The 84,027-nt window shown below is 73.5% G+C and carries 69 protein-coding genes and 1 pseudogene; 22 read left to right on the forward strand and 48 right to left on the reverse strand.

The genetic code is table 11. From position 1 onward, the window contains the following. Positions 1-79: 79 nt before the first annotated feature. Together ACWEQL_RS05465 and ACWEQL_RS05470 are read right to left on the reverse strand one after the other, a co-directional pair. Positions 80-790: a GntR family transcriptional regulator gene (locus ACWEQL_RS05465; RefSeq protein ID WP_452148847.1), complete on the reverse strand. Its 711-nt coding sequence runs from the start codon at positions 788-790 to the stop codon at positions 80-82. Positions 791-1,029: 239 nt separating this feature from the next. Further along, complete coding sequence (locus ACWEQL_RS05470; protein WP_452148848.1) at positions 1,030-1,905, reverse strand: NAD(P)-dependent oxidoreductase; 876 nt, start codon at positions 1,903-1,905, stop codon at positions 1,030-1,032. Positions 1,906-2,076: 171 nt separating this feature from the next. Between ACWEQL_RS05470 and ACWEQL_RS05475 the strand changes: the two genes are divergently transcribed. After that, positions 2,077-2,652 carry a TetR/AcrR family transcriptional regulator gene (locus ACWEQL_RS05475; RefSeq protein WP_452148849.1) on the forward strand — a complete coding sequence of 192 codons (576 nt, stop codon included), beginning with the start codon at positions 2,077-2,079 and terminating at the stop codon, positions 2,650-2,652. A 307-nt stretch (positions 2,653-2,959) separates the two neighbouring features. On the opposite strand, the gene ACWEQL_RS05480 is transcribed toward ACWEQL_RS05475, so the two are convergent. The 23 genes and pseudogenes from ACWEQL_RS05480 to arc all read right to left on the reverse strand — a co-directional run bounded on the left by ACWEQL_RS05480 (position 2,960) and on the right by arc (position 26,418). Beyond that, the gene (locus tag ACWEQL_RS05480) at positions 2,960-3,913 is read right to left on the reverse strand and encodes an ornithine cyclodeaminase family protein (protein WP_452148907.1); all 954 of its coding nucleotides are present in this window, start codon (positions 3,911-3,913) and stop codon (positions 2,960-2,962) included. A gap of 62 nt (positions 3,914-3,975) precedes the next feature. Continuing rightward, complete coding sequence (locus tag ACWEQL_RS05485) at positions 3,976-5,004, reverse strand: proline racemase family protein (RefSeq protein WP_452148850.1); 1,029 nt, start codon at positions 5,002-5,004, stop codon at positions 3,976-3,978. After that, positions 5,001-6,374: an aldehyde dehydrogenase family protein gene (locus ACWEQL_RS05490; protein WP_452148851.1), complete on the reverse strand. Its 1,374-nt coding sequence runs from the start codon at positions 6,372-6,374 to the stop codon at positions 5,001-5,003. Before ACWEQL_RS05490 ends, ACWEQL_RS05485 begins: the two co-directional genes overlap by 4 nt. Positions 6,375-6,479: 105 nt before the next feature. After that, complete coding sequence (locus ACWEQL_RS05495; protein WP_452148852.1) at positions 6,480-7,484, reverse strand: proline racemase family protein; 1,005 nt, start codon at positions 7,482-7,484, stop codon at positions 6,480-6,482. Between the two features lie 126 nt (positions 7,485-7,610). Continuing rightward, on the reverse strand, positions 7,611-8,474 hold the full coding sequence (locus ACWEQL_RS05500; RefSeq protein ID WP_452148908.1) for a dihydrodipicolinate synthase family protein: 864 nt from the start codon (positions 8,472-8,474) through the stop codon (positions 7,611-7,613). Positions 8,475-8,706: 232 nt separating this feature from the next. Further along, the gene (locus tag ACWEQL_RS05505; protein ID WP_452148853.1) at positions 8,707-10,131 is read right to left on the reverse strand and encodes an FAD/NAD(P)-dependent oxidoreductase; all 1,425 of its coding nucleotides are present in this window, start codon (positions 10,129-10,131) and stop codon (positions 8,707-8,709) included. Next, positions 10,112-10,426 carry a (2Fe-2S)-binding protein gene (locus ACWEQL_RS05510; RefSeq protein ID WP_452148854.1) on the reverse strand — a complete coding sequence of 105 codons (315 nt, stop codon included), beginning with the start codon at positions 10,424-10,426 and terminating at the stop codon, positions 10,112-10,114. The genes ACWEQL_RS05505 and ACWEQL_RS05510 overlap by 20 nt, the downstream gene beginning before the upstream one ends. A gap of 32 nt (positions 10,427-10,458) precedes the next feature. Then, complete coding sequence (locus ACWEQL_RS05515) at positions 10,459-11,616, reverse strand: NAD(P)/FAD-dependent oxidoreductase (protein WP_452148855.1); 1,158 nt, start codon at positions 11,614-11,616, stop codon at positions 10,459-10,461. 157 nt (positions 11,617-11,773) lie between these two features. Next, complete coding sequence (gene tatC / locus ACWEQL_RS05520; RefSeq protein ID WP_452148909.1) at positions 11,774-12,679, reverse strand: twin-arginine translocase subunit TatC; 906 nt, start codon at positions 12,677-12,679, stop codon at positions 11,774-11,776. Between the two features lie 165 nt (positions 12,680-12,844). Next, positions 12,845-13,147 carry a Sec-independent protein translocase subunit TatA gene (gene tatA, locus ACWEQL_RS05525; RefSeq protein ID WP_452148856.1) on the reverse strand — a complete coding sequence of 101 codons (303 nt, stop codon included), beginning with the start codon at positions 13,145-13,147 and terminating at the stop codon, positions 12,845-12,847. Between the two features lie 247 nt (positions 13,148-13,394). Beyond that, positions 13,395-13,571 carry a hypothetical protein gene (locus ACWEQL_RS05530; protein ID WP_452148857.1) on the reverse strand — a complete coding sequence of 59 codons (177 nt, stop codon included), beginning with the start codon at positions 13,569-13,571 and terminating at the stop codon, positions 13,395-13,397. Between the two features lie 96 nt (positions 13,572-13,667). Beyond that, entirely contained in the window at positions 13,668-13,898 is a 231-nt protein-coding gene (locus ACWEQL_RS05535) for a hypothetical protein (RefSeq protein ID WP_452148858.1), read from the reverse strand. A 3-nt stretch (positions 13,899-13,901) separates the two neighbouring features. Next, positions 13,902-14,858, reverse strand: a complete 957-nt coding sequence (locus ACWEQL_RS05540; protein ID WP_452148859.1) for a helix-turn-helix transcriptional regulator — start codon at positions 14,856-14,858, stop codon at positions 13,902-13,904. A gap of 125 nt (positions 14,859-14,983) precedes the next feature. Then, a pseudogene (locus ACWEQL_RS05545) lies at positions 14,984-15,934 on the reverse strand (helix-turn-helix transcriptional regulator); the annotation flags it as partial. Positions 15,935-16,101: 167 nt separating this feature from the next. Next, positions 16,102-16,476, reverse strand: a complete 375-nt coding sequence (locus ACWEQL_RS05550; protein WP_452148860.1) for an FKBP-type peptidyl-prolyl cis-trans isomerase — start codon at positions 16,474-16,476, stop codon at positions 16,102-16,104. Between the two features lie 95 nt (positions 16,477-16,571). Then, complete coding sequence (locus ACWEQL_RS05555) at positions 16,572-17,891, reverse strand: FKBP-type peptidyl-prolyl cis-trans isomerase (RefSeq protein WP_452148861.1); 1,320 nt, start codon at positions 17,889-17,891, stop codon at positions 16,572-16,574. Positions 17,892-18,134: 243 nt separating this feature from the next. Continuing rightward, the gene (locus ACWEQL_RS05560; RefSeq protein ID WP_452148862.1) at positions 18,135-19,118 is read right to left on the reverse strand and encodes an FKBP-type peptidyl-prolyl cis-trans isomerase; all 984 of its coding nucleotides are present in this window, start codon (positions 19,116-19,118) and stop codon (positions 18,135-18,137) included. A 141-nt stretch (positions 19,119-19,259) separates the two neighbouring features. Then, positions 19,260-20,621: a Pup--protein ligase gene (gene pafA, locus ACWEQL_RS05565; RefSeq protein WP_452148863.1), complete on the reverse strand. Its 1,362-nt coding sequence runs from the start codon at positions 20,619-20,621 to the stop codon at positions 19,260-19,262. A gap of 155 nt (positions 20,622-20,776) precedes the next feature. Then, positions 20,777-21,535: a proteasome subunit alpha gene (gene prcA / locus ACWEQL_RS05570; RefSeq protein ID WP_452148864.1), complete on the reverse strand. Its 759-nt coding sequence runs from the start codon at positions 21,533-21,535 to the stop codon at positions 20,777-20,779. Positions 21,536-21,568: 33 nt separating this feature from the next. Beyond that, complete coding sequence (gene prcB / locus ACWEQL_RS05575; RefSeq protein ID WP_452148865.1) at positions 21,569-22,411, reverse strand: proteasome subunit beta; 843 nt, start codon at positions 22,409-22,411, stop codon at positions 21,569-21,571. 132 nt (positions 22,412-22,543) lie between these two features. Then, positions 22,544-22,762: a ubiquitin-like protein Pup gene (locus tag ACWEQL_RS05580; RefSeq protein WP_148647695.1), complete on the reverse strand. Its 219-nt coding sequence runs from the start codon at positions 22,760-22,762 to the stop codon at positions 22,544-22,546. A 172-nt stretch (positions 22,763-22,934) separates the two neighbouring features. Beyond that, positions 22,935-24,446: a depupylase/deamidase Dop gene (gene dop, locus ACWEQL_RS05585; RefSeq protein WP_452148866.1), complete on the reverse strand. Its 1,512-nt coding sequence runs from the start codon at positions 24,444-24,446 to the stop codon at positions 22,935-22,937. A 205-nt stretch (positions 24,447-24,651) separates the two neighbouring features. Beyond that, entirely contained in the window at positions 24,652-26,418 is a 1,767-nt protein-coding gene (gene arc / locus ACWEQL_RS05590) for a proteasome ATPase (protein ID WP_452148867.1), read from the reverse strand. Between the two features lie 284 nt (positions 26,419-26,702). Here arc and ACWEQL_RS05595 point away from each other — a divergent pair, with 284 nt between their 5' ends. After that, the gene (locus tag ACWEQL_RS05595) at positions 26,703-27,005 is read left to right on the forward strand and encodes a ferredoxin (protein ID WP_452148868.1); all 303 of its coding nucleotides are present in this window, start codon (positions 26,703-26,705) and stop codon (positions 27,003-27,005) included. A 13-nt stretch (positions 27,006-27,018) separates the two neighbouring features. Here the strand turns inward: ACWEQL_RS05595 and ACWEQL_RS05600 are convergent, their stop codons facing one another. The 3 genes from ACWEQL_RS05600 to ACWEQL_RS05610 all read right to left on the reverse strand — a co-directional run bounded on the left by ACWEQL_RS05600 (position 27,019) and on the right by ACWEQL_RS05610 (position 30,016). After that, on the reverse strand, positions 27,019-27,621 hold the full coding sequence (locus tag ACWEQL_RS05600) for a hypothetical protein (RefSeq protein WP_452148869.1): 603 nt from the start codon (positions 27,619-27,621) through the stop codon (positions 27,019-27,021). A gap of 117 nt (positions 27,622-27,738) precedes the next feature. After that, positions 27,739-28,707, reverse strand: a complete 969-nt coding sequence (locus tag ACWEQL_RS05605) for a tRNA (adenine-N1)-methyltransferase (RefSeq protein WP_452148870.1) — start codon at positions 28,705-28,707, stop codon at positions 27,739-27,741. A 79-nt stretch (positions 28,708-28,786) separates the two neighbouring features. Next, positions 28,787-30,016 (reverse strand): site-2 protease family protein, encoded by a 1,230-nt coding sequence (locus ACWEQL_RS05610; protein WP_452148910.1) that lies wholly within the window; start codon positions 30,014-30,016, stop codon positions 28,787-28,789. A gap of 226 nt (positions 30,017-30,242) precedes the next feature. On the opposite strand from ACWEQL_RS05610, the gene ACWEQL_RS05615 reads away from it, so the two are divergent. Next, positions 30,243-31,175 carry a RecB family exonuclease gene (locus ACWEQL_RS05615; RefSeq protein WP_452148871.1) on the forward strand — a complete coding sequence of 311 codons (933 nt, stop codon included), beginning with the start codon at positions 30,243-30,245 and terminating at the stop codon, positions 31,173-31,175. Further along, positions 31,176-31,847, forward strand: coding sequence for a response regulator (locus ACWEQL_RS05620; protein WP_452148872.1), 672 nt, complete (start codon positions 31,176-31,178; stop codon positions 31,845-31,847). A 117-nt stretch (positions 31,848-31,964) separates the two neighbouring features. On the opposite strand, the gene ACWEQL_RS05625 is transcribed toward ACWEQL_RS05620, so the two are convergent. The 3 genes from ACWEQL_RS05625 to metH form a co-directional block, all read right to left on the reverse strand. After that, positions 31,965-33,566, reverse strand: coding sequence for an ABC transporter substrate-binding protein (locus tag ACWEQL_RS05625; protein ID WP_452148873.1), 1,602 nt, complete (start codon positions 33,564-33,566; stop codon positions 31,965-31,967). Between the two features lie 512 nt (positions 33,567-34,078). Further along, positions 34,079-34,783 carry an HAD family hydrolase gene (locus tag ACWEQL_RS05630; protein ID WP_452148874.1) on the reverse strand — a complete coding sequence of 235 codons (705 nt, stop codon included), beginning with the start codon at positions 34,781-34,783 and terminating at the stop codon, positions 34,079-34,081. A 145-nt stretch (positions 34,784-34,928) separates the two neighbouring features. Next, positions 34,929-38,435 carry a methionine synthase gene (gene metH, locus ACWEQL_RS05635; protein ID WP_452148875.1) on the reverse strand — a complete coding sequence of 1,169 codons (3,507 nt, stop codon included), beginning with the start codon at positions 38,433-38,435 and terminating at the stop codon, positions 34,929-34,931. Between the two features lie 144 nt (positions 38,436-38,579). Here metH and ACWEQL_RS05640 point away from each other — a divergent pair, with 144 nt between their 5' ends. Beyond that, a complete protein-coding gene (locus tag ACWEQL_RS05640) occupies positions 38,580-39,689 on the forward strand; it encodes a hypothetical protein (RefSeq protein WP_452148876.1) in 1,110 nt (369 codons plus the stop codon). A gap of 63 nt (positions 39,690-39,752) precedes the next feature. Here ACWEQL_RS05640 and ACWEQL_RS05645 read toward each other — a convergent pair whose 3' ends face one another. Continuing rightward, the gene (locus ACWEQL_RS05645) at positions 39,753-40,259 is read right to left on the reverse strand and encodes an SRPBCC family protein (protein WP_452148877.1); all 507 of its coding nucleotides are present in this window, start codon (positions 40,257-40,259) and stop codon (positions 39,753-39,755) included. Between the two features lie 386 nt (positions 40,260-40,645). On the opposite strand from ACWEQL_RS05645, the gene ACWEQL_RS05650 reads away from it, so the two are divergent. Next, positions 40,646-41,599 carry a PAC2 family protein gene (locus ACWEQL_RS05650; RefSeq protein WP_452148878.1) on the forward strand — a complete coding sequence of 318 codons (954 nt, stop codon included), beginning with the start codon at positions 40,646-40,648 and terminating at the stop codon, positions 41,597-41,599. A gap of 110 nt (positions 41,600-41,709) precedes the next feature. Here ACWEQL_RS05650 and mshC read toward each other — a convergent pair whose 3' ends face one another. The 3 genes from mshC to ACWEQL_RS05665 all read right to left on the reverse strand — a co-directional run bounded on the left by mshC (position 41,710) and on the right by ACWEQL_RS05665 (position 45,833). After that, entirely contained in the window at positions 41,710-42,939 is a 1,230-nt protein-coding gene (gene mshC, locus ACWEQL_RS05655) for a cysteine--1-D-myo-inosityl 2-amino-2-deoxy-alpha-D-glucopyranoside ligase (protein ID WP_452148879.1), read from the reverse strand. A 195-nt stretch (positions 42,940-43,134) separates the two neighbouring features. Beyond that, on the reverse strand, positions 43,135-43,341 hold the full coding sequence (locus ACWEQL_RS05660; RefSeq protein ID WP_030312377.1) for a cold-shock protein: 207 nt from the start codon (positions 43,339-43,341) through the stop codon (positions 43,135-43,137). A 317-nt stretch (positions 43,342-43,658) separates the two neighbouring features. Beyond that, the gene (locus tag ACWEQL_RS05665; RefSeq protein ID WP_452148880.1) at positions 43,659-45,833 is read right to left on the reverse strand and encodes an MMPL family transporter; all 2,175 of its coding nucleotides are present in this window, start codon (positions 45,831-45,833) and stop codon (positions 43,659-43,661) included. A gap of 573 nt (positions 45,834-46,406) precedes the next feature. On the opposite strand from ACWEQL_RS05665, the gene ACWEQL_RS05670 reads away from it, so the two are divergent. From ACWEQL_RS05670 to ACWEQL_RS05685, 4 genes are all read left to right on the forward strand, one after another. Then, on the forward strand, positions 46,407-48,653 hold the full coding sequence (locus tag ACWEQL_RS05670; RefSeq protein ID WP_452148911.1) for an MMPL family transporter: 2,247 nt from the start codon (positions 46,407-46,409) through the stop codon (positions 48,651-48,653). 110 nt (positions 48,654-48,763) lie between these two features. Beyond that, positions 48,764-49,657 (forward strand): phosphotransferase enzyme family protein, encoded by an 894-nt coding sequence (locus tag ACWEQL_RS05675; RefSeq protein ID WP_452148881.1) that lies wholly within the window; start codon positions 48,764-48,766, stop codon positions 49,655-49,657. A 162-nt stretch (positions 49,658-49,819) separates the two neighbouring features. After that, positions 49,820-50,797, forward strand: coding sequence for a polysaccharide deacetylase family protein (locus ACWEQL_RS05680; RefSeq protein ID WP_452148882.1), 978 nt, complete (start codon positions 49,820-49,822; stop codon positions 50,795-50,797). Between the two features lie 94 nt (positions 50,798-50,891). After that, positions 50,892-51,764 (forward strand): hypothetical protein, encoded by an 873-nt coding sequence (locus ACWEQL_RS05685; RefSeq protein ID WP_452148883.1) that lies wholly within the window; start codon positions 50,892-50,894, stop codon positions 51,762-51,764. A 51-nt stretch (positions 51,765-51,815) separates the two neighbouring features. On the opposite strand, the gene ACWEQL_RS05690 is transcribed toward ACWEQL_RS05685, so the two are convergent. Beyond that, the gene (locus tag ACWEQL_RS05690) at positions 51,816-52,517 is read right to left on the reverse strand and encodes an exonuclease domain-containing protein (protein ID WP_452148884.1); all 702 of its coding nucleotides are present in this window, start codon (positions 52,515-52,517) and stop codon (positions 51,816-51,818) included. Positions 52,518-52,797: 280 nt separating this feature from the next. Next, a complete protein-coding gene (locus tag ACWEQL_RS05695; RefSeq protein WP_452148885.1) occupies positions 52,798-54,072 on the reverse strand; it encodes an SAV2148 family HEPN domain-containing protein in 1,275 nt (424 codons plus the stop codon). 440 nt (positions 54,073-54,512) lie between these two features. On the opposite strand from ACWEQL_RS05695, the gene glgX reads away from it, so the two are divergent. From glgX to treZ, 3 genes are all read left to right on the forward strand, one after another. Then, positions 54,513-56,648: a glycogen debranching protein GlgX gene (gene glgX / locus ACWEQL_RS05700; RefSeq protein WP_452148886.1), complete on the forward strand. Its 2,136-nt coding sequence runs from the start codon at positions 54,513-54,515 to the stop codon at positions 56,646-56,648. Between the two features lie 147 nt (positions 56,649-56,795). Next, positions 56,796-59,237: a malto-oligosyltrehalose synthase gene (treY, locus tag ACWEQL_RS05705; protein ID WP_452148887.1), complete on the forward strand. Its 2,442-nt coding sequence runs from the start codon at positions 56,796-56,798 to the stop codon at positions 59,235-59,237. Next, on the forward strand, positions 59,234-60,985 hold the full coding sequence (gene treZ, locus ACWEQL_RS05710) for a malto-oligosyltrehalose trehalohydrolase (RefSeq protein ID WP_452148888.1): 1,752 nt from the start codon (positions 59,234-59,236) through the stop codon (positions 60,983-60,985). Before treY ends, treZ begins: the two co-directional genes overlap by 4 nt. Positions 60,986-61,032: 47 nt before the next feature. On the opposite strand, the gene ACWEQL_RS05715 is transcribed toward treZ, so the two are convergent. Beyond that, on the reverse strand, positions 61,033-61,929 hold the full coding sequence (locus tag ACWEQL_RS05715) for a transketolase family protein (protein ID WP_452148889.1): 897 nt from the start codon (positions 61,927-61,929) through the stop codon (positions 61,033-61,035). A gap of 141 nt (positions 61,930-62,070) precedes the next feature. Beyond that, the gene (locus ACWEQL_RS05720; protein ID WP_452148912.1) at positions 62,071-62,721 is read right to left on the reverse strand and encodes a transketolase; all 651 of its coding nucleotides are present in this window, start codon (positions 62,719-62,721) and stop codon (positions 62,071-62,073) included. Positions 62,722-62,919: 198 nt separating this feature from the next. On the opposite strand from ACWEQL_RS05720, the gene soxR reads away from it, so the two are divergent. Continuing rightward, on the forward strand, positions 62,920-63,420 hold the full coding sequence (soxR, locus tag ACWEQL_RS05725; protein WP_452148890.1) for a redox-sensitive transcriptional activator SoxR: 501 nt from the start codon (positions 62,920-62,922) through the stop codon (positions 63,418-63,420). A 24-nt stretch (positions 63,421-63,444) separates the two neighbouring features. Here the strand turns inward: soxR and ACWEQL_RS05730 are convergent, their stop codons facing one another. After that, the gene (locus ACWEQL_RS05730) at positions 63,445-63,918 is read right to left on the reverse strand and encodes an Lrp/AsnC family transcriptional regulator (RefSeq protein WP_452148891.1); all 474 of its coding nucleotides are present in this window, start codon (positions 63,916-63,918) and stop codon (positions 63,445-63,447) included. Between the two features lie 113 nt (positions 63,919-64,031). Here ACWEQL_RS05730 and ACWEQL_RS05735 point away from each other — a divergent pair, with 113 nt between their 5' ends. Then, positions 64,032-65,069 carry an asparaginase gene (locus ACWEQL_RS05735; RefSeq protein ID WP_452148892.1) on the forward strand — a complete coding sequence of 346 codons (1,038 nt, stop codon included), beginning with the start codon at positions 64,032-64,034 and terminating at the stop codon, positions 65,067-65,069. On the opposite strand, the gene ACWEQL_RS05740 is transcribed toward ACWEQL_RS05735, so the two are convergent. After that, complete coding sequence (locus ACWEQL_RS05740; protein ID WP_452148893.1) at positions 65,066-65,629, reverse strand: GNAT family N-acetyltransferase; 564 nt, start codon at positions 65,627-65,629, stop codon at positions 65,066-65,068. The two genes, ACWEQL_RS05735 and ACWEQL_RS05740, sit on opposite strands and share 4 nt — an antisense overlap. A 74-nt stretch (positions 65,630-65,703) precedes the next feature. Here ACWEQL_RS05740 and ACWEQL_RS05745 point away from each other — a divergent pair, with 74 nt between their 5' ends. Continuing rightward, the gene (locus ACWEQL_RS05745) at positions 65,704-66,144 is read left to right on the forward strand and encodes an NUDIX hydrolase (RefSeq protein ID WP_452148894.1); all 441 of its coding nucleotides are present in this window, start codon (positions 65,704-65,706) and stop codon (positions 66,142-66,144) included. Positions 66,145-66,279: 135 nt separating this feature from the next. Next, positions 66,280-67,131 carry an SAM-dependent methyltransferase gene (locus tag ACWEQL_RS05750; protein ID WP_452148895.1) on the forward strand — a complete coding sequence of 284 codons (852 nt, stop codon included), beginning with the start codon at positions 66,280-66,282 and terminating at the stop codon, positions 67,129-67,131. A 159-nt stretch (positions 67,132-67,290) separates the two neighbouring features. Here ACWEQL_RS05750 and ACWEQL_RS05755 read toward each other — a convergent pair whose 3' ends face one another. Beyond that, positions 67,291-68,184 (reverse strand): LysR family transcriptional regulator, encoded by an 894-nt coding sequence (locus ACWEQL_RS05755; protein WP_452148896.1) that lies wholly within the window; start codon positions 68,182-68,184, stop codon positions 67,291-67,293. 76 nt (positions 68,185-68,260) lie between these two features. Between ACWEQL_RS05755 and ACWEQL_RS05760 the strand changes: the two genes are divergently transcribed. Then, positions 68,261-69,016 (forward strand): CTP synthase C-terminal region-related (seleno)protein, encoded by a 756-nt coding sequence (locus ACWEQL_RS05760; RefSeq protein WP_452148897.1) that lies wholly within the window; start codon positions 68,261-68,263, stop codon positions 69,014-69,016. 7 nt (positions 69,017-69,023) lie between these two features. Here the strand turns inward: ACWEQL_RS05760 and ACWEQL_RS05765 are convergent, their stop codons facing one another. From ACWEQL_RS05765 to ACWEQL_RS05775, 3 genes are all read right to left on the reverse strand, one after another. Then, complete coding sequence (locus ACWEQL_RS05765; protein ID WP_452148898.1) at positions 69,024-69,563, reverse strand: GNAT family N-acetyltransferase; 540 nt, start codon at positions 69,561-69,563, stop codon at positions 69,024-69,026. A gap of 37 nt (positions 69,564-69,600) precedes the next feature. Beyond that, a complete protein-coding gene (gene coaE, locus ACWEQL_RS05770; RefSeq protein ID WP_452148899.1) occupies positions 69,601-70,197 on the reverse strand; it encodes a dephospho-CoA kinase in 597 nt (198 codons plus the stop codon). 303 nt (positions 70,198-70,500) lie between these two features. Further along, positions 70,501-71,142: an MBL fold metallo-hydrolase gene (locus ACWEQL_RS05775; protein ID WP_452148900.1), complete on the reverse strand. Its 642-nt coding sequence runs from the start codon at positions 71,140-71,142 to the stop codon at positions 70,501-70,503. 82 nt (positions 71,143-71,224) lie between these two features. Between ACWEQL_RS05775 and ACWEQL_RS05780 the strand changes: the two genes are divergently transcribed. Further along, complete coding sequence (locus ACWEQL_RS05780; protein ID WP_452148901.1) at positions 71,225-72,250, forward strand: ATP-binding cassette domain-containing protein; 1,026 nt, start codon at positions 71,225-71,227, stop codon at positions 72,248-72,250. Next, positions 72,247-73,056 (forward strand): ABC transporter permease, encoded by an 810-nt coding sequence (locus ACWEQL_RS05785; RefSeq protein WP_452148902.1) that lies wholly within the window; start codon positions 72,247-72,249, stop codon positions 73,054-73,056. Before ACWEQL_RS05780 ends, ACWEQL_RS05785 begins: the two co-directional genes overlap by 4 nt. A gap of 92 nt (positions 73,057-73,148) precedes the next feature. Here ACWEQL_RS05785 and ACWEQL_RS05790 read toward each other — a convergent pair whose 3' ends face one another. Together ACWEQL_RS05790 and rpsA are read right to left on the reverse strand one after the other, a co-directional pair. Beyond that, complete coding sequence (locus ACWEQL_RS05790) at positions 73,149-75,371, reverse strand: MMPL family transporter (RefSeq protein WP_452148903.1); 2,223 nt, start codon at positions 75,369-75,371, stop codon at positions 73,149-73,151. 278 nt (positions 75,372-75,649) lie between these two features. Continuing rightward, a complete protein-coding gene (gene rpsA, locus ACWEQL_RS05795) occupies positions 75,650-77,140 on the reverse strand; it encodes a 30S ribosomal protein S1 (RefSeq protein WP_452148904.1) in 1,491 nt (496 codons plus the stop codon). Between the two features lie 412 nt (positions 77,141-77,552). On the opposite strand from rpsA, the gene ACWEQL_RS05800 reads away from it, so the two are divergent. Both ACWEQL_RS05800 and hrpB read left to right on the forward strand, forming a co-directional pair. Further along, complete coding sequence (locus ACWEQL_RS05800) at positions 77,553-78,467, forward strand: class I SAM-dependent methyltransferase (protein WP_452148905.1); 915 nt, start codon at positions 77,553-77,555, stop codon at positions 78,465-78,467. Positions 78,468-78,477: 10 nt separating this feature from the next. Next, positions 78,478-81,051, forward strand: coding sequence for an ATP-dependent helicase HrpB (gene hrpB, locus ACWEQL_RS05805; protein ID WP_452148906.1), 2,574 nt, complete (start codon positions 78,478-78,480; stop codon positions 81,049-81,051). Positions 81,052-81,126: 75 nt separating this feature from the next. Here hrpB and polA read toward each other — a convergent pair whose 3' ends face one another. After that, the gene (polA, locus tag ACWEQL_RS05810) at positions 81,127-83,808 is read right to left on the reverse strand and encodes a DNA polymerase I (RefSeq protein WP_452148913.1); all 2,682 of its coding nucleotides are present in this window, start codon (positions 83,806-83,808) and stop codon (positions 81,127-81,129) included. Between the last annotated feature and the right edge of the window lie 219 nt (positions 83,809-84,027).

Consider the following 84,027-nt stretch of genomic DNA (forward strand, 5'->3'; position numbering starts at 1 on the left):
CGGCCGGGGGCCCCGACCGCTCAGCGCCCCGGCCTCAGGACCGCCGGCCCCAGCGGCCCCGACCTCGGCGCCCCCGACCTCAGCGGGCGCGCAGGCGCAGGGCCGGGCGCTCCTCCTCGGCCTCCTCCTTGTGGGCGGCCCAGAGGGAGCGGACGTGGCCCAGGTGCCGGGACATGCAGGCCTCGGCGGCCTCGGCGTCGCCGGAGATCATCAGGTCCAGGAGTTCGAGGTGCTCCTCGGCGGAGGAGACGAGCTCGCCGCGCTGGTCGAGGCGGGTGAGGCCGTACAGGCGGGAGCGCTTGCGCAGGTCGCCGACGACCTCGACCAGGTGGGCGTTGCCGGCCAGACCCAGCAGGTCGAGGTGGAACTGGCGGTCCGTCTCCAGGTAGCCGATGAGGTCGTGCTTACGGGCCGCGGCGACGATGGCCTCCGCCTGGGGGCGCAGGGCCTCCAACTGCTCGGCGGTCGCGCTGCGGGTGACCCGGCCGATGGTGGGGATCTCGATCAGCGCGCGGATCTCGGTGTACTCGTCGAGGTCGCGCTCGGTCAGCTCGGTGACCCGGAAGCCCTTGTTGCGGACGGCCTCGACCAGGCCCTCACGGGCGAGGTCGAGCATGGCCTCGCGGACCGGCGTGGCCGAGACGCCGAAGTCGGCGGCCAGGGCGGGCGCGGAGTAGACGACGCCGGGGCGCAGTTCACCGGAGATCAGCGCGGCACGCAGGGCGTGGGCGACCTGGTCGCGCAGCCGCTCCTGGACGGAGATCAGGGTGCGGGGTTTGGGGTCGGCCATGGTGCTCCTCCGATGGTTGCAGAACACCAGTGTACAATGTCACGTTACGTTGAGTGTGCAACATTCCGGGATCCGGACACCCCGGGCGACCCGTCGGATCACCACGACCTCCACAGCCCAACAGCCCCGCCGGGCGCGCACGGTGACCACCACGGGCACCACGGACACCACCACGGGCGGCGACCATACTGGCAGCTCGCCGCCGGCCGCGACAACGGCCGGCGGCGGATCGGCCTCCGCTACCGCCGAACCCCCTCACCCAGCAGCCCGATCAGACCGGTCACGCTGTCCCCGCCGCGGCCCGCCTCGACCCCCTTGCGGAAGATGTCGACCAGCAGCGCCGGCAGCGCGCCGTCCACCCCGGAGGCCTCGGCGGTGTGCAGCACGTGCTCGACGCTGGCGAGCCCCATGGCCAGCCGGTCGACGTCGCCCTCGTGATGCCCGGCCGCGATCCTCGGGGCGTAGAAGGCGAGGAAGCCCGGCAACGAGGCGGCCGTCGAGCTCGCGTACGGCAGGAACTCGTCGGCCGGGATCCCGTTGGCCTCCGCGACTGCGGTGGCGTGCAGGTAGCCGAGCAGCGAGGTCCAGAACAGGTCCATCTGGATCTGGTAGTAGAGCGCGGCCAGCCCGGGGTCGTCGCCGCGGTAGTCGGCGCCGGTCAGCACCTCCAGGGTGGCCCGGTGCCGCCGGAACAGCTCGACCGGGCCGCTGTAGAAGGTGGACGACTCGGGCCTGCCGATGCCCGAGGGCGGCACCTGGACACCGCCGGTGAGCTGTCCGGCGCCCCGGGCGGCCAGCCATGCGGCGGCCTCACGGGCCCGCTTCGGGGTGTCGGAGCTGAGGTTGACCACCGTCTTCCCGTCGAGCACCCCCTCTGCCCGCCCCAGGACGGCGTACACCGCGTCGTAGTCGGTGAGGCTGAGCACCACGAGCTCGTTGGCGGCGATCGCCGCCTCCGCGGTCGGCGCCGGCACGGCGCCGCGCGCCACCAGCTCCTCGGCCCGGGCCGCCGTGCGGTTCCAGACCGTCACCGGGTGGCCGGCGTCCAGGAAGGCGCCGGCCATGGCGGTGCCCATCGGGCCGAGGCCGATCACGGTCACAGGCTGCTTGGACATGGGTGTCCCCCTTCTCGAAAACGGGCGCCCTTCTCGAAATCGGGCGCGCCGGGAACGGGCCCCGCACCTCACGATCGGAGCCCGCCTAGAACGAACGCTCTATCCAGTGCTCAGAACGTAGCACACCCTAAAACGAACGCTCTATTCATTCCGTGGGCTAGACTGCCCCGCGTGAAGACCACCACCGGCACCCGCGAGCGGATCGTCCGGGCCACCTCCCGGCTGCTCCAGCGCCAGGGGTACGAGGGCACCGGCATCAAGCAGATCTCCAAGGAGTCCGAGGCCACCCTCGGCTCCGTCTACCACTTCTTCCCGGGCGGCAAGCAGGAACTGGCGGCCGAGGCGATCCGGCACGGCGACCAGGAGTTCGCGGACCTGCTCCGCGCGGGCCTGGCGGCGGCGGACGACCCGGCCGAGGCGATCACGGTCTGTACCCGGATGCTCGCCGAGGCCCTTCGCGCATCGGACTGGCAGGACGGCTGCCCGATCACCACCACCGCCCTGGAGACCGTCGGACGCGCCCCGGGCATCGAGCAGGCCGTCGCCGAGGCCTTCACCCACTGGCGCGCCATCGTCGAGGAGAAGCTGCGCACCGCCGGCCTCACCGAGGACGACGCCCGCGACCTGGCCGCCACGGTGATCAACACCCTGGAGGGAGCCGAGCTCTCCGCCCAGGTCTCCCGCAGCGAGGAGCCGCTGCACCTCGCCGGCCGCCACCTCGCCCGGCTGATCGGCACCTACCGCTGACCACACCCGGGCGCGCCCGGGCGCGCCCGGGCACCTGGGCACCTGGGCACCTGGACATCCCGGCAGCCCGCACACACACATGGGGCCGGAGCACGAAAAGGGCCGGTGCGACGGGAGACCCCTCCCCCTCGCACCGGCCATCACCGGGAAGCGCTCAGGCCGACGACGGCACCCAACGCCCTTCGCCCACCTCCCGCGGCAACGACGGGCCACCACCCCGCCTCGACTGTGCCGCGTGATCCCCGCGCTCCCGGGGTCCTCTTCTCCGCGGGGCCGTCCGCTCCGCGGGGCCATCCGCTCCGCAGGGCTACCCGCTCCGCAGGGCCATCCGTTCCGCGGGGCCATCCGCCCGCCCCCGGCGGTGGATCTCCGCGGCGACCGCCAGGTCCTGCCAGGCCATGCCGACGCTCTTGAAGAAGCGCGGCCGGTCCGCCGGCACCGGCGCCCCGCCGTGCACCAGCTCGGCGAGGTTCCACAGCGGGTCGGCGGCCGTCACGCCCGCCATCAGCAGGTCACCGGCCTCCCGCAGCGCGGCGGTCCGCGCCTCCACGTACAGCTCGGCACGCGCCACCAGGGTGGCGTCCACCTCGCGGGCCTCGGGCTCGTGCGAGCCGACGGCCACCACGGCGGCGTGGTCGGGCACCAGCGCCCCGTCGAACAGCGGGGTGCGCGCCGTGGTGCAGCAGACCACCAGGTCGGCCGCCGCCACGTCGTCGGGCGTCCCGACCGAGGCCGCGAGCCCGTGGGCCCGGGCGTAGGACGCCAGTGCCTCGGCGGGCGCCTCGCTCCGGGCCACCACGGTGACCCGGTCCAGCGGCCGGACGGCGAGCAGCGCGTCCAGGTGCCCGTACGCCTGCGGCCCGGCGCCGAACAGCACCAGGTGGCGGGCGTCCGGCGCGGCCAGCCGGCGCAGGGCGACGGCGGTGACGGCGGGTGTGCGCAGCGCGGTGAGCGCGGCGCCGTCCAGCAGCGCGAGCGGTTGCAGGGTGGGCCCGTCGAGCAGCAGGTAGCTGCCGGTGATCCGGGGCAGTCCGGCGGCCGGGTTGGCGGGCGCGACACCCGCGATCTTCACCCCGGTGTACGCGGCCGAGGCGGCCGGCATCAGCAGCAGTTCCCCGGCGGGCACCCGTACATTGGTCCGGGCGGGCCCGGCCTCCGGGTCGAGCCCCTCCAGCAGCACCCGTTCGACGGCGTCCGCGGCCTCGACGGGCGTCAGCTCCGGCCCACCACCCCCACCGAGGCCACCGACCGGACCGCCCAGGCCCCCGCCGAGGCCACCGACACCACCGACGAGGCCCCTCGCCCCCGCCGCACCCGAGCCGCTCACAGCAGGAACCCCGTCCCGAGCGCGTCGTCCCCGTCGAGCACGAAGCGGTGCTCCCCGGTGCGGTGGGCGGTCCCGGTCACCTCGGTGACCACGCCCTCGCCGCAGGGATCGCCCGGCAGCACCCGCCCGGTGAAGACCGTCCCGATGATCGACTCGTGCCGCAGTTCCTCCCCGGGGGCGAGCCGCCCCTCCGCGGCCAGCACCGCGAGTCGTGCCGAGGTGCCGGAGCCGCAGGGCGAGCGGTCGATCTGGCCGTCCGCGAAGACCGTGACGTTGCGCTGCGAGAGCCGCCCCGACACGTCCTCGGGCAGCTCGTCGTGGAGGATCACCCCGTAGACGCCGGACAGCCGCGGGTCGTCCAGGTTCCGGACGGCGACGGAGCCGTCCAGGGCGGCGCGGATCTCCCGTCCGACGGCGGTGAGTTCGGCCAGCTGCTCGGGGACCACCGAGAGCCCCACCGCGGCGGCCGGCAGCGAGACGTAGCAGGCGCCGGAGTGCGCGACCGCCACCTCGACCTCGCCGCGCGAGGTGCTCACCGGCAGCTTCAGCGCGCTGACCACGGTGGGCACGTTGCGGAAGGTCACCCCGGTGGTGCGCCCGCCGGCGCGGTGCACCAGGGCGGTGACCCGCCCGGAGGGGACGTCGATCCGCACCCGGGCGACGCCGTCCTCGGGTGCCGGGACGAAGCCGGAGTCCACCGCCCAGGCGCCGAGCGCGATGGTGCCGTGGCCGCAGGCGGTGGAGTAGCCGTCCTTGTGCCAGAACAGCACGCCCAGGTGCGCCTCGTCGTCGTCCGCCGGGACGAGGAAGCCCCCGTACATCCCGGCGTGGCCGCGCGGTTCCCGGGTGAGCAGCTGCCGGACGGTGTCCAGCGCGCTGGGCCGGGGCGCGGTGGCGGTGCCGCCGGCGCCGAGGGCGATGGCCCGGCGTTCGGCCACGCTGTCGCCGGGGATCACGGGCGTCCCGGCGATCACGATCCTGAACGGCTCGCCGGCCGTGTGGTAGTCGACGGTCTCGACGATCATCGCGGGCTCCCGGCCGGCAGCACGCTGATGGTGCGGCTCACGGTGTAGAAGTCCAGTGCGGCCTGGCCCTGTTCGCGGTCGCCGTGGCTGGCGCCCTTGGCCCCGCCGAACGGCAGGTGAAAGTCGACGCCGCTGGAGGGGGCGTTGATCCGGATCATGCCGGCGTCCAGCCGGTCGGCGGCGGCGAGCGCCACGTCCAGGCTGCCGCTGTGCACCGAGGTGGACAGCGAGTGCGGGGTGTCGTTGGCGATGGCGATCGCCTCGTCCAGGTCGGCGGCCGGCAGCAGGACGGCGATCGGCCCGAAGAACTCCTCGCGGCGCAGCGGGTGTTCGGCCGGGACGTCGGCGAGCAGGGCGGGCTCGACGTACCAGCCGGCCCGCTCGGGCACGGCCCCGCCGACGAGCACGGTGGCCCCCTCGGCCCGGGCGGTGGCGAGGGCGCCGGTGAGCCGGTCACGGGCGGCGGCGTTGATGACCGGGCCGCAGGCGGCGTCCAGTGCCGCCGGTTCGGCGAGCGCGGCGAACACCTTGACCAGGGCCGCGCGCAGCGGTTCGTAGGCCTCGCCGACCGCGATGATCCGGCTGGTGGCGGTGCACTTCTGGCCGGCGTACCCGGCGACGGCGTTGGCGATGTGCGCGGCGGCCTGCTCGGTGTCGGCGTCGGGCAGGACCAACGCGGCGTTCAGGCCGCCGAGTTCGGCCTGAACGGGGACGCCGCGCCCGGTGGCGGCCCGGACCACGGCCCGGCCGACGCCGGTGGAGCCGGTGAAGGAGACCACGTCGGCGGAGTCGACCAGCGCCACGCCCTCCTCGGCGCCGCCGGGGACGACGGTGAGCACGTCCTCGGGCAGCCCCGCCAGCTCGGCGAGCCGCAGCGCGCAGGCGGTGGCCTCGGGCGCGGGCTTGAGCACCACGGTGTTGCCGACGGCGAGCGCGGGCGCGAACTTCCAGGCCGGGATGGCCAGCGGGAAGTTCCACGGGGTGATCAGCCCGGCGACCCCGTACGGGCGGCGGCGGGTGAGCAGCAGGCCCTCGCCGGCCGCGGTCTCGTGCACCGCGCCGGAGGGCGCGTACGGCGCCTGGGCGTAGTAGCGCAGGATGGCGACGGTCCGGGCGACCTCGCCGCGGGCCTCGGCGACCGGCTTGCCGACCTCGCGGACGACCAGCGCGGCGAGTTCGTCGGCGTGCGCCTCGACGGCCGCGGCGGCCCGGCCGAGCGCGGCGGAGCGCGCGGCGCTGCCGGCGGCCCGCCAGGACTCCTGGGCGGTGCGGGCGCGGGCGACGGCGTCCCGGACGCCCTCGGCACCGGGCGCCTCGACCTCGATCACCAGGTCGGCGGGGTCGGCGGGGTTGTGGGAGGTGATGCTCACGGCAAGGCCTTCCGGAGGGGATCGGAGCTGGAAGGGGGGACGGTCCCGGAGTAGTGACCCCGGGGCGGTGGCAGCAAGGTGGTGGCCCGGGGAGCGGGCCCGGGTTCAGAGCAGGAACCCCGCCGGGAACGGGTCGCTCGGGTCCAGGAAGTACTGCGCGGTGCCGGTGACCCAGGCCCGGCCGGTGACGGTGGGCACCACGGCGGGCCGTCCGGCGACCTCGGTCTCCTCCACCAGCCGGCCGGTGAAGGTGGTGCCGATGAAGGAGTCGTTGCGGAAGTCCCGGCCGATCGGCAGTTCGCCGCGCGCGTGCAGCTGGGCCATCCGGGCGGAGGTGCCGGTGCCGCAGGGCGAGCGGTCGAACCAGCCGGGGTGGATGGCCATCGCGTGCCGCGAGTGCTCGGCGGTGGAGCCGGGGGCCAGCAGCTGGACGTGGTGGCAGCTGTGGATGGACGGGTCCTCCGGGTGCACCGGCCGGTCGGGGCCGCTGTTGACGGCCTCCATCAGGGCGAGGCCGGCGTCCAGGATCTCCTGCTTGCGTTCGCGCTCGAAGGGCAGCCCGAACTCGGCGAGCGGCAGGATGGCGTAGAAGTTGCCGCCGTACGCGAGGTCGTAGCCCACGGTGCCGTACCCGGGCACCTCGATCTTCCGGTCCAGGGCGACCGCGTACGAGGCCACGTTGCGGATGGTGACCGCCTTGGCGGCGCCGGCCTCGACGTGGACGTCGGCGACGACCAGCCCGGCGGGGGTGTCGAGGCGCACGGTGGTGACCGGTTCGACGACCGGCACCATGCCGGTCTCGACCAGCACGGTGGCGACCCCGATGGTGCCGTGGCCGCACATCGGCAGCAGGCCGGAGACCTCGATGTAGAGCACGCCGAAGTCGGCGTCCGGCCGGGTCGGCGGCTGGAGGATCGCGCCGCTCATCGCGGCGTGGCCGCGGGGCTCGTACATGAGCAGGGTGCGGAAGTGGTCGAGGTGCTGCTGGAAGTGGACCCGGCGCTCGGCCATGGTGGCGCCGGGGATGACGCCGAACCCGCCGGTGATGACCCGGGTCGGCATGCCCTCGGTGTGCGAGTCGACGGCGTGGAACACGTGGCGGCTGCGCATGGCTACTCCGGCTCCGTGGATGGGGGGTGGGGGCCGGCTGCCCCCGCAGCCGGCCGGTTCCTGACATCGGGCGCGGGCGGTCTCGCCCGCGCGGGGCCCGTGCGCGTGGCGCGGGCCCGTGGCGTGTTACGCGAGGCCCTCGGCGAGCGCCTTCTCGGTGGCCGAGCGGACGGCGGCCTCGATCTCCGGGTTCAGCGGCAGCCGCGGCGCGCGGGTCGGCCCGCCGGGACGGCCGGCGATGTCCATGGAGAGCTTGATGGCCTGGACGAACTCGGTCTTGGAGTCCCAGCGCAGCAGCGAGTGCAGGTTCTTGTAGAGCGGCAGCGCGGTCTGCAGGTCGTGCGCGACGGCCGCCCTGTACAGCGCGACGGAGGCCTCCGGCAGGGCGTTCGGGTACCCGGCGATCCAGCCGACCGCGCCGGCCAGGGCCAGCTCCAGCAGCACGTCGTCGGCGCCGATCAGCAGGTCGAGGCCGGGGGCCAGCTCGGCGATCTCGTACGCCCGGCGGACGTCGCCGCTGAACTCCTTGACCGCGACGATCGAGCCCTCGCCGTGCAGCTCGGCCAGCAGCTCGGGCACCAGGTCGACCTTGGTGTCGATCGGGTTGTTGTACGCCACGATCGGCAGCCCGGCCTTGGCGACCTCGGCGTAGTGGGCGCGGACGGCGGCCCGGTCGGCGCGGTAGGCGTTCGGCGGCAGCAGCAGGACGGAGCCGGCGCCGGCCTCGGCGGCCTGCTCGGTCCAGCGTCGGGACTCGGCGCCGCCGTACGCGGCGACGCCGGGCATCACGCGGGCACCGTCACCGGCGGCCTCGACGGCGGTGGTGACGACGCGGGCGCGCTCCTCGGCGGTGAGGGTCTGGTACTCCCCCAGCGAGCCGTTGGGGACGACGCCGTCGCAGCCCGAGTCGATCAGCCAGCGGACGTGCTCGGCGTAGGCGTCGTAGTCGACGGAGAGGTCCGGGCGCAGCGGGAGCGTGGTGGCGACCATGATGCCGCGCCAGGGCCGGGTGGTGTCGTGCGGGGTCTGGGACACAGGTGACTCCTTGGTGAGGTGTGACATTTTATTAGAGAGCGCGGACGGAGACAAGGGTCCCCGCCCACGTCGTGCGGGCCGGTTTCCGGACAACCCCGGGACAGCCCCAGGACAACCCCCCGGAGAACCCGCCAGGTCCCCGGAGACCCCCGGGGGCCGGCCGGGGGCCGGCCAGGGAACCGGACGGTCAGCCCACCCCGTCCGGACCGGCGGCCGCGCCGGCCGCCAGCTGGGACAACGGCACCGGGCAGGCCAGTGGACGGCTGTCCGCCCGGGCCTCGGTCGAGCCGGACAGGCAGGCCAGGGCCGGACCGCACATCCGGCCCTGGCACCACCCCATCCCGGCCCGGGTGAGCAGCTTGACCGTGCGTGCGTCACCCGCGCCGAGCTCCTCCACCGCCTCGCGGATCCGCCCGACGGGGACCTCCTCGCAGCGGCAGACGTCGGTGTCCTCGCGCAGCCACCCGGTCCACCCCGGCGCGGGGCGGTGGGCGGCGGCCATCAGCTCGGCGAAGGCCCGCAGCCGGCCGCGCCGGCGCAGCAGCGCGGTGCGCACCGGACGGTCGGCGACGGCGTGCGCGGCGAGCTCGCCCTCGGCGATCGCCAGGTCGGCGCCGCCGACCCCGCAGGTCTCCCCCGCCGCCCAGAGCCCGGGGACGCTGGTGCGCAGCCGGGCGTCGACCTCCAGCGCGACCGTGCCGTCGGGGACGGTCCGGGTCCGGGCACCGAGTTCGGTGGCGAGTTCGATCTGCGGCACCAGGCCGTGGCCGACGGCGAGCGCGTCGCACGCGATCCGCCGCTGCGTACCGGGCACCGGCCGCCAGTCGGCGTCCAGCCGGGCCACCGTGACGGCGGTGACCCGGTCGGTGCCGTGCGCCTCGACCACCGCGGCGCGCCGCCGCAGCCGCACGCCGTGGCGCAGCAGCGCGCCGCCGTGCCCGGCGCCCTCGACGAGTTTGGCCGGGACGGCGGCCAGCACGCCGGGGCGCCGGGCGTACCCGAGGTAGTCGGTGGCCTCGACGACGGCGGGCACCGTGGCCCCCGCGGAGACCAGCGAGGAGGCGGCGGCGAGCAGCAGCGGGCCGCTGCCGGCCACCACGATCCGGCGGCCGGGCAGCACCAGGCCGCCCTTGAGCATCGCCTGCGCGCCGCCGGCGGTGACCACACCGGGCAGCGTCCAGCCGGGGAACGGCAGCTGCCGCTCGTACGCGCCGGTGGCCAGCAGCACCTTCTCCGCCCGGACGGCCGCGCGGTCGCCGGCGTCCGGCCCGAGCGTGACCCGGACCGTCCACGGCCCCGCGGAGCCCTCGGCGGGCCGCTCCAGCGCCCACACCTGGTGGCCGGTCAGCTGGTCGAGCCGGCCGGCGGCGCGGGCGGCCTCCAGGCGCCGGGCCAGGCCGGTGTAGACGGACCAGCCGTGGTGCAGCCGGTCGGGGCGGCGGGCGCCGAGGCCGGGGGCGGGGTGGCGGTAGTACTGGCCGCCGGTCCGGGGGCCGGCGTCCAGCAGGGCGCAGCGCAGGCCGAGCTCGGCGGCGGTGACGGCGGCGGCCAGGCCGGCCGGGCCGGCGCCGATCACGGCGAGGTCGTAGACGTCAGACGGCGAGGTCGGCACGGCCGTGGCCCTCCTGGGTGGTGACGGTGGTGCCGGGTTCGGCCGGGAGCAGGCAGGTGCGCTGGTTGGGCCGGCCGTCCACGGTGGCGAGGCAGTCGAAGCAGGCGCCGATGCCGCAGAACGCGCCGCGCGGGCGCCCGCCCACCCGGGTGGTGCGCCAGGCGAGCACGCCGTCGGCCCAGAGCGCGGCGGCGATCGTCTGCCCGGGCAGGGCGGCGACCGGGCGGCCGTCGAACTCGATGGTGTGGGCGGGGCCGGGCTCGGCCTCGACCAGCTCGGCGGGGGTTCGGCGCATGGGGGAGGCGCTCCGTTCCGGGTCGGGGGTGGTCAGGCGGCGGCCGGGAATCGCTCGGCCCGGAAGGGCGCGAGGTCCAGCGAGGTCTCCTTGCCGGCCAGCTGCTCGGCGATCAGCAGCCCGGTGACCGGCGCCAGGCCGATGCCCGCGCCCTCGTGGCCGCAGGCGTGGTACAGCCCGGGCACCCGGGGGTCCGCGCCGATCGCCGGCAGGTGGTCCGGCAGGTACGGGCGGAAGCCCCGGTAGGCGCGCATCACGCTGACCCCGGCGAGCACCGGGAACAGCGCCGCGGCCCCCGCGGCGAGCCGGTGCAGCACCTCGGTGGACAGGGTGCGGTCGAAGCCGACCCGCTCCCGGCTGGCGCCGATCAGCACCGGCCCGCCGGGGGTGCCCTCCACCACGGCGGAGGTCTGCAGCGCGGCCGAGCCGCTGGCGACGTCCGCGACGTAGTCGGCGGCGTAGACCTTGTGCCGGACGATCCGCGGCAGCGGCTCGGTCACCAGGACGAACCCGCGCCGGGGCATCACCGGCAGGTGGACGCCGGCCAGCGCGGCGAGCTCGCCGCCCCAGGTCCCGGCGGCGTTGACCACGGCGGGGGCGTCGAGCCGGCCCTGGTCGGTCTCCACCCCGAGCACCGCCCCGCCGCCACCGGTGCGCACCGCCCGTACGGTCTCGCCGGTGTACAGCACGGCGCCGTCGCGGCGGGCCGCGCGCAGCAGGTGGGCGGCGGCCAGGGCGGGCTGGACCTGGGAGTCCTGCGGGTAGTGGAAGCCGCCGGCCAGGCCGGGGGCCAGGTGGGGTTCGAGGTCGCGCAGCCGGTCGGCGGGGATCTCCTCGGAGAGCACGCCGGCCGCGGCCTGCCGGGCGGCGAAGGCGCGCAGGGCGTCCTGGCCGGCCGGGGCGGAGGCGACCACCAGGCCGCCCTTGGCCTCGTACTCGACCTCCGGGCCGAGGGTGTCGGCCAGCTCGCGCCAGAGCCCGGTGGAGTACAGCGCCAGGTCGAGCTCGGGGCCGGGTTCCTTGTCGGAGACCAGCAGGTTGCCCTCACCGGCCCCGGTGGTGCCGCCGGCGACCGGGCCGCGGTCGACGACGGCGACGGAGAGGCCGGCGCGCGCGGCGTAGTGGGCGCAGGCCGCGCCGACCACTCCGGCGCCGACCACGACGACATCCAGGGAAGGTCTCTTGGGCACGTCAGTAATATGTCACATTCCATGGCGGCTGCCAAGACGGCCCACCGCACCTCACCGCACCCTTGCCGGACCCCGGGTACGCGAAGAGCCCCGGCCCGCCGGGTACGGCGGCACCGGGGCTCCCCGACGCACGGATCGGACGATCCGGCGGGACGGATCAGGTGATGTCGTCCATCCGCTCCTGCTGGCGCGCGGCCGGCACGTGCCCGCTCGCGGACGGCGCGGCGGACGCCTCGATGGACTCGACCCCGGCCACCGGCTGCACCGAGAGGTCCACCTCCGAGGCCTCCTCGTCGCTCAGTGCGAGCTCGGGGTTGCGGCGTGCCCTGCGCTTGTCGTTGAAGATCGCGACGCCCACCGCGACGAAGTACAGCGCCCAGATCGGCGCCGCCAGCACCAGCATGCTCAGCGGATCGGCGCTGGGCGTGGCGAAGGCGGCGAAGACCGTGATGCCCATGACCATGCCGCGCCACCAGCCGAGCAGGCGCTTGCCGGAGACCATGCCGACCATGTTCAGCATCACCAGCAGCAGCGGGAACTCGAAGGCGAAGCCGAACACCAGCACCAGGCGGGTGGCGATGTCGAAGTAGTCCTCGGGCGGCAGGATCGGTGTGGTACCCGACGGCGTGAACGCGATCAGCACCTCGACGGTCATCGGCAGCAGCAGGATCGCCAGCGTGACGCCCGCGAGGAACAGCGGCGCCCCGCAGATCATGAAGATGACCGTGTACTTGCGCTCGTGCTTGTGCAGACCGGGCGCGACGAAGGCCCACAGCTGGTACAGCCAGACCGGCACGGTGGCGACCACGCCGGCCGTCAGGGCGACCTTGAGCATCCAGGTGAAGCCCGCGGTCAGACCGATGTTCGAGACCAGCGCGCAGCGGCCCTCGTGCGTCGTGTTGATCTGCGCGATCAGGTCCGGCGTGCAGTGCGGCAGCGGCTGCAGCAGGAACTTCTCGATGTCCTTGTGGAAGACCAGCGCCACGATCGTGAACACCACGACCGCCAGGACCGACTTGACCACGCGGTTGCGCAGTTCCCGCAGATGGTCCGCGAGGGCCATCCGCCCCTCAGGATCCTTGGGCGCCTTCTTCGGCGCCTTGGAGAGCTTGCTCAACCCCGGTCCTCAACTCGTGCGTCGAGACCCGCCGGGTCGGCGGGCCTCCGGATGGATTGGATGGCCGTACGGACGGTCGCGCGGTCAGGTCCCGACCGTCCCGGTCGCCGGCTAGCGCGGTGCGGCCGCGTCCTGTGCGCCGGCCTCCTGCCCGGACACCGGGCGGGCGGTCGCGGACGCCCCCGGCGCGGACTGGATGGTCTTCGCCTGCGCCGCCTCGGCGGCGGGCGCGGGCTCCGGCTCGCCGGCGGGGCCGCCCGCGGCCGCGCCGTCCGCCTTCATGGCCTTGGTCTCGCTCTTCAGGATGCGCATCGACTGGCCGAGCGAACGCGCCAGATCGGGCAGCCGCTTGGCGCCGAAGAGCAGAATGGCAAGAACCACGATCACCAGGATCGCGGTCGGCGAGATCCGCATGCCCGACCACCTTCACACTCATGGCGGCACCGGCAGGGCCGCCCGCTTGCGGGGATGGTAGCCGCTGCGGGTGAAGCGCTGACGAAGGCCGCCCGAACAGGACAGCGACCCCCACGCTGTCCCGGGGGTCACCTGAGAGCGTAACCCGCCCTCACGTCCGCGCAGCAGCCCCCGTCCGGCGGGAGTCCGGCCCCCGGGCGTCCGGTGGGTGTCCCGGGTCCGGGTCCGGCGGGTGTCCGGGTCGCGGTCAGCGTCCGGGTACGGCCGCCGCGAGCTCGCCGGAGGCGTCGGCCAGCGCCCGGGCGGCGGCGTCCACGCCCTTGGCCAGCGCCCGTACGTCCAGCCAGAGCCGGATCGCGAGCACCCCGAGGACCAGCAGGCCGGCGGTGGCGAGCAGGACGGCGGCGACGAGCATCCACGACATACCGCCCACCCTATCCCGGGCCCGGCCGGCCCCGGCGCTCCCCCGGGGCCGGGCACCCGGCCTCCCGACCCCCTGGTCCCCCGGCCTACCGGACCGTCAGCCCTCGACCGGGACGAGCCGCATGGTCCGCACCCCGGCCCCGGTCAGCGCCGCGACGATCTTCTCCCCGGCCGGCTTGCGCACCGGCGCGTCACAGAGCGGGCAGCTGAAGCTGTAGTGCGCCTGCGCGGGCGTGCGACCCAGGGTGAGCCGGAACTCCTCGGCGGGCAGCTCCACCTTCTCCCGGCACTCGGAGCAGTAGACCTTGAATCTGGTACCCGCCTCCACGCCTCAGGCCCGCCCCTCCTGATAGCCGGCCAGCGCCTGGAGAGCGGCGGCCCGGGCCTGCTCCGCCAGCTCCGGCGGCGAGACGATCCGCCCGTCCCGGCCCAGCCGCAGCGCCAGCGGGCGCAGCTGGGAGGGGTCGGCGCTGCGCAGGGTGATCCGCAGTCCGCCGTCGGGCAGCTCCTCGGCGTGGTCGTGGGTGTAGTACTCGGCCACCCAGCGGCCGCCCGAGGAGACCTCGACGACCACCTCGGGGTCGTCGGCGGAGGGGTTGACCAGGCCGCCGGAGAGGTCGCGGGGCTCGCGCTTCGGGGGGTCCGAGGGGGTGTCCAGCACCTTGATCTCGGCGACCCGGTCGAGCCGGAACATCCGGTGGTCCTCGGAGGTCCGGCACCAGGCCTCCAGGTAGGTGTGGCCCTCGGTGAGCAGCCGGATCGGGTCGACCTCGCGCTCGGTCATCCCGCCGCGCCCGTGCGAGTAGTAGCGCAGCCAGAGCCGGCGGCCCTCGCTGAGCGCGCGGTCGATGTCGGCGAAGACGTGGCTCTCCGCCTCGAAGGTGACCCCGACCCGGGCGCTGCCCTCGGCGCTGTCCCCGGCGGCGTTCTCGATCTTGGCGACGGCCCGGGTGAGCGCCTCCCGGTCACCGGCCCGCAGGCCGGGCAGGCCGGCCACCGCGCGGGCGGCCACCAGCAGCGCGGTCGCCTCGTCGGCGGCCAGGCGCAGCGGCTGGGCCACGTCGTCGACGTTGTGCCACCAGATCCGCTCGCCGTCGGTGTCGATGTCCAGCAGGTCGCCGCCGCGGAAGCTGGTGCCGCACATCGGCAGCACGTTGAGGTCGGCGATCAGCTCGCGCTCGCTGATGCCGAAGGCGCGGGCCACCTCGGCGACCTCCGCGCCGGGGCGCTCGCGCAGGTAGGTGACCAGCGAGAGCATCCGGCGGGTCTGGTCGATGGCGTTGCTCATGCCTGCGCTCCTTCGGCGACGGTCGAGGCGGTGGTCCCGGAGGCGGATCCGGCGGCGGTCCCGGCAGAGGCGGCAGTCCCGGCGGGGGCCTCGCTCCGGGCGGCGATGATCTCCACCCCGAGCCCGGCGACCGCCCGCAGCCGGTCGACGACGTCCGCGCGCAGCTCCTCGGGCCCGAGCACCACCACGTCCGGGCCGAACTCGGCGAGGTCGGCGCCCAGCCCGTTGCCGTACGGGATCTCCAGCTCGTCCCAGCCCTCGTCCACCCGGCGGGTCTCCAGTGCCTTGGTGCGCAGCGGGAACCCGGCGCCCCGGCGGACCCGGACGGTCGCGGTGGCGGTGGCGCCCTCGCCGGCGAACTTGGCGACGGTGGCGCGGACGTCCACGTGCTCCGGCACCGGGGCGAGGAAGGCCCCGGAGCGGGCCCGCACCTTGGCGGTGATCCGGCTCAGCCGGAAGACCCGGGCGGCCCCCCGGTCGCGGTCCCAGCCGGCCAGGTACCAGTGGCCGCGCCAGCACTCCAGCGCCCACGGCTCGACCGAGCGCTGCTCGACGGCGGCGGCCCCGGCCTTGCGGTACTCGAAGGTGACCGGACGGCGGTCGCGGGCGGCGGTGAGCAGCGGCTCGAAGGCGGCCTCGCGGGCGGGGATCCGCGGCTCCAGGGCGCTGCGGCCCTCGGCCTCGGTGAACGGCACGCCGGCCGCGCGCAGCTTCTGCAGGGCGCCGCTGGCCGCGCCGGACATCTTGGCCTGCTGCCAGACCCGCGCCGCCAGGGTGAGCGCGGCGGCCTCCTCGGCGTCCAGGGCGATCTCGGGCAGCCGGTTGCGGTCCGGGCGGGCGAGGTAGCCGAGCTCGCCGTCCAGCGCGTTCTCGTCGACGTCGATCACCAGACCGAGCTCGCGCAGGTCGTCCTTGTCCCGCTCGAACATCCGGTTGAAGGCGTCCTCGCTGCTGTTCTGCCAGGCCTCGCGGTACGCCTCGATGGATTCCCGCAGCTCCTTCTTGGAGAGCGGACGTCTGGTGTTCATCAGGCACAGGGCGAGATTCATCAGCCGCTCTGCCTTGGCGATCGCCATCGCTGACCCTTCCGGTGTGCCGCGCCGTGCGCGGGGTTCGCCCGCCGGGCAGTCATGGACCCGGCGGGACCGACCGTACCGGTAGCGGTACGCAGTGCAAAAGCCGACTCCGGAAACGGCCGGAGGGCCGCACCCCGCGCCCGGGGTACGGCCCTCCGACCAGGTTGTCAGACCGCGATCAGGTCGACCACGAAGATCAGCGTCGAGCCGGCCGGGATGGCCGGGGTCGGCGACTGGTTGCCGTACGCCAGGTTCGCCGGGATGGTCAGCTCACGACGGCCGCCGACCTTCATGCCGACGACGCCCTGGTCCCAGCCCTTGATGACGCGGCCGGCGCCCAGCGGGAACTTGAACGTGGAGCCGCGGTTCCAGCTGGCGTCGAACTCCTCGCCGGTCGAGAAGGTCACGCCGACGTAGTGGACCTCGACGACCTGGCCCGGGCGGGCCTCCTCGCCGGTGCCGACCTCGATGTCGCGGATCTTCAGCTCGGCCGGCGGCTCGCCGATCGGGAAGTCGATCTCCGGCTTGGTCTTGTTGCTCACAACTGCCTCTTCTCGGGTTCGTTGACTGCACTCCGGGCGCGGCCACGCGGCCGCGCCCGGAGGTCATACGCACACCATTGTCACCCGGAAGTGGATCAGCCGACGCCCGCGTCCAGGATGTCGACCACGAACACCAGGGTGGAGTTCGGCGGGATGTCGCCCTGGCCCTGGTCCTTGTAGCCCAGGGAGGCGGGGATCACCAGCTCGACCCGGCTGCCCACGGTCTGGCCCTCCAGACCCTGGTCCCAGCCCTGGATGACCTGGCCGCCGCCGACCGGGAAGGAGAAGGCCTGGCCCTTGCTCAGCGAGGAGTCGAAGACCTTGCCGTCCTTCCACAGCGCGCCGGTGTACTGGACGACGACCTTGTCGCCCTTCTCGACCTTCCGGCCCTCGCCCTTGATCAGGACGTGGCTCTTCAGCTCGGTCGGCTCCGGCGCGCCGGCGACCGGGGTGATCTCGGAGGGCTTCTTGCCGTTGTCCTTCACCGCCGGGAAGCCCGCGGGCGGCGGGGTCACGGTGCCGCCCACCACCGCGTCGGGCGCGCTGGTGTTGCGGATGTCGATCACGAAGATCAGGCTGTCCTTGCCCCCGATCGACATGTTCGGGTTGCCCTTCTCGCCGAACGCGGCGGCCGGCGGGGCCACCACCAGCAGACGGCTGCCGGCCTTCTTGCCGATCACCGCCTGGTCCAGCGCCGGGATCAGGCTGTCCATGCCGGCCTGGAAGACCTGCGGACGGCCCTTCTCGTCGTACGAGCTGGGGATGTCCTTGCCGCTCGTCCAGTCCTTGGCGGTGTAGTCCACCGAGGTCCAGGCGTTCTTCTCGACCTTCGCGCCCTTGCCCTCGGAGAGCACCTTGACGACGAAGGAGCCGTCGGCGGCCTCGGCGGGCAGCTCGATGGCGGCCTTCTTGCCGAACTCGCCGGTGATCGTCGGCAGCACCTTGGCGGTGTCCTTGATCGGCGGCACCGGCTCGGCGGTCGGCGTCGGGACGGCCGGGGCGGTCGGCGCCGCGTCGGCCTTGGCGGCGGTGTCCTTCTTGGACCCGCCGTCCTTGTTGACCACGTAGAGCGTGACGGCGCTGCCGACCAGCAGCACGGCCAGCACGGTGCCCAGGACCACGCCGAGCCGCCCGACACCGGGCGGGTTCTCGTCGTAACCGGCCTCGGAGGTGTCCTGGCGGCGCACGTTCGAGGCGAAGATCTGCGGGGCGTCGTCGGTCTTGGTCCCGCCGGCCGGCCGCGGCTCCGAGCCGGGCGTCGCCCAGCCGGCCTGCTGCTTCAGGATCGACGGCGGAACGACGATCGACTCGCCGTCGCCCGGGAGCGGGCCACCGGGCCGCGGGGCGGCCGGGTCGCCGGTGGAGCTCCCGTTAGCGGTGCCGGACCCACCCGGGCTCGACGCTTTCTCAGACATGACTCCCCATCCATCTCGCCACGAGGTCTTCGAGGTCTACGGCCGGCGAGGTGATCGCCGAGGTGCTGTCGCACTGCCGCCCGAACCCGGACGCCGGCGGAGCCTTCCGCAGTGCGAGGGCAGTATGCCAGGTCAGGATGAGGGCGGGCGCTGATGTGCGAGCGCCCGCCCAAGCGTACGAGGTTACGCCAACCCTGTCCCGGACTGCCGCCGAGACCGACCTCACGATCCGGGACGCCCCGGCTACACGGCCTCCAGGATGTCCACCACGAAGACCAGCGTGGAGTTGGCCGGCACGGCCCCCTGCGCCTGGTCCTTGTAGCCGAGGGACGGCGGCACCACCAGCTCCACCCTGCTGCCCACGGTCTGCCCGACCAGGCCCTTGTCCCAGCCCTCGATCACGCTGCCGGTGCCGATCTGCAGCGCCTGAGCGCCGCCGTGCGACCAGGAGGAGTCGAACTGCTTGCCGTCGCTCCACAGCACCCCGGTGTACTGCACCAGCAGGGTCTGGCCGGCCTTCACCTGCTTGCCCTCGCCCTTGATCAGCACCGCCTGCTGCAGCTCGGTGGGCGGTGCCTGCCCGGGCGGGATGGTGATGGTGACGGCGGCCTTGCCGTTGTCCTTCACCTGCGGCATGGTCGCCGGCGGCTGGGTCATGGTGCCGGAGAGCGTGGAGTCCGGCGGCAGGCTCTCCATGATGTCCAGGACGAACACCACGGTGTCCCCGCCGCCCACGCCCAGCTGTTCGTTGCCCTGCTCGCCGAAGGCGGCCGCGGGCGGGGCCACCACCAGCAGCCGGCTGCCGACCTTCTTGCCGATCACGCTCTGGTCGAAGGCCGCCACCAGCTGCCCGCTGCCGGCCTGGTAGAGCTGCGGCTTGCCGCCCGGGTCGTACGAGCTGGGCAGCTCCTTGCCGGTCGTCCAGTCCTTGGCCGTGTAGTTCACCGTCACCCAGTCGCCCTTGTTGACCGTCGAGCGGTCGCCCTCACTCACCGTGTTCACCACGAACTGGCCGCTGGGCTGGCCGGCTGGGATGGTGATGGTGGCCTTGGTCCCGAAGCTCCCCGTCACGGTCGGCATCGGTTCGGCCTCGGCGACCGGGGAGGGCACGGTCGGCGCGACGCTGGGCGCCGTGGTCTGGCTCGACGCGGCGGGCTTGGCCGTGCTGCTGCAGGCGACCGCCAGCAGCAGGGGCAGGACGAACAGCAGACCGGCGGTACGGCGCACGGCGTTCCTCACTGTCGGTGGACGTCGAAATGTCCGACTCGACCGACAGCGTATGCCCGGACCTGCCCGGACCCCGGTAGAACCACCGGGGCCCGGGCAGGTCGGGATCACGGACGGCGGGGCGCGCCTCCCCGCGACGGCTCACATCCCCGCGATGAGCTTCTCCACCCGCTCGTCCACCGAACGGAACGGGTCCTTGCAGAGCACCGTCCGCTGCGCCTGGTCGTTGAGCTTCAGGTGCACCCAGTCCACCGTGAAGTCGCGGCGCTGCTCCTGCGCCCGGCGGATGAAGTCGCCGCGCAGCCGGGCCCGGGTGGTCTGCGGCGGCACCGACTTGGCCTCGAAGGTCTTGAGGTCGGTGGTCACCCGCAGTGCCTGGCCCTTGCCCTGGAGCAGGTAGAACAGCCCCCGGCGGCGGTGGATGTCGTGGTAGGCGAGGTCGATCTGGGCCACCCGCGGGTTGGACATGCTCATCTGGTGCTTGGCCCGGTAGCGCTCGATGAGGTTGTACTTCATGATCCAGTCGATCTCGGTGGAGACCGTGTCCAGGTTCTCCGTCCGGACGGCCTCCAGGGTGCGGCCCCACAGGTCGAGCACCCGGGCGATCGTCCCGGTGTTGATGCCCTTGCGGTCGGCGAACTCCAGGGCCTTGGTGAAGTACTCCTCCTGGATGTCCAGCGCGCTGGCCTCCCGCCCGTTGGCGAGGCGCACCTGGTGGGTGCCGGTGAGGTCGTGGCTGACCTCGCGGATCGCCCGGATCGGGTTCTCCAGGGTGAGGTCGCGCATCACCACGCCGGCCTCGATCAGCCGCAGCACCAGGTCGGTGGAGCCCACCTTGAGCAGGGTGGTGGTCTCCGACATGTTGGAGTCGCCGACGATCACGTGCAGCCGGCGGTAGCGCTCGGCGTCGGCGTGCGGCTCGTCCCGGGTGTTGATGATCGGGCGGGAGCGGGTGGTGGCGGAGCTCACGCCCTCCCAGATGTGCTCGGCGCGCTGGCTGACGCAGTACACCGCGCCGCGCGGGGTCTGCAGCACCTTGCCGGCACCGCAGATCAGCTGGCGGGTGACCAGGAAGGGGATCAGCACGTCGGCCAGCCGGGAGAACTCGCCGTGCCGGGCCACCAGGTAGTTCTCGTGGCAGCCGTAGGAGTTTCCGGCCGAGTCGGTGTTGTTCTTGAAGAGGTAGACGTCGCCGGCGATGCCCTCCTCGTGCAGCCGCCGCTCGGCGTCGACCAGCAGGCCCTCCAGGATGCGCTCGCCCGCCTTGTCGTGCGTCACCAGCTCGACGACGTCGTCGCACTCGGGGGTGGCGTACTCGGGGTGGGAGCCCACGTCCAGGTAGAGGCGGGCGCCGTTGCGCAGGAAGACGTTGCTGCTGCGGCCCCAGGAGACGACGCGGCGGAAGAGGTACCGGGCCACCTCGTCGGGCGACAACCGCCGCTGGCCGCGGAAGGTGCAGGTGACGCCGTACTCGTTCTCCAGCCCGAAAATTCGGCGGTCCATGAGGCCTCCCGTATCCCTGATCCCTGATCGGAATATTCCTGGTCGGAGTTGTCCGAAACCGCCTCCGCGAGGCCTTGACCGGTGATCAGGGCCCCGCAGGGGCACAGGAGTCCCGCTCGGCGGACGGACCGCCGGGACGGGACTCCCCGTACTGCCTAGTCGGCCGGCGGGGTGGCCGCCGGCTTCTCGTCGTCGTCCGTCTCGGCGGACTGGTCGCCGTCGAGCAGCCGGCTGAGCTGGCCGCCCACGACGCGCTTGAACTTGCGCTGCTGGAAGCGCTGGCGGTCCAGCACCGCGACCTCCAGCTGCTCCGGGGTCAGGGCGCGGGGGCTGCCGCCGTTGGGGTCCCTGGCCAGGGAGTCCACGGCGAGCTTGAGCGCCTCGGTCAGCGACAGGCCGGAGCGGTGGCGCTGGCCCAGGTAGTTGCCGATGGAGTCGGCGTTGCCGCCGACCACCACGTAGTTCTTCTCGTCGACGACGGAGCCGTCCGGCGTGAGCCGGTAGATCTGGTCGTCGTCGTCGGTGCGGCCGACCTCGGCCACGATCAGCTCCACCTCGTACGGCTTCTCGCCGACCGAGGAGAAGATGGTGCCCAGCGTCTGGGCGTAGACGTTGGCCAGGCCGCGGGCGGTGACGTCGGCCCGGTCGTACGAGTATCCGCGCAGGTCGGCGTAGCGCACGCCGCCGATCCGCAGGTTCTCGAACTCGTTGTAGCGGCCGACCGCCGCGAACGCGATCTTGTCGTAGATCTCCGAGACCTTGTGCAGGGCCCGGGAGGTGTTCTCGGCCACGAAGACGATGCCGTCGGCGTAGGTGAGCACGACCACGCTGCGACCGCGCGCGATGCCCTTGCGGGCGTACTCCGCGCGGTCCGCCATGGCCTGCTGGGGCGAGACGTAGAACGGTGTCGACACCGGCGGTCGTCCCTTCCTTCGGTGGGTGACGGCTCAGAGCAGCGGGGCCTGGGGGCCGTTGGGGTGGGTCAGCCGCTGGTCGGTGATGGAGACCGCGATGTCCGCGACCTCCTGCTCGGTGAGCCGGCGGAAGCCGTCCTCGGTGATCAGCGACACGATGGGGAAGATCTTGCGCGCGAGGTCCGGGCCGCCGGTGGCGGAGTCGTCGTCGGCCGCGTCGTAGAGCGCCTGGACGACCAGGGTGGCGGCCTGCTGGCCGGTCAGGTCCTCGCGGTAGAGCTTCTTGAGCGAGCCCCGGGCGAACAGCGAGCCGGAGCCGGTGGCGGCGAAACCACGCTCCTCGGAGCGGCCGCCGGTGACGTCGTAGGTGAAGATCCGGCCGCGGCCCCGGTCGAGGTCGTAGCCGGCGAACAGCGGGACGACGGCGAGGCCCTGCATCGCCATGCCCAGGTTCCCCCGGATCATGGTGGTCAGGCGGTTGGCCTTGCCCTCCAGCGAGAGCACGGTGCCCTCGATCTTCTCGTAGTGCTCCAGCTCCAGCTGGAACAGCCGGACCATCTCGACCGCGAGGCCCGCGGTGCCGGCGATGCCGACCGCGCTGTACTCGTCGGCCGGGAAGACCTTCTCGATGTCGCGCTGGGCGATCACGTTGCCCATGGTGGCCCGGCGGTCACCGGCGAGGACCACACCGCCGTCGAAGACCGCCGAGACGATCGTCGTACCGTGCGGGGCCTCAATCACCGCCCCCTCCGGCAGGCTGCGCCGGCCCGGGATCAGCTCCGGCTGGTGCTCCGCCAGGAAGTCGAGGAACGACGAGGACCCGGGGGTCAGGAAGGCGGCCGGTAGACGCCCGGTGCCGCGAGTGTTGGCTTCCACACGATTCCTTCCAGGTAGCTTGAACGCGCTGCCCGCACCCTACCGGGGCAGGCGGACGGAAGCTGCCGCCCGCCTGCCGACGGTTGGTCGCTATCGCTGATTCCGCGAATGTCTGGTCGTTCTCCGCGGTGGTTACTGGCCACCCTTTTGCACGAACTGCCGCACGAAATCCTCGGCGTTCGACTCCAGGACCTCGTCGATTTCGTCGAGAACCGCGTCGACGTCGTCGCTCAGCTTTTCCTGACGCTCCTTGAGCTCCTCGGAATTCTGTGCTTCCGCGGCCTGCTCCTCGACCTCCTCGGAGGAGCGGTTCGCCCGCTGCTGGCCGCCGCCGGTGTCCTTGCTCGCCATTTCCCTCACCCCGCTCGATTCGTCTGGCACGGCTTGGTCAGTGCTGCTGCACCGACCCTATACACAAGGTGCGACAATCGCTCCCGGTTTGCGTCGGCGCTTCCTGTCCAACACCCGCTGTCACCCCGGATGATTCCCATTCGCCGGGCGTTCACCCGTGGTGATCGAAAAGTTACCCGCCGGCCAGCACGCGCAGCAGGTCCTCGGCGGTGCGACAGCGGTCCAGGAGTTCCTTGACGTGGTTGCGCGTCCCGCGCAGCGGCTCCAGGGTGGGCACCCGCTGCAGCGAGTCCCGGCCGGGCAGGTCGAAGATCACCGAGTCCCAGGAGGCCGCGGCGACGTGGTCGGCGTACTGTTCCAGGCAGCGGCCGCGGAAGTACGCCCGGGTGTCCTCCGGGGGCTTGGAGACGGCCCGCTCGACCTCCTCCTCGGTCAGCAGCCGCTCGAACCGTCCACGGGCCACCAGGCGGTTGTAGAGGCCCTTCTCGGCCCGTACGTCGCTGTACTGGAGGTCGACCAGCTGGAGCCGGGGGTTGTCCCACTCCAGGGCGTCCCGGCTGCGGTAGCCCTCCAGGATCTCCCGCTTGGCGATCCAGTCCAGCTGGCGGGAGAGCGACATCGGGTCGCGCTCCAGCCGGCCCAGCACGTCCTCCCAGCGGGCCAGCACGTCCACGGTCTGCTCGTCCGCGTCGGTGCCGAAGCGGTCCTCGACGTACTTGCGGGCCAGTTCGAAGTACTCCAGCTGGAGCTGGACGGCGGTGAGCCTGCGCCCGTTGCGCAAGGTGATCAGGTGCTTGAGCGAGGGGTCGTGGGAGACCCGGTGCAGGGTGCGCACCGGCTGGTCCACGGCGAGGTCGGAGGCGATGAAGGAGTCCTCGATCATCGCCAGCACCAGCGAGGTGGTGCCCAGCTTGAGGTAGGTGGAGATCTCGGAGAGGTTGGCGTCCCCGATGATCACGTGCAGCCGGCGGTACTTCTCGGCGTCGGCGTGCGGTTCGTCCCGGGTGTTGATGATCGGACGCTTGAGGGTGGTCTCCAGGCCGACCTCGACCTCGAAGAAGTCGGCGCGCTGGCTGATCTGGAAGCCGTGCCCGGAGCCGTCCTGGTGGAGGCCGACCCGGCCGGCGCCGGTGACCACCTGGCGGGAGACGAAGAACGGCGTGAGGTGGCGGACGATGTCGGCGAACGGGGTCGCCCGCTTCATCAGGTAGTTCTCGTGGGTGCCGTAGGAGGCGCCCTTGTTGTCGGTGTTGTTCTTGTACAGGTGGATGGTCTGGCCGTTGGGCAGCTCCAGTGCGCGCCGGGCCGCGGCGGCCATGATCCGCTCGCCGGCCTTGTCCCAGAGCACGGCGTCGCGCGGGTTGGTGATCTCCGGCGAGCTGTACTCGGGGTGGGCGTGGTCCACGTAGAACCGGGCGCCGTTGGTGAGGATCACATTGGCGAGCCCGATGTCCTCGTCGGTCAGCTGGCTGGCGTCCGCGACCTCGCGCGCGAGGTCGAAGCCCCGGGCGTCGCGCAGCGGATTCTCCTCCTCGAAGTCCCAGCGGGCCCGCCGCGCCCGGTGCATCGCCGCCGCGTACGCGTTGACGATCTGGGACGAGGTGAGCATGGCGTTGGCGTTGGGGTGCCCGGGCACGGAGATCCCGTACTCGGTCTCGATGCCCATCACGCGCCGTACGGTCATGCGGCCCTCCTTGCCCGGTGCGCCGCCCCCCACGGGCGGAGCACTGACGTACCGCTGAACAACACCGCCGCCGGCGGTGTGCCCGCGAACGGTGGGTCGAGCCTAGAACGCCGCACCGACGGCGTGGCCCTGAGACGCGCCGTCCGGCTGCGGGGCCGCGAGGCGCCACAGCCGGACGGGAGTGCGTGCTCCTGCCGTCAGCCGCTCACAGGTACTGGCCCGTGTTGGCGACGGTGTCGATCGAGCGGCCGGACTCGGCGCCCTGCTTGCCGGTGACGAGCGTGCGGATGAACACGATCCGCTCGCCCTTCTTGCCGGAGATGCGGGCCCAGTCGTCCGGGTTGGTGGTGTTGGGCAGGTCCTCGTTCTCCTTGAACTCGTCCACGCAGGCGGCGAGCAGGTGGGAGACGCGCAGGCCGCGCTGACCGTGGTCGAGGAAGTCCTTGATGGCCATCTTCTTCGCGCGGTCGACGATGTTCTGGATCATCGCGCCGGAGTTGAAGTCCTTGAAGTACAGGACCTCCTTGTCACCGTTGGCGTAGGTGACCTCCAGGAAGCGGTTCTCCTCGGTCTCGGAGTACATCCGCTCCACGACCGACTGGATCATCGCCCCCACGGTGGCGGGCACCGAGCCGTCGTGCTCCTTGACGTCGTCCGGGTGGAAGGGCAGGGAGTCCTTGAGGTACTTGGAGAAGATGTCCTTCGCGGCCTCGGCGTCGGGGCGCTCGATCTTGATCTTCACGTCGAGGCGGCCGGGCCGCAGGATCGCCGGGTCGATCATGTCCTCGCGGTTCGAGGCACCGATGACGATGACGTTCTCCAGGCCCTCCACACCGTCGATCTCGGCCAGCAGCTGCGGGACGATGGTGTTCTCCACGTCCGAGCTGACGCCCGAGCCGCGGGTGCGGAAGAGCGACTCCATCTCGTCGAAGAAGACGATGACGGGGGTGCCCTCGCTCGCCTTCTCCCGGGCCCGCTGGAAGACCAGGCGGATCTGCCGCTCGGTCTCGCCCACGTACTTGTTGAGCAGCTCGGGGCCCTTGATGTTGAGGAAGTAGCTCTTGCCCTGGGGGCGGCCGGTGACCTCGGCGACCTTCTTGGCCAGCGAGTTGGCGACCGCCTTGGCGATCAGCGTCTTGCCGCAGCCGGGCGGGCCGTAGAGCAGCACGCCCTTGGGCGGGCGCAGCTCGTACTCCTTGAAGAGGTCGGCGTGCAGGTACGGCAGCTCGACCGCGTCGCGGATCAGTTCGATCTGGTTGGCGAGGCCGCCGATCTGGCGGTAGTCGATGTCCGGGACCTCCTCGAGGACCAGCTCCTCGACCTCGGACTTCGGCACGACCTCGTAGACGTAGCCGGAGCGGGGCTCCAGCAGCAGGGCGTCCCCCGCCCGGATGGTGGCCTCGCGCAGCGGTTCGGCGAGCCGCACCACCCGCTCCTCGTCGGTGTGGCCGATGACCAGGGCGCGCTCGCCGTCCTCCAGGATCTCCTTGAGGGTGACGATGTCGCCGATGCGCTCGAAGGCCATCGCGTCCACGATGTTGAGGGCCTCGTTGAGCATCACCTCCTGGCCGCGGCGCAGCACGTCGAGGTCGACGTTGGGGCTGACGTTCACGCGGAGCTTGCGGCCCCCGGTGAAGATGTCGGCGGTGCCGTCCTCGTTGGCCTCGAGGAAGGTGCCGAATCCGGCCGGGGGCTGTGCCAGCCGGTCCACTTCCTCCTTGAGGGCCACGATCTGGTCGCGGGCCTCGCGCAGGGTGGAGGCGAGCCGTTCGTTCTGGGCGGTCACGCCGGCCAGGTTGGTCTGGAGCTCGACGATCCGCTCTTCGAGGATTCTCGAATTGCGCGGCGAGTCGGCGAGCTTGCGGCGCAGCACGGCGATTTCCTGCTCAAGGTACGAGACCTGAGCGGCCTCGTCGGAACCACGAGCGGGCCTGCCGGTGCTGCGGTTGTAGTCGTCATCGTGGGCTGCCACGGTCCTCACCTCCTCCGGGGAGCTGGACGCTTCCAGACCCTACCTGGGACCAGGGGTCCGTAAACCCCTAGATCAAGAAAGATGGAACGGGCGTGTCCGATCTTCGCCCTCGCGTGCTTCCCCTCTGCTATGGGGATACCCACCATGCACGTCCCAAAGCCGGTCGGGGGTATCGTCGGGCGAGTCGATATCCGATCGCTACCGACACCTGCGGTGCGATCGTTGTACGAATGGCGGGAATGCCCTCGATCGGGGGCGACTCGGGACAGAAACGGCAGGAGACCATGTCGGTGACCGGTGAGGCGGCGGCGCGGGACGCGCTAGAGGTGTGGATCGACCAGGACCTGTGCACCGGTGACGGCATCTGCGTCCAGTACGCGCCCGAGGTCTTCGAGCTCGACATCGACGGTCTCGCCTACGTGAAGGGACCGGACGACGAGCTGCGCCAGCAGCCGGGCGACACCGCGCCGGTGCCGCTGACGCTGCTTCAGGACGTCGCCGACTCCGCCAAGGACTGCCCCGGCGACTGCATCCACGTGCGCCGGGTCGCCGACCGCGTCGAGGTGTACGGGCCGGACGCCGAGTAGGGCGCGGCCGTCATCAGGCCCGGTCGATCGGGGCGGTGGTCTGGGAGCGGTCCCAGCCGCCGCCCCGTCGCTTCCAGGTGACGTCCAGTGAGATGTCGGGGGCGGCCCGCGGCACGTCCTCGCTCGAATAGCCCTGGGCGTGCGCGGTGACGGCGCCGTCGGAGCGCAGCGCGAGCCGTCCGACCGTCAGGTTCTCCGTCTCGGGCAGCAGGGTGGCCAGGACCACCGGGGCGCCGTCCGGGGCCGGGGCGGGGCCGAGCAGGTAGACCGCGTCGGGCGGGGTGCCGTTCTCGGCGGCGCAGTGCGCGGCGACCACGGTGCCGGGCCGGCCGTCGCCGAGGTCGGCGGTCAGGGCGATGGCCACCTTCACCGGGAACGGGCCGCACTCCAGCGGGAGCCGGGCCTTCGCCGGGTCGGGGGCGGCGGCCGCGGGGAGCGCCTTCGGGGTGCCGCGCAGCGGCTTCGGCGTGCCCTCGGCGGGGCTCGCGGCGAGCGCGCCCGTCACCACCGCGGCGCACCCGGCGGCCACCAGGGCCCAGTGCCGGGGGGCGCCGCCGTACGGCGACCTCACCCGCTCGCGCCGCCCGTCCCTCGACGTCCCGACCGCGCTCTCCACCAGGCGTTCCCCTCCAGTGGTCCGTGTGAGCGAGCATCGTCCCACACCCCGGGGCCGGACGTGCGGGAGGGGCGGTACGGATCGGCCGTACCGCCCCTCCCCGGGACGTCCCGCGGGTCAGCCCTGCTCGGACGGCCCGTTCTCGCCCTCGGCGGCGCGGGCGGCGGCCCGGGCCGCGGCGCGCTCCTGGAGCGTGGGCTCCGGGGTGGCGCCGTTGTCGTAGTCCTCGCCGTACGCGCCCTTGGCGGGGCGGCGGCGGCGCAGCGGCGGCTCGACGCCGTCGGCCAGGCGGCGGGCGGTGAGCAGGAAGCCGGTGTGGCCGATCATCCGGTGGTCCGGGCGGACGGCCAGGCCCTCCAGGTGCCAGGTGCGGACCATGGTCTCCCAGGCCTGCGGCTCGGTGAAGGTGCCGTGCTCGCGCAGCGCCTCGACGGTGCGGGACATCTGCGTGGTGGTGGCCACGTAGCAGCAGATGAGGCCGCCGGGGACGAGCGCCTTGGAGGCGACGTCCAGGCACTCCCAGGGGGCGAGCATGTCGAGGATGACGCGGTCGACGTCGGACTCCACCAGGTTGTCCTGGAGGTCGCCGACGGTGAGCTTCCACGCCGGGTGCGGCCCGCCGAAGTAGCGCTCGACGTTGCCCTTGGCGATGTCGGCGAAGTCCTGGCGGCGCTCGTAGGAGGCGAGCATGCCGGTGTCGCCGACGGCGCGCAGCAGGTAGGTGGAGAGCGCGCCGGAGCCGACGCCGGCCTCGACCACGCGGGCGCCGGCGAAGATGTCGGCCATCGCCAGGATCTGCCCCGCGTCCTTGGGGTAGATCACGGCGGCGCCGCGCGGCATGGACAGGACGTAGTCGGGGAGCAGGGGGCGCAGCGCGAGGTACGGGACGTTCCCCGTGGTGCGCACGACCGTGCCCTCGGGGGCGCCGATCAGCTCGTCGTGGGGGAACGCACCCTTGTGGGTGTGGAACTGGTTCCCGGCCTGGAGCGTGAACGTGTAGTGGCGGCCCTTGGGGTCGGTCAGCTGGACCTGGTCCCCGACCTGGAAGGGCCCGCGTCGGCGGGTGGCACCGGTCGGTTCGGACATGCGCCCAATCCTAACGGTCCGGGCAGGTCGCGCCGACCACGGTGATCATCCCGGCGCCCGGCCGCCGTGCGGGGCGGGGTCAGCCGCGGCCGGTGACGGCGGCGGTGAGGCGCCGCTCGATGTCGGTGAGCGCGGCCACGCCGAACACCCGGCCGTCCTCCTCGACGACCAGGTACTCCCCGGCGGGGGTGGCGCGCACCGCCCGCAGCAGGTCCTCGCCGGTGAGGTCGGCGGCCAGCCGCAGGCCCGGTTCGAGGTCGCGGGCGAGCGCGCCGACGGCGACCCAGGGGCGGCGGTGCTCGGGCACCGCCCGTACGGCGGACTCGCGGACCAGGGCGACCGGTTCGCCGCGGCCGTCGACCACCACGACCGCGCCGGCCTCGGCCTCGCGGGCGCGGCGCAGGGCCTCGCCGAGCGGGGTGTCGGCGGTGACCTCGACGGCCCGGCGGGCCAGGTCGCGCAGCCGCAGGCCGGGCAGCGCCTCCTTGAGCCGGGCGTTGCGCAGGCTGCCGCCGGCGCCGTTCCAGATGATCGCGGCCAGCACGGCGGCGAGCACCGCGTCGATCATGGTGTCGGTGGTGCCGCGGTCGGCGCCGCGGGTGGCGGAGAACAGCGGCAGGCCGATCAGCACCGCGATCGCCAGCGCGCGTCCCGCCCAGGCGGCGGCCACGGTACCGGCCATCGGGCGGCCGGTGACCGCCCAGACCAGGGCGCGCAGCATCCGGCCGCCGTCCAGCGGCAGGCCGGGCAGCAGGTTGAAGGCGGCGACCACCAGGTTGGAGACCATCAGCCCGGTGAGCAGCACCCCGGGCACGGTGGCCAGCTCCACGGCCTGCAGGGCGAGGTAGAAGAGGCCGCCGAGGACGAGCGAGAGCAGCGGGCCGACGAAGGCCAGCCAGAACTCGCGCCAGGGCCGCTCGGCCTCCTTCTCGATCTCGGAGACGCCGCCGAAGAACTGCAGCTGGATGCGGCGCACGCCGAGCCCGTAGCGCAGCGCGACCAGGGTGTGGGCGAGCTCGTGCACCAGCACGGAGGCGTAGAAGGCCACCGCGAAGGAGAAGGCCACCAGGTAGCGGGTGCCGCCGAGCTCGGGCAGCACGCGGTCCAGCTGGCCGCCGAAGACCCAGGTGATCAGCGCGGCGATGACGAACCAGGAGGGCGTGACGTAGATCGGCACGCCGAAGGGGCGGCCCATCAGGATGCCGCCCGGCCGCTCCGGCTCCTCGGGCGGCCGCGGGCCCGGCCGGTCGCCGCCGCCGGTCGGTGGCTGGTCGGAGGTCTGCCGACCCCTGCTGTCGCTCACCGTGATCCCTTCAGATCGGTCCCTCGTCGTGCACCGCGCGCCGGTGCGCCCACGCTACGTGATCCCGGGCGCCGGCGCGGTGCGCGCCCCTCCCACTGCCCTCATACCCGCTGCGGGGCGCCGCGAGCGGCCTTGCCGGCACCACCTCGGCGGCACCTCGGCAACGGTCGGGTGACGACGGGGGCAGTACGGTGGCAGCGAGATGACAGCGAGGACCAATAGGGTCAGGGGCATGCACGAGACCGACCAGAGCACGGCCGGACGCCCCCCGGTGGACGGCACGCCGCCCGCACCGGCCCGGAGCGCCGCGGCGCCGACCGGACTGTCCCCGTCGCGTGCCGGGGACTTCCTGACCTGTCCGCTGCTGTACCGGCTGCGGGTGATCGACCGGCTGCCGGAGCCGCCGAGCTCCGCGGCGACCCGCGGCACCCTGGTGCACGCCGTCCTGGAGCGGCTCTTCGACAGCCCGGCGGCCGACCGGACGCCGGAGCGGGCGCTGGGCCTGCTGCGCCCGCAGTGGGAGCGGCTGCTGGGCGAGCGCCCGGAGCTGGGCTCGCTGTTCCCGGACGACCCTGACGGCGGCGCGCTGGCCCGCTGGCTGGCCGACGCCGAGAAGCTGGTCACCCAGTGGTTCCGGCTGGAGGACCCGACCCGGCTGCACCCGGTGGAGCGCGAGCTGTACGTGGAGACGGCGCTCGACTCCGGGCTGCTGCTGCGCGGTTACATCGACCGGGTGGACGTCGCCCCCAGCGGCGAGGTGCGGCTGGTCGACTACAAGACCGGCCGCGCGCCCTCGCGGGACTTCGAGGGCAAGGCGATGTTCCAGATGAAGTTCTACGCGCTGGTGGTGTGGCGCTGGAAGGGCGTGATCCCCAAGCGGCTCCAGCTGGTCTACCTCGGCGGGGGCGGCGACGTGGTCTCGTACGACCCGGACGAGGCCGACCTGCTGGCGGTGGAGCGCAAGCTCCGGGCGCTGTGGGAGCGGATCACGCTCGCGGTCGCCACGGGGGACTTCCCGGCGACCCGCAACCGGCTCTGCGACTGGTGCGACCACCGGGCCAGCTGCCCGGAGTTCGGCGGCACTCCCCCGCCGTACCCGCTGCCGCTGGCCCGCAGGTCCGACGATGGCGATCCCACGGGGGATCCGATGAACGAGGAGTCCTAGGTGACGATCCGAGTGCTGCTGGTCGACGACCAGCCGCTGCTGCGCACCGGCTTCCGGATGATCCTGGAGGCCGAGTCCGACCTGGTGGTGGTCGGCGAGGCCGGCGACGGTCAGCAGGCGCTGGACCAGGTCAGGGCGCTGCAGCCCGACGTGGTGCTGATGGACATCCGGATGCCGCGGATGGACGGCGTGGAGGCCACCCGCCGGATCGCCGGCCCGGGCCGCGACGGCCCGGTGAAGGTGCTGGTGCTGACCACCTTCGACCTGGACGAGTACGTGGTGGAGGCGCTGCGCGCGGGCGCCAGCGGCTTCCTGCTCAAGGACGTCCCGGCCGAGGAGCTGGTGCAGGCGATCCGGGTGGTCGCGGACGGCGCCGCAATGCTCGCCCCGAGCATCACCCGGCGACTGCTGGACATGTACGCCACCAAGTTGCCGTCCGGCGACGAGGCGCCGCCGCAGGCGCTGACCGCGCTGACCGAGCGGGAGCTGGAGGTGCTGAGACTGGTGGCGCGCGGGCTGTCCAACGCGGAGATCGCGGCGGAGCTGTTCGTCAGCGAGACCACCGTGAAGACCCACGTCGGCCACGTGCTGACCAAGCTTCAGCTCCGCGACCGGGTCCAGGCGGCGGTGTACGCCTACGAGAGCGGCCTGGTGCGCCCCGGCACGCTGTAGCAGCCCCGGACATGACGGTGGCCCGTCCGTTCCCCCTGCACCCTGGGGGACGGGCGGGCCACCGTGCTGAGGGTGACGCTCCGGCGGGCCGGCACGGTTGCGCCGGCCCCGCGCGGGCTACTTGCCGACGCGGCTGATCTCCCAGAAGCGGAAGACGCCGGTGGTGTCGACGGTGGACTCCACGCCGGTGATGTTGCTGCGGGAGGCGTAGAAGGACTTGTTCTGGAACAGCGGGATCATCGGCACGCCCTCGGCGACGATGTTCTGCATCTGCGCGTAGGTGTTGGCGGTGGCGGCGCGGTCGGCCTGCTTGAGGCTGTCCGGCACCAGCTTGCCGCTGATCCGGGCGTCGTCCCAGCCGTGGTGGTACGCGCCGCCCTCGACGACCAGCGGGGCCACGTAGTTGTCGGCGTCCGGGTAGTCGGCGCTCCAACCGATCATGTACGCCTGGTACTTGCCCTCGGTCCAGGCCTTCTTGTAGACGTCCCAGTCGGCCTCCTGGTTGACCGTCACCTGGAAGAGGCCGCCGTTCTCCAACTGCTTCTTCAGCAGGTCGGTCTCGGCGCCCTCGGCGCGCGAGCGGGACCAGGAGAGGGTGATCTTCACCGGCATCTGCACCTTGGCGGCGCTCAGGATGGCCTTGGCCTTGGCCACGTCCTGGTCGCCGTAGCGGTCGAAGAAGGCGGTGTTGTGGCCGACCACGCCGGCCGGCACCACCGAGTACAGCGGCTGGACGGTGCGGGCGTAGACGTCCCGGGCGAGGCCCTTGCGGTCGATCAGCTGGGCCGCCGCCTGGCGGACGGCCGTGTTGCCGGTGACCGGGTCCTTGGTGTTGAAGACCAGGTAGCGGGTGGCGTTGCTGTCGCCCTCGACGACCTGGAGGTCGTTCTTGCCGCCGAGCTGGTCGGCGCGGATCTGGGCGGCGGCGCCGGGCTCCAGGCCGTCGTCGGCGAGGTCGACCTCGGACTTGTCGAGCGCGGTCTTCAGGTCGGAGGCCTTCTCGAAGTACCGCAGCGTGAACTTGGAGTTCCGGGTCTTCTCGTCGCCGCCGTAGTTCTCGTTGGGCAGCAGGACGACCTTGCTCGGGCCGTGCTCGGTGCTGTCCATCGAGTCGACCTTGTAGACGCCGGAGCCCACCAGCTTGTCGTTGGGCAGCAGCTTCTCGGCCGGGTAGACCTCCTGGTCGACGATCGCGCCGGCGGGGCCGGCCAGCTTGGCCGGGAGCACCGCGTCGGGCTGCGAGAGGTGGAAGACCACCTCGGTGTCGTTGGGGGCGTCGACCGACTGGATCGAGGCGAGCAGACCGGCCGGACCGTTGGGGTCGTTGATCTTCTTGGTGCGCTCGATGGAGAAGACCACGTCGGAGGAGGTCAGCGCGTGCCCGTTGGAGAACTTCAGGCCGGAGCGCAGCTTGCAGTGGTACTGCTTGGCGTCCCCACCGGTGAACTCGCAGGACTGGGCGGCGTCCGGGGCCGGCGTGGTGGACGCGGCGGGGAACTTCAGCAGCGACTGGTGGGTGTTGCGCAGCAGCAGCCAGGAGCCGTTGTCGTACGCGCCGGCCGGGTCGAGCACGTTGGTGACGTTGGTGCTGCCCATGATGATCGACTTGCCGCCGTCGCCCTTGACCGCCTCCGTGACCGAGCCGCAGCCGGTCACCGCGGCGGCGACCAGGCCGGCGCAGCCGAGTACTGCCAGTCGTCGTTCAGCGGAAGTCTTCACGGGTCGCGTCCTTCTCGATGCGGGCCGGTGGGGCCGGTGACCCGCGAAGGGTGCGTCTCCGGGGATGGGGAGGCGCGCGCGGGCCGGATGCCCTGCCGTAGGACCGGAGGCATGACGGGGTTGCCCGTCAGCGACGCAGGCGCGGCAGGTGGTGGGGGGTGGAACTGGAGTAGCGTGCCATATCGAACACGTACGACCGATACCCGTGCAGATGACGTTTGGGAAACGTGCTGACAGGGCATCTCGGGTGGCTCTTCGAGTTGTCAGCCAATGCCCGATTTCTCCCCGGACACCCCCCACCGTGGGCATATGCCAAGCCCTTACCGGCGGGTAGGAAGTCACCGCAATGAGACGATAATCACACCAGGCGGGCCTGAGGGGCCTGTCCAAGGGTGGAGAACGCCGTTCCGGATCGTGAGAACTCCCCGGTTCCGTCCCGGTTCGCCCCGCCCGCGCGGGGCCCTGTTCGGCCCACCCGCGCGGACCCGGCTCAGACCCGCGCGGGCCCCGGCTCAGACACGCGAGGCGACCAGCGAGCTCAGCAGTTCGAGGTCCACCTGCTCCAGCGACGGCAGCACCAGCCGCCCGGGCGCCGGCTCGATCGCCGCCACCGACGGGACGGCGATCACCGGGCAGCCGGCCGCCTCGGCCGAACGGACCCCGGTCGGCGCGTCCTCCACCACCACGCAGCGCGCCGGCTCGGCGCCCAGCCGGCGCACCGCCTCCAGGTACGGGTCCGGGTGCGGCTTGGTGCGCGGCACCTCGTCCCCGGCGACCGAGAAGGCGAAGTGGTGGGTGCCGACCGAACCCAGCACGATGTCGATGATGTGCCGGTGCGAGGCCGACACCAGCGCGGCCGGGATCCCGTGCGCGGCCAGCGTGTTGAGCAGCCGCTCGGCGCCCGGCATCAGCGGCACCCCGCCGCCCAGCAGGTCCACGAAGCGCTGGTTGATCAGCACCGTCAGGTCGGCCGGCGCCAGGTCCACCCCGGTGGCCGCCAGCAGGTAGTCGATCACCCGGCTCATCGGGCCGCCCACCACCTGGGCGCGGTCCTTCTCGTCGAGCGCGTACCCCAGCTCGGCGAAGAGCGAGGCCTCGGCCTGCCACCAGAGGTCCTCGGTGTCGACCAGCGTCCCGTCCATGTCCAGCAGCACCGCCTGGAGGCCCCGGCCGTCGCCGTGACCGAGGGACCGGGTGGCGGTGGAGATGGTGGTCATGGCGGGGATCCTTCCGTCCGGGCCGGGTCGGGCCGGCCCCGGGGATGGCACGGGCCGGCCCGCTGGTGAGCGGACCGGCCCGTTCAGGATGATCCAGGATACGCCTGGTCCGCCGGAAAGGAGCGAACGCAGCGCGTCGTGCGCGTTACCGCGCGTTGAAGTACTTCGCCTCCGGGTGGTGGATGACGATCGCGTCGGTGGACTGCTCGGGGTGCAGCTGGAACTCCTCGGAGAGCACCACGCCGATCCGCTCCGGCTTCAGCAGCTCGGCGATCTTGGCCCGGTCCTCCAGCTCCGGGCAGGCCCCGTAGCCGAGCGAGAAGCGGGCGCCGCGGTACTTCAGCGCGAACATGTCCTTGACGTCCTGCGGGTCCTCGCCGGAGAAGCCCAGCTCGTAGCGGACCCGGGCGTGCCAGAACTCGGCCAGCGCCTCGGCCAGCTGCACGGACAGGCCGTGCAGCTCCAGGTAGTCCCGGTAGGAGTTGTTGGCGAACAGCTCGTTCGCCGCCTCCGAGATCCGGTTGCCCATGGTGACCACCTGCAGGCCCACCACGTCCCGGACGCCCGACTCCTCGGGGCGGAAGAAGTCCGCCAGGCAGAGCCGGCGCCCGCGCCGCTGGCGCGGGAAGGTGAAGCGGGTGCGCTCGGTGCCGTCCTCGTTGAAGACGATCAGGTCGTCGCCCTTGGAGTTCGCCGGGAAGTAGCCGTAGACCACGGCCGCCTCCAGCCAGCCCTCGGTCTGCAGCCGGTCCAGCCACATCCGCAGCCGCGGCCGGCCCTCGGTCTCCACCAGCTCCTCGTACGAGGGGCCCTCGCCGCTGCGCGCCGCCTTCAGACCCCACTGGCCCTTGAACAGCGCGTCCTCGTCCAGCCAGGAGGCGTAGTCCGCGAACGGCACGCCCTTGACGATCCGGTCGCCCCAGAACGGCGGCGCCGGAACGGTGTTGTCCACCGTGACGTCCGAGCGGATCTGGCCGAGGTTGACCTCCTCCGGCTCCTCGACCTCCACCCGGGCGTGCCGGCGCTGCTTGAGCTCCGGCAGGGTCGCGCCGGGCACCCCGCGCTTGACCGCGATCAGCGCGTCCATCAGCCGCAGGCCCTCGAAGGCGTCCCGGGCGTAGCGGACCTCGCCCTCGTAGATCTCGTGCAGGTCCTGCTCGACGTAGGCGCGGGTGAGCGCCGCGCCGCCGAGGATCACCGGGTACTCGGCCGCCAGCCTGCGCTGGTTCAGCTCCTCCAGGTTCTCCTTCATGATCACGGTGGACTTCACCAGCAGGCCGGACATCCCGATGACGTCCGCCCGGTGCTCCTGCGCGGCGTCCAGGATCGCCGAGACCGGCTGCTTGATGCCCAGGTTGACCACGTTGTAGCCGTTGTTGGACAGGATGATGTCGACCAGGTTCTTGCCGATGTCGTGGACGTCGCCCTTGACGGTGGCGAGCACGATGGTGCCCTTGCCCTCCGAGTCGGACTTCTCCATGTGCGGCTCCAGGTGCGCCACCGCGGACTTCATCACCTCGGCGGACTGCAGCACGAACGGCAGCTGCATCTGGCCGGAGCCGAACAGCTCGCCGACCACCTTCATCCCCGACAGCAGCGTGTCGTTGATGATCTCCAGCGCCGGACGCAGCGTCAGCGCCTCGTCCAGGTCGGCCTCCAGGCCGCCCCGCTCGCCGTCGATGATCCGGCGCTGCAGGCGCTCCTCCAGCGGCAGCGCCGCCAGCTCCTCCGCCTTGGACGCCTTCACCGAGGCCGAGGAGACGCCCTCGAACAGCTCCAGCAGGCGCTGCAGCGGGTCGTAGCCGTCCCGGCGGCGGTCGTACACCAGGTCCAGCGCCGCCTCGCGCTGCTCCTCCGGGATCCGGGCGATCGGCAGGATCTTGGAGGCGTGCACGATCGCCGAGTCCAGGCCGGCCTCGACGCACTCGTGCAGGAACACCGAGTTCAGCACCACGCGGGCGGCCGGGTTGAGACCGAAGGAGATGTTGGACAGGCCCAGCGTGGTCTGCACGCCCGGACGGCGGCGCTTGAGCTCGCGGATCGCCTCGATGGTCTCGATGCCGTCGCGGCGCGACTCCTCCTGACCGGTCGCCAGGGTGAAGGTCAGACAGTCGACCAGGATCGAGCCCTCGTCGATGCCGTAGTCGGCGGTCAGCTCCTCGATCAGCCGCTCGGCGATCGCCACCTTGCCCCCGGCGGTGCGGGCCTGGCCCTCCTCGTCGATGGTCAGCGCGATCAGGCCGGCGCCGTGCTCGCGGGCCAGCGAGGCGATCCGGCCGAAACGCGAGTCGGGGGCGTTGCCGTCCTCGTAGTTGACCGAGTTCAGCACCGCGCGGCCGCCCAGCGCCTCCAGGCCGGCGCGCAGCACCTCCGGCTCGGTGGAGTCCAGCACGATCGGCAGGGTCGAGGCGGTCGCCAGCCGGCCGGCGATCTCCTTCATGTCCGCCACGCCGTCCCGGCCGACGTAGTCCACGCACAGGTCGAGCATGTGCGAGCCGTCCCGGATCTGGTCGCGGGCGATCTCCACGCAGGCCTGCCAGTCGGCCGCCAGCATCGACTCACGGAACTTCTTGGAGCCGTTGGCGTTGGTGCGCTCGCCGATCGCCAGGTACGAGGTGTCCTGACGGAACGGCACCGCCTGGTAGAGCGAGGCCGCCGAGGGCTCCGGACGCGGGTCGCGCGCCGCGACCTCCCGGCCCTGGACCCGCTCGACCACCGCGCGCAGGTGCTCCGGCGTGGTGCCGCAGCAGCCGCCGACCAGCGACAGGCCGTACTCGCGGGTGAAGGTGTCGTGCGCCTCGGCCAGCTCGGCCGGGCTCAGCGGGTAGTGGGCGCCGTCCTTGCCGAGCACCGGCAGGCCCGCGTTCGGCATGCAGGACAGGCCGATCCTGGCGTTCTTGGCCAGGTAGCGCAGGTGCTCGCTCATCTCGGCCGGACCGGTGGCGCAGTTCAGGCCGATGTAGTCGACGCCCAGCGGCTCCAGCGCGGTCAGCGCGGCCCCGATCTCCGAGCCCAGCAGCATGGTGCCGGTGGTCTCCACGGTCACCTGGACCAGCAGCGGCAGGTCCAGGCCCGCCTCGGCCAGCGCCTGCTTGCAACCCAGGACCGCGGCCTTGGTCTGCAGCAGGTCCTGGCTGGTCTCCACCAGCAGCGCGTCGGCGCCGCCGGCGATCAGGCCGGCCGCGTTCAGCCGGAAGCCCTCGCGGAGCGTCTCGTACGGGGCGTGGCCCAGCGTCGGCAGCTTGGTGCCGGGGCCGATCGAGCCGAGCACCCAGCGGGTGCGGCCGTCGGCGGCGTGCTCGTCGGCCACCTCGCGGGCGATCCGGGCCCCGGCCTCGGACAGCTCGAAGATGCGCTCGGGGATCTCGTACTCGCCGAGCGCGGACAGGTTGGCGCCGAAGGTGTTGGTCTCCACGCAGTCCACGCCCACCGCGAAGTAGGCCTCGTGGACGGAGCGGACGATGTCGGGCCGGGTCACGTTCAGGACCTCGTTGCAGCCCTCCAGCTGCTGGAAGTCCTCCAGGGTGGGGTCCTGGGCCTGGAGCATGGTGCCCATCGCACCGTCGGCCACCACCACGCGGGCGGCTAGTGCTTCGCGCAATGCGTTCGCGCGGCTCTGGTGGGCGCTGGACGGGACGGCTGCAACGGCCATGGGGCTTCTCCCTGGGTGCGACGGCTGTCGGCTTTGCGTCCCCGCTTGATCGGGGACGCACGTGGCCAGGGTATCCGCCCCGGCCCCACGGGTGAGGGGGCATTCCGTATCCTGAGCGCTCGGCCGAGATCGGGGGGTACACGGATGGCGGTTTTCCGGGCTGGACTGCGGAGCGCGGGCGGGGTCGTACGGCGCTGGGGCGGGGCCGTACGGGGCTGGCCGGGCGCCGCCCGCCGGCGCTGGCGGGGCTGGTCGCGGTGGCGGCGGGCCCTGGTGGTGACGGCGCTCCTGCTGGCCGTCCCGGTGGCCACGCTCGGCAGCGCCGCCCTCGCCCTGCGGCTGCAGTACGTCGGCGACCCCTCCCCCGAGGCCCGCACCCGCGGCAAGGACGCGGTCTGGCTCGGCCACGCCTGGGTGGACGGCCGCAAGGGCGACGCCGACATCGCCGCGCTGGCCCGGCTGCTCGCCGGGACCGGCGTCCGCGACCTGTACGTGCACACCGGCCCGCTGGAGCACGACGGCAGCCTGCCGGCCACCGCGCACCCCAAGGCGCGCTGGTTCACCGACGCGGTGCACCGCGCCCTGCCCGGCATCCGGGTGCAGAGCTGGCTCGGCGACGTCGTCCGGCCGGAGAAGGACGGACTGGACCTGGAGGACCAGGCCAGCCGTGACCGGGTCACCGCCGCCGCCCGCCAGGTGCTCGACCAGGGCTTCGACGGGGTCCACTTCGACATGGAGCCGATCCGGCCCGGCTCGGCCGGCTGGCTCGCCCTGCTCGACCAGGTCCGCCCGGTGACCCGCGAACGCGGCGCCCAGCTGTCGGTGGCCGCCCCGCAGATCGACCCGGTCCCCGGGCTGCACACCGCCGGGATCGCGCTCACCGACCACGGCAAGTGGTGGGACCAGGCCTACTTCGCCGAGACGGCCCGCCGGGTCGACCAGATCGCGGTGATGACGTACGACTCCAGCATGCCCACCGCCTCGCTCTACGGCGGCTACAACGCCCTCCAGACCGAACTCGCCCTGGAGGCCACCCCGGAACACGTCGACCTGCTGATGGGTCTGCCCTTCTACTGGGAGGACCGGTGGGGCCACTGGGGCCACGCCGAGACCGTGGCCGACGGCATCCGCGGCATCCGGCTCGGCCTCGGCCGCGGCGACCTCGGGCGCAGGAACTTCGGGGTGGCGCTGTACGTGGACTTCGCGGCGACGCCGGAGAACTGGGCCGACTACCGCGAGGGCTGGGTGCGCTGACCCCGCCCGGACCTGGTCCGGCCCGGACCCGGGCCGGGCCTGGGCCGGGCCGGGCCGGGCCGCTCAGGCCGCCAGGCGGTGGGCGAGGGCGTCCAGGTAGCGGTGGATCTCGCGGTCCTCGCGCATCAGGTAGTGGTGGACGAAGCGGTAGAGCGGCCTGCGGATCTCACCGCGCTCGGTGATGGTCAGCGAACTGCCGGAACCGGCGGGCGTCAGCACGCTCGTCCAGGTGCCGCCGTACGGCAGCTCGGGATCCGCGATGCCGGTCACCAGCAGGTGCGGGGCCTCGCTCTCCAGCACCTCGTACGTGGTGTGGCCGTGCCGGTCGTACTCGCGCCAGCGCACCTGCGCGCCGGGGGCGGGCAGGCGCTCCACGTGGGTCAGGTTGCGGCGCCAGGCCGGGTACAGGTCGATGTCGGTCATCACGTCCCAGACCGCGCCCGGGGGCTGCGCCAGGTCGAGTCCGCCCTCCGTGACGTGCTCCACCGGCAGCCGGCGGCCCGCCGCCACGGCGAGTGCCGCCGCCCCGGCCAGTACGGCACCCGCGCCGATCCACAGCCATCCGCTCATCAGCCCGACTCCTCACACCCGTCGGCCAGGCCCCGTCTCCCATCATCACCCCGCCGGGGAGCGGGGGCACGGGAAGAGGGGACGGGCGCACGGGAAGCGAGGGGTGGGGGCCAGAGGCGGGGCCGGGCGCGCGGGAAGCGGGGGCCGGGCGGGCCCGTCCCGCGGCCTGGCGTGATAACCACTGGATCGGGCCGCCCCGCTCCCCCAGACTGTCCCGGTGCCGGCCGCCGTGCGCTTCAAAGCCCGTAGGCTGGGCAGGTAGGGACCATGGGGCGAGGCGTTCCATGGGTGACGAGAGGTTCGACAGTCGGCGGCTGGCCGCCCGGCGACCCGGCAGGCCCGTGCGGGCCGGGCAGGGCCGTTCGCCGACCGGAGGGAGACGCTGGGTGATCGAGCTGGAAGATGTTCCCGAGTTGATCGACCCGGTCATGGTCTGCGCCTTCGAGGGCTGGAACGACGCCGGGGACGCCGCCTCGGCGGCCGTGGCGCATCTGGACGAGACCTGGGGCGGCAAGGTGTTCGCCGCCCTGGACGCGGAGGACTACTACGACTTCCAGGTCAACCGGCCGACCGTCTGGCTGGACGGCGGCATCCGCCGGATCACCTGGCCGACCACCCGGCTCTCCGTGATCCGGGTCACCGAGCCGAAGACCCGGGACCTCGTGGTGGTGCGCGGCATCGAGCCGAGCATGCGCTGGCGCTCGTACTGCAACGAGCTGCTGGCCTTCGCCCACGAGCTGGGCATCGAGCTGGTGGTGATCCTGGGCGCGCTGCTCGGGGACACCCCGCACAGCCGTCCGGTGCCGGTCAGCGGGGTCACCTCGGACCCGGAGCTGGCCCGCCGGCTGGACCTGGAGGAGAGCCGCTACGAGGGGCCGACCGGGATCGTCGGCGTGCTCCAGGAGGCCTGCACCCACGCCGGGGTGCCGGCGGTGACGCTCTGGGCGGCGGTGCCGCACTACGTCGCGCAGCCGCCGAACCCGAAGGCCACCCTGGCGCTGATCAACAAGCTGGAGGACCTGCTGGACCTGCGCATCCCGCCGGGCGAGCTCAACGAGGACTCCCGCGCCTGGCAGCTGGGCGTCGACCAGCTGGCCGCCGAGGACAGCGAGGTGGCCGAGTACGTCCAGCAGCTGGAGGAGGCGCAGGACACCGCGGAGCTGCCGGAGGCCTCCGGTGACGCGATCGCCCGCGAGTTCGAGCGCTACCTGCGCCGCCGGGAGAACGTCGGTCCGACCGGGGAGAAGCCGGTCGCCGGGCACGCCACGGCGGAGCGTCCGCCGGCCGAGCCGGAGACGCCGAACGCCCCGAAGGAGCAGGACGGCGCCGAGGAGGACTGAGGCCGTCCCGCCGGGCACCGGCGGAACGCGGAAGGGGTGTCAGGAGGCCGGGCCTCCTGACACCCCTTCCGCGTCACCTCTCCGGCGGCCGGCGGTCTACCGATCGGGCGTCAGAGCGCCACGCCGAGCAGCGCGTCCACCGTGCGCGAGACCAGGCCGGGCGCGCCGATGTCCTCGCCGCCCTCGGCCTCCTGCAGTGCGGCCCAGCGGTCGACCGCGGCCAGCGCGGCGGGCGCGTCGAGGTCCTCGGCGAGCGCGGCGCGGACCTCGGCGAGCATCGCCCCGGCCGACGGGCCGTCCGGGCGGGAGACCGCGGCGCGCCAGCGGGCGAGGCGTTCGACGGCCTCGTCCAGGGTGGCCTTGGTCCACTCCCAGTCCGCGCGGTAGTGGTGCGAGAGCAGGGCCAGGCGGATCGCGGCCGGGTCGACGCCCTCGCGGCGCAGCGCGGAGACGAAGACCAGGTTGCCGCGGGACTTGGACATCTTGTGCCCGTCCAGGCCGACCATGCCGGCGTGCACGTAGGCGCGGGCGTAGGGGTGGGCGCCGGTGGCGACCTGGGCGTGGGCGGCGCCCATCTCGTGGTGCGGGAAGGAGAGGTCGCTGCCGCCGCCCTGGATGTCGAAGGACATGCCGAGGTACTGGAGGGCGATCGCGACGCACTCGATGTGCCAGCCGGGGCGGCCGTGGCCGAGCTCGGTGTCCCAGGCGGGCTCACCGGGGCGGGCGGAGAGCCAGAGCAGGGCGTCCAGCGGGTGGCGCTTGCCGGGGCGGTCCGGGTCGCCGCCGCGCTCGGCGAAGACCGGGGTCATCGCCTCGCGGGTGAGGCCGGAGACCTCGCCGAAGCGCGGGTCGGCGTCCACCGAGAAGTAGATGTCGCCGTCCAGCTCGTACGCGGCGCCGTCGGCGAGCAGCTTCTGGACCAGCGGCACGATCCACGGGATGGACTCGACGGCGCCGATGTAGTGGGCCGGCGGGAGCAGCCGCAGGGCGGTCATGTCCTCGCGGAACAGGGCGGTCTCGCGCTCGGCGAGGGCGACCCAGTCCTGGCCGGTCTCGACCGCCCGCTGGAGCAGCGGGTCGTCCACGTCGGTGACGTTCTGCACGTACAGGACGTCGTGTCCGGCGTCCTTCCAGACCCGCTGGGCGAGGTCGAAGGCGTTGTACGTGGCGGCGTGGCCCATGTGGGTCGCGTCGTAGGGGGTGATGCCGCAGACGTAGATCCGGGCGGTGCCGTCCTGCGGCACGACCTCCCGGATACCGCCCGTCGCGGTGTCGTGGATACGGAGCGGGAGCCCCTGACCAGGCAGGGCGGGAACGTCGGAGGCGGGCCAGGCATGCATGGCACCGACTTTAGCCGTGCGAACATTTGAAAGCCTAACCAACAGGAAAGATCGACTGGATTCGTGGCCCGATCGCCTTCCGACTGATAAGGACCGGCCATTGATGCCTTCCGGAAGGTGTTGCTCCGCCCGGGGGGGAATAAACGGCGCCCCGGAGTCGCCGCGCGCTGTCGCGCGTCAGTCCGAGGACTGACGTCAGCCGATGACGCGGATGTTCTCGGCCTGCGGGCCCTTCTGGCCCTGGGTCACGTCGAACTCCACCTTCTGGCCCTCGAGCAGCTCACGGAAGCCCTGGGCGGCGATGTTCGAGTAGTGGGCGAACACGTCCGGGCCGCCGGTCTCCTGCTCGATGAAGCCGAAGCCCTTTTCGCTGTTGAACCACTTCACGGTGCCGGTAGCCATAACCGTCTCCTCTAAAACTGGGGCATCAGGGCCCACACCTCGTGGACCCGAGTAGCCGCGATCCCCATCCGGAGACTAAAACACCGGACAAAACAAATGCGCCTGTTGGTTGGACCAGCAGGCGCACACAAACGTTCATGGGAACCAAAACTGCAACTGCTTCGACTGTAGCACGACGTCACCCCGACTGACCGGGGAGTTTCTGCCGACCACGTCACGTTTGCGGCCCCCGGAACGAGGGCACGCGGCGCCCGCCGAAGCGGACGCCGCGCGCCTGTCACTGCACCGGGGCGGTCACGGCCGCCCCCTCCGGACGGTCAGCGCCGTCCGGCCGGCTCCGGCACGCCGTGCGTACCGGTCAGCGGGGCCGGGCCCGCCTGGGGGCCGGCGCTGTCGCCGTGGCCGGGCCACCAGGCGGCGCGGCCGATCAGCGCGGTGAGCGCCGGGGTGAAGAAGAGCGCCATCACGAAGGCCGCCAGGCCGATGCCGAAGGCCATCGCGAAGCCGAACTCCAGCATGAAGACGTTGCCCGCGAGCATGAAGGTCGCGAAGGACGCCGCCAGGATGAACCCGGCCGCCGCGACCGTCGGACCGCCGTGGCGCAGCGCCTCGCGGGCCGCCTCGCGCGGGGTGCGGCCCTCGCGGGCCTCCTCGCGCAGTCGGGCGATGATCAGGATGTTGTAGTCGGTGCCGATCGCCACCACGAAGAGGTAGATGAGGATCGGCAGCATGAACATCAGGCCCGTCTCGCCGCCGATGTTCTGGAAGATCAGCGTGGCGGCGCCGAGGGTGGCCGTGAAGCCCAGGCCGACCGAGGCCATCAGGTACCACGGGGCGACCACGCTGCGCAGCTGCAGGGCGAGGATGAGCAGGATCAGCAGACCCGCGATCGGGAAGACCAGCTGGTAGTCGTGGGTCATCGCGAGGTTGATGTCCTTGTAGACCGCGGTCAGACCGCCGACCTTGGCCTCGGTGCCGGCCGGGGCCTGCGCGTGGGCGACCTCCCGCAGCTCGGTGACGGTCTCGATCGCCTCGTTGCTGGCCGGCTCGTTCTTGAGCAGGACGGTGAACTCGGCGGTCGCGCCGTCGGTGCTGACCTGCGGCTTCGACGCGGCCTGCGCCACGCCGGGCACCGCGCCGAGCTTGGCCGCGTAGCCCTCGAAGACGGCCGGGTCGAGCTTGGCGCCGTTCTTGGCGGACAGGTAGACGTGGCTCGGGTCGGCGGCGCCGGCCGAGAAGCCGTTCATCAGCTTGTCCTGGACGACCATCGACTCCTTCTCCTTGGGCATGGAGCTGCCCGCGAGGTCGAAGGTGCCGGTGTAGCCGAGGGCGGCGGCCGACAGGGCCAGCAGCACACCGCCGGAGGCCACCGCGACGACGCCGGGGCGCCGCTCGACCATGCGGCCCATGGCGGTGAAGCGGGCGTTGCCCGGCTCCTGCATCCACTTCTTGCCGGGCCAGAACACGCCCTTGGCCGGGATGACCGCGAGCAGCGCCGGGGCCAGGGTGAGCGAGGCGAAGGCGGTGACGACGACCGCGATGGCCAGCGCCGGGCCGAGGGCCTTGAACATGCCGAGGCTGGAGAGGATCAGCACCGCGAAGGCGACGGTGACCGCGCCGGCGGCGGAGGCGATGGCCTCGCCGACCCGGCCGACCGCGTTGGCCACGGCCTCCTTGCGCTCGTCACCGGCGCGCAGGCGCTCGCGGTAGCGGAACGCCAGGAACAGGAAGTAGTCGGTGCCGACGCCGAGCACGACGACGATCAGGATCGCCGAGAGCACCGGGGTGCTCTCCAGGTTGAACGCCTTGGTGGCGTACGCGATCGCGCCGTTCGCGGTCGGCATGGCGAACATCAGCGAGACCAGCAGCGGCAGGATGCCCGCCAGGATGCTGCGGAAGATGATCCCGACGATGATCGCGACCAGCACGACGGTGGACATCGCGATGAGGGCGTCGGCCGAGCCGGAGGCCTCCTTCTGGTCCAGCGCCTGGCCGGCCTGACCACCGACCTGGAACTTCAGGTCCGTGCCCTCGGCGAGCTTCTTGCCCTCCTCGCGGAGCTTCTTGGCGGCCTCGCCGAACTCGTCCGACTGCTGCGTCGACTTGTCGATGGCGATCGGCGCGAGGGCGTACTTGCCGTCCTTGGAGGTGCTCTGCTCGGACGCCGGGATGATCTTCTCGACGTGCTCGATCTTCTTGTCGGTCAGCCCCTGGACGACCTTGGCCATGGCGGCCTTGTCGGCGTCGTTCATGGCGCCGCCGTCCTTGCGCTCGAAGAGCGCCAGGGCGGAGGGGGTGAAGCTGGACGGGAAGGCCTTCTCCTGGACCATCGAGGCCTGGATGGACTCGTAGTGCTTGGGGAGGAACGCGGCCTCGTCGGTCTGGGCGTTGATCTTGGGCGCGCTGATCGCGATGGCGAGCATCGCGACGACCCACCCGGCGATCACCCACCAGGCGCGACGGACGACGAAGTGTCCAAGTCGGTGGAACATGCTCGTGATGCCTCCTGGGCATGGTTCACCGCAGCCCTTGGGGGACGGGACGCCGGGCGACGGATCGGGAACCGGCCGGGTCGCGGGCAGCGCGAAGCGCCCGCTCCCTTGCCGGTCGGCAGGTAAGTGATTGAGAGCATCATCTTACGAGAACTTGCTTGCCGACCGGCAAGTGACCCCCGTAAGCCAACCCCCTCGGGGACGCCTCTCCGGCGGCCCCGCACCATCTTCACCCCGCGGACGGGGCTCTGACCTCGTGCTCCGGGTGGAGATTCCTCCCCCTCAGGGTGGAGTTTCCACCCTGAGATCAGGGAGGGAATCAGGGTCGGGGGTAGGGAAAACCCCACCCCGCCCCCGAGGCAGGCCCCAGGGAGAACTCCCCCGCCAGCCGGATACCTCGCCAACCCCGGCTTCCCTACTGTCATTTGTGGCGCCGGACCCACGGCCGGCGCCACAAGGCACAGGCACACAGCTACTGATCCCCGGCGGCCGACCACCGCCGTACGCCCGCACGCCCCGCGGCCGACCGCCGCGCACTCCCTGGGGGAAGTTCCCGTGAAAACCAAGCTCGGCATGGCTGCCGCGATGGGCGCATGGAGCGCCCGGCACCGGAAGACCGCGGTCTTCGGTTGGCTGCTCTTCGTCGTCCTCGCCGCCTTCCTCGGCGGCCTGCACGGCAAGGAGGAGATCAAGGAGCACGAGCAGATGCCCGGCGAGGTGGCCCGGGCCGCCAAGATCATCGACGAGGCGGGGCTGAAGACCCCGGCCGGCGAGACCGTCCTCGTCCAGAGCGCCACCCAGAGCGCCGACTCCGCCGCCTTCAGGGCCGCCGTCGACCAGGTCGTCGCCGCCGTCAACGGCACCGGCAAGGTCTCCGACGTCCGCTCCCCCTACGACAGCCACGCGATCTCGGCCGACAAGCACTCCGCGCTGGTGCAGTTCACCGTCAACGGCGACCGCGAGGAGGCCGGCGACAACGTCACCGTCGTCCTCGACGCGGTCAACGGCGTCCAGAAGAAGCACCCGGACCTCACCGTGGTCCAGTTCGGCGAGGCCAGCGCCGGCAAGTGGTTCGAGGAGCAGTTCACCGAGGACTTCGCCCGCGCCGAGTGGACCGCCGTGCCGCTCGCCCTCGGCATCCTGCTGGTCGCCTTCGGCGCCCTGGTCGCCGCCGTCCTGCCGGTCGTCCTCGCCATCACCGCCTTCGTCGCGGCCGGCGGACTGGTCGCGCTCAGCAGCTCCTTCCTGCACACCAGCAACGACGCCAGCTCGGTGATGCTGCTGGTCGGCCTCGCCGTCGGCGTCGACTACTGCCTCTTCTACCTGCGCCGCGAACGCGAGGAACGGGCCGCCGGACGCGACCTGGACACCGCGCTGAAGATCGCCGCCGCCACCAGTGGCCGGGCCGTCCTGGTCTCCGGCGTCACCGTGGTGGTCGCCATGGCCGGCATGTTCCTCACCGGCATCGCGACCTTCCAGGCCATGTCGTACGCGACCATCGTGGTCGTCATCACCGCCGTGCTCGGCTCGCTGACCGTGCTGCCTGCGCTGCTGTCGATGCTCGGCGACCGGGTCGAGAAGGGGAAGGTCCCGCTGCTCGGACGGCTGCGCCGCCCCGACGCGGCCACCACCGGCGGCCGGGTCTGGAACGCCGTCCTGACCCCGGTGCTGCGCCGTCCGCTCGCCGCGACCGTACTGGCCGGAGCACTGCTGGTCGGTCTCTCCGCGCCGCTGCTGACCATGCACACCGCCAACCTGACCTTCGCCCAGCAGCTGCCCAAGGGCAACGAGCTGGTCACCGTCTCCGAGAAGATCGAGGCCGCCTTCCCCGGCAGCCCCGCCCCCGCCTCGGTGGTCATCCGCGCCACCGACATCGACTCCCCCGCGATGACCGCCGCGATCGCCGACCTGAAGGCCCGGGCCCTGGCCAGCGGCCGGATGCAGGAGCCGATCGAGGTCAGTGTCCACGCCGACAAGAACGTCGCCACCGTCGACATCCCGCTCAAGGGCAGCGGCAACGACGAGGTCAGCAACGCCGCGCTGAAGACGCTGCGCGAGGAACTCGTCCCCGCCACCGTGCTGACGGTGCCCGGCACCGAGGCGCCGGTCACCGGGCGCACCGCGGGCAGCTACGACTTCAACGAGAAGATGTCCTCCTCGATGCTGCCGGTCTTCGGCTTCGTGGTCGCCTTCGCCTTCCTGCTGATGCTGGCCTCGTTCCGCTCGCTGGCCGTCGCCGCCACCGCAGTGGTGCTCAACCTGCTCTCGGTGGGCGCCGCGTACGGGGTGCTGACGCTGGTCTTCCAGCACGGCGTGGGCGCCTCGCTGCTGGGCACCGCCGGGGTCGGCGCGGTGGAGTCCTGGGTGCCGCTGTTCCTCTTCGTGATCCTCTTCGGGCTCTCGATGGACTACCACGTCTTCGTGGTCTCCCGGATCAAGGAGGGCTACGACCGGGGTCTGCCGACCCAGGCCGCCATCGCGCACGGCATCCGCTCCACCGCGGGCGTGGTCACCAGCGCGGCGGTCATCATGGTGGCGGTGTTCGCGGTCTTCGGCACCCTGTCGATGCAGGCGATGAAGCAGATGGGCGTCGGCCTCGCGGTCGCGGTGCTGATCGACGCGACGGTCATCCGCGCGGTGCTGCTGCCCTCGGTGATGAGCCTGCTCGGCGACCGCAACTGGTACCTGCCGTCCTGGCTGAACTGGATGCCCGACCTCTCGCACAGCGAGGTCTTCCCGCCGGTCGCCGCCGGACGCTCCGGCGAGGTGGCCCCGGCCCCGGCGGCCGACGGCGCGCGCCACCGCCGGATCGAGGTCTGACCCTTCGTCATCACCCCACGGCCGGGCCCCGCTTCACGCGGGGCCCGGCCCTTCTGCGTCAGAATGATCTCCGTCGCGCCCCGCCGGCGCCGAGGAACGGAGCAGCCGCCATGATCCCCTTCGACGAGGGCCGCGCCCGGCTGCTGCTCGCCCACGCCTGCGAGTCCGCCGGACTGCCCGCACCGGCCGCCGCCCGGCTGCTGGCGCTCGGCGAGAACGCGGTGTTCGACCTCGGCGGCCCGGCCGCGGTGGCCAAGGTCGGCCGCGGCCCCGAGCTGTACGACCGGGCGCACCGCGAGCTCACGGTCGCCCGCTGGCTGGCCGGCCGGGGCGTCCCGGTGGTGCTCCCGCACGAGGTGGCCGGCGAGGAGCCGCAGCTCGCGCACGGCCACCCGGTCACCTTCTGGCAGCGGCTCGCCCCCGCCGTACGGGAGGCGCGGCCCGCCGACCTCGCCCCGCTGCTGCGTACGCTCCACCGGCTGCCGCTGCCGCCGTTCCCGCTCACCGGACGGGACCTGCTGGCGCCGGTGGAACGCTGGCTGGCCTCCGCCGAGGGGCACGTGGACCCGGCGGACGTGGCGTTCCTGCGCCACCGCCGGGACGCCTTCGCCGCCGCGCTGCCCGATCTGACACCCCGCCTGCCGACCGGGCTGATCCACGGGGACGCGCTGCCGCGCAACGTCCACGTCGGGCCGGACGGGCCCGTCCTGCTCGACCTGGAGAACGTCTCGCACGACCTGCGCGAGCACGACCTGGTGGTGCTGGCGCTCGCCCACGACCGGTACGGCCTCCCCGCCGAGGAGTACCGGGCGTTCACCGGCGGGTACGGCTGGGACGTGCGGGAGTGGCCGGGGTTCGCGGTGCTGCGCGGCGCCCGGGAGACCGCCAGCGCCTCCTGGGTCGCCCAGCAGGCGCCCGGCGACCCGGCGGCGCTCGCCGAGTTCCGCCGGCGGGTCGACTCGCTGCGCGAGGGCGCGACCGGCGTGCGGTGGCAATCGTTCTGACGGTCCGTCGGTTCGGAACGGCGTGCAACCGGGCGGGTGGCCTGGGCGTCCCAGGGCGTGTCTGACAATTCCCGGCGGGAATTGTCAGACACGCCCTTAACGGGCAGTCATCCTGACCGAGGGCGTCGTCGAGGCCGCCTCACCACCTCAGGAGCCGCCGCCATGCCGGAGCACACCACCGCCCAGCACCACGCGACCACCCGCCACCACCGCCGCCGACCGTTCGCCGTCGGTCTCGCGACCGCCGTCGCCCTCGCCCTCGCCGCCTGCGGCACCGCCAACGGGGCGCTCCAGCCGGTGCCCTCACCGTCGACGACCGGGCAGAGCGCCACCTCACCGTCCTCACCGTCCTCACCGTCCTCGTCGTCCACGCCGTCCGCCCACCCGGCTCCCCCGCCGCCGCCCACCTCGGCGGCCCCCGCACCCCCGTCCCCGGGCTCGTCGGCGCCCCGGCCGTCCTCCCCGCCGCCGTCCCCGTTGCCGCCCTCCCCGTTGCCGACCGCCACCCCGGCGCCGCCCGCGCCGCCCGTCGGCGGGGTGCCGACCGCGCTGGTGACCGGCACCGCCTCCGGCGGCCGGACGGTCGCGCTCACCTTCGACGACGGGCCGGGCAACGCCACCGCGGCCGTCCTGGACCTGCTCGCCAAGTACGGCGCCAAGGCGACCTTCTGCCTCGTCGGGCAGAACGCCGCCGCCCACCCGGACCTGGTCAAGCGGATCCTGGCCGCGGGCCACCGGCTCTGCGACCACAGCGTCAGCCACCCGCAGCCCTTCGCCAAGCTCCCGCACGACAAGGCCGAGTACCAGGTCGCGGCCGCCAAGGACATGATCGTCAAGGCCGGCGGTCCGGGCACCCGGGTGGCCTGGTTCCGGGCGCCCGGCGGCGGGTTCACCGCCGACAACCAGAGGATCGCCGCCGCGCACGGGATGCGTTCGCTGAGCTGGTCGGTGGACCCCCGGGACTGGTCACGGCCGGGGACGGCGGCGATCGTCGCAGCCGTCCAGCGGGACCTGCGCCCCGGCGGGGTGGTGCTGCTGCACGACGGCGGCGGCGACCGTACCCAAACCGTCGAGGCGTTGCGGCAGTTGCTGCCCTGGCTGGCCACCCAGGGCTACCGCTGCGACTTCCCGACGGGCTGAACCCCGGCCGGTTCACCGGGTGTTCACCGGGCGGCCGGTCCGGGTTGGCGAGGCCGTCGACGGCGGCCCCGGCCGGCCGCGTTACCATCCCGGCATGACCACCGAACAACCGGGCGATGCGGAACGGCGGTTGACCCGTTCGACCGTGACCTGGATCGTGATCTGGGGCATCCTCGCCACCGCCGCCGGATACCTGGCGGGCAGCGGATTCACCCGCGCCTTCGGCGACGACGTCTGCGGTGCGGAACTGCGGTGCGGCGGCCTCGGCACCGCCGGCTTCCTCGTCGCCGGGCTCGTGCTCTGGCCGGTCTTCGTGCTCGCCGGAATGCTCGCCGGGTGGAGCGAGGAGGGCGCCCTCGGGACGGCGGAGGTGGCCGGCCGGGCCGTGCTCGCCGGATACACCGGGCTCGGACTGCTGGGCGCCTCGCTGTCGGCGGGCGGCCCCTACCCCTGGCCCGCGCTCGCGGCGCTCCCCTTCCTCCCGCTCGCCCGGTGGGCCGACCGCTGGGGCGTACGGCGGCAGCGGGCCGACCGGCTGGAGAAGGAGCGCCGGGCCGCGATGACCGAACTGCTGGACGGGCAGGGCGTCACCGTCACCGGCACGGTCGCCGCGATCCGCCACACCGGTCACACCTACAACGACCGCCCCGAACTCGACCTGACCGTCGAGTACGTCATCGACGACGGCAGCACGCTGCGGACCACCCACACCGACACCTTCGAGGCCTTCGAGATGCCCCGGGTCGGCATCGCGGTCGACGTGGCCTACGACCCCGAGGCCCCGGCCACCTGCCGGGTCACCGTCCCCACGGGGACACCGGCCGAGCCGGCCGCCGTCCTGGCCGAGAGCCTGGAGCGGCTGGCCGCACTGCACCGCGAGGGCGGACTGACCGCCGAGGAGTTCGACCTCGCCAAGGCCAGGGTGCTGGGAGGCCGGACGGCTGGGACGCCGGCCGACGGCAGCTGACGGCGGACGACTGACGGACCCGTGGGCGGACCGCCGGACGGACCCGACGGGTCAGCGCAGCGGCCAGCGCGGGTCGATCACCGCCTGCGGGTCCTTGGCGCGGCGCAGCCAGGCCTCCAGGCTCTCGGCCCACTCCCGGTGCCAGTCGACCTGCCGCCGGTGCAGCTCGGGCAGCGGGACGTCGCCGACCTGCCCCGGGTAGCGCTCCGCGAGGGCGACCGCGACCCGGACGGCGGCGAGCGCGTCGCTGCCCGCCTCATGGGCGTCGGTCAGCTCGACCCCGTACACCTCGCAGACGCGCTGCAGGGTGCGGGAGCCCTTGCGGTACTTGTCCACGGCGCGGTCGATGACCAGCGCGTCCAGCACCGGGGCGACCGGGCCGCCGAGGCGCTCGGCGAGGACGGGCAGCCCGTACCGGCGCAGCTCGGCGTCGAGCAGCGACAGGTCGAACGGCGCGTTGAAGGCGACCACCGGACGGCCTGCGGCGAGGCGCTCGCACAGGGCCGCGGCTATCTCGTCGACCGCCTCCTTGGCGGGCCGGCCCTTGCTGCGGGCGAGGTCGTCGCCGATGCCGTGGATGGCCTCGGCCTCGGCGGGGATCGGGACACCGGGGTCGAGCAGCCAGCTGGCGGCGCCCTGCCGACGGCTCCCGACGGTGTCCACGAGGGCGGCCGTGACGATGCGGGACACGTCCGGGTCGGTGCCCGTGGTCTCCAGGTCGAAGCCGACCAGTGGCTGCTGCCACCAGCTCATGAGGGGTGTCCTTCCGTCCTGCGCTCGAAACAGCCCCTATCATCACCCGCCCCACCGACAACCCGGCCCGAGGGGCTCCGCCGGGCGGCCGGCGACGAGGGTGGAGAGAAGGGGTCGGAACGGCCCGGGGCTCTGTGACACCGGACGGCCGGGAGACACGGACGGCCCGCGATCGGCGGCCGGCGACGGGCTGGTCGGACGGGCAGGGACGCGGACGGCCCGCGGCCGGGCGGCGAGGCAGGAGGGAAGGTCGGGGCCGCGTCCGCGCGGGGGGCGCCGGCTACGACACCGGGCGGGAGTCCCCCCAGACCCCTTCGAACTCCTCGCGGTAGACCTCCAGCAGCCCCGGTTCGGTGCCGCCGGGCTGCTGGCCGGCGCCGCCGCGCAGCACCAGGGCGGGTGACTCCATGCCCCGGGAGCGGCGCAGGTAGGGCTGGACGACGCCGAGGTCGCGGGTCTGGCGGCGGCCGCCGACCTGGCCGGGCGCGCGCAGGCCCTCGACCAGGTAGGCGGTGAAGCGCGGGGTCTCGTCGAAGACCCGGATCTCGAAGCCGCCCTGGTCGCGCAGCCGGGCCCGGACCCGGCGCACGTGCATGATGTTCATCTCGATCGAGCGGGCGAGTTCGCCGCGGGAGAGGCCGAGCTCCCGCTCCCGGCGGCGCACCGCGCTGCTGGCCGGGTTGAGGAACAGCAGCCGGACCCGGCAGCCCTCGGCGGCGAGCCGGACCAGCCGTTTGCCGGTGTAGTTCTGGCAGAGCATGCCGAGGCCGATGCCGAGCGCGTCCAGCCGCCGGGCGCCGTCGAGCAGGTCCTCGACAGGCAGGTCGCGCTGGAGGCGGACCCGGTCGGCGTGCACCGCGACGACGTCCGCGTACCGACCGGCGACCAGCGATTCGACGACGTCGGCGGGCACCCCGCCGGTGCCGCCGTCGAGCAGGGCGAGCAGCCGGGCGGCGGCGCGTTCGGTCTGGGCGAGGACGGTCTGGGTGAGGGTGCGGTTGCGGGAGACGACGTGCCGGGCGACCTCCAGCTCGTCGAGGGCGAGCTCGATCTCCCGGCGGTCGGCGAGGTAGGGCTCGAAGCAGGGCCAGTGCTGGACCATGAGTTCGCGCAGCTGGGGCAGGGTGAGGAAGACCAGCGGGTCGTCGTCGGCGGGGTCGAGCAGGTAGCCCTTGCGCCGGCTGACCTCGCGGACGGCGCCGGCCCGGTGCGCCCACTCCTCGCCGGCGGGTCCGGCGGCGGCGGTGACCCAGTCCTCGCCGTGGGCGGGGGCGTAGATGGGGTGGAGCACCTCGTCGACGAGGGAGCGCAGCCGCTGTTCGACCAGGTTGAGCCAGACGTACGCGCGCCCGGAGAGCCGGACCCGCTGGTACGCGTCCTCCCACTCGCCGGCCGACCAGGCGAGCGCGGGGATCTCGGCCGGGCCGCTCTGGGCCGGGACGACGGCGCGGCCGGCGTGGGAGGGCCGCATGACGACCGTCGGCGCCTCGCTGCGGGCGCTGCCCCGGTCGGGGCCGTCCGGCCCGCCGCCTAGGCCGCCGGCGGGGAACACCATGCGTTACCTCACTGCTTCCTGGTCGAGCTGCTGGTTCTGAACGGTCCGCCCGGCCGGGCCGGCCGGTCCTGATGGTTCGCCACGAGCGCGGGGCGGCCGGACGATCAAGGGTACTGCCCGTCGCGCGCGCCCCGCAGCCGGTTGGACCACCCCTGCCGGCCGCCCGTCCGCCCGCGGGCGGCTCCCGGGGCGGGCGCGCGGCGCGCCGTGGCGCGCCGTACGTCCCGTCCGCGCGGCGCGGTGGACACCCGTTCGGGCGAACAAGGGGCAAATGGCCCCTATGTCCGCCCGCGCGTCGGGGAGTATGCGCACTGTGCCGTGCGTCACGGTGTGCGACCGCCGCACATGTCCGGACACCCGCCCGGGAAGAGACCCCCCGGGGTCGGGCGAATGCCGAACAGTGCGTCAGTTTGCTTATCGCATAAGGGAGTTGAGGACTCATGCAGGTCTGGCCGGGGCAGCCCTACCCGCTCGGCGCCACCTACGACGGGGCCGGCACCAACTTCGCGGTGTTCTCCGAGAGCGCCGACCGGATCGAGCTCTGCCTGATCGACGGGGACGGCTCCGAGACCGCGGTGGAGTTGCGCGAGACGGACGCCTTCGTCCGGCACGCCTACCTCCCCGGCATCGGGCCGGGCCAGCGGTACGGCTTCCGGGTGCACGGCCCGTACAACCCCGGGCTGGGGCAGCGGCACAACAGCGCCAAACTGCTGCTCGACCCGTACGCCAAGGCGATGAGCGGCCACATCGACTGGGACGAGTCGGTGTACGGGTACCACTTCGGCGCCCCCGAGCGGCGCAACGACCTGGACTCGGCGCCGCACACCATGCACTCGGTGGTGATCAACCCGTACTTCGACTGGGGCACGGACCGCCCGCCGCGCACCGAGTACCACCGCACGGTGGTCTACGAGGCCCATGTGAAGGGGCTGACCAGACTCCACCCGGGTATCCCGGAGGAGATCCGGGGCACCTACGCGGGCCTGGCCCACCCCGCGGTGATCGAGCACCTGGCCAAGCTCGGGGTCACCGCGATCGAGCTGATGCCGGTGCACCAGTTCGTCCGCGACCACCGGCTGCGCGACCTCGGGCTCTCCAACTACTGGGGCTACAACACCGTCGGGTTCTTCGCCCCGCACTCCTCCTACTCCTCCACCGGCGACCGCGGCCAGCAGGTGCAGGAGTTCAAGTCCATGGTCAAGGCGCTGCACGCGGCCGGCATCGAGGTGATCCTGGACGTCGTCTACAACCACACCGCCGAGGGCAACCACCTGGGCCCGACCCTGTCGCTGCGCGGCCTGGACAACGTCTCGTACTACCGGCTCGCCCGGGACCAGCGCTTCTACGAGGACACCACCGGCACCGGCAACAGCCTGCTGATGCGCAGCCCGCACGTGCTCCAGCTGATCATGGACTCGCTGCGCTACTGGGTCACCGAGATGCACGTGGACGGGTTCCGCTTCGACCTGGCCGCCACGCTGGCCCGGCAGTTCCACGAGGTGGACCGGCTCTCCTCGTTCTTCGACCTGGTCCAGCAGGACCCGGTGGTCTCCCAGGCCAAGCTGATCGCCGAGCCCTGGGACCTCGGCGAGGGCGGCTACCAGGTCGGCAACTTCCCGCCGCTGTGGACCGAGTGGAACGGCATGTACCGGGACACCGTGCGCGACCTGTGGCGCGGCGAGAACGCCACGCTCGCCGAGTTCGGCTCCCGGCTCACCGGCTCCTCCGACCTCTACCAGGACGACGGGCGCCGTCCGATCGCCTCCATCAACTTCGTCACCTGCCACGACGGCTTCACCCTGCGCGACCTGGTCTCGTACAACGAGAAGCGCAACGAGGCCAACGGCGAGAACAACCGGGACGGCGAGTCCTTCAACCGCTCCTGGAACTGCGGCGACGAGGGCCCCAGCGAGGACCCGGCGGTGGAGGAGCTGCGCGCCCGCCAGCAGCGCAACTTCATCGCCACCCTGATGCTCTCCCAGGGCGTGCCGATGATCTCGCACGGCGACGAGCTGGGCCGCACCCAGCTCGGCAACAACAACGCCTACTGCCAGGACAACGAGCTCTCCTGGGTGCACTGGCCGGACGGGGACGGCCCGGCCGCCCGGCTGCTGGAGTTCACCCAGGGCATGATCTGGCTGCGCCGCGACCACCCGGTCTTCCGCCGCCGGCGCTTCTTCCACGGCCGCCCGGTCTCCGGCACCCGCCCGGCCGCGGGCGACCGGCAGGACCTCACCGACATCGCCTGGTTCACCCCGGGCGGCGAGGAGATGACCAAGCGCAACTGGGGCGCCAGCTACGCCAAGTCGCTCAGCGTCTTCCTCAACGGGCACGCCATCTCCGAGCCCGACCGGCGCGGCGGGCGGATCGTCGACGACTCCTTCCTGCTGATGTTCAACGCCCACTCGGAGCCGCTGGAGTTCACCGTGCCCGCCGACCACGGGCAGGAGTGGCAGCTGGTGGTCGACACCGCGCAGCCCCGGCTGCCCGCCCCCGGCACCGGCGCCCGGGTGAAGGCCGGCGACACCCTCTGGCTCGTCGACCGCTCGCTGATGGTGCTGCAGCGGCCGGCCTGAGGCACCGGACGACCGGCCCCGGCCGCCCGGGGAGAGCGCCCCGGCCCCCTGGGAAGACCGCCCCGGGCCGCCCGGCGGCCGGGCCGGTCACCTGTTCGGGTCAGCAACGGGTCTTGGCCGCGGGCCCCGGCGGGTAGTCATGGACTCATGACCTCCGCCGCCGAGCCCGCGCAGCCACGCCCGGCCGTCATCCCCACCTCGACCTACCGGCTCCAGCTCCAACCCGGCTTCACCCTGCGCGACGCCACCGCCGCCGTGCCGTACCTGGCCGCCCTCGGTGTCTCCCACCTGCACCTGTCCCCGCTGCTGGAGGCCGTGCCCGGCTCCACCCACGGGTACGACACCGTCGACCACACCCGGATCGCCGAGCAGCTCGGCGGCGAACCGGCGCTGCGGGCCCTGGCCGCCGAGGCGCACCGCCACGACCTGCGGCTGATCGCCGACGTGGTGCCCAACCACATGGCACTGCCCGCCCCCGAACGGCTCAACCGCCCGCTCTGGGAGGTGCTGCGGGACGGCCCCGACTCCCCGTACGCGCGCTGGTTCGACATCGACTGGACGGCCCAGCCCGGACCGCCCGACGCACCCGCCCGCGGCCGGGTGCTGCTGCCGGTGCTCGGCGACCGGCTCGGCGCCGTGCTCGACCGGCTCACCGTCGACGGGGACGTGCTGCGCTACCACGAGCACGCCTTCCCGCTGCGCCCCGGCACCGCCGCACTGCCGCTGCCCGAGCTGCTCGCCCGCCAGTGGTACCGACTCGCCTGGTGGCGCCTGGCCCGCACCGAGCTCAACTACCGCCGCTTCTTCACCGTCAACGAGCTGATCGCGATACGGGTCGAGGACCCGGAGGTGTTCCGGGCCACCCACGGGGTGCTGCTGCGGCTGCACGCCGAGGGCGTCCTGGACGGCTTCCGGATCGACCACCCGGACGGCCTGGCCGACCCGCGCGGCTACCTGCGCCGGCTCGCCGAGGCCACCGGCGGCGCCTACACCGTCGTCGAGAAGATCCTCACCGGCGAGGAACGGCTGCCGCCGGACTGGCCGTGCGCCGGCACCACCGGCTACGACGCGCTGCGCCGCATCGACGGCGTACTCACCGACCACACGGGCGCCTGCCGGCTGGCGGGCGCCTACGCGCACTTCCTCGCCGGCGAGTCCGGCCCGCCCGGCGAGCCCTGCGCCGACCCGCACCCGGCGGTGGCCGCCGCCCGGCGGGGGCGCGCCGACATGACCGCGCCGCAGGGCGAGCTGGCCGCCGAGGTCGACCGGCTGGTCCGCCTCGCGGTGCGGATCGCCGCCGCCGAGCCCGCGTTCGCCGACCACGCGCCCTGGCAGCTGCGCGAGGCGCTGCACCGGCTGCTCACCGGCTACCCCGTCTACCGCCCGTACGCCCGGCCCGGCGAGGCGGTGCCGCAGGCCTCCGCCGAACAGCTGCGCACCGCCCTGGACGGCGCCGGCGCGGACCCCACGGCCGCCCTGGTCGCGGACCTCGCGCTCGGACTGCTCGGCCGCGGCCCGGAGAAGGACGAGTTCTGCGTGCGCTTCGCGCAGACCGCCGCCGCCGTCGCCGCCAAGGGCGTCGAGGACACCGCCTTCTACCGCTGGAACGCGCTGCCGCACCTCAACGAGGTCGGCGGCGAGCCGGCCCGGCCGGGCGTCGCCCCGGAGGACTTCCACGACTGGTGCCGCGACGTCCAGCGGCACTGGCCGCACACCCTCACCGTGCTGTCCACCCACGACACCAAGCGCAGCGCCGACGCGCGCGCCCGGCTCGCCGTCCTCGCCGAGCAGCCGGAGCGCTGGGCCGCCGAGGCCGCCGCGTGGTCCACCGCGGCCGGTCCCTGGCCGGACCGGGACGCCGACTGGCTGCTCTGGCACACCCTGGTCGCCGCCTGGCCGATCGGCCCGGACCGGCTGGAGGCGGCCCTGCTCAAGGCCGTCCGCGAGGCCAAGACCCGGACCTCCTGGACCACCCCCGACCACGCCTACGAACGCACCCTGGGCGAGCGGGTGCGCGCGGTGTACGGCAACCCCGGGCTGTTGCCCCGGATCGAGGGCCTGGTGCACGCCCTGGCGCCGTACGCCCGGGCCAACACCCTCGCCGCCGCGCTGCTGCACCTGACCGTCCCCGGCGTGCCGGACCTCTACCAGGGCAGCGAGGAGCCGCTGCACACCCTGGTCGACCCGGACAACCGGCGGGCCGTCGACCTCGGCGCGCTCGCCGTCCGGCTCACCGACTCACAGACGCCCCGGCCCGGCGACCTCGCCCGCGAGAAGCTCCACCTCACCCGCACCGCGCTGCGCCTGCGCCGCGGGCTCGGCCCGCTCGGCCGCCACCGCCCGCTGCCCTGCGCCTCGCCCCACCTGCTCGCCTTCGAACGCGGCGAGCACGTGATCACCGCGGTGACCCGCCTCCCGTACGGGCTGGAGCGGGCCGGCGGCTGGCGCGACACCGTGCTGGAGCTGCCGGCCGGCGGGCCCTGGACCGACCAGCTGACCCAGCGCGAGCACCCGCCCGGCCCGGTGCCGGTGGCGGACCTGCTCTCCGCCCTCCCGGTGGCCCTGCTGACCCGGGGGGTGCCGCGGTGAGGAGCTACGAGGTGTGGGCGCCGGCGGCCGGCGAGCGGGTCGAGGTCGAGGTCGACGGCGGCCGCCACCCGCTGCGGCGCGACCCCGCGCGGGACGGCTGGTGGCGGGGCGAGGCCCCCGACGGGGACTACGCCTTCCGGCTGGACGGCGGCCCGCCGCTGCCCGACCCGCGCTCCCCCCGTCAGCCGCACGGCCCGGACGGCCCCAGCCGGCCAGTCGACCACGCCGGCTTCCGCTGGTCGCACACCGGCTGGCGCGGCCGCCCGCTGCCCGGCGCGGTGCTGTACGAGCTGCACATCGGCACCTTCACCCCGGCCGGCACCTTCGACGCCGCCGCCGAACGCCTGGACCACCTGGTCGAGCTGGGCGTGGACTTCGTCGAGCTGATGCCGGTCTGCCCGTTCCCCGGACGGCACGGCTGGGGCTACGACGGGGTCTCGCCCTGGGCGGTGCACGAGCCGTACGGCGGGCCCGACGGGCTCAAGCGCTTCGTGGACACCGCGCACCGCAAGGGCCTCGGCGTGGTCCTGGACGTGGTGCACAACCACCTCGGCCCGTCCGGCAACTACCTGCCCGCCTTCGGCCCGTACTTCACCGACCGCCACCACACCCCCTGGGGCTCGGCGGTCAACCTGGACGCGCCCGGCTCGGACGAGGTCCGCGCCTACCTGACCGGCTCCGCGCTGGCCTGGCTGCGCGACTACCGGATCGACGGGCTGCGGCTGGACGCCGTGCACGCGCTGGCCGACGACCGGGCCGTGCACTTCCTGGAGGAGCTCGGCGCCGAGGTCGAGCGGCTGGCGGTGGCCGAGAACCGGCCGCTGTTCCTGATCGCCGAGTCCGACCACAACTCCCCGCGCACCACCGCCCCGCGCGAGGCCGGCGGGCTCGGCCTGAGCGCCCAGTGGAGCGACGACTTCCACCACGCCCTGCACTGCGCGCTCACCGGCGAGTCCCAGGGCTACTACGGGGACTTCGCCCGCGCCCCGCTGGCCGCGCTCGCCAAGACGCTCACCCGGGGCTTCTTCCACGACGGCACCTGGTCCTCCTTCCGCGGCCGCGGCCACGGCCGCCCGTTCCCGCCCGCCTCCGGCCACCGGCTGCTGGGCTACCTGCAGACCCACGACCAGGTCGGCAACCGGGCCCTCGGCGACCGCCTCCCGGCCCTGCTGTCCCCCGGCCGACTCGCCGCCGGCGCCGCGCTGGTGCTGACCTCGCCGTTCACCCCGATGCTGTTCATGGGCGAGGAGTGGGGCGCCTCGACGCCCTGGCAGTACTTCACCGACCACACCGACCCGGGGCTCGCCGAGGCGGTCCGGCAGGGCCGGCGCCGGGAGTTCGCCGAGCACGGCTGGCAGGCCGAGGCCGTCCCCGACCCGCAGGAGCCGGCCACCGTGCTGCGCTCCGTCCTGGACTGGACCGAGCCCAGGCGCGGGCCGCACGCCGAACTCCTGGACTGGTACCGGCGGTTGCTCCGGCTGCGGCGCTCCTGCCCGGAGCTGTCCGACCCGGAGCTGGCGGCCGTCGGGGTCGACCACGACGAGCGGGCGCGGTGGATCGTGGTGCACCGGGGGCCGTACCGGGTGGCGGCCAACCTGGGCACGGAGGCGGCCCGGCCGGTGGACGGGGTGCGGGAGGTGGTCGCCTCGTTCGGCGACTGCGGGCTCGACGGCGGTGCGGCGGGCGGCGGGCCCTCCGGCGGGCGGCTGCGGCTGGGGCCGGAGTCGGTGGCGATCGTCCGGGTGTGAGGCCGGGGGTTCCGCGAGCGCTGCGGGCGGGCGCTGCGGGGCACGGGTTACCAGAGGAAGGTGCCGATCCGCTCGCGCAGCGCGGCCGCGTCCAGTCCGTAGGCCGTCAGGTGCTCGGGGATCGAGCCGTAGTGCCGGTGCTCCTCGCGCGGCACGCCCAGGCCCAGCACCCGGTGCGGCCGGTCGTTCAGCGCGGCGTGCGCGGCGTTGTCGGAGGTACCGGCCAGGTACGGCTCGACGATCACCACGTCGGGACGTCCCTGGCCGACCGCCGCCCGCAGGCCCGCCGCGTCGAACGGGCGCACGGTGGCCGCGTACGCCACGGTGACGTCCAGCCCCTCGGTGGCCGCCAGCACCGCGTCCAGCATCGGGCCGACCGCGAGCACCACGCCCTTGCTCCCGCGGCGCAGCACGGTGAACCGGCCCGGAACGACGTCCACGGCGGCGCCGTTCTGGTGCGCCGACAGCCGGACGTAGACGTTGCGGTCGCCGTCGGCGACGGCGTGGCGCAGCAGCCGCTCGGCCTCGTCCGGGTGGCCGGGGACGTGCACGGTCCAGTCCGGCAGGGTGTCCAGCAGCGCCACGTCGCCCGGGGACATATGGGTGCGCCCGCCGGCCGGCCAGTCGTACGAGCCGGCGGCGCTCACCAGCACCGCACCGACGCCCTGGTGGACCAGGTCCAACTTGATCTGCTCGAAGGGCCGCTCGACCAGGAAGCTGGCGAAGGTGTGGGCGATCGGGCGCATCCCGGTGAGCGCCAGGCCGCCGGCCGCGCCGATCAGCAGCTGCTCGCGGATGCCGACGTTGACGACCCGGTCGGGGTGGTCGGCGGCGGCCCGGGTGAAGCCGGAGGCGGAGATGTCGGCCAGGACCACGGCCAGTCGCGGGTCCTCGTCCAGCAGGCGGGTGGTGACGTCCAGGAAGCGCTCGCGCATGGTGTCCATCGGGGAGGTCCTTCGCGGTGGGAGGTGGGCGGTGCGTGCGGTGGCGGGGCGTGCGGTGGCGGGGCGTGCGAGGGGTGCGGGGCCGGCCCGGGCCGGGGTGCGGGGCGGGGCTGGGGTGCGGGGCCGGGCCGGGCGCGGGACTCAGGCGGTCTTGGGCTCCACCCGGGCGACCACCACGTGCGGGCGGCCCGGGTGGGCGGCGGTGAAGGCGGTGTGCAGCGCCTCGTGGTCCCGGCCGTCCACGGTCGCCGTGGACCAGCCCTCGTTGGCGAAGCGCGCCGCGATGCCGCCCCGCCAGCCGTGGGTGGCCGAGGAGTTGTCGATCACCACGACGTGCAGCCGGTCCAGCCCGTACGCACCGGCGAAGGCCACCGCCTCGTGGTTGGAGCCCTCGTCGAACTCGGCGTCACCCAGCAGCACCCAGACCGCCGGATCGGTCAGCCCCTGGGCGCGCAGCCCGAGCGCCGTACCGACCCCGAGCGGCAGCCCGTGACCCAGCGAACCGGAGGCGATCTCGACCCCGGGGATCAGCAGGCGGTCCGGGTGGTGGCCGAGCGGGGAGTCGTAGGAGCCGAAGCTCGGCAGGATCCCCCGGTCGATGAAGCCCTTGGCGGCGAGCACCGCGTAGTAGGCCATCGGCCCGTGGCCCTTGGAGAGCAGGAAGCGGTCCCGCTCCTGGTCCCCGGCGGTCTCCGGGGTGACCCGCAGGACCCGGTCGTACAGCACCCAGAGCGCATCCAGGGTGGAGGTGGCGGCCGGACCGTGCTTCTCGTCACCGGTCATCAGGGCCATCAGTCCGGGCAGGTCCCCGAAGGTCGCGGGGATGCCGGGCGCAGGGATGCGGGGCGCGGGGGTGCCGGCAACGACGGTGCCCGGAACGGTGGCACCCGGAACGGTGATGACGGCCTGCGCGGTGGTCTTCGCTGTGGTCATGCCGTCGATCGTGCAACTTCAAGTCGACTTCAAGTCAAGCGGCTAGAGTGATCGTCCATGACCGCCCACGGACCGCACCGCAACGACCTGCTCACCATCGGCCAGCTCGCCGAGCGCAGCGGCCTCGCGACCTCCGCCCTGCGCTACTACGAGAAGCTGGGGCTGATCCACGCCGAGCGCACCACTGGCAACCAGCGCCGCTACGCCCGCGGCACGCTGCGCCGGGTCGCCTTCGTCCGCGCCGCCCAGCGGGTCGGCCTCTCGCTGGACGAGGCCCGGGTCGCCCTGGACCGCCTCCCCGAGCGCCCCGCCCCCAGCGGCACGGAGTGGGACGCCGTCGCCGGCTCCTGGCGCTCGCGGATCGACGAGCAGATCGCCGAGCTGGAACTGCTGAAGGCCAAGCTCAGCGGCTGCATCGGCTGCGGCTGCCTCTCGCTCACCCGCTGCGGCCTCTACAACGCCGGCGACCGCGCCGCCGCGGCCGGCCCGGGCGCCCGCTACCTGCTCACCCGCGATCCGGAGAGCGGCCCGGAGCCGGCCCCGGCGGACCTGCCCTGACGTCCGCGGCCCGAGGGCCGGTGGTCAGGCCGGCCTCCTCGGCGGACGGCCCACCGGCAGCCCCCGCGGCTCCTTGATCCGCTTCATGATGATCTGCGAATTGACCTCGGTCACCCCCGAGAGCGAGGTCAGCCGCTCGATCCAGAGCCGCTCGTACGCCTGGAGGTCCGCCACCGCGATCCGCAGCAGGCAGCCGGGGCTGCCGAACAGCCGGTACGCCTCGATCACGTCCGGGATCTCCTGCAGGGCCTCCTCGAAGGCCTCCACCGCCTCCCGTTCCCGCCGGACCTCCACCGAGACCAGCACCTCGAAGCCCCGGCCGACGGCCTCCGGGTTGACCACCGCCCGGTAGCCCTCGATCACCCCGTCCTGCTCCAGCTGCCGCACCCGGCGCATGCAGGGCGAGGCGGTGAGACCCACCCGCTGGGCCAGCTCCTGGTTGCTGAGCCGCCCGTCCTCCTGGAGCTCGCGCAAGATGTGCAGGTCGATCTCGTCCATGGCGCAAGAATCCACCACGGTTCCGGCCTCGGCAAGGCGGAACTGGCGATCGTATTGCGGGCTTGTTTTCCTATCCTTGCGAGGTCGGGGTACGCGAACGAAAGGCACCACCCGTGAAGCAGGTCGTCCTCATCAGCACCGGCGGCACCATCGCCAGCCGCTGGCAGGGCAAGGGTTACGCCGCCGACACCTCCGGCCCCGAGGTGCTGGCCACCACCGTCGTCCCGCCCGGTGTGAACGTGAAGGTCGTCGACCTCTTCAACGTCAACAGCCCCCGGCTCACCACCGCCCACCAGCTCGCCCTGCTGCGCGCCGTCCACCAGACGCTCTCGCACCCCGAGGTCGCCGGCATCGTGGTCAGCCACGGCACGGACACCCTGGAGGAGTCGGCCTTCCTGGTCGACCTGCACCACGCCGACGACCGCCCGGTGGTCTTCACCGGCGCCCAGCTGCCGATGGACGCCGCCGACGGCGACGGGCCGGGCAACCTGCGCGACGCGCTGCTGACCGCCGCCACCGTCTCGGGCCTCGGCACCCTCGTGGTCTTCGACGGCAGGATCCACGCCGCGCGCGGCACGGTCAAGACCGCCACCCTGGCCCTGGACGCCTTCGCCGACCCCTCCGGTACGGCGGTCGGCGCGGTCGGCCCCGCCGGCGTCGAGCTGCACGGCCGTCCCGAGCGCCCCGCCGGACTGCCGCTGCCCTCCCCGTCCGTTCAGCAACTCCCGCTCCGCGTCGACCTGGTGATGCACCACGCCGACGCCGACCCGACGCTGCTGCGGGCGGCCCTCGCGGCCGGCGCCCAGGGCATCGTGCTGGTCGGCACCGGCGCCGGCAACGCCACCCCGGACTTCGTCGAGGCCGTCGCCGAGGCGATCGCGCGCGGCGTGCTGGTCGCGCTCACCTCCCGGGTCTCCGCCGGCCCGGTGGCCCCGCTCTACACCGAGGGCGGCGCCGTCGACCTGATCGCCGCCGGCGCCCAGCCCACCGGCACCCTGCGGGCCGGCCAGGCCCGGATGGCGGTGCTCTCCGCGCTGCTGGCCTCGCCGGACCCCCAGGAGCGCCGCCGGATCCTCGCCCACGCCCTCGCCGCCCCCACCGTGAACCTCCCGGCCCACGCCACCACCCCGGCCACGGCCATCGCGTCCTAGGCCCTGCCCTGACGCTCGTCCCGGACCCCGGGGAAGCCCGGGGTCTCCAGATCCTCCCGCAGCACGCTGTAGCGCACGCTGTCGCGCCAATGCCCGCCCCGGAAGACGGCCTTGCGGGAGACGCCCTCGCGGATGAAGCCGCTCTTCTCCAGCGCGCGCTGCTCTGCGAGGTTCTCCACGTCGGTGTCCGCCTCGATGCGGACCACCGGCGTGTGTGCGAACAGGTAGCGGACCAGGAGCTGTTGGGCCCTGGTCCCGATCCCCCGTCCCCGGGACTCGGGCAGCAGCAGGATGCCGGCGCTCCAGTAGTACGAGATCCGCGTCACGGTGATCCGCCGCCAGCCGACGAACCCGTGCAGCTCCTCCCCCGTCACCACCGCCAGCTGCGCGCTGTCGTCCCCCAGCAGCCCGTTCTCCGCCCAGCCGCGCCGCCAGCGCCCCGGGTCCGCCCAGCCGAACCACTGGTACGGCTCGGTGGCCTCCGGTTCGAGGAGAAATCGCTCCAGCGTGGAAAGGTCGTGTTCGAGTATCGGACGCAGACTCACGGATGTGTCGCTCATTCCGTCACTCTAGGCGCTCGCATTTCTGACGCGCCGTATGGTTACGTCACGAACCGGTGTCTCGGAGGGGTGTTTTGGGAAGCAACGCACGGCCGCGGATCTCGGCGTACGCGATCGCCACCATGGAGGACCGACTGCTGCTGACGCAGCTCTCCGCGGCCTCCCCGGTCTTCGAGCCCGGGCTGTGGCACCTTCCCGGCGGGGGCATCGACCCCGGCGAGCAGCCCGAGGAGGCCCTGCGGCGCGAGCTGTTCGAGGAGACCGGGCTGGAGCTGATCGAGGCCGAGCTGGTGGACGCGCGCAGCTACGCCGCCACCCGGCTCGGGGTGGAGTGGCACCTGGTGGGGGTGTTCTACCGGGTCGCGCTGAAGCCCGCGCCGCTCGTGGTCACCAAGGCCGACGACTCCACCAGCGCCGTCGCCTGGATGCCGCTGGCCGGCCTACGGGAACCGGACCTCTCCCCGCCCGCGATCGACGCGCTGACCGCGCTCGGGATCCGGCCGGCCGCCGGCTGACCCGCCGGACGGGGATGGGTCCCGGCCCCGGTCGGGCCGTCCGGATCGCGAAAGGCGGCGCACGCGTACGAATTGGCACCTATGCTGCCGACGGAACCGCACGGATCACTGGTATGACCCCCGGGGAGGCCGGACATGACCGATCGTCACGAGATCGAGCTGGAGTGGCTGGACGGCGACAACGCCGAACTGCGCACACCCGCCGACCTGCGGCCGGAGATCCCGCACCCCGCCCGGATGTACGACTACTACCTCGGCGGCAAGGACAACTTCCCCGCCGACCGCGAGGCCGCCGAGAAGGTGCTCGCGCTCAGCCCGCTGGTACGGATCAGCGCGCTCGCCAACCGGGCCTTCCTCGGCCGGGCCGTGCACCACCTCGCCACCGACGGCATACGGCGGTTCATCGACATCGGGACGGGCATACCGACCGCCGGCAACACCCACCAGATCGCCCAACGGGTGCGGCCGGACGCGAGAGTGGTGTACCTGGACAACGACCCGATCGTGCTGGTGCACAGCCGCGCGCTGCTCGGCGGGACCGCCCCGGGCGGCACCGCCGTGGTCCGGGCCGACCTGCGCGACCCGGCGGCGATCCTGAAGACGCCCGAGGTCCGCGAGGCCGTCGAGGCCGGGGAGCCGGTGGCCCTGCTGCTGTTCGCGGTGCTGCACTTCATCGACGAGGCGGACGACCCGTACGGCATCGTGCGGACCCTGGTGGACGCGCTGCCCCCGGGCAGCCACCTCGCCCTCTCGCACGCCACCGGCGACTTCTCGGCGCCCGAGGACGCGGCCAAGGGCCCGGCGATCTACCGCAACGCCGCCGCCCAGCTGACCATGCGCGGCCGGGAGCAGGTGCTGCGCTTCTTCGACGGCCTGGAGCTGCTGGAGCCCGGGCTGGTCACCGCTCCGCTGTGGCGCCCGGACGGGGCCCCGCAGGAGACCGACGCCCAGGTCGCCATCTGGGCGGGCGTCGGCCGCAAGGCCTGACCGCGGTTCCGGGGCCGGGCGCGTGAGGCCGGGCGTCCGAGGTCGGGCGTGAGGCTCGCCGCGTGAGGCCGGGCGCGTGAGAAGTCGGACCGGCCGACTTCTCACGTGCCGACCGGCCCCGGGCGCCCGCCGACCCCGCGCGACGATCCCGGGCACGCGTCACGCCCGCGAGGGAGCCAGCAGCCGGGCGAGCAGCGCCGCGGGGCCGTCCTCCGGGAGGCTGCCGTGCACCAGTTCGGTGCGGTGCACCAGACGCGGCTCGCGCAGGGCCACCGCGACGACGCCGGGCGCGCCGTCCACGGCGGACGGCGGCAGCAGCGCGAGGCCGTGACCGGCGGCGACCAGGGTGAGCAGTCCCCGGACGTCGCCGCCGAGGTAGGCGGTCGCCGGCCGGAAACCGTCCACACCGGCGGCGGAGCGCAGCCGGCCGGACGGCGGGGTGACGGCGGGCGCCTCCAGCCAGCGGGCGGCGGACAGGTCGGCGAGGGCGAGGCCGGACCGGCCGGCCAGCGGATGGTCGGCGGGCAGCACCACGGCGACGGGCTGTTCGGCGACGGCCAGGGTGGTGAGCGGGCCGGTCTCGGGGAGCGGCAGCGGGTCGCTGGGCGCGGCCAGGCCGTCGACCAGGGCGAGGTCGACCTCGCCGGTGGCGGCCAGGGCCGGCAGCTCCTCGTGCGCGAGCACCCGCAGCACCGGCTCCAGCCGCGGGTGCGCCCGGCGCACCTCGGCGAGCGCGTGCGCCACGGCGGGCGTGACGGTGAGCGGGGTCGCGCCGAGGACCAGGCGGGCACTCGGGGCACCGGCCAGGCGCGCGATGTCGGCGCGCGCCGCGTCCAGCCGTACCAGCAGCGGGCCGGCGTGCTCCAGCAGCCGCGCGCCCACCCCGGTGGGGCCGACCGGGCGGCGGTGCAGCAGGGTGGTGCCCAGATCGCCCTCCAGGGCGGCGATCTGCTGGGAGACCGCGGACTGGGTGTAGCCGAGCACGCGGGCCGCCTCGGAGAAGGAGCCGAGCCGGCAGACGGCGACGAAGGTGCGCAGGTGGTGCGGATCCATGGGCATCAGTATCACTGATGCCCACAGCAAGGATCATCGTTGGTGCTCATCGGGCTCTCGGCGTCAGGATGGCCGCATGACCTATCGCACCCCCAGGCTCGCCCTCGTCGGCGACCGTTCCGCCGGTGTCCGTTCCCACACCCGCGTCCCCGGCCTGCTCGCCGCGCTCGCCGAACGCGACCAGCTCGTCCTGGACGCCTACTGGATCCCCACCGAGGACGCCGCGGCCCCGGGCGCGCTCGACGGCTTCGACGCGATCTGGCTGCTGCCCGGCAGCCCGTACCGCAGCGAGGCCGGGGCCGTCGAGGCGGTCCGCACGGCCCGCGAGCGGCGGATCCCGTTCCTCGGCACCTGCGCCGGCTTCCAGCACGCGGTGCTGGAGTACGCCCGGAACGTCTGCGGCGTTACCGCGGCCGCGCACGCCGAGTCGGCCCCGGACGGCGGGCAGCTGCTGCTGGTCCCGCTCAGCTGCTCGCTGGTCGGCCACGAGGGCGTCGTCGACCTCGTCCCCGGCTCGCTCGCCGAGCGGGTCCTGGGCACCACCCGCACCCTGGAGCGCTACCACTGCGCGTACGGGCCGAACGCCGAGTACCTGGAGCTGCTGCGCGCGCACGGACTGCGGTTCAGCGGCACCGACGCCTCCGGCGAGGTGCGGATCGCCGAACTGCCGGACCACCCGTTCTTCCTGGCGAGCCTCTTCCAGCCCGAGCTGTCGGGCGAGGAGGGCCGCCCGCACCCCGCGATCCGGGCCCTCGCCCTCGCCGCCGTCGAGCACGCGGCCGCGCGCACCGCCCCGGCCCCCACGCCCGTGCCGGCCGCCGCGTCCGCCTGACCGGGGCTCACATCGGCAGCGAGCGCAGCCGTACCGGGCCCTCGGGCCAGCCGGTGCCCTCCGCCAGCGGCGCCCACATGGTCCGCAGCGGCATCAGGACCACCCGGCCGCCGGGCTGCTCCACGTGGACGTCCGCCAGCACCTCCCGCCAGCCGAGCCGCCGGTAGAGCGTCACCAGCGGCGGTCTGCAGAACAGCAGGGCGTGCCGCGGGCCCAGCGTCCGCGCGTGCTCCAGCGCCGCGTCGACCACCGTGCGGGCCAGGCCCCGCCCCCGTTCCTCGCGGGCGACGGCCACCCCGCCGACGCCGACCGCCGCCAGGTCGACGCCGCCGACGGTGAGCGACAGCGGCAGCAGCCCGGTGTGGGCGACCAGCCGACCGTCCGGGAGTCGCACGCCGAAGTGGATCTCCTTGGGCAGGAAGGTCAGGCCGGTGTCCACGACGCCGTACGGGTCGGGGCCGGCGCCGAGTATCTCCTCCTGCTCGGCCTTGCCGTACTCGCTCAGCCGCACCACGGCGGTCGGTTCGGGAGCCCTCTGATCAGCCATCCCCCCATGATCGCCGCTGGGCGGGGTCGTGACCAGATCAGATCTGACGCGACTTCAGTTCGGCCCAGACCTCGGCGACCCGGGGGGCCAGCGCCTCCAGCGGTCCGCTGTTGTCGATCACCAGGTCGGCGATCGCCAGCCGGTCGGCGCGGCGCGCCTGGGCGGCCATCCGGGCCCGGGCCTCCTCCTCGGTCATGCCCCGCAGCCGGGTCAGCCGGTCGATCCGGACCTCGTCCTCGGCGTCCACCACCAGGATCAGGTCGAACAGCGGGGCGAGCCCGTTCTCGGTGAGCAGCGGCACGTCGTGGACGACCACCGCATCCTCGGCGGCGGCCGCCTCCAGCTCCGCGGACCGGGCCCGGACCAGCGGGTGGACGATGGCGTTCAGCGCCGCGAGCCGGTCCGGGTCCGCGAACACCACGGCGCCCAGCGCGGGGCGGTCCAGCGCGCCGTCCTCCCGGAGCACCCCGGGGCCGAACTCCGCCACCACCGCGGCGAGGCCCGCCGTCCCGGGCGCGACCACCTCCCGGGCGATCACGTCGGAGTCCACGATCACCGCGCCGTGGGCGGCGAGCAGGCGCGACACCTCGCTCTTGCCCGCGCCGATGCCGCCCGTCAGTCCGATCTTCAGCATGGCGTCAGGCTACCGGCGCGGACACCCGCCCGGACCCCGGACCCCGGACCCCGGACCCCGGACCCCGGGCCCGCACCGGGCAGGCGGGTGCAGGCGGGTGCGTGAACTTTCACGCTTGCGTGAATGGCGGCGCATGCATGAATGGCGGTGTGCACGTGAGCGTTCATGCTTTCGTGAATGACAGCGTGTACGTGAATGGCATCGCGTACGTGAATGGCATCGGGTTCACGAATGATGGCGCACACGTGAATGGTGGAGTCCACGTGAGCGTTCACGCCTGCGTGAACGCTCACCGATGCCGCCTCACCCCAGCTCCAGGCTCTCGCCCGCCGCCAGGGCCGTCAGCTCCGCGCCCGTCCCCGGGCCGCCCGACCCCACCAGACGGGTGTGGATCGCCAGCCCCTCCGGGCTGAGCACCGCGTCGTGCACCGCCACCGCCTGCCGCGGCCCCGCCTCCCGCACGTAGTCGATCAGCTCGCCGACCTTGCTCCAGGGCGCGGCGATCGGCAGCAGCAGCACCTCCACCGGGTGCGGCGGCACGGTCAGCGCGTCACCCGGATGGAAGACCCGGCCGTCGAAGAGGAACCCGGTGTTGCGCACCAGCGGGATCTCCGGATGGATCATCGCGTGCCACTCCCCGTGCACGCTGACCCCGAGCCCGCCCAGCTCGAAGGCGTCGCCCTCCCCCACCGCGGTCACCCGCCGCCCCAGGTCCTCCAGCTTCGCCGCGACCGCCGGGTTGGTCCACACCCGCAGCGCCGGGTCCGCCTCCAGCGCGGCCCGCAGCGTCCCCTCCGCGAAGTGGTCGAAGTGCTCGTGGGTGATCAGTACGGCGTCCGCCCCGGCCAGCGCGGCCGGATCGGTGAACGCGCCCGGGTCGATCACGACGGTGGTGTCGCCCTGCTCAAGGCGAACGCAGGCATGTCCGAACTTGGTCAGTCGCATGGGCAGAACAGTACGACGTGATCCAGAGTGGAAGGGTGTGCGCCCGCGGGCGGGCGCGCCGGTGAAGGCGGGAGGTCCGGCCGTGACCGAAGCGATCCTGGCGGAAGGCCTGGTCAAGCGGTTCAAGGAGACCCAGGCCCTGGCGGGCGTCGACCTGGTGGCCAGATCCGGCACCGTGCTCGGCCTGCTCGGGCCCAACGGCGCCGGCAAGACCACCGCCGTGCGGATCTTCGCGACCCTGCTGCGCCCCGACGGCGGCCGGGCCCTGGTCGGCGGGCACGACGTGGTCCGCGAGGCGGGCCGGGTCCGCTCCCTGCTCGGCCTCACCGGCCAGTACGCCGCCGTCGACGAGAACCTCACCGGCACCGAGAACCTGCTGATGATCGGCCGGCTGCTCGGCCTGTCCCGGCCCGAGGCCCGCGCCCGGGCCGCCGAACTGCTGGAGCGCTTCGGGCTCACCGACGCCGGCGCCCGCGCCGCCAAGGGCTACTCCGGCGGCATGCGCCGGCGCCTCGACCTGGCCGCCAGCCTGGTCGGCCGGCCCCGGATCCTCTTCCTGGACGAGCCGACCACCGGCCTCGACCCGCACAGCCGCGGCGAGGTCTGGGACCTGCTGCGCGGCCTGGTCGCCGAGGGCGTGACCGCCCTGCTCACCACCCAGTACCTCGACGAGGCCGACCGGCTGGCCGACGAGATCGTGGTCATCGACAAGGGCCGGGTGATCGCCGAGGGCACCCCGGACGAGCTCAAGGACCGCACCGGCGGCCAGGTGCTGGAGCTGCGGCCGCTGCGCGCCGAGGACCTGGCCCGGGCCCACGCCCTGATCGGCGAGGCCGCCGGCGATCACGCCCGGATCGAGGGCGGGGCGGTCACCGCCCCGGTCAACGACCCCGAGCTGATGCCCGCCGTGGTCCGCCGCCTGGACGCCGCCGGGATCGCGGTCGGCGAGCTGGCGCTGCGCCGCTCCAGCCTGGACGAGGTCTTCCTCGCCCTGACCGGCCACCGGGCCGAGCCACCCACCGACGCCGACGCCGATCCCGGCGGCCCCGGCGGTCCCGCCGAGGACGCCGGCGAGGACACCTACGAGCAGGCCGGGAGGCCGTCATGACCGCCGTCGTCACGGGCCGCGCGCCCGCCCCCGCCGGCCGGGTCCACCCGGTCGCCGCGCTGCGGCAGACCGGCACGATGGCCTGGCGCAGCCTGGTCTCGGTCAAGCACAACCCGCTGGAGCTGGTGGACTTCAGCGTCACGCCGATCATGTTCGTGCTGCTGTTCACCTACGTCCTGGGCGGGCAGATGGCCGGCTCCCCGCAGGCCTACCTGCAGTACGCGCTGGCCGGGATCATCTGCCAGAACGCGCTCTTCACCACGATGTACACGGCGATGGCGCTGAACACCGACCTGACCAAGGGTGTCTTCGACCGGCTGCGCAGCCTGCCGATCGCCCGCTCGGCCCCGCTGCTCGGACGGATCGCCGCCGACCTGTGCAAACAGCTGTGGGCGATGCTGCTGATGATCGGGCTGGGCACGCTGATGGGCTTCGACCTGACCAACGGGATCCCCGGGCTGGCCGCGGCGGCCGCGCTGCTGCTGGTGTTCACCGCCGCGGTCTCGTGGAGCGCGGTGCTGATCGGGATGCTGGCGGGCGACGCCGAGAAGGTGCAGGTCTTCAGCTTCGTGGTGATCTTCCCGATCACCTTCACCAGCAGCGCCTTCGTCCAGGTCGACACCATGCCGGGCTGGCTCCAGGCCTGGACGGACGTCAACCCGGTGACCCATCTCTCGGACGCCGTCCGCGGCCTGCTCACCGGCGGGCCGGTGGCCTCGCCGGTGCTCTGGTCGCTGGTCTGGGCGGCGGGCATCGCCGCGGTGTTCGTCCCGCTGGCGATGCGCGCCTACCGCGCCCGGAGCTGAGCCCCGCCGCCCCCACGGCCCGACCGCCACTCGGGCCCCGCCGTCCCCACGGGCCCGGCCGCCGGGGTGCCCCGAAGGCCGGGCCCGCCGGCTCAGCCGGCGGGGACGCCCGCCAGGTCGTGGGCCGCGGCGCGCGGGGCCGGGACGACGGCCGGGGCGGCGCTGACCGGCGGCAGCTCGACGTGCTCGCTGAGGCCGAACCGCCGGTGCAGGCGGCGCAGCGGGGCCGGGGCCCACCAGTTGAAGTCGCCGAACAGGCTCATCGCGGCCGGCACCAGCAGGCAGCGCACCAGGGTGGCGTCCACCGCGACGGCGACGGCCAGCGCGATGCCCATCTGCTTGACCATGAGCATGTCCCCGGCGGCGAAGCCCGCGAAGACGATGACCATCAGCAGGGCCGCCGAGGTGATGATCCGGCCGCTGCGCTGGACGCCCAGCTCCACCGAGCGGTGGTTGTCGTAGCCGCGGTCGCGCAGCTCCTTGATCCGGGCCAGCAGGAAGACCTCGTAGTCCATCGAGAGGCCGAAGGCGAAGGCGAAGACCAGCACCGGTATGAAGGTCTCCAGCCCGCCGGTCGGGCTGAAGCCGAGCATCCCGCTGAAGAAGCCGTCCTGGAAGACCAGGGTCAGCGCGCCGAGCGAGGCGCCCAGCGAGAGCAGGTTCATCAGCAGGGCCTTGACCGGCATCACCACCGACCCGGTCATCAGGAAGAGCAGCACCAGGGTGCCGAGCGCGACCAGGCCGAGGGCGATCGGGCCCCGGGTCATCAGCTCGTCCTTGAAGTCGACCACCGAGGCGGCGCCGCCGGTGACGTGGGTGGTGAGGCCGCCGCGGTCGCCGCGCAGCTCCTCGACCACCTTCTGGGCCTGCTCGCCCTGCGGGTCGCCGTGCACCAGCACGTCGATGGTGGAGACCGTGTCGCCGGTGCCGACAGGGCTCACCGCGCGCACCCCGCTGACGCCGGGCAGCTTGGCGACCACCTCGTCGGCGTACGCCTGGGCGGCCTGGGCGCCGCTCTCGACGACCACGGTGACGGGGGCGGCGGAGGCCTGCGGGAAGCGCTGGTCGACGGCCTCGGCGACCTGGCGGCCGACGGAGGAGTGGGGCAGTACGGAGGCGCCGGAGCTGCGCATCTCGGCGTGCAGGAACGGCGCGCCGGCGGCGACCAGCACCGCGGTGCAGGCCAGGGCGACGAGCACCGCGCGCTTGCGGACCCGGCGGACGGTGCGGCTGAAGAAGCCCTCGTCGGGGACGGGCGCGGTGGGCGCCTTGACCCGGTGGCCGGCGAAGCCCAGCAGGGCGGGGACCAGGGTGAGCGCGGCGGCGACGGCGATCACCACGACGCTCACGCCCGCGGCGGCGACCGCGCCGAGCACGGGGCTGGAGAAGACGAAGAGGCCGGAGAGCGCGACGGCGACGGTCAGCCCGGAGAAGGCGACGGTCCGGCCGGCGGTGGCGGAGGTGCGTTCGACGGCGGCGGCGATGGTGGCGCCGTGCCCGCGTTCCTCGCGGAAACGGTTCACCATGAGCAGCGCGTAGTCGATCGACAGGCCCAGGCCCAGCACGGTGGCGATCGGCAGCACGCTGGTGTCGATGTCCATGATCTTGCTGAAGCCGAACATGGCCAGCAGCGCGCCGCCCACCGAGGCGACGGCGCCGATCACGGGCAGGCTCGCGGCGGCCAGGCCGCCGAAGACCAGCACCATGACGATCAGGGTGAGCGGCAGGGTGACCATCTCGCCGAAGCGGGTGTCCCGCTCGGTCTGCTCCTTGACCTCCTGCTCCAGCACCAGGTCACCGCCCACCTTGACGGTGGTGCCGTCCGCGCCGATCCCGGCCAGCTTCGCGGCGACCGCGTCGGCCTGGGCGGGGGTGCTGCCGTCGGCCATCCGTACGGAGACCAGGCTCGCGGTGCCGTCGGCGGAGCGCAGCGCGGCGGCGGACGGGTCGGCGGCGTAGGCGTCCGCGGTGGAGGAGACGCCGGGGAGGGCGGCGATCTCGGCGGTGGCACGGGTGACGGCGTCCCGGACGGCCGGGTCGTCGACGGGCCTGCCGTCGACGAGGGCGGTGACGGTGCCGCTGGCCGGGTCGGCGGCGGCGACCACGGCGCTGCCCCGGTCGGCCTCGGAGGCGGCGGAGGAGGCGCCCGCGACGGACCCCTCGAACACCCGGCCGCCGATCAGCACGCCGAGCACCAGGACGACGGCCCAGAGTCCGAGCACCCAGCGGCGGTGGCGGAAGCAGAACCGGCCGAGGGCGGCGAGGCGTCCGGGGACCTTGGGGTCCTCGGGGACGAGCGCGGGGTCGGGGGTCACTGCGGGGGGTGTCACTGCGGTGCTACGGCGCATGTGCAGGTGGTGCCCTTGCGTGTGGGGCCGATCGTAGGACCGATCGGGCAACTCACCCCAAGGTAGGTGTTACGGGACGAAACACCTAGAGAGGTGTGATGAGCCCCTTATCACAAAATCCCCACAGCTAAAGGACACCTAAGCGCCATCGGCCATCCGCGGCCGGGAACGCGTGTGACCCCCACCCGGCGAACCGGGTGGGGGTCACACGTCCTTCAGCTAGGCACTAGCCGAGGGGACAGAGCTCAGCTCTGGCCGCCGGCCAGCTTCTCGCGCAGGGCGGCGAGAGCCTCGTCCGAGGCGAGCGCACCGGTGCCCTCGTCGCTGGAGGAGGAGTAGTTGCCACCGGCGGCGGCGGCGACGGCGTCGCCACCCTCGGCAGCGGCCTCCGCGTCGGCCTCACGGCTCTTGATGACCTGGGCCTGGTGCTGCTCGAAGCGGGCCTGCGCCTCGGCGTACTGGCGCTCCCACTCCTCACGCTGCTTCTCGAAGCCGGGCAGCCAGTCGTTCGCCTCGGGGTCGAAGCCCTCCGGGTAGATGTAGTTGCCCTGGTCGTCGTACGAGGCGGCCATGCCGTACAGGGTCGGGTCGAACTCGACCTCGGCCGGGTTGGCACCCAGGGCCTCGTTGGCCTGCTTGAGCGACAGGCTGATGCGACGACGCTCGAGGTCGATGTCGATGACCTTGACGAAGATCTCGTCGCCGACCTGGACGACCTGCTCCGGGATCTCGACGTGGCGCTCGGCCAGCTCGGAGATGTGGACCAGACCCTCGATGCCCTCGTCCACGCGGACGAACGCACCGAACGGAACCAGCTTGGTGACCTTACCCGGAACGACCTGGCCGATCTGGTGGGTACGGGCGAACTGCTGCCACGGGTCCTCCTGGGTCGCCTTCAGCGACAGGGAGACGCGCTCGCGGTCCATGTCCACGTCGAGAACCTCGACGGTGACCTCCTGGCCGACCTCGACGACCTCGGACGGGTGGTCGATGTGCTTCCAGGACAGCTCGGAGACGTGGACCAGACCGTCGACGCCACCCAGGTCCACGAAGGCACCGAAGTTGACGATCGAGGAGACGACGCCGGAGCGCACCTGGCCCTTCTGCAGGGTGGTGAGGAAGGTCTGGCGGACCTCGCTCTGGGTCTGCTCCAGCCAGGCACGGCGGGACAGGACCACGTTGTTGCGGTTCTTGTCCAGCTCGATGATCTTGGCCTCGAGCTCCTTGCCCACGTAGGGCTGGAGGTCACGGACACGACGCATCTCGACGAGCGAGGCCGGGAGGAAGCCACGGAGGCCGATGTCGAGGATGAGACCACCCTTGACGACCTCGATGACGGTACCGGTGACGATGCCGTCCTCTTCCTTGATCTTCTCGATCGTGCCCCAGGCACGCTCGTACTGAGCGCGCTTCTTGGACAGGATGAGACGACCCTCCTTGTCCTCCTTCTGGAGAACCAGGGCCTCGATGTTGTCACCGACGGCGACGACCTCGTGCGGGTCAACGTCGTGCTTGATCGAGAGCTCGCGGGACGGGATGACGCCCTCGGTCTTGTAACCGATGTCGAGGAGGACCTCGTCACGGTCGACCTTCACGATGACGCCCTCGACGATGTCGCCATCGTTGAAGTACTTGATGGTCTCGTCGATCGCGGCGAGGAACGCGTCCGCGTCGCCGATGTCGTTGACCGCGACCTGCGGGGTGGTGCTGAGGGAGGAGTCGGTGGGGCTCGTCATTAGGAAAAGGGCTCCGGTACGGACATGAAGTCGTAGGTAATGCCACGCGGAGGGCCCGTATCGCTCCCACCGAAAGCCGGACAGCCCAGAACACGGCGCACCGGGATTCCCGTACAACGAGAAACCGGCGTCCGTCTTGCGACCGTGGGGTCTTCGACAGATGCGAGCGCGACCTGCTCCGTCCGAGGCGCGCAGGCCCGCAGCGCAACTTGTAGCATACGGGGACAGCCAGGCACGGTCAACGCCAAGGGCGGCGAGACGGTGGAGGCCGGGATGGATCAGGCCATATCCTCCGATAGCGCACCTCGACGGTGGGCGGCCGCAGGGAGGCGTCCCCGGATGCCACCGCCGGGATCGGGCCCCTGAGGGCCGTCTCACGGCAGCGGCGCTTCCGCATCCCACACCCTACGCGATGGGCTTTATCACCTTGGCCACCACCCCCGTACCCGCGCCGGACGAGTTCGACTACGACCCGGCCGCCTTCGACCCCGAGGGCCCGCACGGCCACGACGGTGACGACGACGGCGACGAGGGCGACGACGCGGTCCGGCGGGACGCCGGCACCGGCGAGAGCAGCCGGGCCAGCCGCCACTGGTGGGACCGCAACGCCGACGAGTACCAGGACGAGCACGGCGCCTTCCTCGGCGACGACCGCTTCACCTGGTGCCCGGAGGGGCTGGACGAGGCCGAGGCGGGCCTGCTCGGCGACGTCGCCGGGCAGGACGTGCTGGAGCTCGGCGCCGGCGCCGCCCAGTGCTCGCGCTGGCTGGCCGCCCGGGGCGCCCGGGCGGTCGCGCTGGACATCTCGCACCGCCAGCTGCAGCACGCCCGGCGGATCGACCTGGCCCGCGACACCCCGCCGGTCCCGCTGGTGCAGGCCGACGCGGCGGTGCTGCCGTTCGCCGACGGCTCCTTCGACGTGGCCTGCTCGGCGTACGGGGCGGTGCCGTTCAGCGCCGACACCGCGGCGCTGATGCGCGAGGTGCGCCGGGTGCTGCGGCCCGGCGGGCGCTGGGTGTTCTCGGTGACCCACCCGATCCGCTGGGCCTTCCCCGACGAGCCCGGCGTGGAGGGCCTCACCGTCACCGCCTCCTACTTCGACCGCACCCCCTACGTGGAGCAGGACGAGCAGGGCCGCGCCACCTACGTCGAGCACCACCGCACGCTCGGCGACCGGGTGCGCGAGCTGGTCGGGGCCGGCTTCCGACTGGTGGACCTGGTCGAGCCGGAGTGGCCGGCCGGGCACGAGCAGGAGTGGGGCGGCTGGTCCCCGCTGCGCGGCCGGCTCTTCCCCGGCACCGCGATCTTCGTCTGCGAGCGGGACTGAGGCCCGGCCGGTGAACCCCGCCTGGCGCGACCTGCCCGTCCGCACCGCCCTGCCCGCCCTGCACCGGGCGCTCGACGAGCACGGCGTCGCCGTCCTCGCCGCGCCGCCCGGCACCGGCAAGACCACGCTGGTGCCGCTCGCCCTGGCGGGCCTGCTGGACCGGCCGGACGACGCCGGGGCCCGCGACGGCGGCGGCCCGGTGCGCCGGGTGCTGGTCGCCGAGCCGCGCCGGCTGGCGGTACGGGCGGCGGCCCGGCGGATGGCCTGGCTGCTCGGCTCCGCGGTCGGCGAGGAGGTCGGCCACACCGTGCGCGGCGAGCGCCGCGCCGGCCCGCGCACCGTGGTCGAGGTGGTCACCACCGGCGTGCTGCTCCAGCGCCTCCAGCGCGACCAGGAGCTGCCCGGGGTCGACGTGGTCGTCCTCGACGAGTGCCACGAACGCCACCTGGACGCCGACACCGCGCTCGCCTTCCTGCTGGACGTCCGCGCCGCCCTGCGGCCCGAACTGCGGATCGTCTGCGCCTCGGCGACCTCCGACACCGCGGCCTGGGCCGAGCTGCTCGGCGGCGCCCCGGTCGTCGAGGCGCACGGCGTCTCGCACCCCGTCGAGGTGCGCTGGGCGCCCCCGGCCCGCGCCGTACGCCCCGCCCACGGCACCCGGGTGGACCCGGCGCTGCTGGAGCACGTCGCGGCGACCGTACGGCGGGCGCTGGCCGAGCAGGACGGGGACGTGCTCTGCTTCCTGCCCGGGGCCGGCGAGATCGCCCGGGTCGCCGGACTGCTGGACGGCGCCGCGGCCGAGGTGCTGCAACTGCACGGCAGGGCCCCGCAGGCCGTCCAGGACGCCGCGCTCACCGTCGCCGCCACCCGGCGGGTGGTGCTGGCCAGCGCGGTCGCCGAGTCCTCGCTGACCGTGCCGGGGGTGCGGGTCGTGGTGGACTGCGGGCTGGCCCGCGAGCCGCGCACCGACCACGCCCGCGGCCTGGCCGGCCTGGTCACCGTACGGGCCTCGCTGGCCGCCGCCCGCCAGCGGGCCGGACGGGCCGGACGGGAGGCCCCCGGCACCGTCTACCGGTGCTGGGCGCAGGCCGAGGACGCCCTGACGGCGCGGTTCCCCACCCCGGAGATCGCGCTCGCCGACCTCACCCCGTTCGCCCTCCAGGCCGCCTGCTGGGGCGACCCCGACGCCACCTCGCTCGCCCTGCCCGACGCCCCGCCCGCCGGGGCGATGGCCGCCGCCCGGCAGACCCTGCGCGCCCTCGGCGCGGTCGACGACGACGGACGGGCCACCGACCGCGGTGTGCGGCTGGCCCGCACCGGGCTGCACCCGCGCCTGGCCCGGGCCCTGACGGACGGCGCGCCGCTGGTCGGCTCCCGCCGGGCCGCCGAGGTGGTCGCGCTGCTCTCCGAGGAACCGCCCCGGGCGCTCGGGGACGACCTGGGCGCCGTGCTGCGGCTGGTGCGGGCCGGCTCCGGCCCCTCTGCGGCCCCCGGCCGGACGGACCCCTACGCCGGGCGCTGGCGGGAGGAGGTCCGGCGGCTGCTGCGCGCGGTCGCCGAGACCCCGGCGACCGCGCTGCCGGACGCGGCGGCGGTCGGGCTGGTGGTCGGGCTGGCCTTCCCGGAGCGGATCGCCCGGGCCCGGGTGGAGCGGCCCGAGCCGGGCACCCGCAGCCCGTACCTGATGGCCTCCGGGACCGCCGCCGAGCTCGCCCCCGGCACCGCACTGGCCGGGCTGCCGTGGCTGGCCGTCGCGGTGGCCGACCGCCCGGCCGGCTCGCCCTCGGCGCGGGTGCTGCACGCGGCCGCGCTGGACGAGGAGACCGCCCGGCTGGCCGGCGCCCCGCTGCTGGCCGCCCGGGAGGAGGTCCACTGGGACACCCGGCGCGGCGAGGTCACCGCCCGCCGGGTCGCCTCGCTGGGCGCGGTGGAGCTGTCCGCCGAGCGGCTGGAGCGCCCCGACCCGGCCCTGGTGCGGGCCGCGCTGCTGGACGGGCTGGCCCGCGAGGGCGTCACCGAGCTGCTGAACTGGCCCGCCGGGGCGGCCGGCCTGCGCGAGCGGCTGGCCTTCCTGCACCGGGTGATCGGCGACCCCTGGCCGGACGTCACCGACGGGGCACTGCTGGCCTCGGCCGGGGAGTGGCTGGAGCCGGAGCTCTCCCGGGCCCGGCGGCGCGCCGACCTGGCCCGGATCGACACCGCGGCCGCGCTGCAGCGGCTGCTGCCCTGGGCGAGCGGCCAGGCCGGACGGCTGGACGAGCTGGCGCCGGAGCGGATCGAGGTGCCCTCGGGCTCCCGGATCCGCGTCGACTACGGCGGCGAGCGACCGGTGCTGGCGGCCAAGGTGCAGGAACTCTTCGGCTGGGCCGCGGCCCCGGCGCTGGCCGGCGGGCGAGCCCCGCTGACCGTCCACCTGCTCTCCCCCGCGGGGCGCCCGGCCGCCGTCACCGGCGACCTGGCCTCCTTCTGGCGGGACGGCTACCGGGCCGTGCGCGCCGAACTACGAGGCCGCTACCCCCGCCACCCCTGGCCGGAGGACCCGACCACCGCCGAGCCCACCCGGCGCGCCAACGCCCGCCGCTGAGACGGGCGTTGAGCCGCGGGCGACCGGAGTGCGCTCCGGTCGCCCGCGGCTGACGCGACATCAGGACGCCTGCGGTCAGTGCGCGGCGGCCTCCCAGTCCGCGCCGACGCCGACCGAGACGTCCAGCGGCGCGCGCAGCGGGTAGGCGCCGGCCATCTGCTCGCGGACCAGCGCCTCGACGCGCTCGCGCTCGCCGGGGGCCAGCTCCAGCACGATCTCGTCGTGCACCTGGAGGAGCATCCGGGACGCCAGACCGGCCCCGCGCAGCGCCTCGTCCACCCGCAGCATCGCGATCTTGACGATGTCGGCGGCCGAGCCCTGGATGGGGGCGTTGAGGGCCATCCGCTCGGCCATCTCGCGGCGCTGGCGGTTGTCGCTGTTGAGGTCCGGCAGGTAGCGGCGGCGGCCGAGCAGGGTCTCGGTGTACCCGGTGGCGCGGGCCTCGTCGACCACCCGGCGCAGGTAGTCGCGCACCCCGCCGAAGCGCTCGAAGTAGGTGTCCATCAGGCCCTGCGCCTCGGCCGGCTTGATGCCGAGCTGCTGCGAGAGGCCGTAGGCGGAGAGCCCGTACGCCAGGCCGTAGGACATCGCCTTGATCTTGCGGCGCATCTCGGCGTCGACCCGGTCGCCGGGGACCTCGAAGACCTGGGAGGCGACGGTGGTGTGGAGGTCCTCGCCGCTGGCGAAGGCCTCGACGAGGGCCTCGTCCTCGGAGAGGTGGGCCATGATGCGCAGCTCGATCTGCGAGTAATCGGCGGTCAGCAGCGCCTCGTAGCCCTCGCCGACGACGAAGGCGCGGCGGATGGCGCGGCCCTCCTCGGTGCGGACGGGGATGTTCTGCAGGTTCGGGTCCTGCGAGGAGAGCCGGCCGGTGGCGGCGACCATCTGATTGAAGGTGGTGTGGATCCGCCCGGCCGGGGAGACCGTCTTCAGCAGGCCCTCGACGGTGGTGCGCAGCTTGGCCTGGTCGCGGTGGCGCAGCAGGATGACCGGCAGTTCGTTGTCGGTCTGGGTGGCGAGCCAGGTCAGCGCGTCGGCGTCGGTGGTGTACCCGGTCTTGATCTTCTTGGTCTTGGGCAGGGCCAGCTCGCCGAAGAGGATCTCCTGGAGCTGCTTGGGCGAGCCGAGGTTGAACTCGTGGCCGGCGGCGGCGTGCGCCTCCTCGACGCAGCGCTGGATCTCGGCGGCGAACTGGGACTCCAGGCCGGTCAGCCAGGGGCGGTCGGCGGCGATGCCGTAGCGCTCCATCCGGGCCAGCAGCGCGGCGATCGGCAGCTCCATGTCGCGCAGCAGCTCGGTGGCGCCGGCCTCGGCGAGGCGGGTGTCGAACAGCTCGGCGAGGTCGAGGACGGCCCGGGCCTGGAGCATCAGCGCGTTGGCGCCGGCGGCGGCGTCCTCCTCCGGGGCGTCGAAGGAGAGCTGGCCGGACTCGGCGGCGGGCGCGGGGGTGAGCGAGCGGGCCAGGTACTCCTCGGCGAGGACCTCCAGGGTGAAGGTGCGCCGGCCGGGCTTCTCCAGGTAGGCGGCCAGCGCGGTGTCGGCGACGACGCCCTCGATGGTCCAGCCGCGTTCGGCGAAGGCGCGCATGACCTGCTTGGCGATGTGCAGCGCCTTGGGGGCGGCCGGGTCGGCGAGCCAGGCGGCGAAGGCGCGCTCGTCCTCCTCGGCGAGCAGCGCCGGGTCGAACCAGGCGGCCGACTCGCCGACCGCGAGGGCGACCTCGGTGACCTCGCCGCTGCCGAGGGCCCACCGGTAGACGGCGGTGAGCGCGATCCGGCCGGCGCTGGCGTGGCGCTCCAGCCAGGCGGCCAGGGCGCCGGCGTCGGTGAGCAGTTCGCCGTCGACCTCGACGCCGGGGGCGAGTTCGGCCTCGGCCTCGGGCTGCTCGGCGCCCGGGTCGATGCCGTAGACGCGGTCGCGGAAGTTGTTGTTGCGGAACTCCAGCGACTCCATGAGGGTGCCGACGGCGGCCCGGTCGAACGGGGAGCGGGCCAGGTCGGCGACGCCGAGCGGGAGTTCGACGTCGCGGACCAGCTCGGTGAGGATGCGGTTGCGCTTGACCGAGTCGAGGTGCTCGCGCAGCTTCTCGCCGATCTTGCCCTTGACCTCGTCGGCGCGGGAGACCAGTTCGTCGAAGGAGCCGAACTGGTTGACCCACTTGGCGGCGGTCTTCTCGCCGACGCCGGGGATGCCGGGCAGGTTGTCGGACGGGTCGCCGCGCAGGGCCGCCAGGTCGGGGTACTGGCGGGGGGTGACGCCGTACTTCTCGGCGACCTTCTCCGGGGTGTAGCGGGTGAGCTCGGAGACGCCCTTGGTGGGGTAGAGGACGGTGACGTGGTCGGTCACCAGTTGGAGGGAGTCGCGGTCGCCGGTGACGATCTGCACCTCGAAGCCGGCCGCCTCGGCGGCGGTGGCGAGGGTGGCGATGATGTCGTCCGCCTCGAAGCCCTCGACCGTCATCCGGGGGACGCTCATGGCGTCGAGCAGTTCGCCGATCAGGCCGACCTGGCTGCGGAACTCGTCCGGGGTCTTGGCGCGGTTGGCCTTGTAGTCGGGGAACTCGGCGGAGCGGAAGGTCTGCCGGGACAGGTCGAAGGCCACCGCGAGGTGGGTGGGCTTCTCGTCGCGGACGGTGTTGGCGAGCATCGAGGCGAAGCCGTACACCGCGTTGGTGGGCTGGCCGGTGGAGGTGTTGAAGTTCTCCACGGGCAGCGCGTAGTACGCCCGGTAGGCCATCGAGTGCCCGTCGAGCAGCATCAGCCGGGGGCGCTCACCGGCCCCGCCGCCACCAGCCGCGCCCTTGTCCGTACTCTGCGTAGCCACGTCGCCGTCCGTTCCTGCCGATTCCACTACCGGCAACCGATCCTATGGCCCGGCACCGACAAAAGGGGCGCGCGGCCGGGCTCGGGCACCGAGAGCGGTGTCCACCTCATCCCGCTCTCCTTCCTCTGGGACGGGACGGCGTTCCTGATCTCC

The sequence above is a fragment of the Kitasatospora sp. NPDC004240 genome (genome assembly GCF_053603215.1).

Excerpts from the sequence above, each read along its gene's own strand:
- ACWEQL_RS05465 (WP_452148847.1), bottom strand. The coding sequence starts at position 790 with ATGGCCGACCCCAAACCCCGCACCCTGATCTCCGTCCAGGAGCGGCTG.
- ACWEQL_RS05470 (WP_452148848.1), bottom strand. The coding sequence starts at position 1,905 with ATGTCCAAGCAGCCTGTGACCGTGATCGGCCTCGGCCCGATGGGCACC.
- ACWEQL_RS05485 (WP_452148850.1), bottom strand. The coding sequence starts at position 5,004 with ATGATCGTCGAGACCGTCGACTACCACACGGCCGGCGAGCCGTTCAGG.
- ACWEQL_RS05495 (WP_452148852.1), bottom strand. The coding sequence starts at position 7,484 with ATGCGCAGCCGCCACGTGTTCCACGCCGTCGACTCGCACACCGAGGGC.
- ACWEQL_RS05500 (WP_452148908.1), bottom strand. The coding sequence starts at position 8,474 with ATGGTCGCCACCACGCTCCCGCTGCGCCCGGACCTCTCCGTCGACTAC.
- ACWEQL_RS05510 (WP_452148854.1), bottom strand. The coding sequence starts at position 10,426 with ATGCGCCGAACCCCCGCCGAGCTGGTCGAGGCCGAGCCCGGCCCCGCC.
- tatC (WP_452148909.1), bottom strand. The coding sequence starts at position 12,679 with ATGGCCCTCGCGGACCATCTGCGGGAACTGCGCAACCGCGTGGTCAAG.
- tatA (WP_452148856.1), bottom strand. The coding sequence starts at position 13,147 with ATGCGGATCTCGCCGACCGCGATCCTGGTGATCGTGGTTCTTGCCATT.
- ACWEQL_RS05530 (WP_452148857.1), bottom strand. The coding sequence starts at position 13,571 with ATGTCGTGGATGCTCGTCGCCGCCGTCCTGCTCGCCACCGCCGGCCTG.
- ACWEQL_RS05540 (WP_452148859.1), bottom strand. The coding sequence starts at position 14,858 with ATGAGCAACGCCATCGACCAGACCCGCCGGATGCTCTCGCTGGTCACC.
- ACWEQL_RS05555 (WP_452148861.1), bottom strand. The coding sequence starts at position 17,891 with ATGTCTGAGAAAGCGTCGAGCCCGGGTGGGTCCGGCACCGCTAACGGG.
- pafA (WP_452148863.1), bottom strand. The coding sequence starts at position 20,621 with ATGGACCGCCGAATTTTCGGGCTGGAGAACGAGTACGGCGTCACCTGC.
- ACWEQL_RS05580 (WP_148647695.1), bottom strand. The coding sequence starts at position 22,762 with ATGGCGAGCAAGGACACCGGCGGCGGCCAGCAGCGGGCGAACCGCTCC.
- dop (WP_452148866.1), bottom strand. The coding sequence starts at position 24,446 with ATGACCGTACGGCGCGTGATGGGCATCGAGACCGAGTACGGGATCTCC.
- ACWEQL_RS05595 (WP_452148868.1), top strand. The coding sequence starts at position 26,703 with ATGTCGGTGACCGGTGAGGCGGCGGCGCGGGACGCGCTAGAGGTGTGG.
- ACWEQL_RS05605 (WP_452148870.1), bottom strand. The coding sequence starts at position 28,707 with ATGTCCGAACCGACCGGTGCCACCCGCCGACGCGGGCCCTTCCAGGTC.
- ACWEQL_RS05615 (WP_452148871.1), top strand. The coding sequence starts at position 30,243 with ATGCACGAGACCGACCAGAGCACGGCCGGACGCCCCCCGGTGGACGGC.
- ACWEQL_RS05630 (WP_452148874.1), bottom strand. The coding sequence starts at position 34,783 with ATGACCACCATCTCCACCGCCACCCGGTCCCTCGGTCACGGCGACGGC.
- metH (WP_452148875.1), bottom strand. The coding sequence starts at position 38,435 with ATGGCCGTTGCAGCCGTCCCGTCCAGCGCCCACCAGAGCCGCGCGAAC.
- ACWEQL_RS05640 (WP_452148876.1), top strand. The coding sequence starts at position 38,580 with ATGGCGGTTTTCCGGGCTGGACTGCGGAGCGCGGGCGGGGTCGTACGG.
- ACWEQL_RS05645 (WP_452148877.1), bottom strand. The coding sequence starts at position 40,259 with ATGAGCGGATGGCTGTGGATCGGCGCGGGTGCCGTACTGGCCGGGGCG.
- mshC (WP_452148879.1), bottom strand. The coding sequence starts at position 42,939 with ATGCATGCCTGGCCCGCCTCCGACGTTCCCGCCCTGCCTGGTCAGGGG.
- ACWEQL_RS05660 (WP_030312377.1), bottom strand. The coding sequence starts at position 43,341 with ATGGCTACCGGCACCGTGAAGTGGTTCAACAGCGAAAAGGGCTTCGGC.
- ACWEQL_RS05665 (WP_452148880.1), bottom strand. The coding sequence starts at position 45,833 with ATGTTCCACCGACTTGGACACTTCGTCGTCCGTCGCGCCTGGTGGGTG.
- ACWEQL_RS05670 (WP_452148911.1), top strand. The coding sequence starts at position 46,407 with ATGGCTGCCGCGATGGGCGCATGGAGCGCCCGGCACCGGAAGACCGCG.
- ACWEQL_RS05675 (WP_452148881.1), top strand. The coding sequence starts at position 48,764 with ATGATCCCCTTCGACGAGGGCCGCGCCCGGCTGCTGCTCGCCCACGCC.
- ACWEQL_RS05680 (WP_452148882.1), top strand. The coding sequence starts at position 49,820 with ATGCCGGAGCACACCACCGCCCAGCACCACGCGACCACCCGCCACCAC.
- ACWEQL_RS05685 (WP_452148883.1), top strand. The coding sequence starts at position 50,892 with ATGACCACCGAACAACCGGGCGATGCGGAACGGCGGTTGACCCGTTCG.
- ACWEQL_RS05690 (WP_452148884.1), bottom strand. The coding sequence starts at position 52,517 with ATGAGCTGGTGGCAGCAGCCACTGGTCGGCTTCGACCTGGAGACCACG.
- ACWEQL_RS05695 (WP_452148885.1), bottom strand. The coding sequence starts at position 54,072 with ATGGTGTTCCCCGCCGGCGGCCTAGGCGGCGGGCCGGACGGCCCCGAC.
- glgX (WP_452148886.1), top strand. The coding sequence starts at position 54,513 with ATGCAGGTCTGGCCGGGGCAGCCCTACCCGCTCGGCGCCACCTACGAC.
- treY (WP_452148887.1), top strand. The coding sequence starts at position 56,796 with ATGACCTCCGCCGCCGAGCCCGCGCAGCCACGCCCGGCCGTCATCCCC.
- ACWEQL_RS05715 (WP_452148889.1), bottom strand. The coding sequence starts at position 61,929 with ATGGACACCATGCGCGAGCGCTTCCTGGACGTCACCACCCGCCTGCTG.
- ACWEQL_RS05720 (WP_452148912.1), bottom strand. The coding sequence starts at position 62,721 with ATGGCCCTGATGACCGGTGACGAGAAGCACGGTCCGGCCGCCACCTCC.
- soxR (WP_452148890.1), top strand. The coding sequence starts at position 62,920 with ATGACCGCCCACGGACCGCACCGCAACGACCTGCTCACCATCGGCCAG.
- ACWEQL_RS05730 (WP_452148891.1), bottom strand. The coding sequence starts at position 63,918 with ATGGACGAGATCGACCTGCACATCTTGCGCGAGCTCCAGGAGGACGGG.
- ACWEQL_RS05740 (WP_452148893.1), bottom strand. The coding sequence starts at position 65,629 with ATGAGCGACACATCCGTGAGTCTGCGTCCGATACTCGAACACGACCTT.
- ACWEQL_RS05750 (WP_452148895.1), top strand. The coding sequence starts at position 66,280 with ATGACCGATCGTCACGAGATCGAGCTGGAGTGGCTGGACGGCGACAAC.
- ACWEQL_RS05755 (WP_452148896.1), bottom strand. The coding sequence starts at position 68,184 with ATGGATCCGCACCACCTGCGCACCTTCGTCGCCGTCTGCCGGCTCGGC.
- ACWEQL_RS05760 (WP_452148897.1), top strand. The coding sequence starts at position 68,261 with ATGACCTATCGCACCCCCAGGCTCGCCCTCGTCGGCGACCGTTCCGCC.
- ACWEQL_RS05765 (WP_452148898.1), bottom strand. The coding sequence starts at position 69,563 with ATGGCTGATCAGAGGGCTCCCGAACCGACCGCCGTGGTGCGGCTGAGC.
- coaE (WP_452148899.1), bottom strand. The coding sequence starts at position 70,197 with ATGCTGAAGATCGGACTGACGGGCGGCATCGGCGCGGGCAAGAGCGAG.
- ACWEQL_RS05775 (WP_452148900.1), bottom strand. The coding sequence starts at position 71,142 with ATGCGACTGACCAAGTTCGGACATGCCTGCGTTCGCCTTGAGCAGGGC.
- ACWEQL_RS05785 (WP_452148902.1), top strand. The coding sequence starts at position 72,247 with ATGACCGCCGTCGTCACGGGCCGCGCGCCCGCCCCCGCCGGCCGGGTC.
- rpsA (WP_452148904.1), bottom strand. The coding sequence starts at position 77,140 with ATGACGAGCCCCACCGACTCCTCCCTCAGCACCACCCCGCAGGTCGCG.
- ACWEQL_RS05800 (WP_452148905.1), top strand. The coding sequence starts at position 77,553 with ATGGGCTTTATCACCTTGGCCACCACCCCCGTACCCGCGCCGGACGAG.
- polA (WP_452148913.1), bottom strand. The coding sequence starts at position 83,808 with ATGCTGCTCGACGGGCACTCGATGGCCTACCGGGCGTACTACGCGCTG.